Consider the following 85,029-nt stretch of genomic DNA (forward strand, 5'->3'; position numbering starts at 1 on the left):
CAGCAACAGCACGGACGCGGGGTGGAGCAGCCTGGTAGCTCGTCGGGCTCATAACCCGAAGGTCGTCGGTTCAAATCCGGCCCCCGCAACCAACCGAAGAAAACTTATCAAATTAATTTTGATAAGTTTTTTTTTGCTCTGAATTCAGCAACCTGCTGACTGCCTGCATATTCTCCGCCCCCTGATATAATTTCCGGCATGCCCCTCCCCGGTGCCAGCCACCTCCGCACGGGCCTGCGACTGACCATCGACAAATTCAGGACGTACGGAAGAAAGAACCGTAACCTATTTTTCCGTGATAAGGTGAACATCTGTCAACGTCATCTGGATCTGATGAGCCCGTATTGTGTATATCTATAAATTTCCCTTACCCGCGAGATCATTACCCCCCCTTCTGTGCCACGGAATAAAGCATCCTTGTTGATCAATTAACTATCAGAATTAAGGATACTGACGACGGACTGCTGTAGCTGATAAGCATTAACCCCCTTTACCGGAACAATAAAAATTGTATCATCCCCTGCAACTGTTCCTAATATTCCTTCTGATTTTCCACAAGAATCAAGCAGACGTGCAATTAAGGGTGCCGCGCCGGGAACCGTATGGGTAACAACCATCCAGTCATTGGTTTCAATACTCAGCACTGAACTTTTTAGCATAGTTCTGGCCGTCGGGATCCCCCGCTCAACCGGCAGGCAATAGACCATTTCCATTCTGGCATTACGTGTGCGTACCGCACCATAGCGGGCAAGCATGCGAGAAACTTTAGACTGGTTGATATGCCTGAACCCGTGACGGGTAAGATAATCGACAAATTCAGCCTGAGAGCCAAAACGTTCGTCCCTTAATAATTGCTGGAAGACTTTATCGAGTTCTAAAGATTTAATATTTTTAATCATATTAGTCATGCTCCCTCCCTGGTACCTGTAAAATAAAACAGGTATATTTCTGGCTACTACAGAAATAGCACTTTCGGTTATATTTATCCCGCCAAATATTCACAAACCCATTATTTTTTGACTTTCGTCATGTCATTTATCCCATAAAAAATAAATAAACAAACTCTCTGAAAACCTTCTGAGAGCTTATTTTTTATTCCTGATACCGGTAAAGGATCACCTTAATAATTACAGAGCGAAAGAGTGAACTGAGAGCAGAGTAATGGTGCGTATTTTTACCGGATCCAACGTTATCCGATTGTCAGAAAGAGATGACCTGCCGCACTGATCTGTCGGATCGGATCTGAGAAGGCACTGATCCTGACAGTTGATGTTTCCGGCAATCCTTTATTCGTTGTCCGTTATCTCTGATGGCTGATAGCTGATAGCTGAACAAAAAACACCCGAACATCGTTCGCTCTCCGAAAAATTTTAATCCTCTCCCCCGCCGCAGATAAAAGTAACTTACTGATAGTAATGTGGATAAGTCCGGTAAAACCCGCTATCAATGCACATGTCCCTGAAACACAATACTTGCATTCAGGACCATAAAGGAATAAAAATACAGAAAAAACGAATAAACATTCACCCGGAGATCGCCGTGAAGGAACGTAGTACCGAATTAGTTCAGGGGTTTCGCCATACCGTCCCCTATATTAATGCCCATCGCGGCAAAACGTTTGTCATCATGCTGGGCGGTGAAGCGATCGAGCATGCTAACTTCTCCGGGATTGTCAATGATATCGGTCTGCTGCATAGCCTGGGCATCCGCCTGGTGCTGGTCTATGGGGCGCGACCTCAGATAGATGCTAATCTTGCCGACCACCAGCTGACGCCTAACTATCACAAATTTACCCGTGTCACGGATGCCGCCTCTCTTGAGCTGGTGAAACAGGCTGCCGGTCGTTTGCAGCTGGATATTACTGCCCGCCTGTCAATGAGCCTTAACAATACTCCCTTGCAGGGCGCGCATATTAACGTGGTGAGCGGCAACTTTATTATCGCTCAGCCACTGGGTGTGGATGACGGCGTAGACTACTGCCATTCCGGCCGTATCCGCCGTATTGACCATGCCGCTATCCATCGCCAGCTGGACAGCGGTGCCATCGTGCTGCTGGGGCCGGTTGCGGTATCAGTTACCGGTGAAAGCTTTAACCTTACCTCAGAAGAGATTGCGACTCAGGTTGCCATCAAACTGAAAGCTGAAAAGATGATTGGTTTCTGTTCCGAACAGGGTGTCAGCGATGACGACGGTAATGTTATTTCTGAAATGTTCCCTGACCAGGCTCAGCAGCGTATCGACAGCCTTGAGCAACAGGGTAATTACCTGTCGGGTACCGTACGCTTTCTGCGTGGTGCAGTGCAGGCTTGCCGCAGCGGCGTTCCCCGCAGCCACCTGATCAGTTATCTGGAAGACGGTACCTTGTTACAGGAGCTTTTCTCACGCGACGGTATCGGTACACAGGTGGTGATGGAATCGGCCGAAAAAATCCGTAAAGCGACCATCGATGATATCGGGGGGATCCTTGAGCTGATCCGTCCGCTTGAGGAACAGGGGATCCTGGTTCGCCGCTCACGCGAACAGCTGGAAATGGAAATCAATAAATTCACCGTCGTGGTGCGGGATAATCTGACCATTGCCTGTGCGGCCCTGTATCCTTTCCCTGAAGAACAGATCGGGGAAATGGCCTGCGTGGCAGTTCATCCCGAATACCGTAGTTCTTCACGCGGCGAGTTGCTGTTACAGCATATCTGTCATCAGGCCAGCACAATGGGCCTGAATAAAATATTTGTCCTGACTACCCGCAGCATCCACTGGTTTCAGGAACGGGGATTTGTGCCGGTCGATATCGAATCCTTACCTGAAACTAAGAAGAAAATGTACAACTATCAGCGCCGTTCCAAAGTCTTAATGCTGAGTCTGGACTGATCCTGCCACGGCATCTTCCCTGACGGGAGGATGCCGTCGTCTTATACCGTCAGTGAGGCCGCAACGGTTCACTCACCAGCTGGTCACTTAATCCACTGCGTCTTCGGGTACGGGACTGTATCGCCCGCGTAAATACGGCTTCATCACTGTAGATGGTCAGTTGTGTCCGCGCCCGGGTAATGGCGGTGTACACCAGCTCCCGGCTCAGGACCGGGCTGTACTGTGCCGGCAGCACCAGGGCCGTGTGATCAAACTCCGAGCCTTGCGATTTATGAACCGTCATTGCCCAGGCCGTATCATGCGGTGGCAAACGACTGGGATGAACCGCTTTTACACTGCCATCCGGTAGCAGGAAGTGCACCTTTAGCTGTTGCGTTTCATCGTACATCATGATGCCAATATCCCCGTTAAACAGTCCCAGTGCATTGTCGTTACGGGTGATCATGACCGGACGTCCGGCATAAAGATTACCGCTTCCGGTAGCCGACGGCAGACGCTGCTGTTGCCTCAGACGCTGCTCGATACGCTGGTTCAGACCGCTGACGCCAAACGGCCCTTCCCGCAGTGCGCAAAGCAACTGGTATCGGCTGAAGGTATGTAACACCTCCGCCGGGGAAACATGATTATTCACCTTTTCAATCACTTCGGCATATCCCTGACTGATGTCATTCAGCATCGACTGCCATTGTTCCGTAGAGTCCAGCGGGCATAACCGGATATCACGGAAATCCTGATGCCGCCGGATAGCCGCCAGTCGCGACAGATCACCGCAATTGACGGCAGCGGCCAGTTGCCCTATACCCGAACTGGCCGAGAACCGGTAACTCTGTTGTAACAGGCACAGGCTGTCACGCACTGCCGGTGCCTGAGCAACCTCTGTCCCGGCAATGTCTGCACCGGTCAACGCGCCCAGCTCTGCAGCACGGGCCGGACTGTAGCCAAATTCCGCGCTACGGCAAAGATCACCCAGTACAGCACCGGCCTCAACCGAAGCCAGCTGGTCACGGTCGCCCAGAAAAATCACCCTGGCCTCAGGTGGTAGCGCACTGATCAGGGATGCCATCATCGAAAGATCCACCATTGAGGCTTCATCTACCACCAGTACATCCAGATGCAGAGGGTTACCGGCATGATAGCGTAAGCGTCGTGTGGCCGGCTGCGCCCCCAGTAGCCGGTGCAGGGTGGTGGCCTCCTGCGGAAAGCGGGCTTTCAGTGTGTCGCTGACCGGCAGCGCCTGTAAGGCTTTACCCAGTGATTCGGTCAGCCTGGCCGCAGCTTTACCCGTTGGCGCAGCCATACGAATACGTAACCGGCCAGGCGTCAGGGTCAGTAATGCGGCCAGCAGACGGGCCACTGTCGTCGTTTTGCCGGTCCCCGGTCCGCCGGAGATCACCGAATACTGACGTGTCAGCGCGACAGCGGCCGCCACCTTCTGCCAGTTATTGCCTTCGTCCCCGAACAGCTCGTCCAGTACCGGGCGGATCTGCCCGGGCTCCACCGGAGCACTCGTCAACCCGGCAGAGAAAAAACGGGCAACCTGCTTTTCGTAAAGCCACATCCGGTGCAGGTAAAGCTTGCGATGAGCCAGTACCAGCGGCGTTGATTGTGAGCCATCACTTACCGCATCCCAGCCCTCCAGCAACGGCAGCCAGTCATCCTCATTCACCGGGGCGGCGGCGGCTTGCCAGAGTGCTTCAGCCACTGCCAGTTGTCGTCCGGAAAACAGAGAAGCTGGCGAAAGCAGGGATAGCGGCAAACAGACATGCCCTTCTCCGGTGCCGGCACTCAGGCAGGCCGCAGCCAGACGTCGGGCGGGTGATCCGCTGCCCTCAGTTAAGGCAGCGAACCGCAGATCCAGAGGCCGGAACATTTGTAGTTCCTGCGCCTGCTTCAGCAATTGCTCAAATTCAGACATCGGTGTCCTCCTGCCCGGCAAACAGTGCATCCAGCTGATGAATAAAGTCTTCCTCTGGACGGGTGAAAAACACACCATTTTCCGGCTGTTCGCCCCCCATTCCGCGAAGGAAGAGATAAAATATGCCCCCGAAGTGCTGGCGATAGTCATAATCCGCTATCCGGTGCCCCAGATAGCGATGCAGCGCCAGCGAATAAAGCTGATACTGCATATCGTAACGATGGTCGATCATCGCCTGCGCCATCGCCTGCGGTGTATAGGCAGAACTGTCTGCTCCCAGCCAGTTAGATTTATAATCCAGCAGATAATATTTTCCCTTCCAGCGAAACACCAGGTCGATAAACCCTTTCAGCATACCTTTTACCTGCTGAAAATCGACGGCCGCCGCCTGCTGTGAAAGCGGATCATAACGGCGCATCAGCGCATCCAGCCGCTCAGGACGCAGCAGCGCCCTGATGGGAAGATAGAATTCCATTTCCACCAGCAGATCTTTTGGCTGCAGACAGGCAAGCGACAATTCATCGTCCGCCAACGGTGTCTGCAACAGAGTATCCAGCCATTGCTGCAGCACCGGCACCCAGTGCGGCGGATAGCCGTGGGCAGCTACCTGTTCCCCCAGCCAGGCTTCGGGGACCGGCTGAGTGAAATCCAGTTGTTCAAAAAGGCTGTGCAGGAACGTTCCAGGCCCGGCGCCACGCGGAAAGTGATGTGCGGTCAGCTGTTGTTCATTGTCTTCCTGCTGTTCTCCCGCCGCATCAATATCAAAGCCGGGCATAATATCCAGTAACCTGCTACCGCGGTGATGTTGCAGACCGGAGTAACTGGTCACTCGCCAGGGGTCGTTCAGCGAACGGTGCAGACGACGGCTGGCCAGTTGCCGATCAGCCTCAGGGAGGTCTGTAAACGCGGGGATCTCTTCGGAATACGGTTCTGTCACCACCATCTGTTCGTTGGCCAGTGCAGCTAACCGTTCGCGCAGGCCTTCAGCACTGAGCGCCTGGCCCTGCTGTATCAGGTATCCGATGGCACTGTGATGCAAATCGGTTTCCCCCTGCTGTTTACGGTTGCCACGGAACAACGGGGCTATCCCGAGGCTGCAATGCCATACGGAGCGGGTCACCGCCACATACAGCAGACGCAGGTCTTCTGCCAGTCGTTCCTGCTCCGCCAGTTCCAGACTTGCCTCCTCTTTTTCCAGGTCAAGCACGGCTTTATAACTCTGCCGGTCATGGTAAAGCGCGGAGGCTGCGGGCCGGTAAGCCGCAATAAACGGCAGCCAGATCAGCGGATATTCCAGGCCTTTGGATTTATGGATGGTCACAATCTGCACCAGGTGCCGATCGCTCTCCAGGCGCAGTTGCTGATTACCGCCATTTATATCGGGACGCAGGATCTGCCGTGACAGATAACGCACCAGCGCATGCGGGCTATCGAGCTGCACCGCGGCCTCCTGCAACAGTTCCCCGAGGTGCATGATATCGGTCAGTCTGCGTTCACCGCCGTCACTGGCCAGCAGATTTTCCGGTAACTGCTGCTGTATCATCAGATGGCGCAGCATAGGCAAAATGCCCGATTTACGCCACAGTTGCTGCCAGCCGGCAAAGCGATCAGTCATCTGATCCCACTGACGGCTATCCTGACTGATTTCCTCAATCTGTACCGCACTCAGCCCCATCAGGGAAGTTGCCAGAGCGGTCCGCAGGATGCGTTCCTGCTCAGGGGCCAGTATCGCCTGTAGCAGCCATAACAACTCACGGGCTTCCGCCGTCTGATAAACGCTATCGCGCCCCGACAGGTAAACGGAGTTGATGCCTTTGTTCTGTAATGCCTTACGCATCAGGGAGGCTTCCTGACGACTGCGTACCAGCACGGTAATATCCGCTGCACTGACCGGAATTTTTTGCTGCGCGGCATCAATGAAACAGGCTCGTCCCTGCTGACCGGCAATCAGCCAGCGCGCAATGTCCGCCGCAGCCAGTTGCGCCATATAATGCTGGTACTCACTTACCCCCATCGCTTCTGCGGGCGGCACCCAGAAACGCATGGCCGGCTGACATTCCCCGTCATAGTGCAGACGGAGCGGATGATTTTTCCCGGCGGCCGCCACCGGTAAAAACGGAATGTCGTTAAAAACAAAGGGGTTATCGCTCTGAGAAAATAACCGGTTAACACTGCTCACCATCCCGGGAGAAGAGCGCCAGTTAGTTCCCAGCGTATAGTGAGCACTAACTTTTTTCCTTGCCGAGATATAAGTAAAAATGTCCGCGCCACGAAATGCGTAAATCGCCTGTTTCGGATCGCCAATCAATAACATCGCATTATCCGGCTGTCCGCCATAGATAGCCTGGAAAATCCGGTACTGCAGCGGGTCCGTGTCCTGGAATTCGTCGATCATCGCGACCGGATACCGCTGACGGACAGATTCTGCCAGGCTGACTCCGGCGGCCTGGCCCAGAGCATGGTCGAAACGACTCAGTAAGTCATCGAAACTGAGCAATGCCTGCTGACGTTTCTGCTGATACACCGACTGACGGATCTCACGCAGCGCATGCCCCACCAGACAATCATACAAGGTCACTTTTTTCTGCAGAAAACGTTCAGCCTGAGTGAACAGAGGGTGTTCCGGGACGGCCCCCTTTTTCGTTTTTTCCGCCAGTACCGACTGCTGAAAACGTTCCAGTTCCTTCGGTATCAGATAATCACAGGTCTCTTCTGCGGCCCAGGCGGTCAGTTTCTCTATCCATGAAGGTAAGTGTTTACTACTGTAACTACGCTTATCAACACCGGAATCCTGGATCAGCGGCAGCAAATCCGCCGCCGCCTCGCGCCAGGCCTGTTTAATCGCCTGAATGCGGGCAATATTTTTTCTGTGCCGTTCAGTCAGGGTTTCATCGTTTGACGGTGCCGGGGAAATGACCGGCATTTCTCCCTGCAGCCAGGGTTGCAGCGAAGCCAGCAGATGCTCCGGACCGGTAAAGGTTTTCAGGACCTCACGGGCCACCTCTTCTTCCAGCGGGTAACAATAACGACGCCAGAAATCGGCGGCAGCCTGACTGAGCAGTTGCTGTTCGTTTTCCACCAGTTGCTGTTCAAATAACATCCCGGATTCAAACGCATTCATATTCAGCATACGCTGGCAAAAGCCATGAATGGTAAAGACGGAGGAGGCATCCATCTGACGCTCTGCCGCCAGCAGAAGCTCCGTTGCCGCAGTGATATCCTCAATTTGTTCAATCAGTGGTCGCCACTGTGCCGACACCTGTTGCGGATCATCCGCATAGCGAAGACAGGCAATACGCAGTTCATGGATATTGTTACGGATACGTCCGCGTAATTCGGCGGTTGCGGCCTCAGTAAACGTCACCACCAGGATCTCTTCGACGCTTAATGGCCGATGAAATGCTCTCTCCCCGCCCAGCCCCAGTAACAGGCGCAGGTAGAGAATACCGATGGTAAATGTTTTACCGGTGCCCGCGGAGGCTTCTATCAGCCTCTCTCCCTGTAATGGCAGAATTAACGGGTCAAGCGCTTCAGCCTGCTGAGAATTCATTCGTATTCACTCGTTAGTCAGTTCAGGATAATAACCGTTAATGTCACAGTGATTCCGGCGTATGGGCACGGATCACCGGCAGATACCACGTTTCAGCCGCCTGACAAATAGCATTCACGGTATCATCATTCAGTTCACGGCACAGACGCTGCAGATAAGGGTCTTCCCCTTCCCCCGGGATAAGCACGGTTCCCTGCCAGCCCTCGGTCAGTTTCTGCAGGGCTTTGCGTACGGTCTCTTCGTCATCGGCAAGCTGCTGTTCTTTATTCAGGCGGCTGAGCAACCAGCTCCCTCCGCTCCGGTTAAGCAACATTAACGGGCTATTCATCCCCTGCAGGTAGCCTGCCAGCAGTTTTTCCAGTTGTTGTATCGCCTCTGTCTGGCCCAGCGGCATAAACCGCCAGCAGCTGTCATGGCGGCCATACATGCGGCTGATCCCCGGAACGCCCAGTGCACAACTGACCACATGTTCTATCCATAGCAGCAAACCATCGCTGAGATTCAGTTCCCCCGGACGCCAGCGCAATATGCCGTCGTCCTGCACTCCCGTCAGCCAGCCGGTCAGACGTAATGAGAGAGCCAGGTCAACTTCCACACTACGACTTTCCGTCAACTGGTCGCTGACTCTGGCGGCGATGTCCTGCATTTCACTGAGTTGTTTGTCCCGAAAAATATTACCGAAGGCCCCGTAAGGCAGATGACCGGCCATCCGCTGTCGTCGGAAAAACTGGTCGCTGTCATGCCGGGTGACCAGGGTATTCAGTAATTGGGTGTTGATCTGGTAGCGCTGCAGATTATCCAGCTCAAAAGGTTCTGTATCCGGCAATTCATCTTCCTGGGCCAGGAAACTGATCCCCAGACGACGGGTAAACCAGGCCCGTACCGGGTGGCGCCAGAAGCGTAGCAATTCATCGAGCGAGACTTCCTCAGGGCTGAACGGTTCCAGCGGGGTTACAAACGCCGGGACCGGCAGCCCCTGGCCGCTGGCCGCCGGCAGCCACTCACTGGCAAAACTTTGTCGTTCATGCTCAGCGATAAAGTTCTCCGGAGCAAACGGAGTACGGCTATGCTGATATAACAGGTGCTGCATTACCTGCTGTGCGCTCTCATCCACATTCAGTGACTCACTGCCAGGCAGACGGAAACTGCGGGTGACATACTCACAGAGTTCACTGACCAGTACCGACGGTAGCCGTTCAGCATTGTCACGGATACTGCGCCCGATATAGCTGATATAGAGCCGATCTCTGGCCGAGAGCAAGGCTTCAAGAAAGAGATAACGGTCATCATCGCGTCGGCTGCGGTCTCCTTTCCTCGGTGACTGCTGCATTAAATCAAATCCGGAGGGGGTCAGGGTGCGCGGATAAACGCCGTCATTCATCCCCAGCAGACAGACGACTTTAAACGGGATAGAACGCATCGGCATCAGGGTACAGAAGTTTACCTGGCCTGCCAGGAACCGCTGGCTGATCCGCTCCTGCTCCAGGCGGCTACGCAGTTCATCGCGCAGCACCGTCACCGGGACCTCGCCCGGATAACGGGATTCCAGCCCCTGTTCGAGGAGTTGCCGCCACTGTTCATCAATCAGCGCCAGTGCGGTTTCACTATCCGTGTCACCGGCGAAAAAGGTATCGATTAATTCACGGCAACACGGCTGCCACTGTTCCAGAATCAGTGACTGCCGCAGACGCTGCCGCCAGTCGGCCAGACAACTGAGTAATTCCGCCAGTTGTCCGGCCAGTTCGGCCTGTAATCCGGCAGATTCATCATAGGGCAGGATCCCCTGCCAGTCGCCCTGTTCACTTTCCAGTGCATACCCCAACAGCATCCGTTGCAGACCAAACTGCCAGGTATGCTGCCCGGTCACGGGCAGTGAAAGATCACTGACGCTGCTGTCATCCAGCCCCCAGCGCACCCCGGACTCATCGACCCAGTGGCGTAGCGTCCGCAACCCCTGTTCATCAATCGCAAAACGTTCCGCAAGTGCCGGGACCTCCAGCAGAGCCAGAATATCTTCTGAGGTAAACCGGCTGTCCGGTAAGGACAGTAATTGCAGAAAGGCCTGGATCACCGGATGCGCCTGGCTTGCTCTGCGGTCAGAAATGGCAAAAGGCAGATACCGTTCACGACTGACATCGGTAAATACAGACTGAATGAACGGCGAATAGCTGTCGATGTCTGATACCATCACGATAATATCGCGGGGTTTTAATGTCGGATCGGCATCCATCAGCCCCAGCAGGTAATCCTGTACCACTTCCACTTCACGCTGCGGGCTGTGGCACGCCCGGAGGGTAAAAGAGTCATCCTTCGGGTCCAGTAACCGCCGGGCACTGCTATTGTTAAATTCTTCGGTCGTAATGCCGATGACAGAGTGGTCTTCCAGCGTCAGAATATCCTGCTGCAGAGAATGCAATAACGTGTCGTGCCCCGGTTCAACAAAGGCATCGATTTCATTATCCAGTGCATCCATCTGCGCCAGTAAATAGAGGTTATCCCGCCCCAGTTTCCCCCAGGATGCCAGCAGAGGTTGGGTCAGCTGTTGTTCACCGTCCGGACCAAACAACGATGAGGCCTGTGCCGGATCACGGAACAGCGGACGTTGCTGTTGCGACTGGTGCAGCTTGCGCTGACGACTTTGCAGCTTCGCAAGGAAGGCGGGGTCACGGATATCCCCCCAGTAATCGCGACACGGGTTAGTAAATAACAGATGAATATCAATATGACGGCCCAGCGCCTGCAGGGCCTGCAGGTATACTGGCGGCAGTGCCGAGATACCGCAGATAAAAACCCGTGGCGGGAGGCCTTCCGGGCAGGTATCGCCATTTTCCAGGGCTTCGATAAAACGGGAATAGAGATTGGCACGGTGCCATTCAGGCTGTTCCAGCTCAGCCGTGTACGCGACCAGCGCCCGCCACAAAGGCGCCTGCCACTGCTGAGCCTCCCCCGGGCCGTCGGCCATTTGCTGCTGTTCCCACAGATTCAGCCAGTCCGGGCGATAGACCAGATACTGGTCAAACAGGTCAGCAATCCGGCTGCTTAACTGAAAAAGCTTACGTTTATCCTCATCATCGTTCAGATAATGGCGGAGCGGCAGAAAGGTGTCCTCTGACAGCAGCCCGGGCAGCAACTTCATCAGCTTCCAGCTCATGGCGCTTTTATTAAAGGCACTTTGTTTCGGAATGCCAGGCAGGACGCAGACAAACATCTGCCAGATAAAACTGGCCGGTAGCGGAAACTCTATATTTGCGGCCACCGAAAATTCTTCCGCCAGTGCCATTTGCAGCCACTGAGCCATACCGGGGCTCTGAACCAGTATGACCTCTTTACTGAAAGGATCCGCTAATGGCTCCCTGTTAATCAGGTGTGCCGTCAGATCTTTTAAAATATCCAACTGATTTGAATGATAGACCCTGAACATATTGCCTCCTGCGACGCCTGCCGTCTCTGCCACGTCACTCTACCTGCTCATCTTCCGGTTGCAAGCCCCGCGGGACACTTATTACGGTAAGCGATCGCCAAAAGGCGGACAAAACAGTTGTTGCAGGGTGGCCTCCCGGCGAAGCGGCCCCTCTGTATGTACAGTCACCCGCAAACAGCCATTCGCGGCAGGCTGGCGACGGATATCACTACGCCAGCCCGCAGGGGTTTTCCCGGCCAGTACCTGAGCCGCGGCCCGCACGGCTTCGCGTTGTGCCCACTGCCGCTGATAACTGTTAACCAGTTGCTGATGATACTGGCTGAGCAATAACACACTGAGTGAGAGGATCAGTAAGGCAATAAGGCATTCTGCCAGGCTAAAGCCCCTGCCGGCATTCCCGTTCATCGGGTAACGGACAAAGGTCACTCCAGCCCGCGGGAATGGCCACGAGGGCCGAACGTTCCGCATCGTGTGGCTGAACCCATCGCCAGAGCAGGGTCTCGCCGTTTGCCGATTGCCCGCGTAATACTCCGCGTTCGCGTGTCTGCCATAACAGGCAGCTACGCCAGCCCTCTTCCGGAGACTGAAAGCATTGCCAGCCTTCACGGTCTGCCCATCGCTGCTGTAACCCCCAGGCCAGAGACGAAGAAGCCTGATAGAAATCCTGTAAATAGTGATATTCATCGATCCCTCCCGGCATCCCGGCCCGTAAAATCCGTTCACTGGCCTGCAGTAACAGACTCCCCGTCAGCAACAGTAAAACAACGATCAGCAGCGGTGAACTGCCCCGCTGTTTCACAGGTTTTCCGCCAGCACCCAGTGCTGTTGCGCCAGGGTCACTCCGGGGCCGGCGCTGGCGGTCAGTTCCACAGCCAGCCGTGAGGTCTCACGCAGAAAACGTAATCGCGTAATCTGCAGCGATGACGGATCATTCAGCCCTTCCCATCCGGCTCCGTCACAGCCTGTGACGCCCCGTTGGGTCTCCAGCCGTTTATCCCGCCAGCGAAAACCGTAACTGTCGTTTTTCAGGCTGCCGGAAACGTCTCCGGGAATATAGCGCCGCGACTGTAACTGCACTATCAGGCAGTGACCATCGGCACTCAGTATCACCGGCGGACGGGCGCAGGGCGGCCTTTCGCAGTATCCCGCGCGGCGGAAGTTTTTTTCCAGCATCAGTAACAGTTCATGGACTTCCTGTGCCAGCAGGGTTTGCTGTTGCAGTCGCCAGTTATTGCGGACCAGATGCGGAAAAAATCGCGCTGCCCCCAGAAAGATCCCACTGCTGATCAGCAGGGCCAGCAACATCTCACCCAGGGTAAACCCGTGACGTTTTCCGGGGGATACCCTCTCTTTCTCCATCATTCACATCCTCCTGCCTCCGGCAGACAGAGCCTGATCCTCGCCCGCGACGAAATAATCACCCGCGCGCGTCGGGCTGACGTACCAAACTCCAGGCTACCCGCCCGGGCAACATTACGACGCCCGTAGAAGCCTGGCTCCCCGACCACCCTCAGTAACTGTACCTGCGGATAAGGGGCCCGCCAGACAAAACGGGCCGTCTTAGGGCACCCGTTGCGCTCTGCCGGAGGGCGGGTGTCCACGCACCAGATATCGCCGCTAGGATAAATGGCCAGGGGCAGATTATGGTTGGTGCGGTTCGCATACTCGCGGACACCGGCAAGAAACAACTGCAATCCGGTGGCCGTTTCTGCAAGCTGTTGTTGCTCACGCCAGCCCTGCCAAACCAGGCTGCCGCCCCCCGCCAGCAACGCGATAATTAACAGGACCAGTGCCAGCTCCGGCAACGTGAATCCACAGGGTAAAAAGTGTGTGTCGTTTTTCATTCCCGCACTATGTGGCAGAAAACATCCCCGGTCGCCCGGCAATGTGACAGCGTCGGGACAGGTACGCAGGAAAGGACAAGCAGGCACAGAATTTCAGCGAGATTTGCGAGGAGAGGCAAAAAAAACGGCGGCAGTGCCAATGCACTACCGCCGTGATACGTTGACTACGCGGATGAACTCAGACGGCGACCGGAGCCTTAATCGCCGGATGAGGGTCATAACCTTCAATTTCGAAGTCATCGAAGGTGTAATCGAAAATAGAATCAGGCTTACGCTTAATTTTCAGCACCGGCAAAGGACGTGGATCCCGGGTCAGTTGCAGATGAGCCTGCTCAAGGTGATTGTTGTACAGGTGAGTATCCCCGCCGGTCCAGACAAAATCACCGACCTGCAAATCGCATTGCTGCGCAACCATATGCACCAGTAAGGCATAGCTGGCGATATTAAACGGCAGGCCGAGGAACACATCACACGAGCGCTGGTACAACTGACAGCTCAGACGCCCGTCAGCGACATAGAACTGGAAGAACGCATGACAAGGTGCCAGCGCCATTTTATCCAGTTCACCGACGTTCCATGCAGAAACAATAATACGCCGTGAATCCGGGTCCTGTTTCAGCTGACGGATAACCTCACTGATCTGGTCGATATGGCGACCGTCTGCCGAAGGCCAGCTACGCCACTGACGACCATAAACCGGCCCCAGATCCCCCTGTTCATCAGCCCACTCATCCCAGATAGTGACCTTATTCTCCTTCAGATAAGCAATGTTGGTTTCCCCTTTCAGGAACCAAAGCAACTCATGAATAATGGAGCGGATATGGCACTTTTTGGTCGTGACCAGCGGAAAGCCCTGCTGCAGATCAAAGCGCATCTGGTGACCGAATATCGACAACGTGCCGGTACCTGTACGGTCATCTTTTGATGCACCTTCGTTTAAGACTTTCTGCATCAGTTCCAGATACTGTTTCATTTTACTTCACCCGGTTGTTTCAGTGAGCCTCTACGGTAAGCCCAAATCATCATAATCACACCGGCCAGAATCATCGGAATCGACAGGATTTGTCCCATACTGATCACACCGTCAAACAGACCCAACTGGGCATCCGGTTGGCGGAAGAATTCAACAATGATACGGAAAGCGCCGTAACCAATCAGGAACAGACCTGACACACTTCCCAGCGGGCGCGGTTTGCGAATAAATACATTCAGGATGATAAACAGGATCACCCCTTCCAGCAGCAGTTCATAGAGCTGTGACGGATGACGCGGCAGAACACCGTAGGTGTTCAGTAATGACTGCCACTGCGGATGTGTAGCCACCAGCGCCAGATCCTCATCCCTGGACCCCGGGAATAACATCGCCCATGGGCAGTTAGGGTCGACGCGGCCCCATAATTCCCCATTGATAAAGTTACCCAGACGTCCGGCACCCAGCCCGAACGGGATCAGCGGTGCAATAAAGTCAGAGACCTGGAAAAAGTTGCGGCCGGTACGACGCGCAAACACCAGCATCACCACGATGACACCTATCAGGCCGCCGTGGAATGACATTCCGCCATCCCAGACTTTGAACAGATACAACGGATTTTGTAAAAACAGCGGCAGGTTATAAAACAGCACATAACCGATCCTTCCGCCCAGGAAGACCCCGAGGAACCCGGCATAGAGAAGATTCTCTACTTCATTGCGGGTCCAGCCACTGCCGGGTTTATCGGCACGGCGTCCGGCCAGCCACATAGCGAAAATAAAGCCGATCAAATACATCAATCCGTACCAGTGCAGCGATACCGGACCGATAGAAAAAATCACCGGGTCAAATTTTGGAAAAGCAAGATAGCCGTTAGTCATCTTTCACCATTATTCTTTCTATCTGAAAGCCTGTCACCGGAAAAGCCATTTTACCGGTGAAGACCGCGAAGAGTTGCGCATGATAGCACAGGCACCCGTGGGCCGGGGCGGCTAAATGTAAACGGGAATGAGCCGCTAACGTCCCCCGCGGATCAACCCTCCGAGCCCGCGCCGCTCCATAAAGACAGCCACCTGATAGCGGACTTCACTCGCGGTACTGGCTTGTAAAACCTGAGCGACCAGTTGTTCAGTCTCGTTACTATCCAGGTGACGCAGCAGGTATTTTACCCGCGGTACGTTTTTACCGTTCATACTTAAATGGCGGTAACCCATCCCGGTCAGAAGCGGAACACTCATCGGGTCACCGGCCATTTCACCACACACACTGACCGGCAGGTTGTGGCGTCGGGCCTCTAAGTTAATCTGATACATCGCCTTCAGAACCGACGGATGCAGAGGATCGTACAGGTTTGCTACCCGGGTATTATTCCGGTCGACCGCCAGCAAATACTGCGTCAGGTCGTTGGTACCGACCGAAATAAAATCAACCGTACGGGCCACCTGCGGTATCAGAAAAATCATCGACGGCACTTCTATCATGACACCGACCTGAGGACGCGGGATCTCGTAGCCCAGCATCTCCTCCACTTCATGTCCTGCCCGTTCAATCAGTTTGCGGGCCTCATCGATCTCATCAATGCTGGTGATCATCGGTAACAGGATTTTAAGGTTACCGGAGGCGGCATTAGCACGCAGCATCGCCCTGACCTGTACCAGAAAGATTTCCGGCTGGTCCAGGGTGAGACGTATTCCCCGCCAGCCCAGGCTGGGGTTTTCTTCACTGATGGGCATATACGGCAGTTGTTTATCGGCACCGATATCCAATGTCCGCAGGGTCACAGGCTTATTATTAAAGACCTGCAGCATGCCCTGATATTGCGCGACCTGCTCTTCTTCAGAAGGAAAGCCGCTCTGTAACATAAAGGGCACTTCCGTACGATACAGGCCGACACCATCGACGCGGTCGCCCATCGTCTGCTCAAGTTCGGCACTCAGCCCGGCATTCAGCAGGATAGTGACGGCTTCGCCGTGTTTCATTGTGCCCGGCTGCCCGGCGACAGTTTCGGCGGTTTCGCTGAGCGCATTCTCTTCGCGGATCAGACGCTGATATTCTTTAATCAGTATCGGTTCCGGGTCTATCAGTAATTCTCCCCGATAACCGTCAACAATCAGCAGATGTTTATGCAACTGTTCGGGACGGATATCCGCCCCCATCACCGCCGGGATCCCCATGGCACGGGTCAGGATAGCGGCATGAGAATTCGCCGCACCGTCGCGGACGACCACCCCGATCAAACGTTCCGGAGGGACTTCGGCCAACGCCGTCGCAGTCAGTTCATCCGCCACCAGCACAAAACGTTCCGGCCAGGCATTGGTGCCGTGCAGGCTGTCGTCAAGGTGGAACAGTAAACGCTGCCCGAGTTCACGAATGTCTCCGCTGCGTTCCCGCAGATACGCATCTTTCAGCTCAGCAAACTGCCCGGCATATCGCTCAATAACGATTTTAACGGCCCATTCGGCCACGGCTCCCTGATCTATCTCGCTGAGCAGATCTTTCTTCAGCCGGGGCTCACTCAGCAGGTGAGAGTAAAGGTCAAAAATGGCCGCACTCTCTTTCTGAACACTGCTGGAGAAGCGCTTACTGTAGCGACGGAATTCGTCGCCGGCTTCATTCATCGCGCGTAACAGACGTTCCCGTTCCTGCACGGTATCCAGCGTCGAGGCCTGGGTGACCTGTTCGAGGGTAGGCTGAATATGGTCAACCCAGCCCGGGGCAACCGCAACACCCGGTGAGGCGGCAATGGCGCGGATACGACTCTGACGGAATACCCCGAATAACTGCCCTATCTGCGACTGAGAAAGCAGTGTTCCGACCTGGGTCGCCAGGGTGACCAGAAAAGACTCTTCGGACTCGTCAAACGAGCGCAGTTCCCGCTGCTGCACCACCAGAACACCGAGCACCTGACGGCGGTTAATGATAGGCGCGCCAAGGAACGAGCGATAATGCTCTTCTTTTACCGAGGGGATAAATTTGAAGCTGGGATGGCTCTGAGCATCGGCCAGGTTAATGGGTTCGGCCAGGCGACCGACCAGTCCGACAATTCCTTCATCCAGAGCCAGAGTAATGGTGCGACCGCGCGGTTTTTTCAGACCGCGGGTTGCCATCAGGTAATAGCACTGACGCTCCTGATCCGCCAGGTAAACCGAACAGACTTCGGTATCCATCGCCTGACAGATCTCATTCACCAGTATTTCAAGTGCTTCATTGAGTCTGGAAGCACTGGCTACCTTTTCTACAATATCGCGTAACCGGGTGAGCATCAGCGCCATGCTCTATCCTCTTTTTCTTCGGCCGGGCTGTTGACTGCGTGGCAGTGAATTCTCTGTTGCAGACATCACCACTGTCGCAAACTCCTTCATTACACGACGATAAACATCACGTTTGAAAGAAACGACCTGTCTCACCGGGTACCAGAAACTTACCCAGCGCCAGCCATCAAATTCAGGGGTACTGCTTCCCTGGACATTAATGGCATTCTCATGGCATTGCAGTTGCAACAGAAACCATTTTTGTTTCTGGCCGATACATACCGGCCGGGTATCCCAACGCACCAAACGTTTTGGCAATTTGTAACGCAACCAGTTACGGGTTGAGGCGATAATCCGTACATCTTTACGATGTAACCCGACTTCTTCAAACAATTCCCGATACATCGCCTGTTCCGGAGTTTCTCCGGGATTGATGCCCCCCTGAGGAAACTGCCAGGAGTGTTGTCCGAAACGTCTGGCCCACAGAACCTGTCCTTGTCTGTTACAGATTACAATCCCAACATTCGGGCGGTAGCCATCATCATCGATCACCAGACTACCTCAAAGCTATCTTCAGATAGCCTGATTGTTTCATACTACTCACAGGCGGTAAACCATTGGCTGGCAGGGATTCAACAGAATAAATCAGGGATAACCCACAAAAAACCTTAGAGTTATAAACAGAGGACCATCAAAGAGTACAATTTTATGCACCTTTTCTGTGGATAGCTTTGTGCAGAACACGGGATTTCCCTGAATAATCACACTACCTCCGACAAATCCCTTTGCAAAGAAAACAAAAATAAAACCTTATATTTCATGAAATTAAACCATGAAACATGGGGTAAAAAGCAGGGTTTTACGGGGTGTGCCACAAATAACTTAACCAACCGAACAAAAAGTAACCATCGCTATTTTTATCCACAGATTATGGTGATATGTTACCCACCATCGCAAAAAAAATTGTACGGACCGCCAAAGTCAAGGCTGTAAATAGAACCAGTAGTCCGTACCAGATACAGTTATCCCATTTTTCTGTGGATAACTCTGCGTATAATCCTGTTTATTATCGATGAAAAACAGGTATAAGCCCGGCCCTCCATGCTCTGAGGTACCGTCTGCCCCATAAAAAAGTACGCAGAATCATGCTATTATTGGATTTACTCACTGCATTCAGGCGCGCGAATAAACCCGCCCTCCTGGCAGGTTATTTTTTAATCAAAAAGCGAGGGATTATGTCTGACTCCCCGGCACCTCTGGCCGCCCCGGAAAATGAACAGGTATTACTGCAGCGAGCCTATGCGCTCGCCGGACAAACCCTGGAGGAACTGGCTGCCGCATTCTCTCTGCCGGTGCCGGCCGATCTGCGCCGGGATAAGGGCTGGATAGGGACATTGATCGAATGGCATCTCGGCGCGACAGCGGGAAGTAAAGCGGAACAGGACTTTGCCCACCTGGGAATCGAACTAAAAACTATCCCTGTGGATAGCCGGGGCCAGCCACTGGAAACGACCTTTGTCTGTGTTGCACCGCTAACCGGTAATACCGGCGTCAGATGGCAGAACTGCCACCTGCGTCATAAGCTATCACGCGTGTTATGGGTACCTGTGGAAGGTGAACGCGCCCTTCCTCTGAAACAACGACGGATAGGGTCCCCTTTATTGTGGAGCCCTTCCCCGGAAGAGGAAGAACAGTTGCGCGCAGACTGGGAAGAACTGATGGAGATGATTGTACTGGGTGACGTGGATAAAATTACCGCCCGCCACGGTCAGTATCTGCAAATCCGTCCGAAAGCGGCTAACCGTAAAGCCCTCACGGAAGGCATTGGCGCGCAGGGCCAGCCTGTCATGACCCTGCCCCGCGGTTTTTATCTGAAGAAAACATTTACCGGCCCGCTACTGGCCCGTCATTTTCTGCTGTGAATTTTTTCTGTCCCCGATGGATCCTGAGCGGTTATACTCTCTGTTTAGATTTCGTTTAGGATTGATGTGAATATGTTTGAGTGGATTGCTGATCCCAATGCCTGGCTGGCGCTCGGGACACTGATAGTGCTGGAAGTGGTTCTGGGTATCGACAATATAATATTCCTGTCGCTGGTAGTGGCTAAATTACCGGAAAAACAACAGGATAAAGCCAGAAGGCTGGGGCTGATGGCGGCAATGCTGATGCGGCTGGCACTGCTGGCGTCTATCGCCTGGGTAGTGCGACTGACTCATCCGCTGTTTACCGCTTTTGGTCATGCTCTCTCTCTGCGGGATCTTATCCTGATGGCGGGCGGGCTGTTTCTTATCTGGAAATCGGCAAAAGAGATCCATGAAACTATCGAGGGCGGCGAAGAAGTGCACGAAAGTCGTGTGCATTCCTTTGCCGGAGCGATTATCCAGATCATGCTGCTCGACATCATCTTTAGCCTGGATTCTGTCATCACCGCCGTCGGATTGTCTGATCATCTGTTTATTATGATGGCTGCGGTCGTGGTTGCCGTGGTCATGATGATGTTTGCAGCAAAGGCTATCGGAGAATTTGTCGAGCGGCACCCGACGATAAAGATGCTGGCGCTGGCGTTTCTGATCCTGGTGGGCTTTACCCTGCTGCTGGAAAGTGTGTCGATACACGTGCCGAAAGGCTACATCTATTTCGCCATGTTTTTCTCGATGGGGGTGGAGTTGCTTAACCTGTTACGCACTAAGAAGAAATCACATTAATCCTCTTCCGGCGGAAAGTCTCCCTTTCCCGGACGCTTTCCGCCGGAGTCCCGTCTTATCCTTTCTTTTCGCGTTTTTTTGCGTGTTATCATCGGTTTCAGAACGCTCCTGTTTGTCTGCAGCAGATAAATCATTTATTACTATATCATCTAATAAACTGACAACAGCACAGAGGAGAGCCATGAACGGATTACGTATCATTGCAGCCGGCGGCATTATGCTTAGCGCAATACTACTTGGCGGCTGCAGCAGCCATTATGTAATGGCCACGAAAGATGGCCGTATGATTATGACCCACGGAAAACCGGAAATCGATAAAGATACAGGGCTCGTCCGGTATACCGACGAGTCCGGGGATCAGGTGCAGATCAACGGGGATGAAATTTCCGGCATTATCGAACGCTGATTTCAGCCTGCTGCTGTTCCGGCGGTAGTCGCGGGTACATTTTCCTTTCGCGCTATCCCTTCGCCGGTTATAGTCCGGGAAGGCCTTTTTTACCCGTAACCACAGAAGGAAGCCAGCAATGCACTATCACCGCATTCCCCATAGTTCGCTGGAAGTCAGTCAGCTGGGACTGGGTACCATGACCTTTGGCGAACAGAACAGTGAAGCCGATGCCCACGCGCAGCTCGATTTTGCCCTGAGCCAGGGAATTAACCTGATTGATACTGCCGAGATGTATCCCGTTCCGCCACGCCCGGAAACTCAGGGCCTGACGGAGAAATATATCGGCAGCTGGCTGAAAAAAACCGGTAACCGCGACAAAATTGTCCTGGCAAGCAAAGTGGCTGGCCCGATCCGTGGTAATGATGCGTCTATCCGGCCTGGCCAGGCACTGGACCGCAAAAATATCCGGGCCGCCCTGGATGCCAGCCTGCAACGACTGAATACCGATTACCTCGACCTCTACCAGTTACACTGGCCACAGCGACCGGCGAACTTTTTCGGGCGTCTGGGATATGAATATACCGACGAGAACGTGCCAGTCACCCTGCTGGAAACCCTGGAGGCTTTAACTGAGCAGGTCCGTGCCGGGAAGATCCGTTATATCGGTGTTTCTAACGAAACGGCATGGGGTGTCATGCGCTACCTGCAACTGGCAGAAAAGCATGACCTGCCACGTATCGTCACCATTCAGAACCCGTATAGTCTGCTGAATCGTAGTTTTGAAGTCGGTCTGGCAGAAATCAGCCAATATGAAGGGGTGGAGTTACTGGCATATTCGTCGCTGGCTTTTGGTACGCTGAGCGGAAAATACCTGAACGGCCGGCAACCTGCCGGGGCGAGAAATACTCTGTTCAGTCGTTTTACCCGATATTCCGGTGAGCAGTCTGCGCTGGCGATTGAAGCTTACGTGACTCTGGCACAGCGGCACGGGCTGGCCCCTTCACAGATGGCACTGGCGTTTGTCCGTCAGCAACCTTTTGTCGCCAGCACCCTGCTGGGAGCCACGACTCTCGAACAGCTGAAAACTAATATCGATAGTTTTAACCTCACATTGAGTGCAGAAGTCATCGCTGAGCTGGAGGCTATCCATCGGCGCTTTACCTACCCTGCCCCCTGACTTGCCTTTTCTGCACCGCCGGGCGGTGCAGAAAGCCTCAGGCACGGCGTGGTTTCAGCCACTGCCAGCCCCAGAGTACAGTGATCCCCAGCGCGAATAAGCTGCCAAAGGCAAAACCCAGTACCAGCGGAGGTGCGCCCAGTTTGACCGCCAGCGCATAGACTGTCAGCATCCCCAGCATGGCCACATTTTCACCCAGATTCTGCACTGCAATCGCATATCCGGCCCCGACAGACGCCCTGCCACGTACCTGCAACAGCGCATTCAGCGGCACGACAAATACCCCGCCACAGACACCGGCAATGATCAGCCAGAAACCGGCACTATAGAGGTGGTGCATCAGCGTAAAAATAATCACCACTCCGCCCAGTAAAATACCGGCCGGGAAGCAACGCCGGGTATTCTTCAGGGTAATCAGCTTGCCGGCCAGCAATGCCCCGCCGACAATACCTATCGCGACCAGCGCATTCAGCAGAGTCGGCGTCGTATTATCCGTGACCCCTAATGCCACCGGTACCCACAGCACCAGCAGGAAACGTAAAGTTACCCCGGCTCCCCAGAACAGGCTGGTACCGATCAGCGAGAACCGGGTTTCGTAGTCCTGCCAGAGGATGCGACAGGCTGCAATAAATTCCTGCAGCATGACCCGCAGATTCAGGGATTGCGCCGGTCGGGCTGCCGGCAGCCCCGGGATCATGGTATTCGCCAGCACCGCCAGTGCGTAGATCACTGCACACATCAGCAGGGCCGTGGAAACATGCCAGTCGGCCAGCATCCCTCCGGACAGAGACCCCAGCAGAATAGCGGCAATGGTTGAACTTTCCATTAATCCGTTACCCCGAATCAGGTCGTCCTCAGACACCAGCTCCCCCAGAATGCCATATTTCGCGGGGGAGTAGGCCGCAGCCCCCATTCCCACCAGCCCGTAGCCGATAAAAGGGTTAAAGTTAATGCCAATCAGCACAGCACCGATAAATTTCAGGCCGTTAGCGACCATCATCACCCGCCCTTTGGGAAAACTATCCGCAAACTGTCCGACAAAAGGTGCCAGCAGAATGTATGCCACCACGAAAACCATCTGTAATACAGGTTGCGTCCAGTCCGGATAGGCATATTTTTTCATCAATGCCAGAGTGGCAAATAACAGCGCGTTATCGCCGAAAGCCGAAAAAAACTGTGCGATCAGGACAGGCCGCAGCCCCTCTCTGCCGGCCGGCGGCGCTATAATGATATTACCCATGATCCCTTACCACTGTGGACTCTGTTGTCGCCATCGTTTTAAGCTGCTGATAATCCGGTTTGCCACTGCCCAGCAGGGGCATCTGTGACAGCCAGCGAATATCACGCGGCACACTCAGTTCGCTATAGCCCAGCTCACGGCTGGCCTGTAACAGCGTGTCACGCGTCAGCATGTTATCCGTAGTAAACAGCACCAGTGCCTCGCCGCGCGTTGCATCGGGTCTGGCGACAGAGGCATGCTGATGTTCCGCCGACACCTTCAGGGCCAGGGTCTCCGGGATCTCCAGAGAGACCATTTCTCCCGCCAGTTTGGCAAAACGTTTCACCCTGCCCTGAATACGGCAGAAGCCGTCGCTATCAAAACTGACCAGGTCGCCGGTGTCATACCAGCCGGATTCCATGACGCCTTCACCGTTATCGGCGGAAGGCGGTTCAATCACCCCGGGGGCCGTCGCCCGCAGGTAGCCTTTCATCAGGTTAGGTCCCCGCACCTGGAGCCGTCCCCCGTCTTCAATGCCGGGCACCGCGAGCAGCCGAAAGTCCATCGCCGGAAGAATACGACCGACCGTATTAAAGCGGGCCGCCATCGGCACGTTAATCGACAATACCGGCGCGCATTCTGTCGCGCCGTAACCTTCCAGGATGCGTAAACCAAACTTTTCCAGATAGAGATCGCGGGTGGATGCCGGTAGCCGGTCAGCACCGGCGACCACATAACGAATACGCGCAAAATCATAAGGGTCAGCAAAACGGGCATACTGCGCCAGGAAAGCCGGGGTACCGAATAACACGTTGCAGTTCCGGTCGTAGACCAGCTCGGGAATAATGCGGTAATGCAAAGGGCTGGGGTAAAGTAAGGCCTCTGCACCGGTAAAAAGTGGTGTAAACAGGCCGACTGTCAGACCAAAGGCATGGAACAGCGGCAATGAAGACATGAAACGGTCGCCCGGCCGGAAATCGGCCACTGTGCGGATTTGTTCAACGTTAGCCAGCAAACTCTTATGGCTGTGCACGACACCTTTCGGATCTCCCTCTGACCCGGAAGTAAACAGGATCACCGCTGCATCTTCGGGGGACTGCGGGGCCTGCGCCCGTTCCGGTTGCAGCAGATGACGGAGGATCCACAACTTATCGCGGAACGTCAGTGCCCCTTTCAGATCTTCCAGATAAACCCAGCTCACCCCCTCCAGCCCTTCGGTCAGGTGCCAGAGTTTGCCTTTATCGAGGAACTGTCGTGAGGTAAAAATGGTGGTGATTTTTGCTGCATCGACCGCCACCTGCAATCCGCGCACTCCGGCAGAGTAGTTCAGCATGGCAGGAACTCGGCCCCGCAAAATCGCCCCGAAAATCACCGCCGGGGTAATGGACGTATTGGGCAGTAACAGTCCGGGTGTCTGCGCGGGCGGGCAGTATTTATCGAGTAGCCGGGCCACGCCAAGCATCTTTTTCAGCAGTTTCCGGTAACTGTCAGGCGGGGATAACACATCCGAGATACAGGTACGTCCCGGTCCGTATCGCCGGGCGGCACTAAGAAATGCCTCAAACAGCGTCTGCCGCGGGCGGGCCGCCATCCGGGCTTCCATCATAATGTGATGCAGATGTTCACCGGCCTGAGCGCGACGCTGACGGGCGGCAGGTGCTGCAGGCATCGGTATACGGGTGCCGGGCAGAATATGCAGGTCAATCTGCGGGAAGGGGCGACGCGGAATTTCACCGCTCTGACGGGCAAACCAGCTGTATTCTGCCCCTTCGATACGTATCGGCACAACGGTAGCACCGGTTTTGGCGGCCAGAAAGCCGGCTCCGCTGTAAATTTTCATCAGTGAACCGGTGATACTGATGCGCCCTTCAGGGAAAACCACCACCGGGCGTCCCTGATTGATCAGACGAATAAGCTGCTTCACAGAGACCGGTTTTAACGGGTCCAGCGGGACAACCTCGACCAGCGCCCGCACAATTTTCATATACCAGCAGTCAGAAAGGCCCGACCAGACTGCAAAGACCGGTTTAACCGGTAAGAACAGGCTCAGTAATATGCCATCAAGAAAAGAGGTATGGTTAGGAGTAATCAGTAATTTGTCATGCTGAAAGGGTGACAAATCGCCGTGCACCCGCACCCGCCAGAAAAGACGGCAGAGTCCACGCAACAGACTAAACATCCACTCTCCTTAATATTCAAACAGTCGTACCCAGATTAAACACGTTTGTGTCGCAGGACACAATTAATCAGCACAAAATGTCGCTATTTTTTTTACTCCGGTCACAGTCCGATGGTTTTCTGACCGGAGCAAAAAAGAGAAGAGTGAAGAAGGGAAATTACTGGCTGTTGCCGGCCGGGGCATCCGGTAATTCAGAGGTGCTCCAGCCCCCGCCGAGGGCAGCAATCAGTGCCACACTGGTCGCCCATTGGGTGCTCTGTAGCCCCAGTAAACTCTGGCGGGCACTGAGGCTGCTGTTTTCGGTGGTCGCCACGTCAAGGTAGTCAATCATCCCGGCATTATACTGATTGCGGGTCACTCTGGCAGACTCAGCCGCCGCATCACTGGCAGCTTTCTGAGCCGCAATTTCGTCGTTCAGGGTATTCAGCTCGACCAGGTTATTTTCCACATCCTGTATCGCCGTCAGTACGGTCTGGCGATAGGTGGCCACACTGGCATCATAAGAGGCACGGGCCTGTTCAACTTTCGCTGAGGTCGCCCCGAAGTCCAGTACCGTCCCGCTCAGTTCCGGTCCCAGCGACCAGACCCGTTCAGGCAGCGAGAACAGATTATGCAATACGCTGGACGTAAAGCCGCCGCTGGCAGACAACGTCAGGTCCGGATAATAACCGGCAATCGCCACCCCGACCGCTGCGTTAGCCGCGGCCACATTACGCTCAGCATAGGCGATATCCGGACGTCGTTGTAACAGGCTCCCCGGCAGACTGACCGGGATGGCCGGTAATGTCGCGGTAAACGGGGCCGCCGGCAGCGAGAACTGCGACGGTGTTTTACCGATCAGCAAGGCAATCGCATGTTCCAGCTGCGCACGCTGCCACTGATAATCCAGCGCCGTTGAACGGGTACTGGCCAGCTGCATCTGTGCCTGTGCCAGCGTACCGCGATCCTCAGTGCCCGCCAGGTATTTATTATTAATCACCCGCAGGTAGCCTTCATACGCGGCAATACTCTGCTTATAGAGGGCAATCCTTTCATCCATAATCCGCAACTGGAAATAATCCTGTGCCAGTTCAGACTGTGCGCTGAGCGTGGCATTGGCAAGCTCCGCCGCACTCGCCGAGGCATTGGCCCGGTCTTCTTCCCGCTGGCGACGCAGACTGCCCCAGAGATCCACTTCCCAGCTGGCGGTCAGCCGTGCGGAATGACTGTCAGCAATACTCTGCACCGGGGAACTGCCATTCGTATGACTGGCCGCGCGCGTCGAGCTGCCATCGACACTCAGCGATGGGAACAGCGCCGCTTTCGATGCTGCGGACAGTGCGCGGGCTTCACGATACTGTGCGGCATACATGGCGATATTCTGGTTGGAAATCGCCACCTGCGGCATCAACTGATTCAGCACCGGGTCGTTAAAACTCCGCCACCACTCCCCTTTCGGTTCGGCATCCTGTGGCGTTGCCTGCTGCCAGCCTTTGGCTTCTTTAAAATGTATCGGCACATCTGCCGACGGACGATGATAGTCCGGGCCGACCATACAGCCACTGAGCAGCAATACCAGGCAGATCGGGGTAAGTTTTTTTACTGTTTTCATCTATCAGGATCCTGAGGCCCGCAGGCGGTGCCATTGTCGTTTTGTGGCGCGGCTCAGCCGGTCCAGCCACAGATAGACCACCGGGGTGGTAAAAAGGGTCAGCAACTGGCTAAGCGCCAGACCGCCGGCAATCGCCATGCCCAGCGGACTGCGCAGATCCGCATCCCCGCCGCTGCCAAGCGCCAGAGGAAGTGCACCGAAGAAAGCCGCCAGCGTGGTCATCATGATAGGGCGGAAACGTTTAACACAGGCCTCCGTGATGGCGTCCTGCGGGCTAAGCCCCTGTTTACGTTCTGCATCCAGCGCAAAGTCGATCATCATAATGGCATTTTTCTTTACGATACCAATCAGCAGCACAATACCGATCAGTGAAATCACCGTTAGCTGGGTATTGGTGAGGATCAGCAGCAGCAAGGCCCCTACGCCCGCCGAGGGCAGGGTCGAGAGAATAGTCAGCGGATGAATATAACTTTCATAGAGCATACCCAGCACGATATACACGGCAGCCAGCGCTGCAGCAATCAGCCACGGCATGGTGGCCGTCAATTGGGTAAATGCCGCAGCCGTCCCCTGGAAACCGGCCTGGATCGTATCCGGCAGACCGATTTTCGCCATCGCCTGATTAATCGCGGCCCGGGCTTCTTCCAGTGAGGCCCCGTCCGCCAGGTTAAAGGCCAGTGTACTGGTGGCCGACTGCCCCTGATGGTTGACCGTTAGCGGCGCGTTGCCGCCACGGAAACTGGCAAAGGCTGACAGGGGGACGCGGTCACCACTGTTGTTAATGACGAACAGTTTTTGCAGCTCTTCCGGGTCACTGGTTTGATCACTTTGCAGCATCATCACCACATGATACTGGTTCAGCGTTTTGTAAATGGTCGCTATCTGGCGCTGGGCGAACGCATTATTCAGCAACGTATCCAGCATATTTACATTTACGCCTAAGCGGCTGGCCCGATCACGGTCGATATCGATCATCACTTCCTGGCCACCGGTTTGGGAGTCCGAATCCACGTCGGTTAACTGCGGGATAGCCCGTAATGCAGCCGCCACTTTCGGTGTCCAGGTGCGTAACAGGTCCAGGTTATCGGCCTGCAGACTGTATTGATAGGTCGCATTTGCACTGCGTCCGCCAATATGTAAGTCCTGGGCCGCCATCAGGAATAACTGAGCTCCGGCCACATGACTGGCTTTCATACTCAGCCGGTTGGCGATTTCGGTGGCGTTCCCTTTCCGTTTGTCGAAATCCTTCAGCCGGACAAAGAAATTCGCTGTATTACGTGACCCGAACATACCGCCGCCCATTGAGGACATCACACTTTCTACCGCCGGGTCTGAGCGGATAATCCGGGTAAACTCGGCAACTTTCGGTTTCATCGCCTGGAAAGAGATATTCTGGTCAGCACGCGCCATGCCCATCAGTAACCCGGTGTCCTGGTTCGGGAAGAAGCCTTTCTGAACCACCGAATAAAGAAACAGATTCAGCAGTACCGTCAGCAACAAACTGATCATGGTCAGTTTCTGGTGTGCCATCACCCAGGTCAGCCCGCGGCCGTAAGCGGCAGACAGCCGGTTAAGCTGTTTTTCTATCCAGCGAAATACCGGATGTGGCGGCTGTGTCTCCGGAGGATGACGCTTAAGCAAACGGGCGCACAGCATTGGCGTCAGGCTGAGCGAGACAAACATCGAAATGACCAGCGAGATACTGAGGGTTACCGCAAATTCACGGAACAGACGACCGACAATACTGCCCATCAGCAGAATAGGAATAAAGACCGCAATCAGCGAGATGGTCATCGATAAAACAGTAAAGCTGACCTCCTGTGCCCCGCGGACAGCAGCCCGTACCGGCCCCAGCCCCGATTCGATATGGCGCATAATGTTTTCCAGCACCACTATCGCATCATCCACCACGAACCCGGTGGCGATAATCAGCGCCATCAGGGAAAGGTTATCCAGGCTGTATCCGAGCAGGTACATCACCATGCAGGTCCCGATCAACGAGACCGGTAATGCCAGTGCCGGTATAACGACCGCCCGCCAGTTACGCAGGAAAACAAAGACCACCGCAATCACCAGCAATACGGCCGTCAACAGAGTCTCTTCGGTATCGTACAGAGAAGCCCGCACCAGCGGGGCCCGGTCAACCACCAACTGCAGACTGGTGTCTGCCGGAATTGAGGCCCGCATTGCCGGTAGCTGTGCCTTAATGGCATCGATAGTCTTCAGCATATTGGCACCGGCCTGGCGGGTCACACCAATCATTACCGCCGGTTTACCGTTCAGAAAACCGGCGCTGTACTTATCCTGCACACCATCGTAGACGGTGGCGACATCATGTAAGCGTACGGCTTTGCCATTCCGGTAGAGAATGATCAGGTTACGGTAGCGGTCGGCACTCTCCAGCTGACCGTTACTGTCGATAGACCAGGAGAAGTTTTTCCCTTCCAGTATCCCTTTCGGCAGATTTGTGGTGCTGTTGGCCACCGCCGTTCTGACAGTGTCCAGCGAGATCCCGTACTGCGTCAGCTTTTCCGGTTGCAGATCAATACGGACCGCCGGTAATGCACTCCCCATCAGGGAAACCTCACCTACTCCCTGCACCTGCGATACCACCTGCTCTATCTTACTTTCGGCGAGGTCATATAACTCTCCGGGCGGACGCGTGGAAGAGGTCAGGGCCATCATCACTATCGGCGCATCTGACGGGTTGGCTTTCCGGTAAGTCGGCATTGAGGGCATACTGCTCGGCAGTAAACTACGGGCCGCGTTAATGGCCGCCTGCACATCCCGCGCAGCACCGTTGATATTCCTGTCCAGAGAAAACTGCAGAATGATCGTTGTGGAGCCCTGAGAGCTCCTGGACGTCATTTCGGTTATATCGGCGATTTCCCCCAGCGCACGTTCCAGCGGGGTGGCGACGGTCGCCGCCATCGTTTCAGGGCTGGCACCAGGCAGGCTGGCACTGACCATAATGGTCGGAAAGTCGACCTGGGGTAGCGGAGCGACCGGCAAAAGCCGGTACCCCAGCGCCCCCAGCAACAGAATTGCCAGCGTCAGCAAAACGGTTGCAACCGGCCGGAAGATAAACAGCCGGGTAATACTCATGACTCCCTCCGTGCGGCATCACGGCGACGTTTGATAAAGCGTTTGCCACGCTGTGATAATCCGTCAAACCAGAGATAAATCACCGGGGTGGAGAACAGCGTCAGTACCTGGCTGACAATCAGACCACCCACGATCACAAGCCCCATCGGCTGACGTAATTCCGCTCCGGAGCCCGATGCCAGCATCAGAGGTAACGCCCCGAGTAATGCGGCCATGGTCGTCATCAGTATCGGGCGGAAACGCAGCAGACAGGCCTGATGTATCGCCTCCCGCGGGGACAAATGCTGTTTATTTTCGGCTTCGAGTGCAAAGTCGATCATCATAATGGCATTCTTTTTCACGATACCAATCAGCAGGATGACACCGATAAGGGCTATCAGACTGAACTCCGTTCCGGTCAGCAGCAATGCCAGCAGTGCACCGATCGCGGCCGAAGGCAGCGTCGACAGGATAGTGACCGGGTGGATAAAGCTCTCATAGAGAATGCCGAGCACCAGGTACATGGTCAGCAGTGCGGCCAGGATCAACCACAGAGTATTGGCCGTCGCGCTCTTAAACGCCGATGCCTCCCCCTGATACTGCAGATTGATGGATGACGGCAGGTTTAACTGCTGAACAATGTCACTAATGGCCTCTTGCCCCTGTTCTATCGAGTACCCCTGGTTCAGGTTAAAGGAGACCATGACGGCCGGGTACTGATTCAGACGCATATTCATCAGGGACCCGAGCCGCTGATGGATAGTGGCAATAGATGTCAGCTTCACCATTCCGCTGCGGGTGGTGGTGGTGTCTGAGCTGCTGCCGGCGGAAGCAGCACTGCTGGCAGGATCACTGGTATCAGTTACCGAAGACTTCAGATAAATATCGTCCAGCGATTGCGGACTGACCTGATAATCCGGCGCGACTTCCAGCACAACACGGTACTGGTTCGCCTGAGTAAAGATGGTCGACACCAGACGCTGACCAAAGGCGCTGTACAGTGCGGTGTCGACATCCGCAGCGGTGATCCCCAGCCGTGACGCTTTATCCCGGTCAAGGTCAACGTACGCAATACGGCCCTGATCCTGCAGGTTACTGACCACACTGTTAAATTCCGGACGTTTTGCCATCGCGGCAATCAGTTGCGGTGTCCATTTCACCAACTGTTCGCTGTCCAGTGAGGCCAGCGTAAACTGATACTGACTGGGTGTGACCTGATCATTGACGGTCAGATCCTGCGCCTGTTGCATATACAGACTGATACCGGGCACCTGATGAGCTGCCTGTTGCAACTGTTTGACAATCTCATCGCCACTGTCGCTACGTTCTGAGAAAGGTTTCAGGTTAATTTGCAGACGACCACTGTTCAGGCTGGTATTCGTCCCGTCAATACCGATAGTAGAGCTCAGCGACTCCACAGACGGGTTTTTCAGCACTATCGCCGCCAGTGCCTGCTGACGCCGCGCCATTTCCTGGAAAGAGACATCCTGCGAAGCAATAGTGGTACCTTCAATCAGCCCGGTGTCCTGCGGCGGGAAAAACCCTTTAGGCACCAGTACATAGAGCAGGGCTGTCAGTGCGAATGTCGCCACCGCAACCCATAACGTAATTTTCTGGTGGTTGAGTACCACATTCAGCAGACGGTCATAACCGCGGATAATACGGTCAAAACCGGCCCCCACTTTACGGGAGAAGCGGGACTGTTTCTCTTCCGGGACATGACGAAGTAAATACGCACATAACATCGGTGTCAGGGTCAGAGAAACCACCAGCGACACCAGAATAGAGACCGCCAGGGTAATGGCGAACTCCCTGAATAAGCGCCCGACCACATCCCCCATAAACAGCAGCGGGATCAATACCGCAATCAGAGAAAACGTCAGCGAGATAAGGGTAAAGCCGATCTGCTGAGCGCCTTTCAGGGCAGCTTCTAACGGTGATTCCCCCTCTTCCAGGCGCCTGGAAATATTCTCGACCATCACGATGGCATCATCAATCACAAAACCGGTCGCAATGGTGAGTGCCATCAGTGACAGATTGTTCAGGCTGAAGTCCAGCAGGTACATCACACCGAAGGTTCCGACCAGTGACAACGGCACCGCCACACTCGGGATCAGCGTCGCAGACAGATTACGCAGGAACAGAAAGGTCACCATCACCACCAGGGCTATCGACAACATCAGCTCAAACTGAACATCACTGATAGAAGCACGGATAGTCTGGGTACGGTCAGAAATCACGTTCAGTTTAACGCCATCCGGCAGGGCTGCCTGCAGCGCCGGGAGTTGGGCTTTAATACTGTCGACCACCTGAATCACATTCGCGCCGGGCTGGCGCTGCACACTGAGGATAATTGCCGGCTGACGATCCGCCCAGGCCGACTGAAAGCGGTTTTCTGCCCCCTGCGTGATAGTCGCGATATCTTTCAGGCGCAATGCCGCACCGTTTTGCCAGGTCAGGATGAGATTGCCGTATTCCTGCGGCGTTTTCAGCTGATCATTGGCATCGATGGTCACCGAGTGATACTTGCCGTCAAAGCCCCCTTTTGAGCCATTGACGTTGCTGTTATTGATCAGGGTATCCACATCCGAAAACGTCAGATTATGTGCCGCCAGGGCCTGCGGGTTCAGCTGGATACGGATGGCCGGCTGATTCCCTCCGGCCAGCGTCACCAGCCCTACCCCGCTGATTTGTGACAGTTTCAGAGCAACACGGGTATTAACCAGATCCTGAACCCGGGTCAGTGGCATCGTGTCGGAGGTTGCCGACAGAGTGATCACCGCCGTATCGGCCGGGTTCACTTTTTTATAGGTCGGCGGATTAGGCAAATCCCCCGGTAACAGGCTGTTTGCCGTATTAATAGCGGCCTGCACTTCCTGCTCCGCCACATCCAGTGAAATATCCAGCCCGAAACGCAGAGTGATCACCGAAGAGCCTCCGGAGCTTTCGGAGGTCATCTGACTCAGGCCACTCATCTCACCTAAATTACGTTCCAGCGGCGCGGTGATGGACGTGGACATAACATCCGGGCTTGCCCCCGGATAGAGTGTAGTCACCTGAATGGTAGGATAATCGACCTGTGGCAACGCAGACACTGACAAAAACCGGTAAGCAAAAATACCGGAAAGCAGTATGCCAACCATCAGTAATATGGTGGCGACCGGTCGTTGTATAAATAGCCGGGAGGGATTCATTAATTCTTCGCCTGTGAACGCTCTTTGTCTGAAGGAGCCCCGGCAGCCGCCCGGGCTTCACTGCTATCCACGACCGAGACTTTGGCACCGGTGGTCAGTCTGTCGATACCTTCGGTGACCAGCCGCTCCCCGGGTGTCACTCCGCTCAGGATGGCCTGCTGATCACTGCCATAGGCCGGGCCGGGGGTCACACTACGGCGGGTCACCGTATTGTCGGCGTTGATCACAAAGACAAAGCTGCCATCACTGCTGATCTGTAAGGCCTCGGCCGGGATCACCGTCGCATTGTTCAGCACTTCGGTCTGCAGACGCAGGTTAACAAACTGGTTAGCAAACAGCGCTTCATCCGTATTCGGGAACATCGCTTTCAGCTCCACGCTACCCGTACTGGTATCAATTTCGTTACTCATAAACCGTACTTCACCCTGTGCAAGTACGGTGCTGTCGTTCTGATCGAAGGCGGTCGCAGGCAACGCTTCGCCGTGATGCAGCGTTTTGACCAGTTGCGGAATATTACTTTGCGGTACGCTGAAGGTGACGGCGGCAGGCTGCATCTGCGTAATGGTGACCAGTGCAGTACTGGATGCCGTCACCATATTGCCGGGGTCGACCAGACGCAGGCCGACGCGACCACTGACCGGCGCAGTAATACGTGAATAGCTGATATTAATTTTTGCACTATTAATCTGTGCTTCATCTTCCTGAATCGCCCCGGTGTACTGCCCGACCGTCGCCATCTGGCTTTCCAGATCCTGCCGTGACAGGGAATCCTCAGCATATAGCTTACGGTAGCGAGCGAGTGTCAGCCTGGCGCTGGTCAGCAGGGCTTTATTTTGGGTCAGCGCCCCCTCATATTGCTGCAGAGTCGCCTGATAAGTACGGTCATCAATTTGTGCCAGTAACTGCCCTGCCGTCACTTTCTGACCTTCGGTGAAATAGACTTTATCCAGCTGGCCGTCGACACGACTGGTGACGGTGACACTGGCATTCGGCACCACGGTTCCCGGTGAACTCAGGTAGACAGGCACATTCGCCTGCGTCGCGGTACCGGCATGAACCAGCGTGGCACTGCCCCCGCCATGCATTCCCATGCGATGACCTCCCGGCCCGGGCATACCGCCGCTGCTTCCGGAGAACCAGACCCGCCAGATAACCCCGGCAATAATCAAACAGAAAACACCTGCCAGAAGCCATCTCAGCCAGTGATTTCGAACGTTTTTTTCAGTGTTATTTGTCATCAGATTTTGTGGTTATCAGAGAAATGGGGCACTGCAAAGAGTGGTCTCTTTGTGCAGCGGCATTGATGTTACTTGCCCTATTATTGACAACAGTGACGATATATTTCTACCGTCAAAGCGTAAGGTTTGTGTTAAAAAGTGTCGGAAGCCGCCCGTCACCGGGGAGTGACGGTGATAAAAAAGATAAATTTTCGACGTGTCGGGTAACGGCCCCCCTCTGCACCAGGGGCGGTGCAGAGGGGCTGCGCGAAGAGTCAGGGTGTCGTTTGAGAGGTATTGGTGGTGTACAATGCATCCGGCGGAACGTTCAGATATTTAAGCACCGGCCCCATAATATTCCCGAAAACCGGAGCTGCCACCGACCCGCCAAAGTGAGCACCCGCTGTCGGATGGTTAACCATAATCACCAGTGCCACCACCGGATGACTGGCCGGCGCGACACCGGCCGTATAGTTAATATACCCGCCGTCATATTTACCGTTGGACCCCATTTTCTCCGCCGTACCGGTTTTTATGGCCAGACGGTATCCGGGAACGGCCGCACGGACACCGGACCCTCCGGGCAGCGCATCACTTTCCATCATATGGACGACACTGCGTACCACATCGTCATCCGCGACCCGGGTGCCTTCCACCGGCGGGGTGACTTTGGTGATAGATAACGGACGATAGATGCCGAAGGAGCCGAGGGTCGCATATTCACGCGCCATCTGTAACGGCGTCACACGCAGACCATAGCCGAAAGCAAAGGTGGCACGTTCAATATCTGCCCAGCGCTGACGATGCAGCGGAAAATACCCGGTACTTTCGCCGGTCAGTCCCAGGTCGGTCGGCCGGCCCAGACCGAAGGAGCGGTAAGTATTCACCAACACGTCAGCAGGCATCGCCAGGGCAATGTGCGACACGCCGATATCACTGGACTTCTGCAGGATCCCGGTCATGGTCAGACGTGGCCAGTGACCGACATCGCGGATCAGGTGGCCGTTAACCACATAGGGCGTGGTATCAATCACCGAATCCGGACGTACCAGATGGCGTTGTAACCCTTCCATCACCACCAGCGGTTTCACCGTGGAGCCGGGCTCAAAGCTATCGTTAATCGCCACGTTACGCATCTGTACCGGGGTGGCATCATCGTAGTTGTTCGGGTTATACGACGGATAAGAGGCCATACCCAGCACTTCGCCGGTATCGACTCTGACCATGACGGCGGCGCCGGAGTCGGCTTTATTCAGTAAGACCCCTTCGCGCAGCTTGCTGTACATGGTGTACTGGATAAATTTATCAATACTCAACTGCACGTTCGGTGGCTGAGAGGGGGGCTGGTAACTGATCATCGAAATGATATTACCGTGGCGATCCTGGCGGTATTTCTCTTTACCCGGCTCCCCTTGCAGGATCTTATCGAAGCTCCTTTCTATACCGTTAAGACCGCTGTTATCGGCCCCGACAATACCAATCAGCGGTGCCGCGGCATCCCCCATCGGATAGAAGCGACTGTCATCGTACACCGAGGAAATCCCCGCCAGATGTAACTGCGAAATATCCTTGGCGATGCCCAGTTCAACTTTACGCCCCAGATAGAGAAAACGTTTTTTCGGGTTGGCGGTGATTTCGGCCGCCAGTTCTTCCGGACGCATGTCCAGCGCAGACGCCAGATAGTTCCACTTCGCACCATAGAAATCAGGGTTTGCTTCAAGGACTTTCAGAGGATCGGCAATAATGTCACGTGACGGCACACTCAGCGCCAGCGCATCGCCATTGCGGTCGAGCAGGGTTCCGCGGTTAGTCGGCAGGATCACGGTACGTAATGAACGCTGGTCTGCTTCACGCTCCAGCATAGGATGGTCAAGCAGCTGTAGATCACCGACCCGCAACAGCAGAAAAGCCAGACAACTCACGACACCAAGGCACACCAGGCGAAATCGGAAAGGGTTAAAGGTTTTGTTGATCTGGTCTTTACCCAGCATCTTTTTTATCCGGGGCATAACAATCCGCTGAATTAATAAAATAAGTCGATCTGACGATGTTTTATAATGAATTTACCCGCAGGATCACAGCTAAAGTGTGTATCAGTTGGTAATAGTCCGTTATCACAGAACAGTGATAGCATATCAGGCGGTCGGGAAAAATGGGGATGTGCGGTAAAAAAAAGCATTCGTGCAAAAAAAACCTGCGCTTCCGCGCAGGCTGGTGTAATCAAAAACTTTGATGTTCACCCATCAATACCTCTGGGACAGTTAATTTACCAGGTAAGCGCCTCAAGCCACCACCCTATAAACGCAACTATTCTCCGCAAAATGTAAGCAGCTATTTAAAATTTAACCTGCCGAAATGCCACGGCGCTCTGAACGTCCCCCCCGCCCGACGGTCTGAAAAGCCACTGACGGAAGCAATTTGGGCGATATCGGCCCGCAGACCGCTCTGCGGCTTGCAGTTCGCGACGTTTTCCGTAACACTCCCCGGATATGTCACTCTCCCCCCGGACACAACTGAATGGCTACCATAAAGGATGTTGCCAGACTTGCCGGTGTTTCAGTCGCGACTGTTTCCCGTGTTTTAAACCATTCTCCGAAAGCCAGTGAAGCCTCACGTCAGGCCGTCCATGCGGCGATGCAGCAACTGCATTATCAGCCCAATGCCAATGCACGGGCTCTGGCACAACAGACCACCGCAACGATTGGCCTGATCGTCGCGGATGTGGCTGATCCGTTTTTTGGTGCCATGGTAAAAGCGGTCGATGAGGTCGCCAGTCAGACCGGCAACTTTCTGCTGATCGGCAACGGTTATCATAATGAGCAGCAGGAAAGGCTCGCGATACAGCAACTGATCCGCCATCAGTGTGAAGCGCTGGTCTTACATGTCAAAAAGATACCGGATGATGAGCTGGCCGGGTTAATGCGCCAAATCCCCGGCATTGTTCTGATCAACCGCACCCTGCCCGGCTTTGAATCACGCTGTATCGCGCTGGATGATAACTACGGTAGCTGGCTGGCAACCCGCCATCTGATCCAACAGGGGCACCAAAATATTGCGTTTATCTGCTCCGACCATGCGATTTCAGATGCCGGTGACCGGCTGGAAGGTTACTACCGGGCACTGAATGACCATCAGATCCCACAGGATCCGCAACGGGTCGCGTTCGGTGAGCCGGATGAAACCGGAGGCGAAAAGGCGATGATCAGTCTGCTGGCGCAAGGAAAGACGTTCAGTGCTGTCGCCTGTTATAACGATTCGATGGCGGCCGGTGCGCTGGCGGCATTAAACGATAACTGTATTCCTGTGCCACAGCAGATGTCGCTGATGGGTTTTGATGATGTACTGGTCAGCCGGTATGTGCGGCCACGGCTGACCACTATCCGCTATCCGGTAGTGACGATGGCACAGCAGGCTGCCACCCTGGCTCTGGCTTTATCCAAACGTCAGCCCCTGCCTGCGGTGACACACCTGTTCCATCCGACACTGGTGATCCGTCATTCAGTGGCACAGTATAATCCGCCGGGCTGAAGCGCCCGGCGACGGCAGGTCAGACGCCGGCATCCAGTTCTAACGCCAGTAACTCATCAATGGTCTGCGCGCGGCGAATTTCACGCACCTGACCACCTTCAAACATCAGTTCGGGGATCAGCGGACGACTGTTATAACCGGAAGACATGGAAGCCCCGTACGCCCCGGTATCATGAAATACCAGATAATCCCCGACCCGGGCTGCGGGCAGTGGCCGTGGGGCGATGGTCCCGCCTTCAAGCTGGGTAAACACATCCCCGGACTCACATAACGGGCCGGCAACCACGGTGTCCTGAAGCGTATTGGTTTCCGGCGCACGGTTATCTGCCGGCATGACTGAGATTTCATGGTAAGAACCGTACATGGCCGGTCGCATCAGGTCACTGAACCCGGCATCGACCAGTACAAAATGCCGGCTGCCCATAGCTTTTACCGCCCGCACCTGGCTGACCAGTACTCCGGATTGCGCCACCAGGAAACGGCCCGGCTCAATTTCCAGTTTTACCGGATGCCCAAGGTGGCTGGCAATACGCTGACGCGCCGTATCCCACAGGCTGAAATAGTGCCGGGTATCAATTTCATCTTCACCGTAACGGTAGGGAACGGAAAGCCCGCCACCGGCAGAGATGGCAGGAATATCTGCCCCGCTTTCTGTGACCTGGCCGACCATGGCATCACAGACCTGCTGCAGGTGCTGATAATCCACCCCGGAACCGATATGCATATGCAGCCCGGCGAGGGTTAACCCGCGATCACGGACCACCTGTAACGCCTGCCCCAGCTCCTGATACCAGATACCATGTTTGCTGTTTTCACCGCCGGTATTCGTTTTCTGGCTATGTCCGTGACCAAAGCCCGGGTTAATACGAAGCCAGACACGGTGCCCGGGCGACACTTCCGCCAGCTGGTGCAGCATATCAACAGACCCGGCATTAACCGCTATTTTCAGTTCTGCCACCCGCTGCAGTACGCTGTTATCCAGCACATCGGCGGTGAAAACAATATCGTCACCTTCCGGCTGAAAGCCTGCCACCAGCGCCCTTTCGATTTCACCCAGCGAGACCGAATCCACTTTGACACCCGCAGCATGCATCAGTCGCAGGATATGAATATTGGAGCAGGCTTTCTGAGCAAAACGGATGACATCAAAATCACGCAGTTTTTCAATCTGCTGCAGGATGACATCGGCATCATAGGCCCAGAAAGGACCGGTATATTGCTGTGCCAGAGGCAGCAGATTTTTCTGGTTTAATGCAGTTTCAGTGGTGGCTAACGGGCGCGGCATAATTTCATATCTCCTGTACGATAGCCTCCAGTAAGCCACAGGGCATCCATATTGAAAAATATCAATTTATCTTTAACCTATTCATTTTTGATATACATTATATGACCGTGTGCACCCGTGCCGGTTGTCACCTGACCGCCATTAACGGGGATGACAGAAAGCGCGGCTTACAGAACCGCCTGCTTCCTCACACATTTGACGGTTATCGATTACCCTGTAATGTACACAGACCGTTATTTTCTGCGGTTCCCGCATCCCCCGGACAGGAGAGAAATTGATGAAGAAAGCACTGCTTCTGGCAGCAGGTTTGTTCTGCTCTGCCAGCACACTGGCCGCCGCCAGCCAGCCTTTTCCGCCGCCCTCTGACCAGAGTCCGGCCAGAAACCTGGCACAGGAAAACCGGAATCTGCAACTGGTCTATCACTTTTATAATCAGTTCTTTAATGACCATGATCTCAGCGCCGCCGACAGAGACCTCTCGGCCGGGTATATCCAGCATAATCCCCATGTGCCGGATGGCCGTGCGCCTTTTGTGCACTATTTTGCCGGCTATTTTAAAGCGAATCCGCACGCACACTCCGTGATCAGTCAGTACGCCACTTACGGCGATCGTGTCTTTTTACGGGTACATTCCGTGCGCAATCCTGATGATCGCGGGCGGGCTATCGTCGATATTTTCCGCGTGAAAGACGGAAAAATTACAGAGCACTGGGATTCGGTGCAGGATGTGCCGGCAACTGCGGCCAATAACAACACAATGTTCTGATAAGCCGTTTTTCTGCCCTGCCTTACCGGCAGAGAAACGCGAACAAAGAGGCCCTGCACCCGCTAAACCCCGGGTGCAGGGCGGATAAGGTAAACAGGGAATGCAAAAAATTAACTGGCGTCAGATTGAAATATTTCATGCCATTATGACCCGTGGCAATCTGACTCAGGCGGCAGAGTTTCTGCATACATCACAGCCGACGCTCAGTCGCGAGCTGGCACGCTTTGAACAGCAACTGGAAGTCACGCTGTTCAGCCGTGTGCGCGGCAGGCTACAGCCGACCGTGCAGGCTCTGCGCTTGTTTGAAGAGGTCGAGCGTAGCTGGTATGGCCTGGAGCGCATCAGAGAGACCGCCGAAGGATTACGGGATTTCCACCAGGCCGAGCTGACGGTGGCCTGTCTGCCTGCCTTCTGTCAGTCACTGCTGCCTTCGTTGTGCCAGCCTTTTCTGCAACGCTACCCCGGGGTAAATATGAACATTATCCCGCGGGAATCCCCGCTGCTTGAAGAATGGCTGTCAGCCCAGCGTTATGATCTGGGCCTGACGGAAACCTGCCAGCAACCGGCCGGCACCGAGCTACTGCCCCTGCTGACGGTGGACGAGGTCTGTGTTCTGCCGGCCAGTCATCCCCTGGCCGCCCGACCGCAACTGACCCCGGAAGATTTTTCCGGGCTCCCGTTTATCAGTCTGTCGCGGGATGACAGCTATCGTCAACTGCTGGATACGCTGTTCCGCGAGCATAATATCAGCCGGCAGTTACGGATGGAGACACACAGTGCCGCATCGGTCTGTGCCATGGTGAAGGCGGGGGTCGGGGTATCGATCATTAATCCGCTGACCGCGCTGGATTATGCCGGCCAGGGAGTGGTCATGCGGAAGTTCAGCATCAGCGTCCCTTTCACTGTCAGCCTGATCCGTCCGCTGCACCGTCCGGACTCGTCACTGACCGGGGCCTTTATCCGCCACCTGCAGCAACAAGCCGGACAATTCGTCCGGCAGATAGCCTGTCAGTTACAGACAGACTGACAGCGTTTACGGGTGTGCCTGCGGCCCGGGGGAGCGTGTGCCACCACGGAAGATAATCAGGGTGGTCAGCAGCCCCGCCACGGCCAGGATGGCGGCTGCCACAGGTACCCCGCGCAGGCCCGCGCTATTTTCTATCACTACACCGCCCAGCCAGGCCCCCAGCGCGTTACCGAGATTAAACGCAGAAATATTCAGGGTAGACACCAGGTGCGGGGCATCATGACCATAACGGACCACGTTAATCTGCAACGCAGGTACCAGTGAAAATGCGGCCATCGACCAGAGGAATAGTGTGATTTCCGCCAGTAAAATCTCTCCGCTGCTCCAGCGGAATAGCAACGAAAATACTGTCAGCAAACTAAAACTCAGCAGAAGGCTTAGCGAAAGCTTACGATCGGCCAGCCGGCCTCCCAGGGTATTACCGAGCGTCAGGCCTGCCCCCATCAGAAACAGCGTCCAGCTGACGCCGTCTGCGCTGATCCCGGTAATATGTATCAGCATCGGTGCGATATAGCTGAACAAAGCAAACATCGCCGCCGAGAACCAGACGGTCGTCAGCAGAGAAAGCCATAGCTTACCGTTATTAAGGGCCCGAACCTCACGCATCAGAGAAACCGGCTTTTCATCTTTATCTACCGGCAGGCTGATCATCAGCGCAATAAACGCCAGCAGACCAATACCACTGACAGCCCAAAAGGTGGCTCGCCAGCCATATAACTGACCAAACCAGGTGCCCAGAGGTACCCCTAAGACATTCGCCAGGGTCAGCCCGGTGAACATCAATGCCACCGCCGACGCCTGCCGTTCCGGTGCGACCAGTCGCGACGCTACCACGGCACCAATACCGAAGAAGGCTCCGTGACAGAGTGCAGTCACCACTCTGGCCAGCATCAGGAAAGAGTAACCTGACGCGGTAGCACATAGCAGGTTCCCGAGAATAAAAATCAGCATCAGCAGCAGTAAGGTTCGCTTACGCGGCAGCCTGGCCGTCAGCATTGCCATCACCGGTGCACCGATAGCGACACCGAGAGCATAACCACTGATCAGCCAGCCTGCAGAAGGAATAGACACATGCAGGTTAGCGGCAACATCCGGCAGTAATCCCATAATGACAAATTCAGTCGTACCAATGGCAAAGGCACTGAGTGCCAAAGCCAGCAAAGCGACGGGCATAATGACTCCTGTAACAGGTAATGGGTTCAGCGCACGAAAACTAAAACATGGCCGATAGCTGAACTGAGAGAGATAAAATTATTATTCGTTAAGTAAAGCACAGGCGTCAGGTAAGACAAATAGCAAAAAATGCAAAGGATTATTGTACTGAACGCAATAATTACGCGGTAATAATCACGTTTATCCCCGGGTGCCGACGGGGGATTACGTTATCATCCTTTATAGTTTACCCCCGGAGAAATTACGATATTATTCAGCCAGCATCGTAATTAACCAAAATACGGAATGTATTACCGGTGCATTTTACTAATAGTGTTAATAACACCCGCTGACGCGATCTTTCTGCAGAAGTTTAATTTACCCACAGCGTTCATTCTCATTCGATGTGATTACCCGCACAATATTCATCCCTGCCCTGAGGTATAAAAGAGGCGTTGTCTTTTTTGTTCAGGATGAAATTAACTACGACAGGGAAATCACCATGAAAAGAATATTACTGTGTTGTGCGGCCGGAATGTCCACCAGCATGCTGGTGGCTCGCATGCAGAAGTATGCCAGCGAAAATCACCTGGCAGTAGAAATCAATGCCATCAGTATCAATGAGCTGGAAGACCATATCCACCACTGTGACTGTTGCCTGCTCGGGCCACAGATAAAATATAAACTTTCTGATATTGAAGAAAAACTTTCCCCCCTGAATATCCCGGTCGCGGTAATCAACACGATGGATTACGGAATGATGCGCGGTGATAAAGTCCTGGAATCCGCCTTAGCCATGTAATGCACCCGGGGGTAATATGGATATAAACAAAATTTTCGGCTCGCTGGAAAAGTTTATGCTTCCTCTGGCGGCAAAACTCTCCTCCCAGCGCCATATTATGGCTATCCGTGACGGATTTATTACCGTCATGCCGTTTATGATTATAGGTTCTTTTGTTCTGATCTTTGCCTATCCGCCATTTACAGAAGGTAATACGTTTTTTATTGCCCGTGGCTGGCTGTGGTTTGCCAGCGAATATAAAGAACAATTACTGACGCCCTATAATATGACGATGGGCATTATTTCGGTGTATATCTGCCCGGCTATCGCCTATTGCCTGGCCCGCCATTATAAGCTGGAAGGATTGAATATTGCCTTGCTGGCTCTGGCCGCTTTTATGCTGCTCTGTTGCCCGATGGCAGAGGGCGTTATGGCGGGGCAGTTTCTCGGCGGAACCGGTATTTTCACCGCGATCATCGTCGCCATCATTATTACCGAAATCTCGCGTCTGCTGGTCCTGAAGGATATCGGTATCCGTTTACCTGAACAGGTGCCGGATAATATTCGTAAGTCGTTTAATCAGTTGATCCCGATGGCCCTGATGCTGATTGTGCTGTTTCCCGTCAGCCTCGGCGTACAGTCTTTGAGCGGCATGCTTATCCCGCAGGCCATCATGGCGGTATTCAGTCCGCTGCTTTCCGCCTCGGACTCATTACCGGCGGTGATCCTGGCGGTAGTTATCTGCCATGTGCTCTGGTTTGCCGGTATCCACGGGGCCAGCATCGTCGGCGGCGTTTTCCAGGCCTTCTGGCTGACTAACATTGGCCTGAATCAGATGAATATGGCCAGCGGCATTCCGCCGGAGCGTATTTTTGTTGAGCCGTTCTGGGCCTTCTTTATTTTATTCGGAGGCTCCGGTGCCACCATTGGCCTGGTCCTGCTGTATCTGCGCAGTAAATCTGCCCACCTGCGCTCTATCGGGAAAATCTCGCTGGTTCCGGCCATCTTCAATATTAATGAACCGGTGATTTTCGGCTCCCCGATTGTTATGAATACCCTGTTTTTCATTCCCTTTATCCTCAGCCCGATGGTGAACGGCATCCTGGCCTGGTTCGCCATTAAATATGGCCTGGTGGAGCATATTGTCTCACTGGTGCCCTGGACCGCCCCCGCCCCGATAGGTGCGGCATGGGCTGCCGGCTGGAATATCAATGCAGCATTACTGGTGATCCTGTTGATCGTTATCTCCGCAGTGATCTACTACCCGTTTTATAAGATCTACGAGCGCAGCCTGCTCGCGGCAGAATCTGACCCGGAGGAGTGATATGGAAATCGATGAAGAGATGCTCATCAGCTTAATCATCAGTGCCGGAGAAGCAAAGTCCTGTGCGATGGAGGCGATCCGTGCGGCACGTAACGGTGAATGGGACAATGTACCGTCCTTATTAAAGCAATCGGACGATGCCGCCCGGGAGTGCCATAACGCTCAGACCCGAATGATAGGAGAAGATGAAGGCTGCGGAAAAATCCCTGTCAGCCTGATTATGGTTCATGCTCAGGACCATATTATGAATGCCATGCTATGCCGCGAAATGGCTGAGGAGCTCGTCTGCCTGTACCGGAAGTTTAATTCACTCACCTCACAGAGTAAGGATGCCTGATGAAAATTGTCACTATCGGAGGAGGTTCCAGTTATACCCCGGAACTGATTGAAGGTTTGATTCTGCGCCAGAAAAAATTGCCCATTACCGAGATCTGGCTGGTAGATATTGAAGACGGTAAAGAAAAGCTACAGATTGTCGGTGAAATGGCCCGCCGCATGGTCGAAGCCGCCGGCCTGAACTGGCAAATCCGCCTGACCCTGGACCGGAAAGCCGCACTGAAAGACGCCGACTTTGTTACCACGCAGTTCCGGGTTGGCTTACTGGAAGCCCGGCAAAAAGATGAATGTATTCCGCTATCACACGGTTATCTGGGACAGGAAACCAACGGTGCGGGCGGGATCCTGAAAGCCTTTCGTACCATCCCGGTCATTCTGGACATTATCAAAGATATGCGTGAACAGTGCCCGGAGGCCTGGCTGGTGAACTTTACCAACCCGGCCGGTATGGTCACTGAAGCGGCTATCCGCTACGGGCATTGGGAAAAAACTATCGGCCTGTGTAATGTTCCGTTCAGCCATATTGAGCAGGCGAAAAAAATTCTCAATCAGCCTGAAGAATCGTTATTTTTTAAATTTGCCGGACTCAATCACTTCCACTGGCATCGCGTCTGGGATCGCCACGGAAAAGAGCAAACCCGGGCGCTGATTGATGCTATCTACGGTCAGCATATGCAAAATGAAGGGCTGACCAATATTCATCAGATCCCTTTCTATCCGGAGCTGGTGCGCCATCTTTCTATTCTGCCTTGCGGTTATCACCGTTACTACTATCTGGAAGAGCAGATGCTGGCGCATTCAGTCACAGATTTCAAAGCGTATGCGACCCGTGCAGAAGTAGTAAAAGAGACAGAGAACCGCTTGTTTGAGCTGTATAAAAATCCGGATCTGAAGGAAAAACCGGAAGAACTCGCTCAGCGCGGAGGTGCCCATTACAGTGATGCGGCCTGTGACCTGATTGAGTCTATCCATAATGACAGCCGTAAAATGATGGTGGTCAGTACCCGTAACAACGGTGCTCTGACCGATTTGCCTTACGACAGCATTGCCGAAGTGACTGCAGTGATCACCTCTCACGGGGCTGAGCCACTGAACTGGGGCACATTCCCGCCGGCTGCGCGTGGTATGTTGCAGGTGATGAAGGCCATGGAACAGACCGTGATTGAAGCCGCAGTCAATGGCGACTACGGTGCAGCGTTGCATGCATTTACCATTAACCCGCTGATCCGCGCCGGGGAAACCGCAAAACAGGTTCTGGATCAGTTACTGTACGCACATAAAAAATACCTGCCACAGTTCGCCGACACTATCGCCCGAATAGAGGCGGAACAACCTGCCGATACGCAGTATGTTGATCAGTTACTGGCGGATCGTAAACTGCATCAGAAATAATCGCCACTCCCTCCGGCGGCTCTTTTCGGGGAGTCGCCGGATATTTTCATGCAGAACCAGCTCCGCCTGAGACATGATCACTGTTACCTGCCCTTTACCGATTTTCTGTCCTTTGTCATCACATTACTGATGGACCAGATCGCTCTTCCTGTAAACCGGCCTGCAGCGGACAGAAAATGCTGCACAATCTGGTCGATGAATTCAAAGCGCAGGGAGTAAATACCGGACAGGAAGTACATAAATACATGCGTTCTGTTCCTGTCTTAAAAAGGTGGAGTATTGCCCTATGCGTAGGTCCCTTAAGGTATCCGGTAGTGCAATTTTCATTATTGCTGTTGCTCTCACCTATGCCTGGCCATGGGTCAAAATGGAATTCGCAGGTAGTGCTCACTATACTGAGCAGGATAAGCGGGAGTATGATTTTTATACTCCTGACATATTAAGAAAAATGCCGCGAATTTCCGCCCGTTATTCCTTTGACTTTGCAAACACAGCAGGACCCGCGACACATGTGTATGCAGTGAAATTCTACGATACAAAAGATACCGGAAAAATAAAAAATTATCTGACATCTATAGGATACAAGCGGACTGAATGTGACTTTGAGTCAACGTGTTGGCGCAGAACTGATCCTCAGGAATCTGTTTATGTCGGTACTTTGAAGGGTGAGAAAACCGTCATCGTGCAGGTTGTCTGCAACTTCAGATAACTATTTTCTGTTGGTGATGACAGGATCCGCTAAGAGCATAACAATCAGAGTTGCGTCGTCAGGTCTGGCTATGTAAACCCGACATTATGATAAAGGGCGAATGCCGCATTTTGTCGTTTCGCTCCCATCAGGCCAATAGTGTTCCGGCAACTCGCATCCTGTACCTTTGACGACTTACGGGTATTGCGGGAGGCCAGAGAGTCAATACCTGTGCTGGCAGAGTACCTGGCGGCAAGGGGGTGGAATACGATAAGACCACCCGCTTACAGGCCCGGAGTGAGCGGGCCTGTATTAAAAACGGTTAGTCGTTACCAAACAGATCGCGGGTATAGACTTTATCGCTGACATCTTTCAGCTCGTCCACCAGACGGTTAGCAATAATAACGTCACACTGCTGCTTTAGCTCGTTCACATCATGAGTGACCGGGGAATTAAAGAACAAAGGCTCGTTCAGGACTGGCTCATAGACCATCACCTCAACCCCTTTGGACTTCAGGCGTTTCATAATCCCCTGGACTGCGGATGCACGGAAATTATCGGATCCGGCTTTCATTACCAGACGGTAAATCCCGACTTTTTTAGGCTTACGCTTCAGGATACTTTCGGCAATAAAATCTTTACGGGTGCGGTTAGCATCCACAATGGCACTGATAATATTGTTCGGGACATTCTGATAGTTTGCCAGCAACTGCTTGGTATCTTTCGGCAGGCAGTAACCGCCATAACCGAAGGACGGGTTGTTGTAGTGGCTGCCGATACGCGGGTCCAGGCCAATACCTTCAATAATCTGTCGGCTATTCAGGCCATGGTGTTCAGCATAGCTATCCAGTTCATTAAAGTAAGAAATACGCAATGCCAGATAGGTATTAGCGAACAACTTAATAGCTTCTGCTTCGGTATCGTCGGTAAACAATACCGCAATATCTTCTTTTTCGGCCCCGGCCACCAGTAATTCAGCAAAGGTTTTACCTTCAGCCGACTGGCTGCCGACGACAATACGTGACGGATAAAGGTTATCGTACAGCGCACGGCCTTCACGTAAAAACTCCGGGGAGAAAATAATATTATCTGTCCCGAGACGTTTTTTCAGTTGGCGGGTGAAGCCGACCGGGATGGTTGACTTGATGACGATGGTTGCCTGCGGATTAATCGCCAGCACGTCAGCAATGACAGATTCAACACTTTTGGTATTGAAGTAGTTACTGACAGGATCGTAGTCCGTGGGGGTAGCGACAATCACAAAATCTGCGCCCTGGTAAGCCTGTTGCTTATCCGTAGTAGCAGTAAAGTTAAGTTCACGCGTCGCCAGATAGTGCTCGATTTCCTGGTCAACAATCGGGGAAATCTTCTGATTCAGTTTATCGACTTTAGCCTGATCGATATCTAATGCGACCACTTCATTGTGCTGTGCAAGCAGAATACCATTCGAAAGCCCTACATAGCCGGTACCGGCAATTGCGATTTTCATAGTACATAAGTCCATTGAGTAAGCATGACGCTGCCAGGCTCTGCACTGCTCAGGCAGAGCGAAATAATAACTATTGTGCCGTCCGGCGCGACAACCACCAAACAAATTATGAGATTTTTTCTGCTTTTAGGAATCGGGAGGCATTTGTACTGTCGACTCGCCTGACAAAATCCGCCTGGTTCAGGCCCGCAGGGTACTCAATGTCTGATAAATCTGTTCCAGGGAGTCAATATCCCTGACGCGGATCAAAAGGTTACGTTTCTCCAGGGCGACCACCAGAACCCCGTCCTCAGACAAATTCAGCTGCTGAATTCGTGCATAAGAAATATAGATCGCGCCATACCACAGGCCTTCAGGTTTAAGTAACAATAACGGTCGCCGCAGCCAGACCAGATAAATACCACACAGCAACAGCAGCGAAAGCAACCAGTTTGTCAGCGGATTTCCGGCAGTGACGGCATTGTTATAGAGAAGAATAGCCACCAGCACGATAAAGATCATGCCATCGGTAGCCTTAGCCCTCAACAGACTGATCCTTAGCAGCGTTTTTCCTTTCAGCCAGCCTGTGATCACCTGTTCGAAGAGCAACCAGCCTATAAGGCAGACAGTAAACAGTAATATTGCAGCATCAGTCAGAGACATAGGTGACTCCTGAAAAAACGAGGGCTTTCTGCCCCCGTATGAGTACCGGATTACAACCCGAGCAAGCCGACGCTATAACCGGCAATACCGATAAAGAAGAAGCCGATGATTATCCATAATGCATTAACTTTCTTACGCAGTAGCCACATGCAGGCAAAGGTCAGCAATAAAGGTACCAGCCCGGGCATTAACTGATCCAGTATCGTCTGTACGGTGGTGACCTTTTCAGCCCCGGTCTGGTCTGTGACGGTAGAAACGACCAGCGGGATATTCACATGGGTCCATTTATTGACCAATGCCCCCATCACAAACAGCCCGAGTATCGAGGCACCTTCGGTCAGTTTCTGCAGAAAACCGCCGCCCATATCCTTAACAATATCCACCCCTTTACGGTAACCATAAGCCACCCCGTAATACCGGGTCAGCAAACGGACGGCGTTGAACAGAATAAAGAACAATAACGGCCCGAGCAGGCTGCCACTCATGGCAATACCGGCCCCCAGTGCGGCAAAGACAGGACGTACGGTTCCCCAATAGATAGGGTCACCCACCCCGGCCAGCGGCCCCATCAGACCGACTTTAATACCGTTGATCGCACCATCATCGATTGGCGCCCCGTTCGCACGCTGCTCCTCCATGGCCAGTGTCACGCCCAGTACCGGCGCGGCGACATAAGGATGGGTGTTAAAGAATTCCAGATGACGTTTAATCGCCTGGCGCCGTTCCTCATTGTTTTCAGGATACAGGCGACGGATAGCCGGTACCATTGAAAAACAGAACCCCAGAGCCTGCATTCGTTCAAAGTTCCAGGAGCCCTGAAACAGATTCGAACGAATAAATACGCCACGAATATCCCCGGGGGTGAGTTTTTTAACTGTCGGACGAGCTGAATCAACCATTTCTCTCACCTCTTAGTCGAGTTCATTATCAAGGTCATTACGGCCCGGTGCGGCGGCAGGCGCTGCAGCAGAGCGATTATATTTCGGGCTAAGCTGGATATAGAGAATAGCCATCACTGCACCGATAACCCCCAGAGCCACCAGGTTGAAGCTGGTGAAGGCGGCGGTGACAAACCCCAGATAGAAGAAAGGCATCAGGTAGCCTGCACGCATCATGTTGATTACCATAGCGTAACCAACGACCACTATCATGCCACCAGCGATATTCAGCCCGTTGGTCACCACATCAGGGATCGAGTTCAACAGACTCTGTACTTCGCTGGTTCCTACAGAAATGGCAACTATCACGGCAGGGATAGCGATACGCATTGCCTGCAGCAGCAATGCCGAGACATGTATCCAGGACAGAGCCGTCAGGTTCCCGCTAGTGGCGGCTTTATCTGCCGCATGCTGGAAGCCGACAGTAATGGTACGTACGATAATGGTTAATACCTGTCCGGCGGCAGCCAGAGGAATGGCCAGTGCAATACCGGCACCGATCCCCTGGTGTCCGGCAATCACCAGTATGGTTGAGATAATGGATGCGAGGGCAGCATCCGGAGCAACGGCCGCACCAATATTCATCCAGCCCAGAGCGATCATTTCCAGCGTACCGCCGATAATAATCCCTGTTTTCATATCACCGAGGACAAGACCGACTAAGGTACAGGCCACCAGTGGACGGTGAAACTGAAACTCATCAAGTATCGATTCCATACCGGCGATACAGGCTACGATGAATATCAGTACAATCTGAAGTGTGGTGATCTCCATTGTACTTCTCCTGTGAGGTTAATCTGACCCAAGGGCAGCGGCGACAGCCAATTACTGTGCGATTTTGCCAATGAGATCCATCATTTTAAGTTTCTGATCGCTGGAGACCTTCCGCACTTCCAGCTCAATGCCACGGGCATTCAGCTTTTTAAAGGCATCAATATCCTGCTGATCCACCGATACCGCATTATTCACCTGGGTTTTCCCCTGCCGGAATGCCATCCCCCCTATGTTAACCGAGGTAATTTTTACGCCGGCTTCCGCCAGACGTTCAACATCCGCCGGGTTGGTAAACAGCAGCATGACACGCTGACCGGCATATTTGGGGTTGTTATAAACACGGACCATTTTTGCGACATCCACCACATGGGCAGTCACTCCCGGAGGCGCGACCTGAGTCAGCAACGTCTTACGGACCTCATCAGCTGCCACTTCGTCACTGACGACAATAATGCGCGAGACATTCGTTTCTTTAGTCCAGCGGGTCGCGACCTGACCATGGATTAACCGGTCATCAATACGGGCAAGACCAATGTTCATGTAATCGCTATCGGACATGGGCTTTGCAGGAACATCGGCGGCGGCGTTAACCACAGGTTTCGTCACCGGAGCCGTCTCTGCGCTGTGTTTCAGCGCCCTCACCCCTTCCCTGCCCGTTTCCAGAGCAACCGCTACCAGCGCATCCAGCGTCGGGTTATCATCACGGGTCATAAACGTTTCGACCAGCATCGGTACATTGACCCCGGCCACCACTTCGTAATTCTCTTTATCGACCACTATCCGGCTGGCTGCATTAAACGGACTTCCCCCCCAGGTATCGACGAGGAAAAGCACTCCTTTTTCGGTATTCAACGTGTTTAAACGAGCATTATACTTTTCAATTAATGTGTCAGCATTTTCGCCAGGCACAAAATCAATCCAGCCGACGTTATCCTGTTCACCTAATAGCATTTCTGTGGTTTTCAGCAGCTGTTCAGCAGCCCAGCCGTGAGTTCCAATGACAATAGCAATAGTCACTTGCTACCTCCCGTATGCACTACATCTCAAAAGTCCTGTATCTGCCATTGTTATGTTCAGAACCCTACAGATATCAGGAAAGCGTATTCAGAACGGAGTTATTTTATTACCTGAAAAAAATAAAATATGTGATGACACACGGTAAACTGAGGGAATTAATTCACTCAGCACACAAAAAATCATTATTAAAAATAAAGTATAGGAATAAAAACCTTCGCTGTATCACAGTAATTTACAGAATAAGTGTTTTAGTTATGTAGCATTGTGATTTTCGTTAAATTATTTTTATCAGGATGATTCATTAATTTATTAAATATATTGAATCATCCTGAGCCATTTTTCCTGCGTACATTTTTACCGCCTAAGGCTGAGTGGTTGAGGTATAAGCCACCGCAATCTTTCCCTGCCCGCTGAGTAAAACATCATGCTCTGATGCCGGAATATATAATGATCCCCCGGGAGCTAAGCTCAGAGTTTGCCCTGCCGATGAACAGCAGGCTTCCCCCTGCAGGCAGAAAAATATCCTCGGCCCCTGCCAGCGAACCGGACGGGGTGATGCAGTTAATTCTGCTACAGAAAAACAGAAATCACTGACCGGCACCGGGAAAGCCTGCTCTCCGGGCAGCAACTCTGGCGGAGTCAGTAAAGAACAGACCGGACGACTGTTGAAATTCACCGAGGCGACTAATTCATCGATATCCATGTGCTTAGCGGTAAGACCAGCCCGTAATACGTTGTCGGAGTTAGCCATAATTTCTAGTCCGCAACCGGAAAGGTAAGCATGCGGCGTACGGGCATGCAGAAACATTGCCTCCCCCGGCGCCAGCGTGACCACATTTAACAGCAGAGGCATAAAACGCCCCGCGTCATCGGGATAATGCTGACGGAGTGTTTGTACCGCGTCCCGGGCTGGCCCCTGTTGCCGCTGACAGCACTCATCCAGCTGCTGCAGTGCCTGACGTTTCTCTTCACCCTGCAAACGTAACAGCCGGGTAAAGAGCTGTTGCAGGGAAGCCCGATCCGGTTGCCGGACAAAAGCGGCAATCTGCGGGTGGACAGCGGTAAGAGGACTGAATAATTCCGTGATTTCACTGAGCTCACGAAAACCGTTCATCGCCAGAAACGGGGTCAGCGCATACAGCAGTTCCGGCTTATGATTATCGTCTTTATAATTACGTTGCGGGGAGCCTTGCGGGATACCGGCCTGATTTTCACGGGCAAATCCCAGTTCGGCCGAACGCTTATCCGGATGTACCTGAACAGAGAGTGCGCTCTCAGCACAGAGGACTTTAAAGAGATAAGGCAGGCGACCGAAGCGTGCTGAAATCTGCGGTCCAAGCATCCCGCAGCTGTCGGACGTAATAAGCGCCTGCAGGCTTTGCTGCCGGCCGTCAATGATCACCCCGGAACTGGCCGCCGGGTGAGCCCCCATCCAGAGTTCAGCCATTGGCTGATGTTGCGGGTTACTGATGCCATATAAATCAGTGAGGGCTGTTTTACTGCCCCAGTCATAATGCTGTATCGGGTTGATAAGTTTCCACATGGGCTGATCTCTGTTTCTGAAATTATCAGCAACAGAACGTAACCTGGTCATTCCCGAAAAAACCGCTCTTTCTGGCGAAAGATATTAAAATTGAGATCCGGCGCAAATTAAATTTTCGGTAATATCGGAAAAAGAACCATAAAAAGAGACATAACGAACAATCAATAATAAAACGATAATCGAATCACAAAAACCAAAAGTCATTTAAATAAAATTAATAATAGTGACAGAGATCAGAGTTTGACGGAAATGGCCGTACGGCAAGAAACGGCCAGGATATTTACACAGGGCTGCCGCCGCGATAACGATAACGGCAGCTCAGAAAGTGTTTCAGTATTCAATAGCTCATTGGTAACTGTTGCAGAACCTCAGAACTCACGCTGCACCGTGATATAGCCGTTAAAACGGATGGAGCACTCTTCTTCGTTAACCAGGGAAGACCCGATAAAAATATTTTTTTTACTGTCCGGTGAAAGATAAGTGTATTTCACAACCAGGTTAACCGCGTGATAATCATAAAAAGTGCTGAAATAATCGTCCAGTGTTAACACGATATCTCCCAATCGCAACTGATCCCTCGTGCGGGAAGCTGCTGCGTATTGCAATGCCAGTGGCCGGCTGACAGGCGTTTCTGCCAGTTGCTCCATGACAGGCAAGCCCGATACAGCCGCAGTGAGCCCCGTATCTTCCAGCATTTTCCGGGTCATCTCAAGTTCCACCGCCGACCCTGGCACCACACAAGGGTTGGCAGCAATCGCTGAGCCGGGAAGCAGAAAAAGTAAAAATATACCGCGGATAATTTTCATTTGATGACCAGCCGATGATCGCCACTATTCCATATCGTCCGGCGGTAGCCGAAATCTGCAACAATACAACCCCTTGAGGCCGTGCCGGGAAACTTTTGGCTATCACCATGGATCACAAACCCCGCTCTGCCGCACATCGCATTGTCTTTATGTGGGGTCAGCGGAAGACTGTAAGGTCCGGTGAGTGGAGAGTATCGCGGAGGATTAATGGTATAAATCCCTGCAGGTAACGGCCCTTTGTTTTTTATACACTGGAATGCAGGCATATTTTTAAACCCGGGGGCACCCGCATACATTGCATCAAACTGATATACGTCATTAAGGTAAAATTTCCTTTCAGAAACGATGTACATCCATGTCATAACTCACCTCACGATAATATTTTTAATATCAGCAATGACTTAACATTACAGGGACTGGCGTCTTTTTTAAAAGTCAGGCTGCTGTGGCCAGACTGAAAGAATCAAAATTCACGCTGAACCGTAATATAGCCATTAAAACGGATGGAGCACTCTTCACTATTCACAATAGAAGTCCCGATATAAATATTCTTCTTACCTGCCACTGAAGTATAAGTATATTTTACTGTCAGATTCACTGCCTGCTGACTGAAGTAAATATCATAATAACGATCGATGCTGAGAGTGGTGACACCGGGTCTTTGTATGTCACTGTTATGATCGGCGACAGCATATTGCATCGCCAGAAAATGACCGACGGGTACAGAACTTAATTGTTCCATTTGCGCTGCACCCAAAAATTTCTGACTCAGGCCCGTGTCCTCTGTTAACTGAGAAGTCATGCCAATTTCAACCGAAGACCCGGAAACCACGCAGGGATTGCTGGCCTGAGCTCCCCCTCCCGGAAACAATATTAATAACCCGACAAAGCGTTTCATTTCACAACCAGCCAGCGATCCCTGCTTTGCCATATCCGCTCTCTGTAAGAACGTGCGATCACTATACATCCTTTAGAAGCTGAGCCCGGGGAAGTCAGACTATCTCCATGGATCAGGAATGCCTCCCGTCCACACATGTTATTATCGGGTTCCGGCAGCAACGGCAGTGTGGATGGCCCTGTACCAGAAGAAAGATAAGGAGAACCAATGCGGTATGTCCCCGAGGGTAATGGCCCCTTATTTTTAAGACATTGATAGCGGGCCTGATCTTTATAACCGGGAGCACCGGCATAACGGGCACTGAACTGGTAAACCCCATCACGAAGAAAGTTTTTGTTAGTTATAATGTACGTCCATGTCATAATCACTCTCCTGAGTAAAAGTAACCGGTGTAAGAATCACGGGAAAATCGGCTAGTGAAAAGTGTATTATTTTAAAATAACGACCGGAGTCACAATTATTATTTAACAGGAACGGATAGGGATATTTTCTATCGGAAGGTGTATATATGCTAAGTGAGATGCTGTTGGAGACTCACGGCAGAGGCCGTATATCCGGAGGTGAATAAACGCAGGGAGGGAATGGTTGTAAAAGAGTAATGAAAAGAGATGAATTCGGACAGAGTGTAAGAATTAAACTGAATTGACATTAAGAAAGGGAAATATCTCACCCTAAAAACTAAAACTAAAAATGCGGAAGATGCTTCCGCATAAAAAATACAAACCTCACCTGTGCACTATGCCGGAATAATTTTATCGCTAAATCAGAATTCTCTTTGCTGAGTGATATACCCTGCCGATCCCACCGAGCATTCATTATCATTAATCAGCGAAGCTGCAATATAAATATTCGTTTTGTTATCCGGAAAATGGTAGGTATAACGAACCGTCTCCAGCACGGGATGCGCCTCTGTAAAGATGCGGAAATAATCATCACGGGTAAGAATGCTTCCCCCCGGGAGCTTACTGGCTGCCGCATAAGACGCATCCGCTAACTGGCCCGCCAGTAAATCCCCTGCCGGGACGGCAGATAACACCTCCACCACTGGTACAGGAAATTTTCGGGTGACCAATCCTGTGTCTTTTTCGATTTGGTCTTTCAGCATAATTTCCGGTGCAGCCCCCGGTACAGCACAAGGTGTGCTGTCTGCGCAGGCGTTACCAATAAACAAAGCAAGAATCAAAGGATAGATTTTCATAGAACGATTAACTCATGGTCATGACTCAGCCAGATAGCTCTGCGATCCCCGGGACGCATAACAATACATCCCTGAGATGCTGTACCGGGGTCCCTCCGGCTATCACCGTGGATCATAAATGCACTGCGGCCACACATGCTGTTAGCGGCATCCGGTATCAGCGGCAGAGAATAATAACCTGTCGTTGAAGAGTTAACCGGTGCGGTAATCCGGTATTTTCCCGCAGGGAGAGGCCCTTTGTTAACAACGCATTGATATTGTGGATCATCCTTATAACCCGGCGCTCCGGCATACAAAGCAGAAAACCGATAAATACCGTCATGATAAAACCTGCGGGTTCTCACCTGATACGTCCATGTCATAACAACTCCAGATAGCAGTAAATGAAGGTATAACCCCGCATGCTTTCCCGCGGAAGAGTTTATGGCACAGGGAGGATCGGAGCCGGGGCAACGTCAGAGGCAGTATGCCGGGCGGCAGGAGTTGAGACAAAGTAAAACGATTTGCTTTATGAAGAGGATCACAGCTTATATCAGTAAATCAGAGGATTACAGCAGATAAGGAATATGAGACCGGAAAAAGAGAAGCAGGAGGCAGAAGGCAGACAATATGAGGCACTGAATTTGAGGCAGGAAATATCCTGGGGGAAAAGAGGCTCCGTGCAGGAAGCACGGAGCGGGGATTACAACTGAGGGATAATCTTAGCTAAAGCCGCCTGCCAGTCTGAAGCGGGCGAATAGCCAGAGACTTTCTCAGTCGATAGTACTGAGTAAGCCGGGCGTTGTGCCGGAGTCGGGTACTGAGCGGTAGTGATAAAATTAACTTTCGGTTGTGCTTTCAGAAATCCGCTATTTTCACCTTCGGCGAAAATAGCCTGAGCAAACTCCGCCCAGGAAACGCTCTTATCGCCGCAATAATGATAAATACCAGCCGGAGCATTACCCGTCAGTAAGCGCAGGATTGCGGTGGCGATATCACCCGCATAGGTCGGGCAGCCGTACTGATCTGCCACCACACCCAGCTCAGGACGATCTTTGGCGAGACGCAGCATCGTCTTAACAAAGTTATTGCCGTATTCACTAAACACCCAGGCCGTACGCACAATAATCGCTTCAGGAAGAATGCTGCGCACCAGTAACTCACCGGCAAGTTTAGTTTGCCCGTAAACCCCTAACGGGTTAACGGCATCCGTTTCCTGATAAGGCGCGTTACCGGAACCATCAAAAACATAATCAGTAGAGACATGTACAAAACGGGCATCAACTGCTTTAGCGGCTAAAGCCAGGTTTTCAGGCCCGCGGGTGTTTACCGCAGCGGCACGTACGGCTTCAGTTTCGGCCTTATCAACGGCAGTATAAGCTGCAGCATTAATGATAACATCCGGTTGAAATGCTGCCACAGCGTCGAGAACGGCTTGCCTGTTACTGATATCGAGTTCCTGAGAACCCAGAGCCAGTACTTTATCATCTTTGGACACTACATCCTGGAAACAACGGCCCAGTTGGCCGTTAGCGCCGGTTAGAAGGATTTTCATTGAGTACCTGAATGATTACTTTTGATAACATTATATATGTAACTACCTTTTTTAATTTTACCTGAACTCAGTGTGTTCTCAACAACATTCCTAACTTGCGAGGTAAGTTTAATCAACTTTAACTTAGGAATATCACTTTCATTCTTTTTGGTAAGCACAGTTGCTACATAAAGACCATTAAATTTATATTTATAATTGAAGTAGTGCCCAACACTAGATGAAGATGCATAAAGCACCTTAAAATAATTTTCACGTAGAACTTTTATAGCTGATATATAACACAACAAATAATCCGGCCTGGTCAGTTTTTGCACAAAACTTTTATTATACTTTATATCATTGTAAAACTCTGTTGGGCTATTGCTAAATATGCACAGGGAAAACTCTCTCAACCACGCCCTAATAAAAAGACTCCCTAAAGGAGCAACAATGAACCAATTTTCTGTAATTGGAAAATTTATATCCTCAGTGCATTCATCAGAAAAAAACACAAAGGCATCATGATTATTAATCCTCTCAAAAATCCATTCTATATTATCATTAAGAAGAATAGAAGAATCCATCCATATACCACCATATGTATCTAGTAACTTTAGACGTATATAGTCAGCTTTTATTGCAATTGGCAATTCTTCGGAAATATCAGGGACGGTAATAAAATCCTTAACAGTGCTCTCATTTAAGAAATTCACTTCGAACTCAGGACAGTATGATCGTATTCTTTCGACGCATAAATTAACTATAGTTGGCACTTCATCTATTGAATGCCAATATAGCCATATAACTTTAGGGTAACTATAAGCAGGGCGAACGGCGTCATTATTAAACTCCAGGAACTTTGGACTTATTACTTTTGCATCATTTGAATAGATAATAAAAAGAATCTTAATCCTACTAGCTATATGATTTATAAACTGCTTAACAGAATTAATACTTTCTCTTAAGAACATAATTTACAGACTCTTTAATGGATTTAATTGTTAATATATCCCAAGTGAACAAATCAACACCCTTTCTTTTCAAATAAATTATTTGATATAAGGATATAACTATTTCTGAAATAGTCCAAACCATAGCGGTAACAACCCCCCCCCCCATTCTTATGAAGAAAAAGTTAAGAATCAGACTAAATACAGCTATATATACTTGTATTTTCAGAAAGGCTCTATCCATACCTAGATTAAGCATAACTTGCCCCCCGATAAAAACACCGAAGAACACTGCAAAAACACCGATTGACAATATAGAAACCAATGGTGTGATGGGGAGGAACTTTTCCCCAAATAGAATGAGAACTATATAGTGATTAAAGGAATTTATAAAAAATAAAAAAGCAAGGCTTATTATTATAAAAAGAGGTAGTATTTTCCTTACTGAATAGATACCGAAGTCCTTACCATCCCCAAACTTCTTTGAAAGAATAGGGAATATTATCTGAGAAATAGGCATTAGAATTATTGATTTGGATACATCCATTAGTTTCTGAGCCGACGTATAAAATCCGACATCAACTTTGGTTGATAAAGCACCTAGCATTACAATTCCTGTAGTGGTGTAAATATTTGTAACTACTGATGATAAAAATAAATACCCACCATCAAAAGTAAGTCCCTTAATTAAATTTATATCTGGAAGTATAAATCTAATCTTATATCTTTTTATAGCATATAAAAAAACGATTAAAGATGTAAGGAATGAAACGACATTCACAATCATAACGTACAAAATTAAATCAGATGCATCCTTAACCAGGAATATTATGAGCAAAAAAGAAACAAGCTTAGTAAGAAAAGAAATTGCAGCAATTATTTTGAAATCGCTATAAGCCTGAAGAAACCAATTTTGAGTAAACAATGATGCCAGACATGAAAAATAAGAAACCCAACATATCCAAGAATAATCTCTTAACCCATTAAAAAACAAAACACAAAAATAAAAAACAATTGTACACAAGAGAAATATAAAAAACTGAATAGAAAAAACCCCCCAAAAAAGCTTATCTTTATCTTTGGGGTTACGTGTCAACCATCTAACACCAGTATAATTGAAGCTATAGTTAACAAAAAGAGAAAAATAACCAACTATAGCAGCTACATAATTAATTAAACCTATATTCTGAGGACCAAAAGCACGAGATACTATTGGAATGGTAACTAAAGGGAATATATAGTTAGCCATTTGCACACTTGACATATAAAGAAGGTTCTTTATATTACTCATAATCAGCACCAATCCAGTTCCAGAGTTAATGGCTATTTAAAAAACAACCACCATTATAGTCTTAGCAGGTATCAGGAATTAAATACTTTTAAAATCAAATCCACACTTATCTTTATCTGAAAGTATAGGTTCAAAATCTATAGGCCATTCAATCCCAACTTCCGGATCATTCCAGGCCAGACAGCCCTCGAAACCAGGGGTATAGTAATCGGTACACTTATATTCGAAATCAGCAACATCAGAAAGCACCACAAACCCATGTGCCAGTCCCGGCGGGATCCAGAACTGGGTTTTATTCTCTTCAGATAGAATCACCCCTTCCCATTGGCCATAGGTCGGTGAATCTTTACGGATATCGACGGCAACATCAAAGACTTCGCCGCGCACTACACGAACCAGTTTCCCCTGGGCATGTTTTGTCTGGAAATGCAGTCCCCTTAAAACACCTTTAGAGGAGCGGGAATGGTTATCCTGTACAAAATCAAAGTCGATACCCAGCATTTCCTGATAGCGTTTTTTTTCAAACGTCTCCAGGAAAAAGCCGCGCTCATCACCAAAAACTCTTGGCTGGATGATTTTTACGTCTGCAATTTTAGTATCGATTACCTTCATTTTATTCCCCGTCGATCATGCGCTGTAAATACTGTCCGTAACCGGTTTTCACCAGTAGTTTTGCCTGAGCCTGTACCTGCTCTTTGCTTAACCAGCCTTTTTTATAGGCAATCTCTTCCAGGCAGGCGACTTTATAACCCTGACGTTTCTCAATGGTATGAATAAACTGAGAGGCTTCCAGAAGACTGTCATGAGTCCCGGTATCCAGCCAGGCAAACCCACGACCCAGTTTTTCTACATGCAACGCATTTTTTTCCAGATACATTTCATTAAGCGTTGTGATTTCAAGTTCACCTCGCTCAGAAGGTTTTACCTGTTTAGCCATATCCACCACATCTTTATCGTAGAAATATAAACCAGTGACTGCCCAGTTAGATTTAGGCTGAGCCGGTTTCTCTTCAAGAGAAATCGCGCGGTTATTTTCGTCAAATTCCACAACCCCGAAACGCTCCGGGTCCAGAACCTGATAACCGAATACCGTAGCACCTTCGCTGCGTTGTACTACATTTTCCAGCTTGCGGCCAAAGCTCTCACCAAAATAAATATTGTCGCCTAATACCAGCGCACAGCTATCGCCGTTAATAAACTCTTCGCCAATCAGGAATGCCTGAGCCAGTCCATCCGGACTTGGCTGAATGGCGTAGGAGAAGCAAACACCGAACTGGCTTCCGTCACCCAGCAGACGTTTGAAGCCAGGCATATCCTCGGGTGTGGAAATGATCAGAATTTCGCGAATACCTGCCAGCATCAGCACCGATATAGGGTAGAACACCATCGGCTTATCATAGATAGGCATTAGCTGTTTTGACGTGCCCTGCGTAATAGGATATAAACGGGTCCCGGACCCACCTGCTAAAACGATACCTTTCATTCATTCTTCCTTTAATCAAATTGAGCCAAGACGTTCGCCGGCATAAGAACCATCAAGAACACGCTGCCACCAGGTTTCGTTGTTCAGATACCATTCAACCGTTTTACGAATACCGGATTCGAAAGTCTCAGCCGGAGTCCAGCCAAGTTCACGCTCAATTTTCGATGCATCAATGGCATAACGCAGATCATGTCCCGGGCGGTCTTTAACATAGGTAATAAGATCGGTGTAGTGCTCAACTCCAGTAGGTTTGTTCGGGACTAATTCTTCCAGTAACTGGCAGATAGTTTTTACTACATCGATATTCTGTCGCTCGTTATGACCACCGATGTTATAAGTTTCGCCCACTTCACCCTCGGTCACTACTTTATACAGTGCTCGAGCATGGTCTTCGACATACAGCCAGTCACGGATCTGGCTACCATTACCGTAAACCGGCAGAGGTTTACCTGCTAATGCATTCAGAATGATCAGCGGGATCAGTTTTTCAGGGAAGTGGTAAGGCCCGTAGTTATTCGAGCAATTGGTCACAATGGTCGGTAAGCCATAGGTTCGTAACCAGGCACGAACCAGATGATCACTGGAGGCTTTAGAAGCAGAATACGGACTACTCGGCGCATAAGGGGTGGTTTCAGTAAAGAGATCATCGGTCCCCTCCAGATCACCGTATACCTCATCAGTCGAAATATGGTGGAAGCGGAAGGTCTGTTTCGCTTCAGTCTCCAGTGTATTCCAATACTGACGCGCCGCTTCCAGCAGGGTATAGGTACCGACTACATTCGTTTCGATAAACGCCGCAGGGCCATCAATGGAACGGTCAACATGGCTTTCAGCTGCCAGATGCATCACCGCGTCTGGCTGATATTTACTAAATAGCGCATCCAGAGCATTACGATCGCAGATATCTACCTGTTCGAAATGATAACGCTGGCTATCCGAAATGGTTGCCAGTGACTCCAGGTTACCGGCATAAGTCAGGCTATCGACGACAATCACTTCATCAAGGGTATTGCCGATAATATTACGCACAACCGCGGAACCAATAAACCCTGCACCGCCGGTAATTAATAGTTTCATTTAATTCACCTAAAAAATAATCCGTGACGTAAAAAAATATATTCAGCTATGATATCTCATATTAAAAAATTATAAAAAATCAAAATAAATATACCATAGAATATCTCACATTTAAATTAACAACGGGGATGCCTGCCGTTGATTATAGCCTTTGTAATATTAACTAAATTAGAGAATCGCAACCTGACGAACTCTTTTAAAAACAACCTTGACATATTATACATCATATGGAAAGGAGTCTTTGAATAGTACAAGCATGACAATACCTCATCGTATAAACGCTCAAGCTTACGCCATTCAGAAACCTGACCACTGGTAGACGACATCTCATGCACTAAAAAATGATGAACATATACAGGAACACATTGGGAGATTTTGTTTAATCGATTTATTTTCCGAAAAATACTCATATCAACTCCATACAATGCAAAATTGGAATCAAAAAGTTCAATTTTTTTTCGTGAGAATAAATCAATTAATTTTCTGTATATAATAAGGCCAGAGCCAATAGAAAGAACGTCTTTATCTAAAGGAAGAAAACCATCAACTCCAGTGTAAACCACCCTATTTATCTGTGGGTATGAATTGAGTCCGGTTTTAATATCAATTATTCGTGGGACAACCAAGTACAAATCTTTTAACCCAATTTCAGGATGTGAAAAATATTCTTTAGAAATAGACGTATCGTCATCGAGAAGGATATAACGTTCAAATCCAGACTGCTTTTCGAGCACTTCGTTATAAATATGACTCAATGGCCTATTGCTATTAGAATTTATAAAATCAACACAATCATAGCCGGTTAATTTATCTAAAAACTCATCATCCTCATCCAACAACTCTGGACCATTATTAACCACTAACAAAGATGAACCTGGAAGAGAAATATGACATAAGGAAATAAGCGTTTTTGACTGACAGAATAATTTATTATATAAGATAACTACTATTAACGTTTTCAATTGTAAACCTTAAGGGTTGAGAGATAAAAATAAAAAACCAATAATTTAGAAAGTTAATTGAAAACTATCATTTCAAAAAAAACAGAATGCTTCTTTTTTTAATAAGCCTAGCGCATGATACCCATTTAAAAAGAAGCCTGTCACTTTTAGTGAGTTTTATTATTTCTGGCTTCACACCAAGAGACTCAACTCTAGCTAATAGATATGTAACTAAATGAGGCTTCCAGGAAACTAATCGCTGATAAAAAAAAGCATTCTCTTCACAACATCTGAGAAAGAAAGAAAATCTATCTGGATGTTGATTCATCACAATTTGAGCAGCCAGGTAAGACAGTAAGTAACCAGGGTTATCAACCAACTGCTTTATTTCACTAAAATCCCCACGCTCTTTTAATTTTTTATAATATGAATCAGAACCAAGAGATATAATAGGATAGAACTCACTGAGCCAGTGTTTAATAAATTTATTACCAGGACGAGAAGCTAAAAACCAATTTTCAATTATTGGTTTATTAAAATCACAAGTTGAAACCTTTCTAAAAAAACCAACAACGTCGTAATCATATCTTTTGAATGAATTTTCCACCCAAGATAGGTCTTCAAAGAAGATGGTACTAATATCTATCCAAACCCCACCATAATCACGTAAAAGGCACAACCTAATAACATCACTTTTATGAGCCGATGATAAATTTACACTATCATTAAACTTCAAATAAGGGAGGTAAGCATTGAAGTTTTTTTTATTTAGTAATTTAACACTATAAGTTGGATTTAATTCAGAAATATTGACAACTAATTTATTAAGATACTCATCTAAAAAAGGATCATCCCAATACATCCAAATTATCTTAGGTAACTCACCAGCTTTATTATCGCATTCTTCGTTACGTATATCCAGACAATACTCTGGCGAGTAAAGATCCTTAGGATTAATCATTGGAATTTTTCTTCCTGTAAAACAGGAAATTAAAAAACGCAAAAAAAAATAACTTTTTTTTATAAAAAAAACCACTGAACGCTTAATATCCTTAGTCATTACCTATCCTTTCCATAGAAAGATTACCATTATTATATTTTATTTCGGAAACAACATATTTACTTTCAATCGGATTGTGGGGCGACCATCTATCTCCAAAAATAAATAAGTTCCCTAGCTTATCTTCGATAGAAAATGCTGATTGAGAATTGAAAGTAGTAGCTATATCTTCAGGCGTCCCCTTGATCGGATTGTTTTTCCTTATCCATGGGCCAAATATATTATCAGATTCAAATAACCTAGCTTGATTAGCTTTCCAACCTGTGAGGCCTGATGTTATCATAAAGTAAGTTTTGTCTATTTTAAAAATTACTGGAGCCTCATTCCGTCCATTTATAAGGACCCTGCTATATTCATTTGTAACTCTGGTATACGTATCATCAAGTAAAGCAACGTGTAATGTATTATTCATCTCCGAGTTATAAATAACATAAGCCTTGCCATCATCATCTTTAAATAAAGTAAAATCTCTTGAGTCGAAACCAGATTCGTAACCTGATTTAAAATATATATCATTAAAATCGTTTTTTTGAAAGTTTACAGGCTTAGTATCTTTATTAGGACGGTAACTGGTTATAAATTTGTATGGGCCTTCTATATTTTTTGACTCAGCAACACCTAGCCTTGCATAACTTTCATTATTAAACCCTTTACGATAATCTATATGAAACCACATTATATATTCATCATTTCTTTTGTTATATATAACTTTAGGTCGTTCAAGATAAATCACATTATCATTCTGATTTGAAGAATATGCTACACCTTTATATTTCCAATTACATAAATCTGAAGACTCGTATAATGAAACACCTTGCTGGACTTTATTGCCATCCATCCCCTTACCTTTCACTTCACCAAACCAATAATACATCCCCTTACTAGATATAACCCCACCTCCATGCGCATTAACACTTGAAGGATTAATGTTATTTTCCCCATCATTCAAACAGGACGAAACACCCTCCCCGTATGTAAAGAGAGGTAAAAAAAGAATAATTAAAGCAATGCACGATTTCATTATTTCCTCCATAAATTACATGTTGGATTCTATATCATTCTTTAGAGTTTGAAAGTAAACTTCTGGGTCATGTTTATTTTTGAGATTTAAAACTGAAATTTTCCCTGAAATAATTATAGAAGTTCGATCATTATAACAACTCATTATCTTTTTCTTTAGTTGCTCAACAATAGATTCTCTAACTTGAAATTTATGGCTCTCGCTAACTATTACTATTTCACCAAAGCTATTAGTCGGAATGTCTATAATATTACTTGGCAAATTTATTTCAGGCAAGGCCCGAACGGAAGTGCTTATAACAGGAACTAACCAGGATTGCATTTCAAGAACGGAATAACCGTATGTGTCACCCCATGTTGGCAAAAGCCCGACATCCTGATGAGATACAAGTAACATTAAATCTTCATTTTTTAATCTACTGTAATGATTTATATAATCATTTTCTATAATTATCTTCTCAATCCCTTCGAAAAAATCATCATTATCCTGAAAGCCACCTAACACATAATTTGTTTTTTTGTTAATATCTCCAACAATATTCAAATTAATATTTCTCGGGGAAATAACACCATCAGAGATTAAAGAATCAAAGGCTAGAATAACCTCAGCGCCCCCCTTTCTATAAAAGTCATTGCCTACAAAAATAAAGTTAAGAGTTTCACTATTATTAATTTTCTTATCAAACAAATTAATCCTCTGTGGAGGATGCTTTATCCTTATTTTATTCTTTATTGCATCTGAGAATTCTGGATAAGACGAAAGCATTTTATTTTGTATATCAAATGCCGATTTAGAAAGTGTATTGATGAACTTACAATTATCTTTAGATAATAAACTTAGATATTTATAAACATCTTTTCTTTTTGAATAATCTACTTCACCATCTTGAAGCCTGTGAATATCCGCAATACTATCCATCCTTGGTATTGTAGTTTCGAACACCACCCCCCAGTTTTTTTTGTGATTGGAATGTAGTTAAAGGTAACGTAAAAATCAATCTGTTTATGCAATGAGGATAAAAGGTCACGGAATATATATCCTTCATCTTTACTACCAAATAATCTCAGAATTTTATTTTTATACTTATAATAATCATAATTTTCCATATTAATTAAATCGAAGAACTCTTCGTTACATATACATCTTAACTCAGGATAATTAACCCTAGCAGTAGCAACTTTAATTCTAGCCATTCTTAATCCTCCTAAGTATATATATAAAGAAATCTTTCTTTGCTAAAGATGACGACCCCATAAAAAACAAACCAAAATTAATTATCGACATAATTCCATTCCCGTCAGATTTTAATTTATGTGTGAGTTTGAATGCTTTATATACCCTTACATCCTTTTTATTTAAATATGGCTTCATCTGTAACAACCACCAAGATGAAAACTTTACTGATTCCCCTTTGTTTTTTGCAGTACTTCTTCCCCTAATATTATAATTACTTAGTAACTCAGGAATGAAGTGGAAATATAATCCTATCTGATCGGCTCTTATGCAAAAATCATAATCTTGATGCCTTATGAAACCCTCATTAAATTTTACTTTTAAATATGTATCTCTATGTACTACTATAGTAGATGTTTGTATAAAACCAGCCACACCAAAAAGATAAGATGCTATTGTTTCTTTACTGACTACATAAGGCCTAACGGGCATTTCTTTTATCTTACACCCATCTTGCATTACATTTAATTTAGAGTAGAAGATTATATCTTTTTTATCCAACCTGCAAATTTCTTCATTATACCTTAGTAACTTATCCTCATGCCATGTGTCATCTGCATCCAGTAATGCTATATATTTCCCAGATGAAATCTCAACCCCTTTATTTCTAGCCCCAGAACCATTCAATTTAACTTTTGAGTAAAAGCATTTTAAATTATCATATTTGCTTTGATAGTGTTCGATTACTAACTTTAACTCTTCAGAATCATCAGAACAATCATCAACTATTACCACTTCATAATTGGTAAACTTTTGATTAAAAACACTATCAAGTGTATTCTTTATTTCGGAACTTGCATTAAATGCAGGGATAACTACCGAGAACATATACATTTGGGGTACCTAACTAATTTTTTTATAAAAAACCATGAAAAGGCTTAGGTTATATAAAGGTATCATGAAATAAGATTCAGTAGCAGTCGCAATTAAGCAAGTGAGCAACACAATAGCTGCTGGCTTTGAATACTCACCATTATTGAACTCCCTGTAATATAGGTATATAAAAGCCAATCCCAAGAATAGTCCTAATGAATAAAAATATTGGATAAAGTAAAAATCTACAGGCATGAACGCATCAATATTCAGGCCATGTAAAAATGGCATCACCCCCATGGCAGAAAATAAATTATAACTATAAAAAACCCTACCAGCTAATGCTTGATTTAGGGTGATCAATATAGCGTTTTCATTAAAATGAGTTACTGTATATAGTTGAAACAAAATGATAAGAATCACACCCAAACAATATATTTTCTTGAACTTTTTGGAAACATTCCTCTGTTTGGTATTTAAAGCCCATAAGAAGCCAAGAAAAGATAAAGTAATCATGGCTAGTCCAGTACGTGAGCCAGACTCATAAACGACTATGGATATCAACGCAAATGAAATAATTAAGTATAAATTTTTAATCGATTTCCCTTTTGTATTATTAAATATGAAGAGAACAGCCATGCTAAACATCATGATCAAGAACTGTGCCATTACGTTTGCATTGCCAAAACCTAATGTAAGTCTTTCTCCAAACCTATCATCCATCCGATAAAAAGTATGACTAAACGCAATAAACGGCATCATCAATATAATTATTAATATATTTGATGATAAAATAATCTTTAATATTGTTCTAAATTCTATTTTCTTTGTAAGTGAAACCATACAAAAGAGAATGAAGTATGAATATAAGGCAACTGTATGGTATAGTGCGTAATTAATTACTAAGAAGGCACCAATAAGGGAAATAACTATTCTTTCTTTATTGCCTATGTATATCAAACTAACAATGGATAATATTATACTTAATATGTTAAAAAAATTCTTTAGTATATCGATGCTATCATCCTGAATGGATGTAGATAATAGCACGGTTTTAAAAGAATAAATAAAATAAAAGGAAAAAAATAAAACACTTAACTTGAATTTTTTGCTTTCGCTTATCATTTAATCACCAATTATTTATTTTTCAATGAAAACAAAAAACCCCTATATATATACATTAGCATGGAAAATAATGATGCCATAACATTCCCCTTATGAATATTTCTAAGATTCTTCCAGTGCCACTTTGCTGCCACCCTCTTATTAGAAGATAACGAACCATCGACCTTAACCATATTAACCAGCGCCTTATGAATTATATTAATATACTTATATTCATTCAGAATCTGAATAATAAACACAAAATCTTCATGCCCAACTTTGGTAAATCTAAACTTATCATTATAAACAAAACCAATACTTGAGAAACAGACTCTATACTTTTTATTAATAAACCCTTTCATATCCAGAACATCTAGGTCTGTTTTAATTATATTTTCATTATTCCCAGTATAAATATATTCGGACACAACCACTTTATCTCCCCCATTCAGACGCTTAACTTGTAATTCTAATTTTTCATTCTCCCAGATATCATCCGAATCGATAAAAAACACGAAATCGCCACTTCTTGCTTGGGCTAAGCCTTTATTTCTAGTTAACGCAACACCTTCATTTCTTTCATTTATAATAAATTCGATCCTGGAGTCTTTTATTTCAAATATTTTGTTCAAAGTTCCATCAGTTGAACAATCATCGATTATTATCAACTTCCAGTCTTTATAGGACTGATTCAATATAGATTTAATTGCATCCCCTACAAACCTTTCAGCATTGAAACAAGGCATTATAATTAGCACTTCATTTTTTCTCATGGACTGCCCAGCCTTTGTCTAAAAATTTGAATATGGGTTGTAAAAAAAACGATGTAAAAGGATTGATGATTCTGAACTTCAAAAAAAATGCAATTAACCTATCAAAACATTTAGCCTTAGAGTTAAAAGCATATTGAAATTTTAATTTCCTATACAAATCACTCAGTCTAGGACTTACAGCTCTTCTCTCTTTTTTTGTTAATCTAAAATAATTTATTAAAATAGATTTCGAGACATTGGTAATTGCTAAGGCAAAAACTTCATTTGGGAGCGTTCTACTTTCCACTTCATGCTCAAGTATGATTAATGTATCTACAAGAGAAAATTGCTTTATTGCTGATCCAGTTGTAATTGAACCTTCTCTTTTCCGATAGCCATAAATTTTTTCGGGAATTACAATCACATCGTTGACTGCAGCATTCAAAAGAGTTGTAACAAAAACGTCCTCATACAAATAACCTTCTGGGAACCGAATGTTATTATAAAAACTTTTCTTAACCACCCTAAGCCAAGAGAAATTCTCTACAGCAATACTATTGTTGCTCTGATTTACGGGTAAGTGACTATGGAAATTCTTCTTTATTTCTTCATTGTTTTTACCCTTCGCATAATCAAAAACAATCATATCTGGATTGCTTTTGCCAATTACTTTCATCAAGGAATATATATAATCAGATCTGAGAATATCATCTGAATCTAAAAATGATATATAATCCCCTTTTGCATAATTCATTCCAAAATTACGAGCACTAGAAAGCCCTCCATTTTCCTTGTGAAGCAGAGATATGTTATTGAATTGAGTAGTGTATCTTGATGCAATTTCAATTGATTTATCTTCACTACCATCATCAACAATTATTATTTCGAAATCTCCATTCTGATGAACAATCGACTCCAGACAGTCTTCGATATAATTTTCAACGTTGAAAACAGGGACTATTATGCTCAACTTATAGCTTTTCATTTATCAGTAAGCTCCATCTCGATGAAGTACAACTCCAACCGTCTTAAATAAAATAACAATATCGTTCCACATAGACCAGTTTTTCACATACCATGCATCAAAATAGACCCGGGTTTCATAATCGACATCGCTGCGGCCGCTTACCTGCCACAACCCTGTCATACCGGGTTTGCTCATCAGATAATAATCGACCTGATCGTGATAGCGTTCCAGTTCCGCCTGAATAATCGGTCTTGGCCCGACCAGACTCATCTCACCCTTGAGTACATTAAACAGTTGTGGTAGTTCATCCATACTGGTACGACGCAATATATCGCCGATACGGGTAATGCGAGGGTCATTTTTCAGTTTAAAGGTCGCGTCCCACTCTGCTTTCGCCTCAGGGTCAGTGGCCAGCAGTTGTTCCAGCAGTTCTTTCGAGTTCACTGCCATCGAACGGAACTTCAGGCATTTGAACGGCTTGCCGTGTTTACCGATACGCTCATGACCATAAATTGCCGGGCCGCCATCTTTTTTTACTTTACTACGGATATAAAGCAGTACCGGGGATAACAGTACAATAATCGCCAGCGATGCACTAATATCAAAAGCACGTTTAACAAAACGAGATGACCATTTTGCCAGGTTCTGATGTACACGGAAGATCATTACTTCGTGGCTAAAGATAAAAGACATATCCGTACTGTCCAGCGGCATACCCCGCAGTGTCGGGATCACCGAAACATAGCGGTAGCCTTTAATCATCAGCTCTCGTAACCAGGTATTGCGTAACTTGCTCTGGTGGTTCTCTACGGCTACGATAAACTGCATCCGTTTATCTACCTCTTTGCCCAGCCAGTCACTTTTATGGTGCAGCAGCGGTATTCCCTGTAATTCATTCTTATCAGTCATGGCAGAGTCGCTATTTATAAAAGCGATAACCCGCAGCCCCATATTGGCTTCACTGCTGATTGCCTGCCAGGCATCGATCGCATTTTTTCCGCTGCCGATAATGATGGTATCCCGCTGCCAAAGTCCTGCTTTGTTTAGCAGTTTTTTAGTCAGCATCCGTAATGCCGGCACCATGATCAGGATCAGTATCCAGGTCAGTACCCAGAGATAACGGGAGAAATACCACTTAGCGAAAGCGACAATAGCAATTTCAAATACTGCGAAGATAATCAGTGTGCGTAATATCTCTTTTAGCTCAAACCAGAACGTCTTGCGGTAAAAGTAATGACGTAACCGAAAGGCAAACCAGCCAATACAGCATACTGCCAATCCCCAGTGCAGGTTAATCCAGCCTTCGGTAGGGCCGTCAGGAATACGTTGCGGAAAATGACTCAGGGTCAGTTGTAAAATTCCCCTGGCAATATAAATCGCCAGGGTAAATCCAATAAAATCAGACAGGATCAGCATTATACTGACCCAAAAATTGCGTGTTACGCGCGTCATGGTTTCCTCACCAGCATCCCGTGCCCGGGGAGATAATAAAGCGAATGGATTAAAAGGATTCAGTAAACAGGCAGGATGAATTCGTCTGCTGAAATTAACGGCCCGCCTGGCGGGCCGTTTTTACTACTTTTTATCGTCGTAGGAATAGCCATAATGGCTATAGCCATAGCCGTAATAGCTGCTGGCTTTTTTGATAACACCGTTCAGAATACAGCCCTTAATTTCTATCCCGCTTTGTTCAAAGCGTCTGACACTGACTTCCATCTCTTTCGCGGTGTTCTGCTCGAAACGGGCCACCAGCAGGGTGGTGCCGGCATAACGGCCGATAATTGCGGCATCCGTTACCGCCAGTATTGGCGGAGTATCTACCAGTACCAGATCGTAATTCTGACTCGCCCACTCGATCAGTTGCTGAAAACGTGAATGCATCAGCAGTTCTGCCGGGTTTGGCGGGTTAGTGCCACGGGAAAGAAAATCAAACCCTGCCGCCGCAACCGGTTTTATCCCCTGCTGTACCGTGGATTTACCGGAAAGAATATCCGACAGCCCATGCTCCGTACTGTGGTGGAAAATCTGATGGGCATAACCTTTACGCATATCCGCATCGATAAACAGTACCTTCTGACCACTCTGGGCGATCACGGCTGCCAGATTGGTGGTAACAAAGGTTTTACCTGCGTTCGGGCTGGCACCGGAAATCATCAGAACATTGTTACCTGCCTCCATCATGGCAAAATGCAGGCTGGTACGCAGGCTGCGTACCGCCTCGATAGCCAGGTCGGCCGGATTATCCACCGCCAGGAAACTGGTGTTCTCCTGCTTTTTACCTTTAACCTTCAGCGAGCGTTTCGGGGTCTGGCGTGCCATCCATTCGGAGACTGGGACACTGGCATACACATTAATACCCAATTCTTCCAGTTGTTCCGGCGACTCAATACCACGACGCAAAAATACACGTAATAAAACAAGTCCAACCGATATGACTCCCCCTAATACAATTCCAATCAAGAGAATTAAAGATTTTTTAGGTTTTACCGGCTTAGGCTCAGTAATAGCACTATCAATGATACGTACATTACCTATAGCGCTGTTTTTAGCGATATTCAGTTCCTGCTGACGGTTCAGCAACTGCATATACACGGCCTGGCCGGATTCCACATTGCGGCTTAAGCGCAATACTTCCTGCTGGGTCGCCGGCATGCCGGATACCTGCTGGTTCAGTTTTGCTTTTTCCTGTTGTAAAACTTTACGTTTTTCCAGCAATGCTTTGTAGGTCGGATGGTCTTTAGTGAATAGCTGCGAAACCTCCGCTTCACGGAAGGTCAGCTGATTCAGCTGATTATCCACATTCACTACCTGGTCCAGCGTCGAGCGGGCCTGCAGATTCAGGTCTACCGAATCACTGCGCTTGCGGTAAGCACTCAGTTTATCTTCCGCACTGTCGAGCTGGGCGCGCACCTGTGGTAACTCCTGGTCCAGGAACTGCAGGCTCTTACTGTCCTGAGCTGCCTGCAGGTCAATATTCTGTGCCAGATAGTTATCGCTGATACTGCGTAACGTTTTCTGGATCAATTCCGGGTCACTGCCGGTCAGGGTCAGGTTTAACATCCCGGTATCTTTCCCCTGGTCTGCGGCAGAGAAAGATTGCTGCAGATTATTAATGGCATCCAGCCAGCTAATATAGTTAACCGTAAACTCCGTGCCAGGTGCTGCCTGCAGATCGTTGATCAGTAATGACAGGCCCTTGGCTTCCAGTAACTGACCGATATGGCCCTGCAGATTGTAACCACCACCGGTTAAGCGATAATTACCGTTTTCTTCGGCGGTCAGGGTCAGGGTGGGCACTTTCCCTTTTTGCTGAGCCACGTAGATTCGACCAACGGAGACTTTACCTGGCTGATGACCGGTCAGTCTGGCCCAGCCCCGGCCAAAGACCGGAAAGTAATTCTGTGTGACCTGAGCCTGTAAGTTCAGGTCATCGACCGTCTTACCGAGGATCATACGCGACTGTAATAACGCAATTTCCGGCGCAGATTGTGGCTGACTGCCCGGCAGCATCTGACTAAGATTACTTAATAGTGCATTTCCTTGTTTCTGTTCTATCTGAATCAGCGCATCGGCCTGGTAGACCGGGGTGGCAAATAATGCATAAACAATGGCCAGCACGGTAAACAGTGCCGTAATACTGATTATCAGTTTCCGGTGATCAATCAGCTCACCGAGTAACCTTCCCAGGTCAATTTCATCGTTGTCCGGCGAAGCCGGCTTATTCGTTAAAGAAGAAGACATGCAATAACTTCCTAAAGTTAACCGCCCAGCTTGCGGGTCCATTCTGTCGCGGACTGGTCCAGTAGCTGATAGACAAATTCAAACGCTTCCATACTCTGGCGATACGGATCCGGGATCTCTTTATTCCCCAGCCAGTGACCAAACAGCAAAGTCTTGCCGCGGGCTTCCGGGGCAATTTTTGTCACCTGTTCAATATGATGTTTTTCCATCACCAGGATCAGGTCATACTGACGGCCCAGTTTACCGGTGAATTGCTGGCCTTTATGACCATCAAGAGAAAGACCATGCTTTTCCGAAACCGCGATGGCCGAGGCATCTGCCGCATGATCTGCCAGCGCCCCCACCCCTGCCGAGTCTATTTTTTTTCCGGGTAAAGCACGGCGCAGTAACCGCTCACCGATCGGTGAACGGCAGATATTACCGGTACAGACCACTAACACTGAATTAAACATAATCAATCCCAGGTTTTGATGTAATGGGCCGTTTCGGTCATGTTATAAACGCCGGTAATGGTCGGTACCAGCTGGGAAATAACGCGGTTCCAGCGCACCACCGGTGCAGTAGTTACATAGACAATATCGTACGGACGCAACTGGAATTCGGTAGACAGCACCATGGTCGAGGCATCTTTGGCATTCAGCTGATAAATATTGGCAATCCGGCCATCTTTATCTTTCGGGATCTGACGAATAACGAAAATCCCGGAGGCATCCGCATACTGCTGGTTAACGCCCTGAGCACTGCTCAGTGCTTCCGCCAGAGTCATGCCACTGCGGTCAATTTTCAGGGTACTCTGCTGGCCGACTTCACCCATTACAAAGACTTTCTGATCATCATTACGCGGTACATACAGAATATCGCCCGGATACAGCATATGGTTCTGCATCAGGTCCCCTTTCTGCATCAAAGCCTGCAGAGAGATTATCTGATCTTTACCGTTATGGGTCAGTACCACATGGCGCCAGTCTGCATCTGCTGAAAGTCCGCCGGCGGCATTAATTGCATCCATAACCGTTAATGGCACGTTGGTGATCGGCTGCTGACCGGACTTATTCACTTCACCGGTCACATACGCCTTCTGGGAGCGGAAGGCGGCAACACTGACATCCACCTGCGGGCTTTCAATATAAGTTGCCAGACGGCGGGCGATTTCTACCCGTACTTCGTCCAGGGTTTTTCCGGCAACATGGACTTTACCGATATAGGGGTAAAAGATATCACCATCGGCACCGACCCAGTTTCCGGTATCGCTGGCACTGCGGTAAGTCCCCGCCGGGGTGGTCAGTTCCGGATGGTCATAGACGGTGATCATTAATACATCACCCGGCCCGATACGGTACTGATAGCTGCTGAGCAGGCTATCCAGTTGCGGGTTAGGCTGTGCCATTACCGGGGCCGGACGTAACTGATCAATCAGGTCCGGAGTCATCGGGTAGACATTAACCAGTTTATCCCAGTCGTAGTCGCTGTCCGGCAGCTCCACCACGTTTTTACGCAGGCTGTTCAGTCCCTGCCCGGGGATCATGGTACAGCCGCTCAGCAACCCTACCAGAGCTGCCGCGGCCGTTAGTTTTAGTGCGGTTGTTTTCATCAATTTATTTCATCAGTTATTAGTAGACACTGCTGACTGTGACCGTTCCGTGGCATTTACATCTCTCTGCCGGGCATCCCTGCCGCTATCTTCTGAGCTGTAATCGTTGATAGTCAGTATTCGTTACAGATTAAACGGGACTTCCAGTGCGGCACTGGCCCCCAGGTCATTATTATCGTTATGGTTTGCATCGGTATACCAGGTCCCCAGGTTCAGACGGACCGATTTATACACATCGCCGCCCCAGCCCACCTGAACCCCTTTCAGGGTATCCGCATGCGGGAAAGCGCGGTTGATACTCTGGTTATCCGGGTTTACTTTGGCGTAGAACAATCGCAGGCTCCAGCGCTGGTTATCTTCGGTGACCAGCTCGGTTTTGGCTGCCAGTAACTGACCGTCACCGCCTATGCTGTCACCCAATGCATAGCCCTGCTGGTAGTAACCATTTTTATAAATATGGTGGGTATAGCTATAGTTCGTACGTTTACCCATATCGGTTCGGGTATCATGTCCTTCCAGATACCAGTTCAGAGCATTTTTCCCGAGGCTGTAATGGCCCTCAATCCCCGCCAGATACATATTGGCTGACGGTAATAATCCGGCTTCATCTTCGCCGATCAACTGCCCGTAAATACTGATAGGGATCCCGAGGGTCGGCTCCAGTTTCAGCCGCGCATCAAACCCGGCCAGCTGGTTGCCTGGCTCATTCGGATCATAAGGAGCTGTATTATCTTCACCGGCAAAACCGTCCCAGAAATTACGTAGCGACTGCGGACGCCCTTCTCCTCCCCACTGCATAATACGGCTGGCACCCAGTTCCAGTGACTGCCACGGGGAGATGCTTAAACGCATCCCGATAATTTTAGTATGTGGCACAGCACTGTACTGTGATTCCTGAGCCGCAGAAATCTGGTACTGCCACGGGCCAACCCAGTTCAGCCACCAGGTTTCCGGGGCTGTTTGCTGGTCACGCTGCAGCATAAAGCCGGTCAGCGGTCGTGCAGCATCGGAACGGATCAGGCTGCCTTCATAGCCAGGCCCCCACCACTGCGGCGTCTGACCGAAAGAAAGCCACTGCCCCCAGATTTTAACTGCACCGTAGCTGCTATTCAGGTTGGCACGGGAAGGCGACCCTATCTGTTCGCCGCCCTCCAGGTTCCCCTGCAGGTTAACATCCCACCAGTCTCCGCTGTTACTGGCCGTTACCGACAAACGGTTATCGGCAGGCGTTGACTGTGCAAAAGGTTTAGGCTGGCCGGAATTGCCGGTGGAGGTATAAGCATTGACACGAACATCTGATTTCAGCGTCCGCAGACGCTGCTGAACCCGCTCAATCGCCAGCTGTTCAGAAGCATAAGAAGGATGGGCTTTGTCCAGTGCTGCTTCAATGGCATCCTGGCTTAACGGCCAGGTACTCAGGCTGAGGTTAATGACCCCGCGGTCGGCCAGCCAGCTCAGATCCGAGCGCAAATCACTGTCCGGTAAAACCAGGCCGGCGGCGAAACTATTGGTGGCTGGCAACACAGCCAGGCCGATAGCCAGGGCGAGCAGGCATTTTTTAATGCTGCGCTGCTTTCTGACCGGCGGCAATTCCGCCCCGGTAAAGGTTTTCTGCATCTGAGCTTTCTCCTTTCCTTTGCTGTCCCGCCGCGAACACCGGCTTGATCTCCACCGACGGTTAAGAATAAGTGATAATGAAATAATATCCGTTTTTTGTATTGTTATACGAAATACAACAATACGGCTGCGAAAAGTGTCACAGCCCCCGGAGGTCCGTGGGGAGACCTGCCAGCCTGACGGGCACACCTGCCCTTTCTTTACTGAATGCCTATGAAAATAGCAGAAATTGACAAATATCTGGTGTTATTTTACCGCAAAATGGTAAAAATCTTATAAATTCAGGCACGCTACCGCCCCTGGCTCACAGCTACCAGTACACTCCCTGCAAAAGACAACATATTTTCCCTGCACATACACTGCGTTTATCCCGCTAGCCGGCCGGTGATTGTGTACTCATTTATTGAGAAAACCCTGATAAATGCTTAACAATGACCAAACAACGCAGGAAATTCTGAACAATTATTAAGAATTAATAAAGGCAAAGATATAGATAAATTCCTGGTTTTTTACTGTTACTGACAATATTGATTAAAATACCACCACATCTGCTTTTTATGACTGATAAGTCTCTGATTTTTACCCTGCATGCAATCTTTATCGTGACAGATATATTTACTCTTTTTTGATAGTTCATCGATATGGACCCGCATTCAGACCCATGGGGGCAGAAAGTCAGTGAGTTGGCATAAAGAAGCGAAAGGGAGCGGAGGTGACAGAAGCTGCCTGCCTGGCGTGGAAAAACGATCACAGGCTGCATTGAAGAACCGGCCAGACACCGTATCTGCACAGACAAAAGAATGACTCACAAGATACTGACAAACGACCGGGTACCGTCAGTGCGGAAATCTCAATGGCCAGCCGATCACGCCGCGGGAGGGCATTAATCAGAGGATGGAGTAAACAAGATCGCGTCAGCCCCGCGATTTACCGGATACAACTAAAACGCCTGGCCGGAGCCAGGCGTGGTGAGGTGCAAATAATACGCTGCCCGCAGGCTTATTTGCTTTCCGGGCGCAGTGCCGGGAACAGGATAACGTCGCGGATGGTATGGCTGTCGGTAAACAGCATCACCATACGGTCAATACCAATGCCCAGACCGGCGGTCGGTGGCAGACCATGTTCCAGTGCGGTGACATAATCTTCGTCGTAGAACATCGCTTCATCATCACCGGCATCTTTCGCATTAACCTGCTGACGGAAACGTTCCGCCTGGTCTTCAGCATCATTAAGCTCGGAGAAGCCATTACCGATTTCACGGCCGCCAATAAAGAATTCAAAGCGGTCCGTAATTTCCGGATTTTCATCATTACGACGGGCCAGCGGAGAAACTTCTGCCGGGTACTCAGTAATAAATGTCGGCTGGATCAGCTGGCTTTCTGCGGTCTCTTCAAAGATTTCGGTAACCACACGGCCCAGGCCCCAGCTTTTCTCTGTTTTGATCCCCAGAGATTGCGCCAGCGCAACGGCTTTATCAAAGTCATCCAAATCACTCAGTTCGGTTTCCGGACGGTATTTTTTGATAGCTTCGCGCATGGTCAGGCGGGCAAAAGGTTTACCGAAATCGAAAATCTGATCACCATAAGTGACCTGGCTATGGCCCAGCACGGACTCTGCCAGTGTACGGAACAGACTTTCGGTCAGCTCAATCAGGTCATTGTAATCCGCATAAGCCATATAGAGTTCCATCATAGTGAACTCAGGGTTATGACGCGGAGAAATACCTTCATTACGGAAGTTACGGTTGATTTCAAATACACGGTCGAAACCACCCACCACCAGACGCTTCAGATACAGCTCCGGAGCAATACGCAGGTACATATCAATGTCCAGCGCATTATGATGAGTAACAAACGGACGTGCAGAAGCTCCGCCAGGGATCACCTGCATCATCGGCGTTTCTACTTCCATAAACTCACGCTCAACCATAAACTGGCGGATACCGGCCATGATTTTTGAACGGATACGGAACGTATTGCGGGACTCTTCGTTAGCAATCAGGTCCAGATAACGCTGACGATAGCGCGTTTCCTGGTCCGCCAGACCGTGGAACTTATCCGGTAACGGACGCAGTGCCTTCGTCAGCAGGCGCAGTTCGCTACAATGAATGGATAACTCACCGGTTTTGGTCTTAAACAGCTTGCCACGTGCACCGAGGATATCGCCGAGGTCCCATTTTTTAAATTGTTCGTTATAGTAACCTTCCGGCAAATCATCCCGTGACACATATAACTGAATACGGCCACCGGCATCCTGCAGGGTAACAAAGGAAGCTTTACCCATAATACGACGGGTCATCATACGGCCGGCAACACTCACCTCGATACCGGTCGCTTCCAGCTCTTCGTTTTCTTTCGCATCAAACTCAGCATGCAGCTTATCTGACTGAGTGTCGCGGCGGAAATCGTTAGGGAATGCCACGCCGTTCTGGCGCAGTGCGGCCAGTTTCTCACTACGGCTTTTCAGCTCGTTATTGAGTTCCCGGATGGCATCAGCCTGCTGTGGTTGTTGTTCAGACATGGGTTTTCCTTATAAACCTGCTTTCAGACTTGCTTCAATAAACCGGTCAAGGTCGCCATCCAGCACTGCCTGGGTATTGCGCGTTTCCACGCCGGTACGCAGATCTTTGATCCGCGAATCATCCAGTACATACGAACGGATCTGGCTGCCCCAGCCGATATCGGATTTGTTATCTTCCAGTGCCTGCTTCTCGGCATTTTTCTTCTGCATTTCCAGCTCATACAGCTTAGCTTTCATCTGCTTCATGGCCTGATCTTTGTTCTTATGCTGAGAACGGTCATTCTGGCACTGGGTGACGGTGTTGGTCGGAATATGGGTAATACGTACCGCCGACTCGGTCCGGTTTACGTGCTGACCGCCCGCACCGGAGGCGCGATAAACGTCAATGCGCAGGTCGGCCGGATTGATGTCGATATCAATATTTTCGTCCACTTCCGGATAAACAAACGCAGAACTGAAGGACGTATGGCGACGACCACCGGAATCGAACGGACTTTTACGTACCAGGCGGTGAACACCGGTTTCGGTACGTAACCAGCCAAAGGCGTATTCTCCCGAAATACGGATAGTGGCCGATTTAATTCCGGCAACATCCCCTTCGGATTCTTCGATAACTTCGGTTTTAAACCCTTTATCTTCCGCCCAGCGCAGGTACATACGCAGCAGCATATTGGCCCAGTCCTGTGCTTCGGTACCCCCGGAGCCTGCCTGCAGGTCGATATAACAGTCTGCGCTGTCGTATTCGCCGGAGAACATACGACGGAACTCAAGATCAGCCAGTTTCTTATCCAGCTCGTCCAGCTCGGCTATCGCTTCATTGAAGGTCTCTTCATCGTCCGCTTCAATAGCCAGTTCCAGCAGGCCATTGACATCTTCCAGCCCCTGAGTCATCTGGTTCAGTGTGCTGACAACGGCTTCCAGAGATGAGCGTTCTTTACCCAGAGCCTGGGCGCGTTCCGGATCATTCCAGACATCAGACTGTTCCAGCTCGGCGTTTACTTCTTCGAGACGTTCGTTTTTAGCATCATAGTCAAAGATACCCCCGAAGCAGCAGGCTGCGTTCATTGAGGTCCTGGATGCGATTTTTAACCGGATTAATTTCAAACATGGCTTCAGATATCTTTTAGTTGGTCGGTTAATGGCTTAATTCAGGCCACATAGTCTACCGGAAAGGTGATGTTTCGGGTATCCCTTATGCCATCGCATAATGGCTTTTGTTTCAGGGAAAGTCCCGCCTATTGTCTGCCGCTCAGGCCACGGGCCAAAGATGCTCAATCAATAACTGTACATTTCGCTGACCACGGAATTCGTTAATATCGAGCTTATAGGCAATTTCGGCCTGCTGAACGCTGTTATCCGGCCACAGGCGCGTATCTATATTGAACGCGATCCCATCCAGTAAGGGGCCGCCGCCCACCGGCTCCAGCATCAGTTTCAGATGCCGTTCGCCCACCAGTCGCTGCTGCAGCAGCCTGAATTTACCGTCAAATACCGGCTCAGGGAACGCCTGGCCCCAGGGCCCGGCTTCACGTAATAGCTCTGCCGTCTGCAGCGTCAGCTCACTGCCGGCAAGCTCGCCATCAGACCAGATCACGCCCTGCAGTTGCGCGGCATCCAGCCACTCACCAGCAATCAGCGCGAACTGCTGACGAAAAGTTTCAAACTGATCTTCATGCAGCGATAATCCGGCGGCCATCGCGTGTCCACCGAACTTCAGGATCACCCCCGGGTTCAGGGTATCCAGCCGCTCCAGCACATCACGCAAATGAAGCCCGGGAACCGAACGTCCGGAACCTTTCAGCGTTCCGTCGCCGGCGGGAGCAAACGCAAACACCGGCCGATGGAAACGTTCTTTCAGCCGTGAAGCCACAATGCCAACCACACCCTGATGCCACTGCGGGTGGTAAAATGCCAGTCCGTGAGGCAATTGCTGATGCTGCTGTACCAGGGAATCGCACAGGCTCAGAGCTTCAGCCTGCATGCCCTGTTCAATCTCTTTACGGGTCTGGTTCAACGCATCCAGTTCGCTGGCCAGCATCCGCGCCTGCTGTATATCGTCGGTTAACAGCAATGAAACGCCGACCGACATATCATCCAGACGCCCTGCCGCATTCAGCCGTGGACCAAGGGCAAAACCGAGATCACTGGCGACCAGCCGGGATGAAGGACGGTTAGCGACCTCCAGCAAGGCACGGATCCCCGGGCGACATTTACCGGCCCGGATCCGTTGCAAGCCCTGCCAGACCAGGATGCGGTTATTAGCATCCAGCGGAACAACATCCGCCACTGTCCCTAAGGCAACCAGGTCCAGTAATTCGGCCAGATTAGGCTGGGGACGGTCAGCAAAACCGTTGTGCTCACGCAAACGGGCTCGTAAAGCAAGCATCAGGTAAAATGCGACCCCGACACCGGCCAGTGAGCGGGAAGGAAAGCGACAACCGGTCAGATTCGGGTTAACAATCGCTGCGGCCTCCGGCAGCGTATCGCCAGGCAAATGGTGGTCGGTGATCACCACCGGGATATCATACTGGTTTGCCAGCGCCACACCGGCGTGGGAAGAGATCCCGTTATCCACAGTGAGTATAAGTTCGGCCCCAAGGGATCTGGCTTGTTCGACGACTTCCGGGCTTAGCCCGTAGCCATCCTCAAACCGGTTAGGCACCAGAAAGGTGATATTTTCTGTGCCCATCGCCCGCAGTGCCAGCAGGGAAAGTGCTGTACTGGTCGCACCATCGGCATCAAAATCGCCTACCACGACAATGCGTTTGCCGCTCAGGATCGCCTGGTGCAGCAGTTCAGCGGCCGACTCAATACCGTTCAGCGCCTGCCAGGGTAACAGGGCTGACGCCCCGCGCTCCAGTTCGCTGGACGCAGTGACCCCGCGCAGATGATACAGACGACGCAATAATGCCGGCATCTCCGCCGGCAATTGCACATCCCCTTCCGGCTGCCGACGGCGCAGCTGTGAAACCTGTTGTTCTGTCAAAAGTTACTGCCCTGCTTTCAGACTATCGAGATATTTTTTCAGGTCTTCCGGCCCCTGGTAACCCGGGATCATTACCCCGGTATCCGTCAGTATGGCCGGCGTGCCCTGGATACCATACATCAGGCCCAGCTGGTACTGACGGGCCAGGTTGATATTGCAGGTTGCTGCGGGCGGCACGTTACCGTTCATGGCATCATCAAGCGCTTTTTTACGATCTGCTGCACACCAGACGGAAGTCATCGCTTTTGCAACATCTCCGCCCATTCCTTCCCGCGGGAAGGCCAGGTAACGTACGGTAATACCTAATGCATTATAGTCAGCCATCTGCTGATGCAGCTTGTGGCAATAGCCACAGGTGATGTCGGTAAATACGGTGACCACATGCTGCTGTTTCGCTGCTTTATAAATGATCATATCCGGTACCATCTGTTCCACTTTCTTATCCAATTGGCGGAAAGTGACATTCACCGGATGCGGGCCACTGACATCATAGAGTGGTCCCTGAATCATCTGTTTGCCGTCTTCGGTGATATAAAACACACCGCTGTCGGTCAGCACTGTTTTCATGCCTGGCAGGGGTGAAGGCTGGATATCGGTGACTTTCACCCCCAGTTTCTGCAGGGTGCTCTGAATGGCGGAATCATCTGCCTGTGCCAGTCCGGTAAATGCGGAGCACAGCAGTGCGACTGCTAAGAGAGTTTTTTTCATGAAACGGATGTCCTTTTCATCCCGAAGCTCAGGCCCGGGGATGGTGCTGTTGATGTAACTGACGCAGCCGTTCATTGGCTACATGGGTATAAATCTGAGTCGTCGAGAGATCACTGTGACCAAGCAGCATCTGTACTACCCGTAAATCTGCCCCGTGATTTAGCAGATGCGTAGCAAAGGCATGGCGCAGCACATGCGGTGACAGACTTTCGCTGTCGATACCGGCAATCACGGCATAATGTTTAATCCGGTGCCAGAATGTCTGCCGGGTCATTTGCCGGGCGCGGGAACTGGGAAACAGGATATCCAGCGTCTGCCCCTGAATGAGCCATGGGCGACCGTATTCCAGATATTGTTCCAGCCAGTAGATGGCTTCTTCACCCAACGGAACCAGGCGCTCTTTATCGCCTTTACCTAACACACGCACCACCCCCTGACGCAGGCTGACATCGCTCAGCGATAAACCTACCAGTTCTGAAACCCTCAGGCCGGTGGCATAAAGCAGTTCCAGCATCGCTTTATCACGCAATTCCAGCGGGATTTCGGTCGAGGGTGCCTGCAGCAGACGCTCTATTCGCGACTCACTTAAATCTTTCGGTAAACGTTGTGGCAATTTAGGCGAGGATAGTACGGCCGTCGGATCATCGCTACGCTGTTTCTCGCGGTACAGGTACTGAAACAGTCGTCGCATCGCACTGAGTTGCCTGGCCGAACTGCTTGCTTTGGCCCCTTGTTCCAGGCGTTCAGCAAGGAAGTTCTGCAAATCCGCCGCGGTGATGGTTAGCAGAGAAAGCCCCTGAGGTTTCATCCAGTCGGTCAATTGCTGCAGATCCTGGCGGTAGGAAGACAGGGTGTTTTCTGCCAGATTACGTTCAATCCAGACAGTATCGAGAAACACCTCTGCTATGCGCAGATTGTCATCGTGTTGCTGATTATCCTGCACTGTTCCTCCGCTTTTTTAGGTGCTTTGCCACAGGTTTTGACGCGCTATTATGCCTGAAATTCCCGGAGAATGGCTAAAACAATATGGGGAGGGGGGAGAGTTTTACAAAGTGGGGGCCAGGGGGAAACCGGGTGGGTAGCCCGGAGAGAACCGGGGGATCTTTGTCTCAGGCCGGTGAGTATTCCATTCGTGGCTTTTTTGTGTAAGTACGGTGAGTATTCCGTTCGCTTTGTGGTAAGGCTTGCTGCCTGTAATCCGCCGTGGGCGACCGGGCAAAGGGCGCATGGCCGCGCCCTCTGCACTCCCTGCCTTGCGACAGGCCTGCCCGCCGCTACGCGGTACCTTCACTCATTCATGTGTCCTTCACGGACCGGTCATGATTCGCTCCTGCTCAGCATGACCTCTCGCCGCGTCCATGCGGCTCGTCCTGGCCACATTCACTCGCTCAGCGGTGCGATGTCGCGGTAAGTCACCGGGTTGGTGGCCCGGAGAACACCGGGTGATTTTTGTCTCAGGTTTGTGAGTGTTCGGTTCATCTGTAGTTTTTTAATCAGTACGGTG

General features: G+C 50.1%; 70 protein-coding genes and 1 tRNA gene. 14 read left to right on the plus strand and 57 right to left on the minus strand.

The window, feature by feature from the left end:
• Positions 1 to 15 precede the first annotated feature (15 nt).
• Positions 16 to 92 (plus strand) — tRNA-Met (locus tag GTPT_RS15320).
• Positions 93 to 428: 336 nt separating this feature from the next.
• On the opposite strand, the gene argR is transcribed toward GTPT_RS15320, so the two are convergent.
• Positions 429 to 899, minus strand: a complete 471-nt coding sequence (argR, locus tag GTPT_RS15325; protein WP_029989868.1) for a transcriptional regulator ArgR — start codon at positions 897 to 899, stop codon at positions 429 to 431.
• Positions 900 to 1,539: 640 nt separating this feature from the next.
• Here argR and argA point away from each other — a divergent pair.
• The gene (argA, locus tag GTPT_RS15330; protein ID WP_025902641.1) at positions 1,540 to 2,868 is read left to right on the plus strand and encodes an amino-acid N-acetyltransferase; all 1,329 of its coding nucleotides are present in this window, start codon (positions 1,540 to 1,542) and stop codon (positions 2,866 to 2,868) included.
• Between the two features lie 49 nt (positions 2,869 to 2,917).
• Here the strand turns inward: argA and recD are convergent, their stop codons facing one another.
• The 11 genes from recD to rppH form a co-directional block, all read right to left on the minus strand.
• Complete coding sequence (recD, locus tag GTPT_RS15335; protein ID WP_029989866.1) at positions 2,918 to 4,783, minus strand: exodeoxyribonuclease V subunit alpha; 1,866 nt, start codon at positions 4,781 to 4,783, stop codon at positions 2,918 to 2,920.
• Complete coding sequence (recB, locus tag GTPT_RS15340; RefSeq protein ID WP_029989864.1) at positions 4,776 to 8,333, minus strand: exodeoxyribonuclease V subunit beta; 3,558 nt, start codon at positions 8,331 to 8,333, stop codon at positions 4,776 to 4,778. The genes recD and recB overlap by 8 nt, the downstream gene beginning before the upstream one ends.
• A 43-nt stretch (positions 8,334 to 8,376) precedes the next feature.
• Positions 8,377 to 11,754, minus strand: coding sequence for an exodeoxyribonuclease V subunit gamma (gene recC / locus GTPT_RS15345; RefSeq protein ID WP_029989862.1), 3,378 nt, complete (start codon positions 11,752 to 11,754; stop codon positions 8,377 to 8,379).
• Positions 11,755 to 11,835: 81 nt separating this feature from the next.
• Positions 11,836 to 12,180, minus strand: coding sequence for a prepilin-type N-terminal cleavage/methylation domain-containing protein (locus GTPT_RS15350; RefSeq protein WP_025902645.1), 345 nt, complete (start codon positions 12,178 to 12,180; stop codon positions 11,836 to 11,838).
• On the minus strand, positions 12,131 to 12,553 hold the full coding sequence (locus GTPT_RS15355; protein ID WP_029989860.1) for a DUF2509 family protein: 423 nt from the start codon (positions 12,551 to 12,553) through the stop codon (positions 12,131 to 12,133). Before GTPT_RS15355 ends, GTPT_RS15350 begins: the two co-directional genes overlap by 50 nt.
• A complete protein-coding gene (locus GTPT_RS15360; RefSeq protein ID WP_029989858.1) occupies positions 12,550 to 13,116 on the minus strand; it encodes a prepilin peptidase-dependent protein in 567 nt (188 codons plus the stop codon). Before GTPT_RS15360 ends, GTPT_RS15355 begins: the two co-directional genes overlap by 4 nt.
• Complete coding sequence (locus tag GTPT_RS15365; protein ID WP_025902648.1) at positions 13,113 to 13,598, minus strand: prepilin-type N-terminal cleavage/methylation domain-containing protein; 486 nt, start codon at positions 13,596 to 13,598, stop codon at positions 13,113 to 13,115. The genes GTPT_RS15360 and GTPT_RS15365 overlap by 4 nt, the downstream gene beginning before the upstream one ends.
• Before the next feature lie 178 nt (positions 13,599 to 13,776).
• Complete coding sequence (thyA, locus tag GTPT_RS15370; RefSeq protein WP_025902649.1) at positions 13,777 to 14,571, minus strand: thymidylate synthase; 795 nt, start codon at positions 14,569 to 14,571, stop codon at positions 13,777 to 13,779.
• Positions 14,568 to 15,449: a prolipoprotein diacylglyceryl transferase gene (lgt, locus tag GTPT_RS15375; protein ID WP_025902650.1), complete on the minus strand. Its 882-nt coding sequence runs from the start codon at positions 15,447 to 15,449 to the stop codon at positions 14,568 to 14,570. Before lgt ends, thyA begins: the two co-directional genes overlap by 4 nt.
• Before the next feature lie 135 nt (positions 15,450 to 15,584).
• Positions 15,585 to 17,831, minus strand: coding sequence for a phosphoenolpyruvate--protein phosphotransferase (gene ptsP, locus GTPT_RS15380; protein ID WP_025902651.1), 2,247 nt, complete (start codon positions 17,829 to 17,831; stop codon positions 15,585 to 15,587).
• Between the two features lie 12 nt (positions 17,832 to 17,843).
• The gene (gene rppH / locus GTPT_RS15385) at positions 17,844 to 18,371 is read right to left on the minus strand and encodes an RNA pyrophosphohydrolase (protein ID WP_025902652.1); all 528 of its coding nucleotides are present in this window, start codon (positions 18,369 to 18,371) and stop codon (positions 17,844 to 17,846) included.
• A gap of 683 nt (positions 18,372 to 19,054) precedes the next feature.
• On the opposite strand from rppH, the gene mutH reads away from it, so the two are divergent.
• From mutH to GTPT_RS15410, 4 genes are all read left to right on the plus strand, one after another.
• Positions 19,055 to 19,741: a DNA mismatch repair endonuclease MutH gene (gene mutH / locus GTPT_RS15390; RefSeq protein WP_025902653.1), complete on the plus strand. Its 687-nt coding sequence runs from the start codon at positions 19,055 to 19,057 to the stop codon at positions 19,739 to 19,741.
• A gap of 72 nt (positions 19,742 to 19,813) precedes the next feature.
• A complete protein-coding gene (locus GTPT_RS15395; RefSeq protein WP_025902654.1) occupies positions 19,814 to 20,524 on the plus strand; it encodes a TerC family protein in 711 nt (236 codons plus the stop codon).
• 181 nt (positions 20,525 to 20,705) lie between these two features.
• Positions 20,706 to 20,930, plus strand: coding sequence for a YgdI/YgdR family lipoprotein (locus tag GTPT_RS15405; RefSeq protein ID WP_025902656.1), 225 nt, complete (start codon positions 20,706 to 20,708; stop codon positions 20,928 to 20,930).
• Between the two features lie 118 nt (positions 20,931 to 21,048).
• Complete coding sequence (locus tag GTPT_RS15410) at positions 21,049 to 22,089, plus strand: NADP(H)-dependent aldo-keto reductase (RefSeq protein WP_029989856.1); 1,041 nt, start codon at positions 21,049 to 21,051, stop codon at positions 22,087 to 22,089.
• Positions 22,090 to 22,126: 37 nt separating this feature from the next.
• Here GTPT_RS15410 and lplT read toward each other — a convergent pair whose 3' ends face one another.
• From lplT to GTPT_RS15445, 7 genes are all read right to left on the minus strand, one after another.
• Complete coding sequence (gene lplT / locus GTPT_RS15415; protein ID WP_051170715.1) at positions 22,127 to 23,329, minus strand: lysophospholipid transporter LplT; 1,203 nt, start codon at positions 23,327 to 23,329, stop codon at positions 22,127 to 22,129.
• A complete protein-coding gene (gene aas, locus GTPT_RS15420) occupies positions 23,322 to 25,487 on the minus strand; it encodes a bifunctional acyl-ACP--phospholipid O-acyltransferase/long-chain-fatty-acid--ACP ligase (RefSeq protein WP_029989853.1) in 2,166 nt (721 codons plus the stop codon). The genes lplT and aas overlap by 8 nt, the downstream gene beginning before the upstream one ends.
• Positions 25,488 to 25,644: 157 nt before the next feature.
• Positions 25,645 to 27,078 carry an efflux transporter outer membrane subunit gene (locus tag GTPT_RS15425; RefSeq protein ID WP_025902660.1) on the minus strand — a complete coding sequence of 478 codons (1,434 nt, stop codon included), beginning with the start codon at positions 27,076 to 27,078 and terminating at the stop codon, positions 25,645 to 25,647.
• 3 nt (positions 27,079 to 27,081) lie between these two features.
• The gene (locus tag GTPT_RS15430) at positions 27,082 to 30,183 is read right to left on the minus strand and encodes an efflux RND transporter permease subunit (protein ID WP_025902661.1); all 3,102 of its coding nucleotides are present in this window, start codon (positions 30,181 to 30,183) and stop codon (positions 27,082 to 27,084) included.
• The gene (locus tag GTPT_RS15435) at positions 30,180 to 33,356 is read right to left on the minus strand and encodes a multidrug efflux RND transporter permease subunit (RefSeq protein ID WP_025902662.1); all 3,177 of its coding nucleotides are present in this window, start codon (positions 33,354 to 33,356) and stop codon (positions 30,180 to 30,182) included. The genes GTPT_RS15430 and GTPT_RS15435 overlap by 4 nt, the downstream gene beginning before the upstream one ends.
• Positions 33,356 to 34,594 carry an efflux RND transporter periplasmic adaptor subunit gene (locus GTPT_RS15440; protein ID WP_029989851.1) on the minus strand — a complete coding sequence of 413 codons (1,239 nt, stop codon included), beginning with the start codon at positions 34,592 to 34,594 and terminating at the stop codon, positions 33,356 to 33,358. Before GTPT_RS15440 ends, GTPT_RS15435 begins: the two co-directional genes overlap by 1 nt.
• Positions 34,595 to 34,848: 254 nt before the next feature.
• Positions 34,849 to 36,582 carry a penicillin-binding transpeptidase domain-containing protein gene (locus tag GTPT_RS15445; RefSeq protein ID WP_025902664.1) on the minus strand — a complete coding sequence of 578 codons (1,734 nt, stop codon included), beginning with the start codon at positions 36,580 to 36,582 and terminating at the stop codon, positions 34,849 to 34,851.
• Positions 36,583 to 37,090: 508 nt separating this feature from the next.
• Here GTPT_RS15445 and galR point away from each other — a divergent pair.
• On the plus strand, positions 37,091 to 38,101 hold the full coding sequence (gene galR, locus GTPT_RS15450; RefSeq protein WP_025902666.1) for an HTH-type transcriptional regulator GalR: 1,011 nt from the start codon (positions 37,091 to 37,093) through the stop codon (positions 38,099 to 38,101).
• A gap of 19 nt (positions 38,102 to 38,120) precedes the next feature.
• Here galR and lysA read toward each other — a convergent pair whose 3' ends face one another.
• Positions 38,121 to 39,386: a diaminopimelate decarboxylase gene (gene lysA / locus GTPT_RS15455; RefSeq protein WP_025902667.1), complete on the minus strand. Its 1,266-nt coding sequence runs from the start codon at positions 39,384 to 39,386 to the stop codon at positions 38,121 to 38,123.
• A gap of 277 nt (positions 39,387 to 39,663) precedes the next feature.
• Here lysA and GTPT_RS15460 point away from each other — a divergent pair, with 277 nt between their 5' ends.
• Together GTPT_RS15460 and GTPT_RS15465 are read left to right on the plus strand one after the other, a co-directional pair.
• On the plus strand, positions 39,664 to 40,152 hold the full coding sequence (locus tag GTPT_RS15460; RefSeq protein WP_025902668.1) for a nuclear transport factor 2 family protein: 489 nt from the start codon (positions 39,664 to 39,666) through the stop codon (positions 40,150 to 40,152).
• A gap of 100 nt (positions 40,153 to 40,252) precedes the next feature.
• Complete coding sequence (locus tag GTPT_RS15465; protein ID WP_029989849.1) at positions 40,253 to 41,179, plus strand: LysR family transcriptional regulator; 927 nt, start codon at positions 40,253 to 40,255, stop codon at positions 41,177 to 41,179.
• Between the two features lie 6 nt (positions 41,180 to 41,185).
• On the opposite strand, the gene GTPT_RS15470 is transcribed toward GTPT_RS15465, so the two are convergent.
• Positions 41,186 to 42,352, minus strand: coding sequence for an MFS transporter (locus tag GTPT_RS15470; protein WP_029989848.1), 1,167 nt, complete (start codon positions 42,350 to 42,352; stop codon positions 41,186 to 41,188).
• A gap of 481 nt (positions 42,353 to 42,833) precedes the next feature.
• Here GTPT_RS15470 and GTPT_RS15475 point away from each other — a divergent pair, with 481 nt between their 5' ends.
• The 5 genes from GTPT_RS15475 (at position 42,834) to GTPT_RS15495 (ending at position 46,873) form a co-directional block, all read left to right on the plus strand.
• Positions 42,834 to 43,133, plus strand: a complete 300-nt coding sequence (locus GTPT_RS15475) for a PTS sugar transporter subunit IIB (RefSeq protein ID WP_025902671.1) — start codon at positions 42,834 to 42,836, stop codon at positions 43,131 to 43,133.
• A 16-nt stretch (positions 43,134 to 43,149) separates the two neighbouring features.
• Entirely contained in the window at positions 43,150 to 44,436 is a 1,287-nt protein-coding gene (locus GTPT_RS15480) for a PTS sugar transporter subunit IIC (protein ID WP_025902672.1), read from the plus strand.
• 1 nt (position 44,437) lies between these two features.
• Positions 44,438 to 44,773 carry a PTS lactose/cellobiose transporter subunit IIA gene (locus GTPT_RS15485; RefSeq protein WP_029989846.1) on the plus strand — a complete coding sequence of 112 codons (336 nt, stop codon included), beginning with the start codon at positions 44,438 to 44,440 and terminating at the stop codon, positions 44,771 to 44,773.
• The gene (locus GTPT_RS15490; RefSeq protein WP_029989845.1) at positions 44,773 to 46,164 is read left to right on the plus strand and encodes a 6-phospho-beta-glucosidase; all 1,392 of its coding nucleotides are present in this window, start codon (positions 44,773 to 44,775) and stop codon (positions 46,162 to 46,164) included. The genes GTPT_RS15485 and GTPT_RS15490 overlap by 1 nt, the downstream gene beginning before the upstream one ends.
• 286 nt (positions 46,165 to 46,450) lie before the next feature.
• On the plus strand, positions 46,451 to 46,873 hold the full coding sequence (locus GTPT_RS15495) for a hypothetical protein (RefSeq protein WP_029989843.1): 423 nt from the start codon (positions 46,451 to 46,453) through the stop codon (positions 46,871 to 46,873).
• A gap of 301 nt (positions 46,874 to 47,174) precedes the next feature.
• Here the strand turns inward: GTPT_RS15495 and GTPT_RS15500 are convergent, their stop codons facing one another.
• From GTPT_RS15500 to xerD, 36 genes are all read right to left on the minus strand, one after another.
• A complete protein-coding gene (locus GTPT_RS15500) occupies positions 47,175 to 48,341 on the minus strand; it encodes a nucleotide sugar dehydrogenase (RefSeq protein ID WP_029989841.1) in 1,167 nt (388 codons plus the stop codon).
• Between the two features lie 180 nt (positions 48,342 to 48,521).
• On the minus strand, positions 48,522 to 48,983 hold the full coding sequence (locus GTPT_RS15505; protein ID WP_029989839.1) for a DUF986 family protein: 462 nt from the start codon (positions 48,981 to 48,983) through the stop codon (positions 48,522 to 48,524).
• A gap of 50 nt (positions 48,984 to 49,033) precedes the next feature.
• The gene (locus tag GTPT_RS15510; RefSeq protein ID WP_029989838.1) at positions 49,034 to 49,882 is read right to left on the minus strand and encodes a PTS mannose transporter subunit IID; all 849 of its coding nucleotides are present in this window, start codon (positions 49,880 to 49,882) and stop codon (positions 49,034 to 49,036) included.
• Positions 49,883 to 49,894: 12 nt separating this feature from the next.
• Positions 49,895 to 50,695, minus strand: a complete 801-nt coding sequence (locus GTPT_RS15515) for a PTS mannose/fructose/sorbose transporter subunit IIC (RefSeq protein WP_029989835.1) — start codon at positions 50,693 to 50,695, stop codon at positions 49,895 to 49,897.
• Positions 50,696 to 50,746: 51 nt separating this feature from the next.
• On the minus strand, positions 50,747 to 51,712 hold the full coding sequence (gene manX, locus GTPT_RS15520) for a PTS mannose transporter subunit IIAB (RefSeq protein WP_029989833.1): 966 nt from the start codon (positions 51,710 to 51,712) through the stop codon (positions 50,747 to 50,749).
• A gap of 361 nt (positions 51,713 to 52,073) precedes the next feature.
• Positions 52,074 to 53,255 carry a mannose-6-phosphate isomerase, class I gene (manA, locus tag GTPT_RS15525; protein WP_029989832.1) on the minus strand — a complete coding sequence of 394 codons (1,182 nt, stop codon included), beginning with the start codon at positions 53,253 to 53,255 and terminating at the stop codon, positions 52,074 to 52,076.
• 368 nt (positions 53,256 to 53,623) lie between these two features.
• The gene (locus GTPT_RS16795) at positions 53,624 to 54,061 is read right to left on the minus strand and encodes a hypothetical protein (protein WP_051170714.1); all 438 of its coding nucleotides are present in this window, start codon (positions 54,059 to 54,061) and stop codon (positions 53,624 to 53,626) included.
• Entirely contained in the window at positions 54,058 to 54,423 is a 366-nt protein-coding gene (locus GTPT_RS15535; RefSeq protein ID WP_029989829.1) for a tlde1 domain-containing protein, read from the minus strand. The genes GTPT_RS16795 and GTPT_RS15535 overlap by 4 nt, the downstream gene beginning before the upstream one ends.
• Positions 54,424 to 54,524: 101 nt before the next feature.
• The gene (locus tag GTPT_RS16800) at positions 54,525 to 54,992 is read right to left on the minus strand and encodes a hypothetical protein (protein ID WP_156022678.1); all 468 of its coding nucleotides are present in this window, start codon (positions 54,990 to 54,992) and stop codon (positions 54,525 to 54,527) included.
• Positions 54,956 to 55,321, minus strand: coding sequence for a tlde1 domain-containing protein (locus tag GTPT_RS15545; protein WP_029989825.1), 366 nt, complete (start codon positions 55,319 to 55,321; stop codon positions 54,956 to 54,958). Before GTPT_RS15545 ends, GTPT_RS16800 begins: the two co-directional genes overlap by 37 nt.
• Positions 55,322 to 55,722: 401 nt before the next feature.
• Positions 55,723 to 56,157, minus strand: a complete 435-nt coding sequence (locus GTPT_RS16805) for a hypothetical protein (RefSeq protein ID WP_025902683.1) — start codon at positions 56,155 to 56,157, stop codon at positions 55,723 to 55,725.
• Positions 56,154 to 56,519, minus strand: a complete 366-nt coding sequence (locus GTPT_RS15555) for a tlde1 domain-containing protein (RefSeq protein WP_025902684.1) — start codon at positions 56,517 to 56,519, stop codon at positions 56,154 to 56,156. Before GTPT_RS15555 ends, GTPT_RS16805 begins: the two co-directional genes overlap by 4 nt.
• A 320-nt stretch (positions 56,520 to 56,839) precedes the next feature.
• Positions 56,840 to 57,691: a dTDP-4-dehydrorhamnose reductase gene (gene rfbD, locus GTPT_RS15560; protein ID WP_029989820.1), complete on the minus strand. Its 852-nt coding sequence runs from the start codon at positions 57,689 to 57,691 to the stop codon at positions 56,840 to 56,842.
• Positions 57,688 to 58,641: a glycosyltransferase family 32 protein gene (locus GTPT_RS15565; protein WP_051170712.1), complete on the minus strand. Its 954-nt coding sequence runs from the start codon at positions 58,639 to 58,641 to the stop codon at positions 57,688 to 57,690. Before GTPT_RS15565 ends, rfbD begins: the two co-directional genes overlap by 4 nt.
• The gene (locus tag GTPT_RS15570) at positions 58,619 to 59,911 is read right to left on the minus strand and encodes a flippase (RefSeq protein ID WP_156097541.1); all 1,293 of its coding nucleotides are present in this window, start codon (positions 59,909 to 59,911) and stop codon (positions 58,619 to 58,621) included. Before GTPT_RS15570 ends, GTPT_RS15565 begins: the two co-directional genes overlap by 23 nt.
• A 78-nt stretch (positions 59,912 to 59,989) precedes the next feature.
• Positions 59,990 to 60,523, minus strand: a complete 534-nt coding sequence (gene rfbC, locus GTPT_RS15575; protein WP_029991521.1) for a dTDP-4-dehydrorhamnose 3,5-epimerase — start codon at positions 60,521 to 60,523, stop codon at positions 59,990 to 59,992.
• A 1-nt stretch (position 60,524) separates the two neighbouring features.
• Positions 60,525 to 61,394 carry a glucose-1-phosphate thymidylyltransferase RfbA gene (gene rfbA, locus GTPT_RS15580; RefSeq protein WP_029991522.1) on the minus strand — a complete coding sequence of 290 codons (870 nt, stop codon included), beginning with the start codon at positions 61,392 to 61,394 and terminating at the stop codon, positions 60,525 to 60,527.
• A 15-nt stretch (positions 61,395 to 61,409) separates the two neighbouring features.
• Entirely contained in the window at positions 61,410 to 62,471 is a 1,062-nt protein-coding gene (rffG, locus tag GTPT_RS15585; protein WP_029991523.1) for a dTDP-glucose 4,6-dehydratase, read from the minus strand.
• A gap of 116 nt (positions 62,472 to 62,587) precedes the next feature.
• The gene (locus tag GTPT_RS15590) at positions 62,588 to 63,433 is read right to left on the minus strand and encodes a glycosyltransferase family protein (protein ID WP_156022704.1); all 846 of its coding nucleotides are present in this window, start codon (positions 63,431 to 63,433) and stop codon (positions 62,588 to 62,590) included.
• A gap of 67 nt (positions 63,434 to 63,500) precedes the next feature.
• Positions 63,501 to 64,472, minus strand: a complete 972-nt coding sequence (locus GTPT_RS16810) for a glycosyltransferase family 32 protein (protein WP_051845741.1) — start codon at positions 64,470 to 64,472, stop codon at positions 63,501 to 63,503.
• Entirely contained in the window at positions 64,465 to 65,493 is a 1,029-nt protein-coding gene (locus GTPT_RS15600; RefSeq protein WP_051170954.1) for a glycoside hydrolase family 43 protein, read from the minus strand. Before GTPT_RS15600 ends, GTPT_RS16810 begins: the two co-directional genes overlap by 8 nt.
• Before the next feature lie 15 nt (positions 65,494 to 65,508).
• A complete protein-coding gene (locus tag GTPT_RS15605; RefSeq protein WP_156097542.1) occupies positions 65,509 to 66,435 on the minus strand; it encodes a glycosyltransferase in 927 nt (308 codons plus the stop codon).
• Between the two features lie 243 nt (positions 66,436 to 66,678).
• A complete protein-coding gene (locus GTPT_RS15615; protein ID WP_029991701.1) occupies positions 66,679 to 67,560 on the minus strand; it encodes a glycosyltransferase family 2 protein in 882 nt (293 codons plus the stop codon).
• A 9-nt stretch (positions 67,561 to 67,569) separates the two neighbouring features.
• On the minus strand, positions 67,570 to 68,301 hold the full coding sequence (locus GTPT_RS15620; RefSeq protein WP_156097543.1) for a hypothetical protein: 732 nt from the start codon (positions 68,299 to 68,301) through the stop codon (positions 67,570 to 67,572).
• Positions 68,302 to 68,675: 374 nt separating this feature from the next.
• Positions 68,676 to 69,416: a glycosyltransferase family 2 protein gene (locus tag GTPT_RS15625; protein WP_038011778.1), complete on the minus strand. Its 741-nt coding sequence runs from the start codon at positions 69,414 to 69,416 to the stop codon at positions 68,676 to 68,678.
• The gene (locus GTPT_RS15630; RefSeq protein ID WP_051845744.1) at positions 69,403 to 70,380 is read right to left on the minus strand and encodes a glycosyltransferase family 2 protein; all 978 of its coding nucleotides are present in this window, start codon (positions 70,378 to 70,380) and stop codon (positions 69,403 to 69,405) included. Before GTPT_RS15630 ends, GTPT_RS15625 begins: the two co-directional genes overlap by 14 nt.
• A 3-nt stretch (positions 70,381 to 70,383) precedes the next feature.
• Positions 70,384 to 71,814: an undecaprenyl-phosphate galactose phosphotransferase WbaP gene (gene wbaP / locus GTPT_RS15635; protein WP_029991373.1), complete on the minus strand. Its 1,431-nt coding sequence runs from the start codon at positions 71,812 to 71,814 to the stop codon at positions 70,384 to 70,386.
• 123 nt (positions 71,815 to 71,937) lie between these two features.
• Positions 71,938 to 74,103, minus strand: coding sequence for a polysaccharide biosynthesis tyrosine autokinase (locus GTPT_RS15640; protein WP_029991372.1), 2,166 nt, complete (start codon positions 74,101 to 74,103; stop codon positions 71,938 to 71,940).
• Between the two features lie 17 nt (positions 74,104 to 74,120).
• The gene (locus tag GTPT_RS15645) at positions 74,121 to 74,555 is read right to left on the minus strand and encodes an arsenate reductase/protein-tyrosine-phosphatase family protein (RefSeq protein ID WP_029991371.1); all 435 of its coding nucleotides are present in this window, start codon (positions 74,553 to 74,555) and stop codon (positions 74,121 to 74,123) included.
• Between the two features lie 2 nt (positions 74,556 to 74,557).
• On the minus strand, positions 74,558 to 75,694 hold the full coding sequence (locus tag GTPT_RS15650; RefSeq protein ID WP_029991370.1) for a polysaccharide export protein: 1,137 nt from the start codon (positions 75,692 to 75,694) through the stop codon (positions 74,558 to 74,560).
• A 123-nt stretch (positions 75,695 to 75,817) separates the two neighbouring features.
• The gene (locus tag GTPT_RS15655; RefSeq protein ID WP_051170902.1) at positions 75,818 to 77,311 is read right to left on the minus strand and encodes a capsule assembly Wzi family protein; all 1,494 of its coding nucleotides are present in this window, start codon (positions 77,309 to 77,311) and stop codon (positions 75,818 to 75,820) included.
• 999 nt (positions 77,312 to 78,310) lie between these two features.
• Positions 78,311 to 79,831, minus strand: coding sequence for a lysine--tRNA ligase (lysS, locus tag GTPT_RS15660; protein WP_025902697.1), 1,521 nt, complete (start codon positions 79,829 to 79,831; stop codon positions 78,311 to 78,313).
• 9 nt (positions 79,832 to 79,840) lie between these two features.
• A protein-coding gene (gene prfB / locus GTPT_RS15665) for a peptide chain release factor 2 (RefSeq protein ID WP_111678386.1) occupies positions 79,841 to 80,939 on the minus strand; the annotation gives its coding sequence in 2 pieces (ribosomal slippage) (positions 79,841 to 80,863 and positions 80,865 to 80,939; 1,098 coding nt in all).
• A gap of 141 nt (positions 80,940 to 81,080) precedes the next feature.
• The gene (gene recJ / locus GTPT_RS15670; RefSeq protein WP_025902698.1) at positions 81,081 to 82,817 is read right to left on the minus strand and encodes a single-stranded-DNA-specific exonuclease RecJ; all 1,737 of its coding nucleotides are present in this window, start codon (positions 82,815 to 82,817) and stop codon (positions 81,081 to 81,083) included.
• Positions 82,818 to 82,820: 3 nt separating this feature from the next.
• On the minus strand, positions 82,821 to 83,525 hold the full coding sequence (gene dsbC, locus GTPT_RS15675; protein ID WP_029991339.1) for a bifunctional protein-disulfide isomerase/oxidoreductase DsbC: 705 nt from the start codon (positions 83,523 to 83,525) through the stop codon (positions 82,821 to 82,823).
• 28 nt (positions 83,526 to 83,553) lie between these two features.
• Positions 83,554 to 84,468: a site-specific tyrosine recombinase XerD gene (xerD, locus tag GTPT_RS15680; RefSeq protein WP_025902700.1), complete on the minus strand. Its 915-nt coding sequence runs from the start codon at positions 84,466 to 84,468 to the stop codon at positions 83,554 to 83,556.
• Between the last annotated feature and the right edge of the window lie 561 nt (positions 84,469 to 85,029).

Source organism: Tatumella ptyseos ATCC 33301, from assembly GCF_000735525.1.
In the GTDB taxonomy this organism is placed as follows: domain Bacteria; phylum Pseudomonadota; class Gammaproteobacteria; order Enterobacterales; family Enterobacteriaceae; genus Tatumella; species Tatumella ptyseos.

Excerpts from the sequence above, each read along its gene's own strand:
- argR (WP_029989868.1), bottom strand. The coding sequence starts at position 899 with ATGATTAAAAATATTAAATCTTTAGAACTCGATAAAGTCTTCCAGCAA.
- recD (WP_029989866.1), bottom strand. The coding sequence starts at position 4,783 with ATGTCTGAATTTGAGCAATTGCTGAAGCAGGCGCAGGAACTACAAATG.
- recB (WP_029989864.1), bottom strand. The coding sequence starts at position 8,333 with ATGAATTCTCAGCAGGCTGAAGCGCTTGACCCGTTAATTCTGCCATTA.
- recC (WP_029989862.1), bottom strand. The coding sequence starts at position 11,754 with ATGTTCAGGGTCTATCATTCAAATCAGTTGGATATTTTAAAAGATCTG.
- GTPT_RS15360 (WP_029989858.1), bottom strand. The coding sequence starts at position 13,116 with ATGATGGAGAAAGAGAGGGTATCCCCCGGAAAACGTCACGGGTTTACC.
- GTPT_RS15365 (WP_025902648.1), bottom strand. The coding sequence starts at position 13,598 with ATGAAAAACGACACACACTTTTTACCCTGTGGATTCACGTTGCCGGAG.
- thyA (WP_025902649.1), bottom strand. The coding sequence starts at position 14,571 with ATGAAACAGTATCTGGAACTGATGCAGAAAGTCTTAAACGAAGGTGCA.
- lgt (WP_025902650.1), bottom strand. The coding sequence starts at position 15,449 with ATGACTAACGGCTATCTTGCTTTTCCAAAATTTGACCCGGTGATTTTT.
- ptsP (WP_025902651.1), bottom strand. The coding sequence starts at position 17,831 with ATGCTCACCCGGTTACGCGATATTGTAGAAAAGGTAGCCAGTGCTTCC.
- mutH (WP_025902653.1), top strand. The coding sequence starts at position 19,055 with ATGTCTGACTCCCCGGCACCTCTGGCCGCCCCGGAAAATGAACAGGTA.
- GTPT_RS15395 (WP_025902654.1), top strand. The coding sequence starts at position 19,814 with ATGTTTGAGTGGATTGCTGATCCCAATGCCTGGCTGGCGCTCGGGACA.
- GTPT_RS15405 (WP_025902656.1), top strand. The coding sequence starts at position 20,706 with ATGAACGGATTACGTATCATTGCAGCCGGCGGCATTATGCTTAGCGCA.
- GTPT_RS15410 (WP_029989856.1), top strand. The coding sequence starts at position 21,049 with ATGCACTATCACCGCATTCCCCATAGTTCGCTGGAAGTCAGTCAGCTG.
- lplT (WP_051170715.1), bottom strand. The coding sequence starts at position 23,329 with ATGGGTAATATCATTATAGCGCCGCCGGCCGGCAGAGAGGGGCTGCGG.
- aas (WP_029989853.1), bottom strand. The coding sequence starts at position 25,487 with ATGTTTAGTCTGTTGCGTGGACTCTGCCGTCTTTTCTGGCGGGTGCGG.
- GTPT_RS15425 (WP_025902660.1), bottom strand. The coding sequence starts at position 27,078 with ATGAAAACAGTAAAAAAACTTACCCCGATCTGCCTGGTATTGCTGCTC.
- GTPT_RS15430 (WP_025902661.1), bottom strand. The coding sequence starts at position 30,183 with ATGAGTATTACCCGGCTGTTTATCTTCCGGCCGGTTGCAACCGTTTTG.
- GTPT_RS15435 (WP_025902662.1), bottom strand. The coding sequence starts at position 33,356 with ATGAATCCCTCCCGGCTATTTATACAACGACCGGTCGCCACCATATTA.
- GTPT_RS15440 (WP_029989851.1), bottom strand. The coding sequence starts at position 34,594 with ATGACAAATAACACTGAAAAAAACGTTCGAAATCACTGGCTGAGATGG.
- GTPT_RS15445 (WP_025902664.1), bottom strand. The coding sequence starts at position 36,582 with ATGCCCCGGATAAAAAAGATGCTGGGTAAAGACCAGATCAACAAAACC.
- galR (WP_025902666.1), top strand. The coding sequence starts at position 37,091 with ATGGCTACCATAAAGGATGTTGCCAGACTTGCCGGTGTTTCAGTCGCG.
- lysA (WP_025902667.1), bottom strand. The coding sequence starts at position 39,386 with ATGCCGCGCCCGTTAGCCACCACTGAAACTGCATTAAACCAGAAAAAT.
- GTPT_RS15460 (WP_025902668.1), top strand. The coding sequence starts at position 39,664 with ATGAAGAAAGCACTGCTTCTGGCAGCAGGTTTGTTCTGCTCTGCCAGC.
- GTPT_RS15465 (WP_029989849.1), top strand. The coding sequence starts at position 40,253 with ATGCAAAAAATTAACTGGCGTCAGATTGAAATATTTCATGCCATTATG.
- GTPT_RS15470 (WP_029989848.1), bottom strand. The coding sequence starts at position 42,352 with ATGCCCGTCGCTTTGCTGGCTTTGGCACTCAGTGCCTTTGCCATTGGT.
- GTPT_RS15475 (WP_025902671.1), top strand. The coding sequence starts at position 42,834 with ATGAAAAGAATATTACTGTGTTGTGCGGCCGGAATGTCCACCAGCATG.
- GTPT_RS15480 (WP_025902672.1), top strand. The coding sequence starts at position 43,150 with ATGGATATAAACAAAATTTTCGGCTCGCTGGAAAAGTTTATGCTTCCT.
- GTPT_RS15485 (WP_029989846.1), top strand. The coding sequence starts at position 44,438 with ATGGAAATCGATGAAGAGATGCTCATCAGCTTAATCATCAGTGCCGGA.
- GTPT_RS15490 (WP_029989845.1), top strand. The coding sequence starts at position 44,773 with ATGAAAATTGTCACTATCGGAGGAGGTTCCAGTTATACCCCGGAACTG.
- GTPT_RS15495 (WP_029989843.1), top strand. The coding sequence starts at position 46,451 with ATGCGTAGGTCCCTTAAGGTATCCGGTAGTGCAATTTTCATTATTGCT.
- GTPT_RS15500 (WP_029989841.1), bottom strand. The coding sequence starts at position 48,341 with ATGAAAATCGCAATTGCCGGTACCGGCTATGTAGGGCTTTCGAATGGT.
- GTPT_RS15505 (WP_029989839.1), bottom strand. The coding sequence starts at position 48,983 with ATGTCTCTGACTGATGCTGCAATATTACTGTTTACTGTCTGCCTTATA.
- GTPT_RS15510 (WP_029989838.1), bottom strand. The coding sequence starts at position 49,882 with ATGGTTGATTCAGCTCGTCCGACAGTTAAAAAACTCACCCCCGGGGAT.
- GTPT_RS15515 (WP_029989835.1), bottom strand. The coding sequence starts at position 50,695 with ATGGAGATCACCACACTTCAGATTGTACTGATATTCATCGTAGCCTGT.
- manA (WP_029989832.1), bottom strand. The coding sequence starts at position 53,255 with ATGTGGAAACTTATCAACCCGATACAGCATTATGACTGGGGCAGTAAA.
- GTPT_RS16795 (WP_051170714.1), bottom strand. The coding sequence starts at position 54,061 with ATGAAAATTATCCGCGGTATATTTTTACTTTTTCTGCTTCCCGGCTCA.
- GTPT_RS15535 (WP_029989829.1), bottom strand. The coding sequence starts at position 54,423 with ATGACATGGATGTACATCGTTTCTGAAAGGAAATTTTACCTTAATGAC.
- GTPT_RS16800 (WP_156022678.1), bottom strand. The coding sequence starts at position 54,992 with ATGGCAAAGCAGGGATCGCTGGCTGGTTGTGAAATGAAACGCTTTGTC.
- GTPT_RS15545 (WP_029989825.1), bottom strand. The coding sequence starts at position 55,321 with ATGACATGGACGTACATTATAACTAACAAAAACTTTCTTCGTGATGGG.
- GTPT_RS16805 (WP_025902683.1), bottom strand. The coding sequence starts at position 56,157 with ATGAAAATCTATCCTTTGATTCTTGCTTTGTTTATTGGTAACGCCTGC.
- GTPT_RS15555 (WP_025902684.1), bottom strand. The coding sequence starts at position 56,519 with ATGACATGGACGTATCAGGTGAGAACCCGCAGGTTTTATCATGACGGT.
- rfbD (WP_029989820.1), bottom strand. The coding sequence starts at position 57,691 with ATGAAAATCCTTCTAACCGGCGCTAACGGCCAACTGGGCCGTTGTTTC.
- GTPT_RS15565 (WP_051170712.1), bottom strand. The coding sequence starts at position 58,641 with ATGTTCTTAAGAGAAAGTATTAATTCTGTTAAGCAGTTTATAAATCAT.
- GTPT_RS15570 (WP_156097541.1), bottom strand. The coding sequence starts at position 59,911 with ATGAGTAATATAAAGAACCTTCTTTATATGTCAAGTGTGCAAATGGCT.
- rfbC (WP_029991521.1), bottom strand. The coding sequence starts at position 60,523 with ATGAAGGTAATCGATACTAAAATTGCAGACGTAAAAATCATCCAGCCA.
- rfbA (WP_029991522.1), bottom strand. The coding sequence starts at position 61,394 with ATGAAAGGTATCGTTTTAGCAGGTGGGTCCGGGACCCGTTTATATCCT.
- rffG (WP_029991523.1), bottom strand. The coding sequence starts at position 62,471 with ATGAAACTATTAATTACCGGCGGTGCAGGGTTTATTGGTTCCGCGGTT.
- GTPT_RS16810 (WP_051845741.1), bottom strand. The coding sequence starts at position 64,472 with ATGACTAAGGATATTAAGCGTTCAGTGGTTTTTTTTATAAAAAAAAGT.
- GTPT_RS15600 (WP_051170954.1), bottom strand. The coding sequence starts at position 65,493 with ATGAAATCGTGCATTGCTTTAATTATTCTTTTTTTACCTCTCTTTACA.
- GTPT_RS15615 (WP_029991701.1), bottom strand. The coding sequence starts at position 67,560 with ATGTATATGTTCTCGGTAGTTATCCCTGCATTTAATGCAAGTTCCGAA.
- GTPT_RS15620 (WP_156097543.1), bottom strand. The coding sequence starts at position 68,301 with ATGATGCCGTTTATTGCGTTTAGTCATACTTTTTATCGGATGGATGAT.
- GTPT_RS15625 (WP_038011778.1), bottom strand. The coding sequence starts at position 69,416 with ATGAGAAAAAATGAAGTGCTAATTATAATGCCTTGTTTCAATGCTGAA.
- GTPT_RS15630 (WP_051845744.1), bottom strand. The coding sequence starts at position 70,380 with ATGAAAAGCTATAAGTTGAGCATAATAGTCCCTGTTTTCAACGTTGAA.
- wbaP (WP_029991373.1), bottom strand. The coding sequence starts at position 71,814 with ATGACGCGCGTAACACGCAATTTTTGGGTCAGTATAATGCTGATCCTG.
- GTPT_RS15640 (WP_029991372.1), bottom strand. The coding sequence starts at position 74,103 with ATGTCTTCTTCTTTAACGAATAAGCCGGCTTCGCCGGACAACGATGAA.
- GTPT_RS15645 (WP_029991371.1), bottom strand. The coding sequence starts at position 74,555 with ATGTTTAATTCAGTGTTAGTGGTCTGTACCGGTAATATCTGCCGTTCA.
- GTPT_RS15650 (WP_029991370.1), bottom strand. The coding sequence starts at position 75,694 with ATGAAAACAACCGCACTAAAACTAACGGCCGCGGCAGCTCTGGTAGGG.
- GTPT_RS15655 (WP_051170902.1), bottom strand. The coding sequence starts at position 77,311 with ATGCAGAAAACCTTTACCGGGGCGGAATTGCCGCCGGTCAGAAAGCAG.
- lysS (WP_025902697.1), bottom strand. The coding sequence starts at position 79,831 with ATGTCTGAACAACAACCACAGCAGGCTGATGCCATCCGGGAACTCAAT.
- dsbC (WP_029991339.1), bottom strand. The coding sequence starts at position 83,525 with ATGAAAAAAACTCTCTTAGCAGTCGCACTGCTGTGCTCCGCATTTACC.